Source organism: Algoriphagus sp. (assembly GCF_013373065.1).
GTDB lineage: Bacteria > Bacteroidota > Bacteroidia > Cytophagales > Cyclobacteriaceae > Algoriphagus.
In genome coordinates, this window is the sequence record NZ_JABXIN010000002.1 from 1 (window position 1) to 115,343 (window position 115,343).

A 115,343-nucleotide genomic window follows, 5' to 3' on the forward strand; every position below is an offset into this window, starting at 1 on the left:
CCTGACGAGCAAGAAGGATGTGCTCACGAGTTTGAGGCATTGGTCCGTCAGTTGCGGCTACTACTAGAATAGCACCGTCCATCTGAGCAGCACCAGTAACCATGTTCTTAACGTAATCAGCGTGACCAGGACAGTCTACGTGAGCGTAGTGTCTTGAAGCAGTCTGATACTCTACGTGAGAAGTGTTAATAGTGATACCTCTTTCTTTTTCTTCTGGAGCGTTGTCAATAGAAGAGAAATCTCTTAGTTCGGAAAGACCTTGTTTAGCCAATACAGTAGTAATGGCGGCAGTCAATGTAGTTTTTCCATGGTCTACGTGTCCAATCGTACCGATGTTTACGTGCGGCTTGGAACGGTCGAATGTTGCTTTTGCCATGCTTGAAAATCCTCAGTTTAAGTTTAAAGATATATTTAATTTAATTTTGAAGCCGTTAAGAGCCAACGACGGGATTTGAACCCGTGACCCCTTCCTTACCAAGGAAGTACTCTACCCCTGAGCTACGTCGGCTTTTACCCGATGCTTTAAAAGCATTGAGCGGGAGACGAGGCTCGAACCCGCGACCTGCAGCTTGGAAGGCTGCCGCTCTACCAACTGAGCTACTCCCGCTTTTAATCTCTCTGGGATTACTCCCTTGTATTTTGGCCCTGCAAAATTAGAAAAAAATTTTACAATTAGGCAACTATGTGGGGGAAACAGGATTCGAACCTGTGAAGACATAAGTCAACGGATTTACAGTCCGTCCCAGTTGGCCGCTTTGGTATTCCCCCAACTAGATCAACACAGCTATTTTCAAGTCATCTCTGTGTTAACGGATGGCAAAATTATGGGCTTTTCACAAAGTTTCAAAGCATCAAAAATATTTTTAAAAAGATTTTCTGAAAATATCCTTCAACATGCTTAAAATCAATGCATTAATTTTCATCATTTAATGTCTGAAGAAAATATTCGAAGTAATTTTTGATCTGTTCATTGCTTTCAAGTGCTGCTATCCGATTCATTTCCTCCAAAATCTCAGGTTCATCTGCAAAACTCAACAATCCCTGAAACGCCCCGAGACGCACAAAGACTTGTGGACTATTCTCCATTTGATTCAAAAGATACTTCGTCGCTTCTTCTTTTCCCTCCTCAGGATGATACACAAAATATTCACTGTAATACCCCAAGAAGTAATATAACCCCTCCCCGCTTAGGTAAGGCAGCTTAGACTGAAACCAATCTCCTTTTCCTGAAATATTTTGATTAAGGTAATACTCAGCAAGAGGGACCAAAATCCTGTAATTATTTTCTTGCTCAAAGCGCTCCATGAATTGAGGATCAAGGGGGCTATTGACCGCTAAATTCATTGCCATCAATGCAGAACTAGCCACCAAATAGGACGAATCATTAGCCATACGGGTAAATGTATTCAAATATTTATCTGGATTAAATGAACCTAGAACATCTATAGCACCTGCCCGCACCGAATTTTCAGGATCATTTTCAGATAACTCATACACCTTATTTTCCAAACCTACCTCTTCAATCCATTCAGGGTTCTGCTGTAATATTTGAAGACAAAGCTCACGGATGCTCCAAAAAGAATCTTCTAATCCTTTCTCTAATAAAGGCTGGAGTAGGGTATTTTCTTCCCGTGCCAGCAAGGAATCCAAAGCCTCGTAACGGGCAATTCCCAATTGGGATTCTTGGAATTGGCGAACATAGAATGAAGAGGGATAACTCGTACTGATTTTACTCAATAGATTTTTTCCTTCCTCAAAATACAATTGGGAAATAGGCCTTTCATTTTCTAGGGCAAATTGTTGGTATGCCTTTTCTAAAACAAAGCGCTTCTTTCTTCGCTCCTCTCCTTCATACCAGCTAACTTCAAATGGCAATCGATACAGGGGTGAATTTTCTAAATCCTGGATTTGCCGTACAGAAATCAACAGGTTTTCAGGTTGGGAATAATCCACTTCCACCATTAGCTCCGGATGGCCCTTATCTAAAAACCACTGATTGAAAAACCAATTCAAATCCTCTCCACTGACTTTTTCAAAGGCTAATCTTAAATTGTGGACTTCAACACTTTGAAGGGCATTTTCCTCGAGATAAAAAGTAAGTCCATTAAAAAACAACTCATCTCCCAAATACTGGCGAAGCATGTGCAAAATCAATCCCCCCTTGGAATAGGAATGCGCATCAAACATGTCCCCATCCGCATCTTGATAGTAAAAGCGGATCAAATCGACTTGTTTGGTTTGAGCCTCTTGAAAATAGGTCTCTGCCTCGACTGCTAATTTCAGTTTTGCCTCATCTTGACCATACTTGTATTCATTCCATAAATACTCACTGTAGTTAGCAAATGCCTCATTCAATGTGAGATTCGACCAAGACTCTGCAGTTACATAATCACCAAACCATTGATGAAACAACTCGTGCGCGATAATGTAATCCCATTCCGAATCGATAGCTTCCCGTTCAGTCAACCTCAATTCCTCCATAAAAATCGAGGCCGTTGTATTTTCCATGGCACCTGAAACGAAATCCCGAACAACGATCTGATCATATTTTGGCCAAGGGAATTTGATTTGAAGGATTTTTTCAAAATATTCAATCATTTCAGGAGTATTCTGAAAAACTTTCGCCGCCCCTTTCCCATAGCCTTTTTCTACATAATAATTAACTGAAAGTCCATTGTAGTCATCCTTCACTCGGTCAAAATCGCCAATGGCTACGGCCGCTAAATAAGGTGCATGGGGAATATCCATTCGCCAAGTATCTTTCCTTAGCCCATTTTCCAAAGGTGCCTGTTTGATCAAAACGCCGTTACTGACGGTAGTTAAGCTATCAGCCACGGTCAAATGGATGGTTTGCGTAAAACGCTCATTGGGCTGATCAATAGTCGGAAACCATTTACTGTTGTATTCAGTCTCCCCTTGCGTCCAAATCATGGTTGGCTTTCCCGGAAGGGTATCTAGAGGGTCTATGAAATATAAACCCTTTGTATCTGTAATGGCCAGATTATCAGAACCGGAATTTCGCTCTGGAAAAGCAGTGTATTTCATCCGGATTTTGAAGGTGTCTTTGGGGTTGAGTTCTTTGGGTAAATAAATAAACAACTGCTTGAAATCGTAGCGATAGTTCACCACGGTCTCTTCATCTCCGTGCAAAAAATAAATTCGGCCTGGCTCAAAATCTTTTGCATCTAAAATTAACTCCCGTTGTTTTTTAGCGAATGGCTTAATTTGCAAGATGGCTTCTCCCAAAGCCGTCTGATTTTGATAATCAAAGGATAAATCCAACTCAGTATCCAAAATATCAAAACGCCTTGTGGAGGCTGATCGGTAAGCCGTCAGCTCATATTCTTTTTGGGCAGCTAGCCTGGCCAAGCGAATCGAATCACTTTTTGCTTTTTCAGATGAAATTTCAGAAACAACAATAGCAGCGTCATCCGAATCAGTCTCTATTAATTCTTGGGAACTTTTACAGGAGAATAATCCGATCAAAAGACCGAACACCCCGAAAAGTGTATTCTTTCCCAAAATATTCTTTGGCATCGTGTTCAATTATTGGATATTTGACAAATCTTATCCGAAATCATCAAATTTCAGGATTGAAAGCTCAAAATAGCAGGAATGTTTTCAGTTATCATTAAGGAAAAAAGCTTTTCGGTAGAAAAAACCGACAAAGGCACCCAAGTCTCAGGGAAAACATTGAGCTGGGACCTTCAACCCATCGACTCTAAAAGGTTTCACTTGATCAATGGCAGCCAATCTATGGAAGCGGAATTGGTCAGCATAGACCGAGAATCAAAAACCCTTCAGATCAGGCTGAACAAAAAGGTGGTTTCTGTTTCATTAAAAGACCGATTCGATTTATTGCTGGAGGAAATGGGGATGGAAGATCAGGGATCAGCAAATGTTCAGGACATCAAAGCTCCTATGCCGGGGTTGATTTTGGATCTGAAAGTCAAGCCGGGAGATGAGGTGAAAAAAGGAGACGTGGTACTTATATTGGAAGCTATGAAAATGGAAAACATCATCAAATCTCCAGGTGATGGCATTGTGTCTGACGTGAAAGTCAGCCTAAAACAAAGTGTAGAAAAAAACCAGGTATTGATTACCTTCTAAGCACCCCGTCATCTAAAAGCTAAAAAATGATTAAGATTGTCAGGGATAGAATTTATATTTGTCGAAATTTTTTTCGATGGCTAGTCGATTCCAAGATTGAAAATATCTAACCAAATGAAATACAAAAGAATCCTCCTTAAACTAAGCGGAGAGGCCTTGATGGGCGAAAAAAGCTACGGTATTGATCCAAATCGCCTGCAACAGTACACCCAAGAGATCAAGAAAGTTAAAGAGATGGGTGTCGAAATAGCCATCGTGATCGGAGGAGGAAATATCTTCAGAGGAGTTCAAGCCGAAAAATCAGGAATTGATCGTGTACAAGGCGATTATATGGGGATGTTGGCAACATTGATCAATGCCATGGCCCTTCAAAGTGCCTTGGAACAGGCTGGTTTATACACTCGCCTGATGTCCGGAATCAAAGTAGAAAGCGTCTGTGAACCGTTCATCAGAAGAAGAGCGATTCGTCACCTTGAAAAAGGAAGAATCGTGATTTTTGGTGCGGGTATCGGCAATCCTTATTTCACGACGGACTCTACTGCCAGTCTTAGGGCTATCGAAATTGAGGCAGATGTTGTATTGAAAGGAACTCGAGTGGACGGAGTCTACACTGCAGATCCGGAAAAAGACAAATCCGCAACTAAATACCACACCATTTCATTCAATGAAGTGTATGAAAAAAATCTAAATGTCATGGACATGACGGCATTTACACTTTGCCAGGAAAACAATTTGCCTATCATTGTATTTGACATGAATAAAGCCGGGAACCTTAGCAAACTTGTAGAAGGTGAAGAAATCGGTACGCTAATCACATCAATCTAAGCAATCTCATGGAAGAAATAGAACTTTACTTAGACGACGCAAAAGAACAAATGCAAAAAGCAGTGGATCATACCGCTGCCGAATTGGTGAAAATCCGAGCCGGAAAGGCTATGCCCAATTTGATGGATGGCATCATGGTTCCTTATTATGGCACCCCTACTCCTATTAATCAGGTATCTTCTATTACAACGCCTGATGCTAGAACCTTAGCCATCAAACCTTATGAGCGCAACTTGATTTCAGAAATCGAAAAAGCCATTATCAATTCCGATCTTGGATTAGCTCCTCAAAACAACGGAGAGATTATAATTTTGACCATACCTGCATTAACTGAAGAAAGACGAGTTACCCTTGTCAAGCAGGCAAAACACGAGTGTGAAAATGGTAAAATTTCTGTAAGGACAGTCCGAAAGGACACCAATGACTCCCTGAAAAAACTTCAAAAAGACGGTGCTTCAGAGGATGAGGTCAAAAGAGCAGAAGAAAAAGTTCAAAAATTGACAGATCAGTACATCTCTAAAATCGACGAGCTTCTTGCTAAAAAAGAAGCAGAGATCATGAAAGTCTGATCTATAACTATCATTCCAATAAAAGGCCACTTGATGTGGCCTTTTTTATTTAATTGATAGTAACGAATGTTGCAATCCCAAACCTGACCCCACCTCGAAGGTATTTTCGATTTTCAAAGCCTGCTCCGAATTCTACCCGGAACAGTCTGAAAAGATTATCCAAAGAATACCCTACCTCCACATAATGCGGAGAATTTTCAGTCTTCAAGTAATTCAGAAAAATATTCTCCTGAACACCTGAAAATCTCAACATAGGTAATTGCGTGAATAGAAATTTTCGGAATTGATAATGAAAAATTCCGGAAACGTAGGAACTACTCGTGCTGTATTTATAATAATCCATGAATCGGTAATTGGAAGCAGGACCAAAATTGGAAAAGATGGTTCGATTTCCACCAAAGTGCTGAAAATCTGGAAAGTACACCTGATTTGAATTTAGGAAAACACCTCCTGTAATATTAAAATCTAATTTCCCGCTTATCCCGAAGGTATAATCGTGCTCAATACCGATTCGTAAATGATCGAAGTCCGCTGCAAAATCTTGTTGCGTCATCAGGCTAGGAAACGCTTTAATATAATCTACCTTGATCAATGGGGCCCGATCGGAAATCGGATATTTTCTTCCATTTCGAATACCATACTTTATACCAGGTCTCCATTCTATTCCCAATTGGAGTTTCGCAATTTGATGATCGTGAAATGAAGCATTTCCTGCTTCCACATTTTCTGGCTGATTGGAAGAGTAAACCCTTTCTGGCTTATTGTACCAACTATAGTTCGATTGATTAAAAAGTTGTCGACGATCCGCGAGAGTTACATTCACTCGATAAGTCAAGGAATAATCTACCCGATGTGCCCAGAAAAATCTAGCAAAACTTTGTTCATAAAGCTTCATGTAGTTTTGCCTGAAAAGAAGAGAATACAAGGCATTAACCTGTTCATTTATCGGCTCTTCTCCATTAAACTGGTAAATATACCGACCTCCTTCCAGTCCATAGGAATAGCCGGAAGTTGGTTTGGTGGTAGACCATCGAATAGTAGTTGTCCCATAAAAGCGCTTACTTGAAAACCCGTACCGCAACTCGGGTTCAATATTGAAACTCTTTCGGATGGTATTCACACTATCAGCAAGCTTGATTACTTTTTGTTTACGATAGAACATCCCCAATCCTACTTTCCAACCCTCTACTGTATTGAAGGAAAGCTTGGTTAAATTTTGCTCAAAACCTACAGACACCCCATTTCCGAAGTAGTAATTATCCCCAAAAAGGAAATCAAGAGGCTTATATTTTTCTCGGGCTTTTTGAGCTACTGAGTCCACATCACTCATTTTGGCAGCTTCAATGACTGCTAGACTATCATCTCTTTCATATCCTTGAATCTCTTTTGCAGTAAGCGGAACAGGCCGGATACTATCCCAATAACTCAAATCCCGTTTTTTAGCCAAGCTATCAATGCTATAGTTTCGCTCAGTCACAACTTCCGGTTCTTTTTGTTCTTTGAGCATTTCTTTCTCATACTCATTCAGAAGTTTTCGGTATTCCTTTCTTGTTTTAGGTTCTTCACTGTTCAATTTCTCTAGAGTAGACAACGCTGACTCACTTACTTGCTCAGTTTGCTGAACTGGCACATCCTCTATTTTTTCATCAATAAGTATGGGTGTATGTGCCAAGTCCGGATTCAGTGTTACTTCATAGTCCCGGGTAGAAGCCAGATATTTGAATTCCCCAGCAAATCCAAAAAATTTCCCTGAAAATCGATAGGTATGTGTGAATGGCATCCAAACGTTATCCGCAACCGGCGCATATTGCTGCATGGCTTCTATTTGAAAGCCCAATAAGGACGTTTTCAAATCGAGACTATGAATAGCCCACAAATCCTCTATTATATAAATATACCCATCAAAAACTCGTTCTCCCTTTGATCTAGGTATGACTCGGATTTTACTGACCATTACCCCGTCATCAAAAAAGCTTCCTTCATATCGAAAACGGTAATATTGAAAGGCCGCTCGGGACAAAGGAGAAATGATCTCATTGATCTTTTCTTGGTAAAAACTGGTCTGAATGTATGGAGCTGGTGAAGTATTTTGATTTTCCCCATTCGTTCGAATAGAAATTACTCGCTCCTCTATTTTATCAGGTAAGGAAAATTTAATTCTTGAAACGGATTCCGAGGTGTAGGCCTCGTTGAGATTCAAACCTTCTTTCTCAAGGGTTTTCTTCATGAAAAATGGAGCATCAGTCAATTGGCCGGTACCTTTTAGATATACGGTCATTTCATATTCCTGAAGCTGAAGCCGATGATACTTAGCTTTTGCAATGGCTTTCCGCATAATCGTCAAAGCTGGGTCTTCAGCTCCAGCTTTTACTTCAACTTGCTCCAAGGTGTAAACTTGTGGCTCGAGTTGTACATCAAAAGTTGTCCATTCATCCCCCTTTACAATAAGAGTTTCTATTCTGGATTTATAACCCAAAAACTGGAAATAGACATCATAAATCCCTTCGGCTAATTTGATTTCATAATACCCCTCAACATTAGTCGGAACTCCATCCCCAAGATTTCGAATAAATACCGAAGCAAAGGGAAGCGCTTCGCCGTCATTTGAACTGACCGTACCTCGAATCCCTTGAGAGAATCCTAAAAAAGGACTTACCATGAAGGTTAAAGTCAAAAAAAGAATTGGAAGAGTATATCTCATTATAGTATTTCAAAAACCCTTATCAAATGATTGTTAAAAAGCTTACGACTAAAGTCTATTATTGTTGGAATAAAACACTTTGTCTAAAGAAGTATTCATATTTGAAGTAACAAATAACTATTTAAAGACTTTTATGCATTTTAATTTTTTTAATAAACGGGAGTACTTTTTAAAATTTTTTAAAAATGTTTTCCAATGCTCTAGAAGCGTATTTCACCAAGATGGCAAATTTTCAAATTTTTAATAAAAATTCGATTTTTTAATTTTTAATAAAAGGAAAACGTTTTCCATTAATTTTTTTTCACAAAATGAGAGAATTAAATACTGATTAAGCAAAATAAACTTTGTTCCTTTAATTAGCATGAATTCGATATGGATCGAGTGCAATTCTTAAATATTGCAAAATCAAAAAATAAACAACACATTAGTTTCGAAATTAAGTACTCATACCTATTTCGCTTTTTACTAACAAAAAACTCTATGAGAAATTATTTACAAAAGTTCAAAACATTGGCTCTTGCCTTGACACTCCTGTTTGGAGTCTCGATCATGACCAATGCGCAAAACAGAACCATTACAGGTACAGTCCTGGATGCTTCTTTGGGAGACCCTGTTCCCGGTGCCACCGTTTTAATTAAAGGTACCACGAGGGGTGTCGCAACAGATTTGGATGGAAAGTTTACACTTGAAATTCAGCCTGGCGATCAAATTTTAGTGATTTCCTTTGTTGGCTACCTGACTCAAGAGGTAGAGATTGGAAACCAAAGTACTTTTACTGTTAACCTAGAAGAAGATATCCAAAGCTTGGAAGAAGCAGTGGTTATCGGTTATGGTTCTCAAGACAAAAAAGAAATTACATCTGCAGTTGTAGGTGTAAAACCTGAAGATTTCAACCGAGGTAACGTTTCCAACCCTGCTCAGTTGCTTCAAGGAAAAGTAGCTGGTCTATCTATCACAAGACCAGGTGGTAACCCAAACAACGGATTTAATATCCGATTGAGAGGTCTTTCTACCTTCGGCGCCAACTCTTCTCCTCTAATCGTATTGGATGGAGTAATTGGTGCTTCCTTAGAAAACGTAGACCCGAATGACATTCAGTCCATCGATGTATTGAAAGATGGTTCTGCCGCTGCGATTTACGGTGCTAGAGGTTCTTCCGGTGTAATCTTGATTACTACAACTCGTTCTGGTAAGAAAGACGGCAATGTAAACGTGACCATCAACTCTTTCGCTACTATGGATCAGGCTACTAATTTAATCCCTGTGCTTTCTGCAGAAGAATTCGTAGCTCGAGGTGGTACAGACTTCGGAAGTAACACTGATTGGAGAGAAGAATTGATTAGCGATGCATTCTCTTACACAACTAATGCTAGTATCTCTGGTGGATTCCAAAATACCAGTTATATGGCATCGGTTAACTACCGAGACAACCAAGGTATCGTTGACGGAACCAACAACCAAAGATTAAATACTCGAATCAACCTTTCTCAAGGTGCTTTGGACAACAAATTGAGATTCAATGTAAACTTGTCCTTCACCAATGTTGATTCTGAGTCTATCAATGACGCTGCATTTAGATATGCGACTATTTACAACCCTACTGCACCTGTATTCGAAAATACTGAATCTGCTCAGGAGCGATTTGGAGGTTATTTCCAAAGAGACTTGTTTGACTTCTACAATCCTGTAGCCTTGGCGAAGCAGCAGCAGTTTATCGGTGAGACAAAAACTGCCTTGACTTCCTATAGAGTAGAATATGACTTCCTTCCAAACTTGACTTGGTCAGCTCAGTATTCTCAGGATAGAAGAAACACTATTTCTGGTGGATTCTGGTCAAGACAAGATTTCCAAGTTGGTTTCGGTGCCAGTGGATCTGCTGAGCGAAATGCTTTTGACAGAGACCAAAAAATCTTCGAAACAACATTGCGTTTTGAAACAGATCTTTCCGACGGTTTGAATATGACCTTGTTAGGTGGTCTTGGATTCCAGAAAACCAAAAATGAAGGCTTTGGCGCTAGAGTTCGTCAATACCTATTTGACTTGGGATGGAATAATTTGGGTGCTGGTGCAATCCGTTTAGGAGCAAATACCAACTTGTACTCTTTTGCTAACGAAGATCAATTGAACTCTGCTTTCGGTAGAGCAAACTTCAACTACAACAACTGGTTGTTCTTATCTGCTTCCGTAAGGGCTGAAACCTATTCTGGATTCGGTGAAAATAATCAAACTGGTATCTTCCCTGCAGTGTCTATTGGTTCTGACTTCACTCAGATTTTTGACATGGGAATTTTTGACCAGTTCAAGCCAAGAGTTTCTTACGGTGTGACTGGTAACCTTCCTCCATCTCCAACCCTAGCTTTGGGTGTATTTGGAAATGGTAACAGAATTGATCTTGATGGCGATCCATTGACAACCAATGACATCTTTGTAGGTATCGTTCAAAACTCAAACCCTAATAAGGATTTGAAATGGGAAACCAAAAAAGAATTCAACATTGGTATCGACTTCGGATTACTAGACGGATTACTTTCTGGTAGCGTAGATTATTACACTAGAAACATCTCTGATCTATTGTTTAATGTGCCAGTAGCTACCGGCGCTCCAAACCCATTTGACCCTGGAAGATTTAATACTGCATCTTCTACATGGGTTAACTTGGCAGACTTGAGAAATGCTGGTTTCGAATTCGCAATTTCCGCTAACAGACTGGGCAAAGGTTCTTTGAAGTGGACTCCATCTTTCAACTTTACCATTTATCAGAAAACACAAATTGAAAGCTTGTCTGCTGGTGAGCTAGGATTTGACGAATTGCGTTTTGCAACTCCAGGATCGCCAGGTCAGAACAACAATCCAATTATCTACAACCGAGTAGGTCAAACTTTGGGTGACTTCTATGGTCCAAGATTGTTGGGTATCTCCGAAGGTGGTGAATACATCCTTTCTACTACCGATCCAAATGAATTTGAAAGATTGGGTAACGGTCTTCCAAAAGGTGAATTCGGTTTCGCTAACAACTTGGAGTGGGGTCAGTGGAACTTGAGCTTCTTCTTCCGAGGCGCTTGGGGTCATGACTTGTACAACTCTTATAGAGGTTTCTACGAAAATGCTGATGGTGCTTCCAACACTTGGAACTCCGTAATCACTGACAAGACTCCAACTAATCCTTTGATCACCTCAACCCCAACTTTCAATAGTTCTTATATTGAGGATGCATCATTCATCCGATTGGATAACATGGAATTGGGATATAATTTCAAAACCAATTCCCCTAATCTAAGTTCTTTTAGAGTGTACTTTGCTGCGCAAAACCTCTTCACCATCACTAACTACACAGGTATCGATCCTGAAGTTAGAATCAATGACTCTGAGAATGGTGATGGATTTACCACTTCACTTTCTCCAGGTATTGAGCGTAGAAATACGTATTTTCAAACTAGATCCTTCACTTTGGGTCTAACCGTAAACTTTAAGTAATCAATCAAATAACAGAGATATGTTAAAATCAATTAGAAAAACCTTTCTGTTGATCCCCGTGGTCTTTTTATTGGGATCCTGTTGGGAGTTGGAGCAGGAGGTACTCGATGGGGTGACTCCTGAGGATGTGGCGAATAGTAATAACCCACAGTTGATTGATGTTTTGAAAGCTTCAGCCTATTCCCGAATCGTGGGTAGCTGGGGTGGACACAACAGTATTTGGTCTATCAATGAAGTGTCTTCTGACGAGATGGCAATTCCACAAAAAGGTGCTGACTGGGAAGATGGTGGTCTTTGGTTAAGAGCACACAGACACACTTGGGCACCCTCTGATGAGGCATTCAACAACTCGTGGAACTATTGCTACACAGCTATCGGTGAAATCAACAACTTGATGATTTCCTTCCCTGACGTAGCAGCATTGAATGCTGAATTAAGAGTTTTGAGAGCTCTTGTTTACCTATGGCTAATCGATAACTGGGGAAATGTTCCAATCATTACTGAAACATCTTCCGGTGGTAACCCAACCAACAATTCTCGTCAGGAAGTATTCGACTTTATCGAGAGCTCAATACTAGAAAATGTAGACTTACTTCCAAAAGAAGACACCAAGTCTACCATGAACTATTACTCTGCTCATGCGATTTTGGCTAAATTGTATCTGAATGCTGAGGTGTATACAGGTACACCACGATGGGCTGATGCGGAAGCTGCTGCTGATGTAGTCATTAGCGGTCCTTATTCTTTGTCATCTAACTTCTTCAGCAACTTTGCTACTAGAAACGGAGGATCTACCGAGAATATCTTGACCCTTCCTTATGACGAAAATAATGCTGGTGGTTTCAACTTGGCTCAAATGACTCTTCATTACTTAAGCCAAAACACCTACAATTTGCAAGAGCAGCCTTGGAATGGATATGCTTCTTTGGAAGAATTCTACAACAAGTTCGATGACAATGATGTTAGAAAGTCTGCCTTCATCGTTGGTCCTCAGTTTGCTGCTGATGGTACCCGATTGAGAGATATCTCTGCAGAAGCAGATGATCCAGATGGTGAGCCATTGACTTTCACTCCAGAAATCAATATGCTTGCTCCGAATGCCTTCCGTCAAGCTGGTGCTCGAGTAGGAAAGTTTGAATTTGCTTCTGGTGCTGCATCAAGCTTGAGCAATGACTATCCATTATTCCGATTGGCTGAGATGTACCTTACAAAAGGTGAGGCTGCATTCCGTCAAGGAAAAACTGATGTGGCTCTAGCTGCAATCAATATGGTTAGAGAAAGAGCTGGAATGCCTGCATTTACAAGCTTGACTTTAGAAGACATCTATGATGAGCGTGGTCGCGAAATGTTTGCTGAAGCTTCTAGAAGAACTGACCAAATCCGTTTTGGAACTTGGAATGATCCATGGTGGGAAAAAGGACAATCTGAACCATTCAGAGCATTGTTCCCAATTCCATTGCAGCAAATCAATGCTAACCCTAATTTGACTCAAAACCCAGGTTATTAATCATATAATATCCTGATAGTAAAAGGAAGTGTACATTTGTGCACTTCCTTTTTTTTAGAACATGCGTAGGTCATTTCAAATAGCATACTTTATCCTTCTGATATTAGGCGCTTGCCAAAAACAAAAGCCTACATCAGAGGTGCTTTTTGAAAAAATCGATTCAAAAGTCTCCGGCCTAACCTTCCGGAATGATTTGAATTACACGGAAAAAATTAACCCCTATACCTTTCGGAATTTTTACAATGGAGCAGGAGTTGCCTTGGGTGATCTCAATAATGACGGCTTGTTGGATATTTTCCTCGCTGGCAATCAAACCTCCAATAGGCTCTATATAAATCAAGGCAACCTGACTTTCAAAGACATTACGAAAGAAGCGGGTTTAGACTCCGAGGGAAGTTGGACTACTGGCGTCAGTATAGCCGATGTAAATGGTGATGGTCTTTTGGATATTTACGTTTGCAAGTCAGGTCCTCTCAATACTCCTGACCGAAGCAATGAACTTTTCATCAACCAGGGAAACCTGATTTTTGTCGAAAAAGCGTCTGAATACGGTTTGGATGAAAAAGCACTTTCTCAACATGCTGTTTTCTTCGACTATGACAAAGACGGCGACCTAGATCTGTATCTACTTAGTAACTCTCCCCGATCCGTCGGGATTTTTGACTTGCGTGAGGGGCAAAGGGAAATCCGGGATCCAAATGGAGGCAATAAACTTTTTAAAAATGAGGGTGACATATTCAAGGACGTCAGCGAAGAAGCCGGTATCTATGGGAGCGCGATAGGATATGGGCTCGGTGTGACTGTTGCTGACTTAAATGAAGACAATTGGCCTGATCTATACGTTTCCAACGACTTCTTTGAGCGGGACTACCTGTATTTGAACAATCAAGACGGAAGCTTTTCCGAAGTTCTTCCTGATTTGATTCCTGAGATCAGCATGGGATCAATGGGTGCTGATATTGCCGATCTCGATAATGATAATCGTCCTGACATCTTCGTAACCGAAATGCTCCCTGAAGATATGGGACGCGTAAAAACCAAAACCCCTTTTGAAGAGTGGGATAAGTTTCAATCGAATTTCAAAGCCGGATATCATCGCCAATTTACCCGAAATACCCTTCAAAGAAATCTAGGAAAAGACCCTTCCACTGGACAGCCCCTTTTTACTGAAGTTTCCAGAATGGCAGGAGTTCAGGCAACCGATTGGAGCTGGGGAGCTTTGATTTTTGATGCTGATTTGGATGGCTGGAAAGATATTTTTGTCGCAAACGGGATAGTCAAGGACTTGACTGATTTCGACTTTGTAAATTATTACGCCTTTAACCCCGATAAAGTCAATGAGTACCGTTCGGATTCAGTCTTAATCACCAAAATGATTGATGCCTTCCCTTCCACTCCACTTAAGAATTATTGGTTTAAAAATGAAAGGAATTGGAAGTTTTCCAACCAGGCAGCTGAATCCGGATTAACTGAAAAAACCTTCAGTACCGGAGCAGCTTATGGAGACTTGGATAATGATGGGGATTTGGATTTGATAATCAACAACCTGAATGGAGAGGTTTCCTTATATAAAAACAAAGCATTTGAATTGGGGAAAGGAAATTTTATCGGAATTGATTTAGGAAATGCTTTTGGAGCCAAAGTCCAAATTCAAACCGAGGGGATAGCACAAATTCAGGAATTTCAGCCGGTAAAAGGTTATATGTCCTCTGTGGATCAACGACTGTTTTTCGGATTGGGAAAATCTGACAGTATTCAAAATTTAAAAATTGAATGGCCTGATGGAAGTGTATCCGAATATCAACAAGTTACAGCAAACCAAATCCTCAAAATCCAACGGAAAAGCTCCTATTTCCCTAATCAGGAAAAAAACACCTCTTCAACATTACTTTCAAGGGAGAGTATGCTCTATGATTTAAAGCATCAGGAAAGTGATTTTGTGGACTTTGACCGGGATAGACTTCGCTATTGGTCTATCAGCAATGAAGGTCCTAAAGTTTCATTAAGCTCCAATACAGTAAATGGCTCTCCCTTATTATTTCTTCCAAATGGAAAAGGGTTCTCTTCTAGTTTGTACCAATTGACAGAAAAACCTGAGTGGAAGGAAATCAAAACGGACATTTCCCAATCTGATCGCCAGACAGAAGATGTTGGCGGGGTATTTTTTGATGCAAATGGAGATGGTTTGGATGATCTGTTGGTGTTGAGTGGTGGAATAGAGTTTCCTGAGAATAGTCCGGATTATTCGGACAGATTATATTTCCAACAATCGGATGGAAACTTTGAGGAATCTCAACAAGTCTTTTCAAAAATGCCAACGGCTTTTGCACTTCCTTTCGATTGGGATGGGGATCAAGATATTGATTTAATCATCGGGGAAAGAGCTCACCCCTATGGGTATGGAATTCCCGTTGGTGTGACCTTTTGGGAAAATGATGGAAAGGGAAATTTCCAAGATATCTCAAATTCATTCAGCCCTGAATTGCAAAACTTAGGAATGCTGACAGCTGGGACCATATCAGATTTGGATTTAGATGGGAATATGGAATTAATCCTTACGGGAGAATGGATGGGAATTCGAATCTTCTCTTTCCAAAACAATTCTTGGGTTGATCAAACGGAGTATTTTGGAATGCAGAACACCTCAGGACTTTGGTATAGCCTTTTGGTAGAAGATGTAGATGGGGACGGCTATAAGGATATTCTAGCCGGAAATATGGGAACAAACACCCGGTTGGATTTCAAGAATGGCTCTATCCTGAGAATGTACGTAAATGACTTTGACCAAAATGGCAGCGCTGATCATATCCTTTGTGAATTTGATGGAGAAAAATCCACACCTTGGGTGATGAAAAACAGCCTCGTCCGACAAATCCCTACCCTCCAAAAATCGCTGCTTCGATATGCCGACTATGGCACTAAAAAATTCGAGGATTTATTTTCTCCAAACTCCATTGCGAATTCCGTAATTTTGGAAGCTAACAATCTGGAGACCAGCCTTTGGATCAATAAAAAAGGTACTGGATTTTCAAAAGTCTCTTTACCAATTGCATTACAGCAAGCACCTGTCTATGCAACTACGTATTTTGAGGACTCGGAGGGTAACCGCTACTTGGCCCTTGGAGGAAATCAAAGTAGAATCAAGCCCGAGTTGGGAACTCAACTTGGTTCCTACGGCTGGATTCTCAAATTTGAATCAAATCAGTCTTGGAAGCTGCTGGGACCAGAAGAAAGTGGTTTCGTAGTGAAAGGAGAAATCAGAGATTTGAAAACAATAAAACAAGCCAATAACCACTATTTAATTGCCTTTAGAAATGATGAAACACCGGTTCTATTTAAGATCCGCCCTTAGTTTGCTGATTACCGTTTCACTTTTCGCTTGCGAAAGCCAATATCAAAAAATCGAGCGAAGAGAATTGGAATCAGGAGAAATAAACAACGAGCTGTTCCTAAACCTTGAATTGGGAATGGATAAACGCGACTTTTTTGAAACCTGCTGGCAACTCAATAAAGAAGGAATCCTTACCAATGGTCCCACTGAACTTTCGGTTGAATACGCTATTGAATTACCTTCCGGAAAGTCAGCTAAAATGCGTTTTTATCCAGATTTTGTAGATAATAAAATCTACCTCATGCCTGTGGAATTTGTGTATGACGGTTGGGCTCCTTGGAATGAAGAACTGAGCGTTGAAAACCTTCGGGAAGATGTGATCGCGCAATTTGAAAAATGGTATGGACCAGGCTTTTTTGAAGTTTCAAATGAAGATAAAAGTCTGATTGCTTTTGTAAAGATTGACGGAAATCGAAGAGTACGAATTTTCAAAAAATCGCTATCCTCAGTTAGAGCAGAGATCGTCGATCTGAACATTTCAAAAAATCTTGAAAAATCCCCCTCATGAGTAAAAAATGGCCAATAGCGATCGTAATCTTATTGATCTTTTCCTGTACCACGGTTGAGAAAAATGAGCCTACCCTATTTCAAGAATTAGACCCTTCTCAATCTGGAATCGATTTTCGAAATGATCTCTCATTCGATGAGGATTTTAACATTTTTACCTACCGTAATTATTACAATGGAGGAGGCGTCGCTTTGGGAGATGTTAACCAAGACGGACTATTGGATATCTATTTCACAGCAAACCTATCCTCTAACAAACTCTACCTGAATAAAGGAAACCTCCAATTCGAAGATGTTACCGAAAAGGCCGGCGTGGGAGGAAAACGAGCTTGGTCCACAGGAGTGGCAATGGCAGACATCAATGGTGATGGACTCTTGGATATTTATGTTTGTAATTCGGGGGATATTTCCGGTGACAATAAACAAAATGAACTTTTCATCAACCAAGGTGATGGGACTTTTTCTGAAGAAGCTGAAAAATATGGATTGGCCGATCAGGGCTTTTCTACCCATGCAGTCTTTTTTGATTATGACAAAGATGGAGACTTAGATGTCTATCTTTTGAACAATAGCTATCAAGCCATTGGAAGCTTTAATAAAATGCAAAATGAACGCCCTAACCGGGACCCTGTGGGCGGAGATAAGCTTTTTAGAAATGATGGAGAAAGGTTTACAGACGTTAGTGAAGAAGCTGGCATATATGGCTCCATAATTGGTTTCGGATTGGGAATCACTATCGGGGATGTGAATCAAGATACCTGGCCGGATATTTTTATTTCTAACGATTTTTTTGAGCGAGATTATCTCTACATCAATAATCAAGATGGAACCTTCACCGAATCGTTGGAATCAGCCATGCGATCAATTTCGGCGGCCTCCATGGGAGCAGATATCGCTGATATCAATGGAGATGGGCTTTTGGATATTTTCGTGACAGACATGTTACCTGAACCTTTAGAGCGATTAAAGCAGGTGACCACTTTCGAAAATTGGGACAAGTTCCAATTCAACAAAAATCACGGTTATCACTATCAATATTCCCGAAACATGCTCCATATCAACAATGGAGATGGGACTTTCAGTGAGATGGGAAGAATGGCCAATGTAGAGGCAACCGATTGGAGTTGGGGAGCCTTAATTTTCGACATGGACAGTGATGGCCTCCGAGACTTATTTGTTGCCAATGGAATCTATCAGGATATTACCGATTTGGATTACCTCAACTTCATCGATGATGAAGAAACAAAAGTAAAAATCATTACCGGAGAAGGGGTAGACTATCGTGCTTTGATAGACCCGATTCCTGTAAATCCGGTTTCCAATTATGCCTTTCACAATGAAGGGGATTTACGGTTCATTAACAAAGCAAATGAATGGGGATTGGGCGAACCTATTCATTCCAATGGTGCGGCTTATGGAGATTTGAACAATGATGGATTTCCGGATTTGGTAGTCAACAATGTAAATCGTGAGGCTCAGCTATTCATCAATCAAACCCCTTCCCTACTTCCCAAAAATCATTTCATTCAATTGAATTTGATCGGAAAGGGTAAGAATACAGAAGCAATAGGAACGAAAGTTTTGGCAAAGTCGAACGATCAGGTCTTTTATCAAGAGCAAATGCCCAACCGGGGTTTCCAATCCTCTGTCGATCCCAAAATCACCATTGGTTTAGGAGAAATTGTGCAATTGGATGAACTTATCGTAACCTGGCCCGATAATTCCCGAACAGTTTTACAAAATGTTCCTGCTGATCAATTATTGGAACTTCGCTGGGAAGATGCAAACGATTTTGAACCAATAGAAGAAAATCCAAAAGCAAGTATCTTCTCCAAGGATAATTCCCAAAAACTAAATTTCACCCATCAGGAAAATCCGTTTGTTGATTTCGATCGAGACCGATTGACCTACCATATGTTCTCAACAGAAGGTCCTGCTTTCGTAAAAGCAGATGTCAATGGAGACGGATTGGATGATTTGTACTTTGGAGGTGCAAAAGGATTTTCAGGTCAGCTTTTCTTGGGAAAGATTAATGGGGAGTTTATACCTTCAGCCCAAGTGGCTTTCGAACAAGATGCGCCTTCGGAGGACACGGATGCCTTATTTTTCGATGCCAATGGAGATGGAGCCTTAGATCTTTTTGTCACTTCCGGAGGGAATGAATTCCCACTTTATTCACAAGATTTAGCAGATCGGCTTTACCTAAATGATGGGGATGGGAATTTCACCAAAGAGACAAACGCTGGATTTCTAGCAGTGAAGGGAAGCAGTTCGGTAGCCCAAGTCATTGATATCAACGAGGATGGAAAGCCTGATCTTTTTGTGGGTGAACGATTAGTGCCATTTGTCTACGGTGCTCCAGCAAACAGTCATATTTGGGTAAATGATGGAACGGGAAAATTTGAGGAAAAGACTTCAGAACTCGCTCCCCAACTTCAAGAATTAGGAATGATTACCGACGCCAATTGGGTGGATTGGGATAGCGATGGAAAATCTGACCTTGTTCTTGTGGGGGATTGGATGGCTCCTACTTTCTTCCGCAATACAGGAGGGCAACTTGAAAAAATAGAAATGCCTGAAATGGAAAACCTCAAAGGGTGGTACAGAAGCCTGGAGGTTGCTGATTTGAATCAGGATAATTTGCCAGACTTGATTCTTGGAAATCAAGGATTGAATACTCGATTCAAGGCCAACTCAGAACAGTCTATTCAACTTTATCTGAATGATTTTGATCAAAATGGGTCCATTGAACAGGTATTTACAGTTGTAGAAGATGGAGTAATTAGTCCTTACACATTGAAGCATGAGTTGGAGATGCAGATTCCAAGTATTAAGAAGAAATACATCAAGTATTCGAATTACAACAATCAAACCTTGAATCAGATTTTCAATTCCGACGTGCTTTCAAAATCCATCGTTCTGGAGGCAAATCATTTGGAATCGGGAGTTTTGATCAATTTGGGTCAGGGGAATTTTGAATGGAAATCATTTCCAAGAGAAGCTCAGAAATCCTGGATTTTTGCGAGCCAGGTATATGATTTCAACCAAGATGGGATCGTCGATATCCTTTTAGGGGGGAATTTAGCAGGAGTAAAACCTCAAATTGGAAAATCGGACGCTAGCTATGGAGAGTTATTGCTCGGAAAGGGTGATGGAAGTTTTGAATTTGTCCCTAATCGATCTCTTGGACTTAAACTGGAAGGAGATATCCGACATTTTGAAATTCTTCAACCGGGTCACCTCCTAGTTGTAAAAAATAATGCCTCCGCAGAAATCTGGAATTATGATTGGAAATAAGTTTTCAGAGATCATTCTTATCAGTTTGGGAGCACTCTTTTTGTTTTCTTGTAAGCAGGAAGAGAGGAGTCCGAAATTATTTGAATTGCTTTCTTCGGAACAAACCGGGATAACCTTTGAAAATCGATTGGTTTCCACCGATTCCATGAATATTCTGGAATACTTGTATTTCTACAACGGAGGAGGTGTAGCAGCGGGCGATATCAATAATGATGGCTTGGTGGACCTATTTTTTTCCGGAAATCAAGTTCCAAGTAAACTCTATCTGAACAAAGGAAATTTCCAATTTGAAGACATTAGCGAAAGTGCTGGAATCTCCGAAATGGGAGGCTGGTCCAATGGAGCAACCTTTGCCGATGTAAATGGAGATGGATTCTTGGATTTGTATGTGAGTCAAGTCTCTGGATACAAAGGAATTGAAGGAAAAAACCGACTTTGGATCAATCAAGGTGATTTAACCTTTGAGGAACAGGGAGAAGCGTATGGGGTGGATTTTAGAGGGTTTGGAACTCATGCGGCATTTTTTGACTATGACCGGGATGGAGACTTAGACCTATACCTTTTGAATCATGGTGTCAAATCTCCAGAAGTTTTCGCAAAATCAGAAAACCGTTTTATCTCCTATGAAGGAGGCGATAAACTTCTAGAAAATCTATCTGCACAAGGGGAAGAACGATTTTTAGATGCCACACAAGAATCAGGAATCTATTCCAGCATTTTGGGTTTTGGTTTAGGGGTAGCTGTAGAAGACTTCAATCAAGATGGTTGGCCAGATATCTACGTCTCCAATGACTTCACCGAAAATGATTACCTCTATTTAAATCAACAGGATGGTACATTTAAGGAGTCTTTAGAAGATTGGATTGCCAATACCTCTCGCTATTCCATGGGAAACGATGCCGCAGATTTGAATGGAGATGGATTGCCGGAAATCTTCACCACCGACATGCTGCCGGAAGATCCAGAAATTTGGATGAAGTCTGTCGGAGAGGATAAGGTAGAGGTTTACCAAATCAAAAAGCAATTCAACTACGCAGATCAATACGTCCGTAATAATCTCCAATTGAATCGAGGTGAAAAAGGATTTAGTGAAATAGCACTTTATTCTGGAGTATATGCTTCCGACTGGAGCTGGTCTCCTCTGCTTTGGGACATGGACAATGATGGCTTCGCGGACATCCATATTACAAATGGTATTGTGAAGCGGCCAAATGATTTGGATTTCATCCAATACTCTCAGGAAGCGGATCCAAAAATGACCTTAAGTGAGCTTCGTAAAAGGCAAATCGACATGCTTCCCAGTGTGAAGCTTCCTAATTACACCTTCCGCAATTTGGGAGATCTTAGGTTTATTTCAATGTCTAGCGAATGGGGTCTCGATCAACCTTCCTATTCCAATGGCAGTACCTTTGCTGATTTGGATAATGATGGCGATCTGGAACTAATTATCAATAATCTGGATCAGGAAGCCTTCATCTACCAAAACCGCAGCGATCAGACGGGGAATCATTTTCTCCGAATCAACCTTTCCAGTCCAGAGTTTAACTCTTTCGGTATTGGCGCAGAAGTCACCCTTTTTGCTCCCGAAAAAATCTTCCGCCAACGACTTAGCACTTCTCGCGGATTCCAATCTGGAACCTCCACTACCCTAGTTTTTGGTTTGGGCGAAATAGAAAAAATTGATTCTATTCAGGTTGTATGGCCAGAAGGGGGCCGGGAAATTTTTGAGGCAATCCCAGTCAACACAACATTAACCTTAAAAAAGGGAGATGGAAAAGGGATTTCGGAAATCACTAATCCAATCAAATCAGACTACCGCTCTCCTATTGATTGGAAGCATATCGAAAAAACCGAAATCAGAGAATCAGATCGAGAATACCTACTTCCTAGAAGTTATGCATCCGAAGGTCCTGCTATTGCTATTGGCGATGTAAATGGAGACGGACTGGAAGACCTATATCTCGGGGGAGCAAAGGATCAACCTGGAGAAATTCACCTCCAACAAACGGATGGAAGTTTCCAAAAAATAGAAAATCCCATCTTCGATCAATTAGCCAAGGCTGAGGATGTCGTCGCTTTATTTTCAGATTTAAATGGAGATGGAAACCTTGATCTGTATGTGGGAAGTGGTGGAAATGAAGAGCAGCAAGGCAATCTTTTCCTCTTTGATCGTGTGTTCTTTGGCGACGGAACAGGGTCATTTCGCTTCTCTCCAAATTCTCTTCCTCCCCTTGGAGAAAACACCTCCACCATTGCTCCAATTGATATCAATCTGGATGGAGCAATTGACCTCTTTATCGGCGCCTCCAATGTCCCCGGTGATTATGGGGCTGAACCAAAGAGTTACCTTCTTGTAAACAATGGCAGAGGCCAATTTCAAGAGCAAACAGAAATCTTGTTCGGAGAAAACAGGCACTTTGGAATGGTGAATGACGCCGTTTGGACTGATCTAAATAGAGACGGCACTGAAGAACTGGTACTTGCAGGTGAATGGCAGGGTGTTCGGATTTTTTCTAAAAATGGAGACCGATTCGAAGAACAATTATATCCGGGACTGGAGTATTCCTCCGGTTGGATTCAATCCATTCTGATTGAAGATATCAATGGTGATGGACTTCTGGATATTCTTACAGGAAATCTGGGTCTTAATTCCAAATTGAAGTCCAGCAAAGAAAACCCTGTCATCCTTTATCATGCGGATTTTGATCAAAATGAAAAAGCCGAACCGCTAATTTTTCACTACATGGGTGAAAAATTGGTGCCTTTTGTAACAAGAGACGACTTGATTAAGCAAATCCCCGGAATCAAAAAGTTACACCCCTCCTATCAGGAATATGCCAAAATCCAGCGACCGGAAGACCTTTTCTCAAGAGAGGCCCTGGACCTAGCTGATAAAAAAGAAGCTGTAGAATTCCGGTCTGGCGCTTATTTGCACCAGCAAGGCGGCTCTTTTGAATTTGTTCCTTTTCCTTGGGAGCAGCAATTGAGCCCTATAGTTTCCATGCTATGGGATGAGACCACAAAAACCCTTTATCTCGGAGGGAATTTCTCAGGATATCGAGTGGATCTTGGAAAAAATAACGGGCAATCTATTTCTGCATTGAAATGGTCGAAAGAAAACTGGGAAGCAGTCGGACTAGCACCGACTGTACCCCTTCAAGCCGAAATACGGCATATTCTAGCAATTGATAAAGAAATCATCGCTGTATCGAATGATGGTCCGATTTTTTATGTTAAGGTTTCTAAGGAATGATAAAAATCATTGTCCACAACAAGATTTTCAACCTACATTTGCTCACCTCGTTTAGCTTATTGGCTTGAGTCCAGCACATTAATTCCATAAATTACCGATTAATTAAAAGTAGATTTCTTATGCGCATTCAGCGATTCATTTATATCCTATTAATCCTAGGTGTAGCCGCCTGCCAAAAACAGGTAGATTATAGTCAGGCAATTACCGATGGCTATTACCTCAGTGAGGCGCAAGACCGAATCACAGAAGTGATTATCCACGATATATTTTCTCCGCCCGTTGCGGCCAGAATTTATTCCTACTCATCGCTTGCTGCATATGAAGTAGCTGCTGCAACTGACCCGTCATATGAATCCCTTTTGGGACAGCTCAAAGGTTCGGAAAAAACCAATTTCGAAGTTCCACAGGATATTTATCCTCCTTTAGCGGCCTTAGCGGCCTATTATCATACCGGAACTTCTTTAATCTTTTCAGAAGATATGGTTAACGCCCATCGGGATACAGCTTTCGAGGAGCTTCGAGAAAAGGGAATTCCGGACGATGTATTTGAAGCTTCTGTAGAATTTGGGCAGCAGGTAGGAAATGCTATTTTGGCTTATTCTAAGAAAGACAATTATCATGAAAGCCGATCATTTCCGAAATACACTGTGACAAACCTACCAGGTACTTGGGAACCTACCCCTCCAGCTTACATGGAAGGAATAGAACCGCATTGGAGAACTATCCGAACTTACGTAATTGATTCTGCCGCACAGTTCAAGGTATCTCCACCACCACCTTTCTCGACTGATCCAAATTCAGAATTTTACAAGTTGGCCTATGAGGTTTATGAAACGGTAAATAATGCAGATAAGGAAAAACTGGACATCGCGATGTTCTGGGATTGCAATCCTTACAAAATGAATGTAAAGGGGCATGTGATGTTCGCGGAGAAAAAAATAACTCCAGGAGGTCACTGGATGAGTATCGCCGCCATCGCATCCAAAACCGCCAACGCCGACTGGAAAAAGACTGCTGAAGCTTTTGCTTTGACTGGAATATCCCTTCATGATGCCTTTGTTGCCTGTTGGGATGAAAAATACCGAAGCATTTTGATCCGTCCGGAAACCTACATCAATCAATACATTGATGAGGAATGGGTCCCAGTCTTACAAACTCCGCCATTCCCAGAACACACAAGTGGGCACAGTGTGGCTTCCACTGCAGCAGCTTATACCCTGACCCAGCTTTTTGGTGAAGATTTCCATTTTGTGGATAGTTCGGAAGTAGAGTATGGACTTCCTATTCGAGAATATAATTCCTTCATGGAAGCCTCTTCAGAAGCTGCGATTTCAAGATTATATGGCGGAATTCATTACATGCCAGCAATTGAAGAAGGTGTTTGGCAAGGGAAAAAAGTGGGAGAGCTTATTTGGTCGCGAATTAGCACCAAGCCTCAAAATATCGCAGAAAACAAGTAAATTAAGCAGCCCAAAAGGGCTGTTTTTTTTGTTTCACCCAAAACCAAATCTGATTTATGGCCAATCCAATTTGGATTATGACTTCAGCTTTCGATCAGCTGAATCTCGAACAAACCATCGAAAAGGCAAGCGAAATTGGTGTTCAAGGATTAGACCTTTGTGTCTTTCGGAGAGACGGAACCCGAGATGATTTTGTCGCGACGCATTTGGATTATGAAAATTTCGGTCCTGCAGATGCCTCTAGACTAATTGACCAATTCAATACTGCATCTTTAAGACTTTCTATCGGAGCATTCGAAAATCTGATCGGCGGCGATCCTGAGCAACGGATCAAAAACCAAAACCATCTCCTACGTTTGATTCGAATGGCTTATTTGCTGGGAGGTGACGAAAATGATGTGAAAGTCGGAACCTTTGTTGGATATAATCATGAATTAGGGAACCAAAATGGAGGATTCGAAAAAAACTTATTGAAGTATCAGAAAATTTTCGCTCCCATTATCAAATATGCCGAGGATCTAGGAGTGACAATTTTATATGAGAACTGCCCTATGGAGGGCTGGAGGAGTTCGGGTTATTTCGGAACCTACAACAATCTTCCTGGAGTATTGGCTGCAAGAAAATTAATGTATGAATTGATCCCTTCTCCGAATCATGGGGAAATCTACGATCCTTCACATGATATCTGGCAGCATACCGATCCAGTTGAAGTTATTCGCCATACAGACATGAATCGATTGAAGCGCATTCACGTCAAATCTACACGAAACAACCCGGATCCTTACTGGGGCAATATGTACCCCATGCATCAAATTCCAGCAGATTGGGCAAAAAAAGCAGGAATCTCATCCAGTACTAATCCTTGGGATCGGCATCATTATGAAGCCACCTTACCAGGATTTGGATTGGGAGACAATCTGGACTGGAGAGCCTTTGTAAATATTTTGAAAGATAAAGGCTTTACAGGCCCATTTGAAATTGAAAATGAGGCTTTACTTTCCAAGCAAACCGGGAAAATGGGTGCCATTGTGCAGGGATGTAAGGCAGCTGTTCAAAATCTTGCCCCTCTCCTTTATAGTTTGAGTGACGAAGGCTGGACTTATCCAACTGAAGCGTATAAACCGCTGGTTCAGGTCGACCGGAAAGACATTCCTCTACGAACAATGGATGAACTCCTCTGACTCTTCTCAGGAGTTTTCTGCTTCGTAAACTTGATCTATCTTTAAATTCGGACCTTCGGCTGCAGCCACCGCGAGCTGATCACAACGCTCATTTTCTGGGTGACCTGCATGTCCCTTCACCCAAATGAATTTGGGTTTGTATTTTAAATGGAGGGGAATATATTGTCGCCAAAGGTCCGGATTTTTTTTATCCTTGAAGCCCTTTTTTTGCCAACCCCACAACCAGCCTTTTTCGATAGCGTCTACTACATATTTACTGTCCGAATAAATCGTCACGGGAATATCCGGAAGTTTTATTTCCTGCAAAGCCCGAATCACGGCCAGCAATTCCATCCGGTTGTTGGTAGTCAACCGATACCCTTCGGAAAGCTCTTTCCTATGATGTTTAAATTTCAGAACCACTCCATAGCCTCCCGGGCCTGGATTCCCCTTGGCAGCTCCATCCGTAAAAATTGTAATCATTCCGTAAAGAAAAGGAATTTGGGCTCTTAGACAATTTCCATGGGAAAGGCATTGGTCTTGAAAATCTTCACCGCAATGGAAAGGAGAATAATTCCAAAAATACGTCTCAAGACATCCAAGCCAGTTTTACCTAGCTTTCGCTCCAACCAAGAGGTACTTTTTAACACAGCATAGACCAAAAGCAAATTCAAAACAATTCCAATGGCAATATTCAATTGAGCGTACTCCGCCTTCAAGGTCAAAATGGTGGTTAGGGTTCCCGCTCCTGCGATTAAGGGAAAAGCGATAGGGACAATGGAAGCACCTGAGGAGGCTTCAGGATCAGGTTTAAACAATTCGATACCCAAAATCATCTCAGCACCCAAAGCAAAAATGATCAAAGCACCGGCAATGGCAAAGTCATCAACTCCAATTCCAAATAAGCCTAAAATTGATTTCCCACCAAGTAGGAACACAATCATTAATACGCCAGCCGCCAACGTTGCTTTTCCGGACTGAATATGGCCAGCCTTCTTTCGCAAATTGATGATGATCGGAATAGATCCGAGTATATCTATCACCGAAAAGAGGATCAATGAAACCGATAAAATTTGCTTGAAGTCAATCATGCCGCAAAGCTACGCCAAATAAAATTTGCTTTGCAATATTTTACCAAGAGGATTTCTCTCCTATTCCTATTAAATGAGACTTAGCCTTATTTGACTTTTATACTTGCGCTCAGTATTTGCTCAAAAAAGCGATCAAACGATCAATTTCGATATCGGTAATGGCTGGAAAATTAGCTACACGAAACGAAGTGGGCTTTAAAGGTCCATAACCACTTCCCAATTGCATTCCTTCCACTTCGGCTGCTTTCTTCACTTCAGAAATCAAAGACTCCGTTCCAGTTACTCCGAGAACTGTTGTACTTCTTGTTTCCGCATTATCTACTAGAAGTCGAAGGCTTTTGCTATGGATGATACACTGCTCAAGTTTTTTGATGCGATCCCGAAGTCGATGATCGATATGTTGGATCTCTGGAATATCCTGTAAAACCCGCTTGAGGAGATAAATTCCTAGGACATTTGGGGTATAATGTGTTTGAAAAGAGCGGGCATTTTCTAGCATAAAGTTGAGGCTATTATACCTTCCTCGCTCTCCCTTTTCTTCTGTTTGCTTGATGGCTCTGGGAGAAAGAATCAAAATTCCCAATCCGGCGGGCAATCCAAAACATTTTTGGACGGAAGCATACCAAATGTCCGCCAATTCAAAGTTGAGTTCAATCCCCGCCATACTAGATGTCGTATCCACAGCAATCAGCTTTTCGGGATATTTTTCACGAATCTGCTCCAAAATTTCCATCGGCACCTGTGTGGCGTTGGAGGTTTCATTTTGGGTAATCGCAATCAGATCAAATCCCTCTCCGATTTCTAAACCCGGAACATCAATTGCTTCATTGGCATCGATCTTAATCCCGGCGGTATTGGGTAGAATGTGTTGGGCAAAATTGATCCACTTTTTCCCGAAAGAACCTGAGTAAATATGAAAGCTCGCCCGCTCTACGATAGACTGAGAAATAATTTCCCAATTCTCAGTGGCTGAAGAAGTAAATAAAAGCTGATAATCTTCCGGCATATGGAGCTTTTCCTGGAAAAGTCGCTGAACCTCCTGGTATAAATTCATAAAGGCAGCACTCCGGTGATTGGCACTGAGAATTCCTTCCTGATAAGCATCCTGAAGGTACTGAGGCATCATATCGTAGACCTTTGAAGGTCCTGCGGAAAAGGTAAGCATAGGTTTGAAAATTTATAGGAAATACCGGATACCAAGTTCGTAGCCTTTCAAGCCCAAACCCGAAATCATCCCAACACAGGACTTGGAAATAATGCTTTTGTGACGAAATTCCTCTCGCTTGTAAATATTAGAAATGTGGATTTCGAGGACTGGCGTAGTTACCCCCGCAATAGCATCTGAGATCGCAACAGAAGTATGGGTATACCCCCCGGCATTGAGTAGAATTCCATCAAAATCAAAACCCACTTCATGAATTTTGTTGATCAGCTCTCCCTCTACATTACTCTGAAAATAATGGATTTCTATGGAGGGAAAACGGGTTTTTAGCTCTTCTAGAAATTCTTCAAAAGACCTACTTCCATATACTTCTGGCTCTCTTTTTCCCAACAGATTGAGATTGGGGCCGTTAATAATCTGAATTTTCAAAATTTTATTCGGTTGAGCGGATAACTTGAATCAAAGTTATAAACAAGACTGAAAAAATTGTTTTCATTTTGGGGATTTAGGGATTTTATTTTTCAGGAAGAGGGTTTATGAATTGCGTCAATTCAAATTCGTAGCTTTGCATTATGGGAGAAAGCCAAAAACGAGATATCAGAAAGCTAAGTCTCAGCGACTTGGAGGAGTTTTTTTTGGAACAGGGAGATAAAAAATTCCGAGCCAAACAAGTGTATGAATGGCTCTGGAACAAGTCCTTGAAAAACTTCGATGAGATGACTAATATCTCTCTGGCTACGCGTGAATTACTTAAAGCGCATTTTGAAATCAATCACATCCAAGTAGATCTAATGCAGCATTCTCAGGATGGTACCATTAAAAATGCCGTAAAGCTGTATGATGAAAAAATTGTCGAATCAGTCTTAATCCCAACCAACAAACGAATTACTGCCTGCGTTTCTTCCCAAGTTGGGTGCAGCTTGGATTGTAATTTTTGTGCGACAGCACGCTTGAAACGGATGCGTAATCTCAATCCTGATGAAATTTATGACCAAGTGGTTGCGATCAAAGAGGAAGCTGAAACCTACTTTCAGCGTCCTTTGACCAATATCGTTTTCATGGGAATGGGAGAACCCTTGCTTAACTATAACAATGTTCTCTCAGCCATCGAAAAAATCACCTCTCCGGAGGGGTTGGGCATGGCACCACGAAGAATTACGCTTTCCACTGTTGGAATTCCCAAAATGATTCGGAAACTGGCAGATGATGAAGTGAAGTTTAACTTGGCAATTTCCCTCCACTCAGCCATTAATGAAACTCGCTCCCGACTCATGCCCATCAACGATTCCAGTCCCTTGGAGGAGCTTGCTGAAGCATTGAAATATTGGTATCAAAAAACCAAGCGAAAAGTCACCTATGAATATGTGATTTGGGATGGGGTCAACGATGATGAACGGCATGCAAAAGCTCTGGCAAAATTTTGTAAAATCATCCCGTCCAAAGTCAACATCATTCAGTACAACCCTATCGATGAGGGAGAATTTCGTCAAGCCAAACAAGAGGCTGTCGATATGTATGTTTGGGTATTAGAACACCAAGGAATTGTTGCAAAAGTCAGAAAATCAAGAGGTCAGGATATTGATGCAGCATGTGGACAATTGGCAAACAAAAACGAAGTAGCAGAGCTAGTGAAAAATTAAGATTTTTTTAGTTTTAAATAATGAAATAAATTAGTTTGTTTACGAAAATTAAAAACTAAGCCAACGCTTCAATATGCACATTCGGAAGTATTTCTTTACCTTTTTGGCCTTATTTTTTGTCCAGAAAAGTATTTTTGCTCAAGATTTACCTTCAAAAATCCAGAACTACTTTGACACTTATCAAAAAGAAAGTCCACCGGAAAAAGTCCATTTACACTTTGACAAACACACGTACACTTCAGGAGAAGATCTTTGGTTTAGTGCTTATTTAGTTGCCGGAAGTTCTCAGATTTTATCACCCTTAAGTAAAACCCTCTATGTGGATCTATTCGACGGAGATGGACTCTTACTTGAGCAACGGATTGTCCGTTTAGAAAATGGTAGAGGAAAAGGGGATTTTTCCATTCCGATCTTTGGAAAAGCCGGGAAGTACCGGGTCAAGGCCTACACTGCCTGGATGCGAAATTTTGGGGAGGACTATTTCTTCACCAGCGATTTGATGATTATAGACGGGGCAGCAGGTAGTTTTTTGCCCCAGTTAACTTTCAGTTCCATTTCTTCCCAATCCGGAAAAGTCAGCTATCAAACAGAAATCACGGCCATAAATCAAGGTGGGAAACCGCTTTCAGGAGAGAAAATTGAAATGATTGTTTGGGGATCAGAAGAGGAAATCCATCGACAAGACCTACTCCTCAATGCAGATGGACAGGTTTCATTTTCATTCAGTATTCCTGAAGAGCCATTTGAAGGACTTCATGTGGAGCTTATTTATTTAGAAAATAGGAACTACCCAGTCAGCAAAAAAATCAGGCTTCCTTACAGCCTCTCCTTAGCAGACATTCAATTTTTGCCCGAAGGGGGAAGCTGGGTAATCGGTAAAAAAGCAAATCTAGCATTTCGTGGAGTAGCGCCAGACGGAGAACCCTTGGAGATTAAAGGTCAAATTCAAGGTGAAACCATTTCCTTTGAAAGCAATTTTGCAGGATTAGGAAAATTTGAAATCACGCCTACTAAGAAAGATTACCAAGCAGAAATAATTTCTCCCTCCACAGGAGAAAGCATAACGATTAAACTTCCAGAGCCACAGGAATCCGGGTTAGCCATGCAAGTGGTAAATAACCCACAGGCAAGTTACCTCACGGTTTTTATTCAAGGGAACACCACCCCATCTCCGCTCTTATTAGTGAGTCAGACTCGAGGAATTCTGAATTACATGATTCAGGGAAATTTAACCAATGGTGTATGGGGTGTTCGGATTCCAAAAGAAAACCTGATTCCCGGAATCAATCAGATATCCGTCTTAAATGAATCCGGAATTCCCATTTTGGAACGATTGATTTTCATTCAGCCGGAGGTGAATTTAGCCCTGGATATCAATCTCCTCGGCGAATTATCCCCTCGGAATATGCTCCAATTGGAATTAGAAAGTAAACTTCAGGATAAGCCAAGCTCCGGAACTTTTTCTTTGGCAGTCTTGGATGCAGAACAAGTTCAAGATGAAAGTGACGTCTATGGCACCATCGCCTCCAATTTCTTATTGAGTTCCGATCTAAAAGGGAAAATTCACAATCCGGGATTCTACTTTAAAAATCAAAACCCTGAAACCATCGCTGCTTTAGATTTGGTCATGCTTACCCATGGTTGGAGAAGAATTACCTGGAATGAAGTACTGGAAAATAAAATCCCGGAAGTCCAATATTTTATCGAGCGTGGAATTAATATTGAAGGGCAAGTAACAGATCAAGAAGATACTCGAAAAGGCCTTTCAGGCGGGACAATTACGGCTTTGGTTGGTGAGGGAATTGAAATTGTCTCGACGGAATTTGGACCTAACGGACGTTTTATCTTTCGGGATTTGGAGTACCAAGACTCTGCAAAGGTGACCATCACTGCTGAGGACAACCGTTTGAAGAATTTCGTAGACGTGGAAGTAGTTCGTCCCGAGCCTGTATTTACCCAAATCAAAGGTACCTATCCCAATAAGTTGGCATGGCCTCAAGCCCTAGCTGAGAGCTTTGAAGCCAGAAACTTGATGAAACAACTGAACGAAGACCCAAATTTAGTTGACTTGGAAGGAGTAACCGTAGAAGGTCAAACCATCGAAGAGGGAGAAGAAGATGTCCGAAAAATATTTGGCAGCGGAGACGTGACTCTTGATCCTGAAAAGATCCCCGCTTCTGTGGGATTCACCAATGTTTTTCAATTAATCCAAGGGAGAGTATCAGGTGTTCAAGTATTTGTAAATGGATTGGATGTCAGTGTGCAAATCCGAGGCGTAGGTTCACTGGCTTCTGGAACGGAGCCACTGTATTTATTGGATAATTTCCCAGTGGATGCTTCTACGCTATTACAGGTGAACCCAAGAGATGTGGCTAGTGTAGACGTTTTCAAAGATCCGGCAAGAGCAGCTATTTTTGGTGCACAGGGTGCCAATGGGGTCATTGCAGTTTATACCAAAACTGGAGGAGGAAGCTATCGAAGTGTGGGAGGAACTTTGGTAACCACCTATGGAGGCTATTCCATTGCACGTGAATTTTACCAACCGGATTATACTGAAAAATCAACCCAAAATGCAATCACTGATAAGAGGGCAACCATCTATTGGAATCCTTTGCTTGACATTGATAATTCAGGAAAAATAAACCTGGAGTATTTCAATTCGGATGAAGCAAAAAAACATTTGATTATTGTTGAAGGGATAGATCAAGAAGGACATTTTCTCCGTTTTTCCCGTATTTTCGAATAAGCCATTTGCTTTCCTCACCAAAGCCCTCTAATTTCTCGATATAAACGACAGATTATGAAAAAGGCTTTGGTGTTTTCTTTTTTGATGGCGCTCCTATCCTTCCCTTTGTTTAGCCAAACGCAAGAACAAGGAGATGCTCGCTTCCATGGGTTTGGAACCTATGGGCTTCGCTGGGAAGAGTTTGGTGTCGGAGCAGGAATAGAATACTTTTTCCTCGAGCATTTTGCCATCATGCCAAGCTTTACCAATTATTTCCCAAACGTAGGAAACAGAACTAATTTCAGTGCAGATTTACGGTACTACATCTCTGAAGGCATATCCCAACTATATTTCGTGGCTGGATACAGTCAAAACTGGGAGAACACTCAGCCTGGAAACCCGGGCGTAAGAAGGACATTTAACGGTGCCAATGTGGGTGTGGGTGCATATATCCGAATCGTCGATTGGGTAGGGTTGAGCACAGAATTTCGATTCCAAAGTCAAACTCCAAGAGAGGCAGGCTTTCGGGTCGGCTTAGCCTTCCCACTTTAATCATTTCTTACTGAATTCGAAGAGTTTTCGCTTTTCTTCTTTGCTCAATGCATCGTAACCCTTTTCTGCGATTTTATCCAAAATTCGGTCGATTTCTTCTTGGGAGGTTTCTCCCGATGGCTTTATGGTAGTTGCTTTTGTGCTTTGAGCCCGTCCGAAATTCCCAAATCCCCCACTTTTACTCTTGGCTTTACGATAACTAACCTTCACCTTTGAGCGGTTTGGTTTAAATAGATTTTCAAAAAACAATCCAACTTTTTGAACGGGAACTCCCCAATCAATTCCTCGACGCAATTGGGTAATGTATAAATACCCCATCAATGCTCCTCCCAAATGCGCAAGTTCGCCTCCGGCATTGGCTCCGGCAGAATTAGCGAAGGATAAAACAACGTAGAAGATCGCGATATACTTTATCCGAACTGGCCCTAGCAAAAGCAGAAAAAAGGTGGTATTAGGTGTCAAGGTTGCAGCCCCCACGACAATGGCGAATACTCCAGCACTAGCTCCCAACATCAATGATGATCCAACCGAATTGCTGAAATAGGGTGCCAAATTGTAAATCAAAACATAAAACAGGGCTCCCGCCAAACCACCTAAAATGTAAAGGTTTGCTAATTTCCTACTGCCCAAATATTGATGGATCAGCAATCCAAACCAGTACAAAAAGAGCATATTGAAGAGAATGTGGAAAAACCCTTCATGCAAAAACATATAGGTGAAAATACTCCAAGGCTGAATCAACAAACGATCCAAAGAGGCCGGCATCATAAACCAGGAAATCAGACTTCCATAGATATCTCCAAAGCCTCCAATGGTCATCAAAACTCGCATCACCATGAAACCTAACCAAACAATCAAATTGATAGCAATCAGCTTGTAAAGGCTGTTTTCCTGTTGCTTGAATGCGTTCCGAAGATTATCCCAAAAGCTGTTATACATCTTAATAAAAGCTATTTCTGTCTTTTTTCCACTTGTAAACCAAAGCAGCTCCAATGATTAAACCGCTCAAATGAGCAAAATGAGCCACATTATCCAAAGGATTATTCACAAATACGTTGTACACGGTATAAAGCCCATAAAATAGGACTAAATATTTTGCTTTGACCGGCATAGGAGGAAAAAGCAAAAAAAGTTGCGTATTTGGAAAAAGCATGGCAAAGGCAACCAAAATACCAAATAAAGCCCCCGAAGCACCCACCATCGGAATATTGGATTGAATATCCAAAATCGCAAAAAGGGTTTGTTTTGCTTGTTTCACTTTCCCAGCATCCTCTGGATTTCTGCTGAAATCATCCACAAAATCAAACACACTTCGCTCGAAAAATCCCCGATTATCCAACACAATTCGATTGAATAATTCTGGATCTGGGTTTGCATCAAAGGCTTCTACCCGACTTTCCAATTGATTGACTCGGTAGATGTTGTATCCTGAATAGAGAACCCCGGAACCGACCCCACATACCATCCATAGTGTCAGCAACTTTTTGGGACCCAGAAACTGTTCCAAAAGCGGCCCGAAAATCAAAAGACCAAACATGTTGCTGAACAAATGCCAAAAGTCAGCATGCATAAACATGTAGGTCAAAAACTGGAAGGGCTTAAAATAAGGGCTCCCTATGTAATACAAAGCAAACCACTGATCGAGCTGTGGCAAAACAAATCCACTCACCAAAAACAAGATGATGTTGATCAGAAGTAAGTTTTGTACGACGGGGGTAAGATTTCTAAACATAATTTCTATTTCCCAAAAAAGGAGTGAATGCTGCTTAAATCCAATTTTACAAAGGTTTTGTTCCCTGAAAGTCCATAATTTGGATTCTGACAGGCAAATAATTGACCGACGAGCGTTTCCATTTCCTGGTCATTGAGTTTTTGGCCCTTCTTCAAGGAAGACTTCCGCGCTAAAGATCGAGCTAGATTTTCTCTGGTTTCGAGGGAAAGTTCATTTTTGAAATTTTTGAACTGTTCAATCAGACCTTCAAAAAGCTCTTTCTCATTTCTCACTTGAATGTCAGCCGGTACTCCCTGAATGACCACTGCCTGATTTCCGAACACCGAAATCATAAAGCCCAGACTATGTAATTCCGGCATCAAGCCAGAAACCAATTCAAAATCTCCCGGACTTAATTCCACCACAGGAGGGAAAAGACTTTGCTGAGAAGGACCTTGTGCAAGTTTCAATTGCCGAAGGTAGCGCTCATACAAAATCCGCTCATGAGCAGCTTGCTGATCCACAATCAGTAAGCCTGTAGACATCTGCGCTACAATGTAATTGTTTTCTACTTGAAAAGTCGTTCCGGTATTTTCCAGCTGCTCCGAAGCTAATAGCTTCCCTTCCCCTTCTGAATTGGCTTTAGATGGAAAGGTCAGGATTTCGGAGGAAGTATCTTCTTCTTTTCGTTCAATTTCTATGGGACGCTGAACTCCCTCAAATAGCTTTTCCCATCCGGAAGGATTTGCCTTTTTTAATTCTGGAGTATTGAAGGTCTTATAGCTATACTCCCGATCTACTGCAGATTTGTTTGAAGGATCCTGATCCCATTTATCCCTGAAATTCACATCCACACTGAAGTCCAATGCAGGAACTACATGATGAGCACCCAAAGCTTGTTTCACTGCCGCTCGGACCACAGCATAAACGGTCCGCTCATCATCAAACTTGATTTCGGTTTTGGTTGGATGCACATTGATGTCAATATGAGATGGATCTATTTCTAGAAAAAGTACATAAAAAGGATGCTGATCCGGCTGAATCAAGCCTTCAAAGGCAGTGGAAACGGCATGGTTTAAATAGCTGCTTTTTATAAAGCGGTTATTGACAAAAAAGAACTGCTCCCCTCGTGTCTTTTTCGCAGACTCAGGCTTACCGATATATCCTTTGACATTGACATGCGGTGTAAGTTCCTCACAGGGCACTAATTGGGATTGATAATTTTTTCCAAAAAGGCCCACGATTCGTTGACTCAATTTTCCGGCATGGAGCTGAAAAATCTCCATGTCATTTTGCCTCAAGGAGAAAGAGATTTCGGAATAAGACAAGGCCACCCGTTGAAATTCTTCCACGATATGGCGCATTTCTACCGGGTTGGATTTCAGGAAATTCCGCCGGGCAGGCACATTGAAAAAAAGATTTTTCATCGCCACAGAGGTTCCCTGACTTGTCGCTATCGGTTCTTGATTTTTGACCTCAGAACCTTCAATTTGGATGAATGTACCCAATTCATCATCAGCACGTTTGGTCTTCAGTTCAACCTGGGCCACCGCTGCAATAGAGGCCAAGGCCTCTCCACGAAAACCAAATGTTCGGATTGAGAAAAGGTCTTCACTGGTTCGGATTTTACTGGTAGCGTGCCGTTCAAATGCCATCATCGCATCTGTGGAGGTCATTCCTTTTCCGTTATCGATTACTTGGATGAGTTGCTTTCCGGCCTCCTTCACAACCACCTGAACTTTTGTAGCGCCTGCATCAACCGCATTTTCCAACAATTCTTTCAAAGCAGAAGCAGGACGCTGAACCACCTCCCCCGCAGCAATTTGATTGGCGATGGAGTCCGGTAATAGCTGAATCAAATCGCTCATCGTTTTGCTTTGGATTTAAGCTTGGTGAAAAAATAAACTCCTGCGATGAGGACCATGATGTAGAGTAAATATTCAAAAATAACTGGACCAATGTAGATGTAACCAGCCAAACCTCCTACCAAAATCAAGAAAATGAGGGTTCGAAGCATAGCCGTTGAAGCAAGAATACTCCCTCCCCGAGGACGAATTCCCTGATGTTGGGAAAATGCCCCCCGTATCCCCGTTTCGTAATGTTTTAGTCGGTCATCTTCACTGATTTCCCCACCCAATTTCCCCTCAGCTTCCAATTCTTTCTTAATTCGAGAAGTACGCTGTTCCAGTTCTTCTTTTACTGGATCATAATAGCGGGGCTTGATATCAAACCGACTGGGACTAGCTGTACGAAAGATGGAAGGGAACTTCATTTTATTTAATTATTTGGCTCAAGTGCCTGAATTTCGGAGTTGAAAATTCGTTTTAACCGACAATCAAATTTATAAGATTTTAAACTCTTAAAGTTGGCGATTGTTGAGGGGTGTTTATTATCTTCAATGTCAAGATTCCCTGAAGGAGTTCCATTTGGGTCTTTTTTGAAGAAGTTTAACACTTCAACTGCTACATGCAAGGGTAGGCCATACAAATTTAATTTTAAAATCAAGGATAAAAAATCTATTCAGCATGCGGAATTGGCTTTGGAAAATAGCTAGTCTGAGTATCATCGTCCTCTTTTTCACTTCTCCATCGACGGGTCTAAACTCCCTTACTTTGGAACGGGATTTTGAACCTGAAAACATGGATATGCTCAATTGGGTGGATTCTGTTTTCAACAACCTGAATGAAGAAGAACGACTGGGACAGCTTTTCATGGTTGCCGCCTATTCCAACAAAGATCAAAATCATGTCAATGAGATTACCAACCTGATTGAAAAGGAAAATTTGGGTGGCTTGATATTCTTTCAAGGTGGCCCTATCCGGCAGGCGCGCCTGACAAATTATTACCAGTCTAAAGCTAAAACCCCTTTGTTTCTAGCCATGGATGCCGAATGGGGAATTGGGATGCGGTTTGATTCTATTCCGGATTTTCCCAAAGCCATGACTTTAGGAGCCATTCCTGATACCCAACTTATCTATGAAATGGGCAAAGAAATGGCCCGCCAATTCAAGGAATTAGGGATGCACATCAATTTTGCTCCAGTCGTAGATGTCAATTCCAATCCGGACAATCCCGTCATTGGCTATCGCTCGTTTGGTGAAAATCCTCAAGCAGTGGCAGCCCGGTCTGTTGCTTACATGAAGGGACTTCAGGATCATGGTATCATTGCAAACGCAAAACACTTTCCGGGACACGGAGACACCGAAGCGGACAGTCATTATTCCTTACCCTTAATCCGTCATCCTGAACAGCGAATCTGGGAAGTTGATCTCTACCCCTACCAAGAGCTTTTTAAGGAAAACCTGAAATCAGTCATGGTTGCCCATCTCAATATTCCGAGTTTGGAAGATTCGGGGAATAAACCAACCAGTTTGAGCAAAAAGGTTGTCACAGACCTGCTGCAAAAGCAAATGAACTTCAAGGGTCTGATATTCACAGATGCCTTGAATATGCAGGGAGTTACCAAATTTTATGGTCCCGGTGAAGTTGACTTGCAGGCCCTCCTGGCGGGCAATGATGTATTGCTCTATTCTCAAAACGTATCCAAAGCTAAAACCCTCATTCGCGAGGCGGTGGCTGATGGAAAAATTGAACAATCAGAAATTGATCGACGCGTCAAAAAAATATTAAAGGCTAAATATGAAGTAGGGCTAAACCGGTACCAGCCCTTGGAACTGGAGGGGCTTTATGAGAGGCTTGTCACGCCTGAAAATGAAGAAATCCGAGAAAGGCTTTATGCCGCTGCACTGACTGTTGCTTCCAACAAAAATGGGCTTCTTCCCTTCAAACAACTGGACACCAAACGATTTGCAAGTCTAAGCATAGGCGGAAAGGGAGAGGATTTTCAAAAAACCTTATCAAAATATGCCCAATTTGAGCACTTCACCATTTCCAAAGCTGCCAGTGAGTCAGAACACTACAATCTGATGAAAAAATTGGAAGACTTTGATGTGGTGGTTGTCGGCTTGCAAGGGATTACGAATAGTCCTAGGCGGGCATTTGGAATTGCTCCTGGAGATGTGGCTTTACTTCGAAAATTACAGGAGCGACAAGAGCTCGTCACGGTTTTATTCGGAAATGCATACGCAACCCGCTTTTTGGAAGGTTTAGACCATGTAGTAATTGCTTATGAAGACAATTACCTTACTCAGCAGCTAAGCCCTCAAATCCTTTTTGGAGGCCGTCCTGCGATGGGGATTTTACCGGTAAGCACAGGTACCCAATTCACCTACGGCGTCGGTGGTTTTTTAAGTGGCCTCAATCGTCTTTCCTATGGATCACCTGAAAGCGTAGGTTTGGACAGTAAAATTCTCGATCGGATCGATGAAGTTGCCGAAAAAGCCATTAAAATTCAGGCAACGCCTGGAGCCAATGTCCTTGTCGTAAAAGATGGAAAAGTAGTCTTTGAGCGATCCTATGGGAAATTAGAATACAGGAACAGTCCCAAAGTAAATTCTGAAACCGTCTACGATTTGGCTTCCATCACCAAAGTATTAGCGACAACCCAAGCTGTTATGTTTTTGGAAAGCCGAGGTGAATTGGATATGAATAAGACCTTGGGCGATTACCTTCCCGAACTTCAAGGTACCAACAAGGAAAATTTGGCACTCAAGGATGTCATGGCGCACGAAGCAGGTTTGAAGGCCTTTATCCCGCATTATGTCAATACGGTAGAGTCAGGACAATGGCGATCTGACTATTACCAACCTTCTTCCAGTCCGGGATTTACCCGCCCGGTCTCCAATGAGATGTATGCAAATGATGCCCTTCGAGACAGCATTTGGCAATGGACGGTAGAATCAGAACTCTTACCAAAGAGAGGTGGCAGGAACCGCTACGTTTATTCTGACCTGACCATGTATTTTATGCAGGCAGTCGTTGAACGCATCGTTAATCAACCCTTAGATGAATTTTTAGATCAAAATTTCTATCAGCCCTTAGGACTGTACACGCTGACCTTCAAGCCCTTTGAAAAAATGCCCTTAGACAATATCGCTCCTACCGAAAATGATGTGGCTTTCAGAAAGCGACAAATCCGTGGCTATGTCCATGATCCGGGAGCCGCCATGTATGGAGGGGTGGCAGGCCATGCCGGACTTTTTGGAAAGGCGAATGATTTAGCTGTCATGATGCAGATGATGCTCAATATGGGGTATTATGGAGATGTAAGCCTTTTGAAACCTGGAACTGTCAGAGAATTCACCAAACGCCAATCCACACAAAGCCGAAGAGGCTGGGGCTGGGATAAACCTGAACCTGAACCCGATAAGGGTGGTTCTGCTGGAAAGCTCGCTCCCAAATCCACCTTCGGCCACACTGGATTTACAGGGACCTGTGTTTGGGCAGATCCTGAGAATAATTTGATTTATGTATTTCTATCCAACAGAGTCTATCCAGAGGCGGAAAACCGAAAATTACTCAGTGAAGAAATCCGTACCCAAATTCATGATATTATTTATGAGGCCATGGCCACAAAAAACAAATAAATAACCCGGATGGAAAATCGGGGTTATTTATCTTCATTTTCTACTTAACCAAAATCAACTCTTCCTGCGGCTGAATTAAGTATTCAGCTCCATTTTCTCCCACAACTGCCATTTCTTCCACTGAAATTGTCTTGGTCGTGCCATCTGCCCGCTTCCAAGCATGAAATCCATCAAATGCGAAGACCATTCCTTTTTTCAACTCCTTTTGGGCAGCAGGTCGTATGCTGGGTGCCTGAGACCCTCCCAAATTAGGCCCTACATCGTGCGCTACGTAACCGACTGGATGTCCCGTACTCCACATGACATACTCTGAACCGGCCTTCTCCATTAGTTCACGCTGTGCCCGGTCCACTTCTACTCCTTTCACTCCGGGCTTCATCGCTGCCAATGCTGCCCGCGAACCCGCCTTTCCATGCTCCCAATACTGTTGGATATCGGCTGGTGCTACACTTTCTCCTTCTTTCAAAACATAGGCAAAGCGCTGTATATCGCTCACCCAAATATCATAGAGCTTCACCCCAAAATCGATCTGAATTACATCGCCTGGCATGATGATTTTATCAGTAGCATGGGAATGTCCTCGGTCAGGCCCGGAATTTACATTGGGATTTTGATCGGGATGCCAAGCATCAGTTACTCCATATTCAGCCATTTTTTCCTTTAAAAATTTGGCTACGTCTGCGTCTGTTGTTTTTCCGGGTTCAATCATGGCATAGGCCTCATATTGAAAATCGGAAGCCAACTGCGCCGCCTGTCTCATGATTTCTACTTCCGCCGGAAGTTTGATCGATAGCCATTCATAAACCAATTCGGTTGCAGAAACCAATTTTGAAGAAGTTTCTCCCAATAAGGATTCTAGCTCTTCTCGTTGTGAAAAAGACATTCCATCTGCCAAGGAATTCGAAGTTGACGAATTGATAGCTATCTGTTGAAAATTTTTGGACTTGATAAACTCTGCAGCTTGGGCTACAGCAGATGTTCCTCTGGGTACCCGAACCACTTCATCATGGATATCCAACTCATCCAAAGCAGTCGCTTCTCCATCAGGGGAAAACACCAAGGAATGAAAGCCCGAATCATCGATATAAAATAGAAAAGCTGCAGTTCCTCCAGCATTTTCACCCCCCACATGAATCGCAAGGGGGTCATTATTATTTTCCCGGCAAATTGTCAGCCAGCAATCTACCTGTGCTGCTTTCATAGCCTCAGGGAGAAGTTGAGATATTCGTTGTTTTCGGATTTCAGGCCATGGATTCGAGGACCAATCCGGTTTGGAGGTGGAAACGCTTTCTACTGGAGTATTTTGTGTACATCCAATAATGAAAAAGGCAAGGATTACAGGGATTAATTTTAAGTTTTGATACATAATCTATTCTATTTGAAAAGTTAAAATAAAGAACATCCTTCCAGCTTTAAAAACTATTTTTCAAATAGTAAATTGATCTTCAGAAGACTGGTTTTCAGCAGTATCCCAAAAAATAGAAATTTTAATTATCCTCGATTTATCGATTAATTCCCCTTATTTTGAACAAAACTTAGGCTTATGTGTGTTTACAACGCTGAAAGTCGATAGGTACTCAAGAAACTATGAGAATTGGAATCGTTTGCTATCCAACCTTTGGAGGTAGTGGGGTAGTTGCCACAGAATTGGGAATAGGTCTGGCTAAAGTTGGCCATGAAATTCACTTTATCACCTATCGGCAACCCACCCGATTAGATTTTTTCAGTGAGAATCTTTACTACCATGAAGTAGATATCAAAAGCTATCCGCTTTTTGAACATGCTCCCTACGAACTAGCCCTTGCCAGCAAGATGGTATCAGTTGTGAAGTATGAACGTCTAGATCTACTTCATGTCCACTATGCGATCCCTCATGCCTCTGCTGCCTACATGGCAAAAAAGATCCTAGCGGAAGAAAACATCCATATTCCAATCGTGACTACACTACACGGTACGGACATTACTTTGGTAGGAAAAGATCCTAGCTATGAACCTGTGGTGACCTTCAGTATCAATCATTCCGATGGAGTTACGGCGGTTTCTCAGGATTTGAAAAATGAGACTTATAAATATTTTGGAGTAAAGCGGGATATCGAAGTGATTCCAAACTTCATTGATCTGAACCGTTTCAAAAAACAAAAAAAGGAGCACTTCAAATTGGCAATTTGCCCCAACGGAGAAAAGCTTTTAGTCCATACTTCCAACTTCCGAAAAGTAAAGCGCGTAGAGGATGTAGTGAGAGTGTTTTACGAAGTACGTAAAGAAATCCCTGCCAAACTTCTACTTGTAGGAGATGGCCCAGAGCGTGACCGAATGGAACGGCTTTGCCGTGAATTAGGTACTTGTGATGATGTTCGATTCCTAGGAAAATTAGATGCTGTCGAAGAAGTACTCTCAGTATCAGACTTGTTTATTATGCCTTCTGAAAAGGAAAGTTTCGGACTAGCTGCCTTAGAAGCGATGGCATGCGAAGTTCCGATTTTGACTTCCAATGCGGGAGGTATTCCTGAATTGAATGTCAATGGAAAAACCGGTTTTGTCTGTGAGGTGGGAGATATTGATGATATGAAAAATAAGGCTTTGACTATCTTAGCTGATGAAAACCTTCCGACTTTCAAAGCTAATGCGTTGGCAAGAGCAAAGGAGTTTGATATTTCCAATATTTTGCCGCTTTATGAAAAATACTATCAGGAAACGATAGAAAAATCACTTGAAAAGGTTCAATAAATTGATTTTCACTTAAAATGTGACAAAAATCAATGGCAAGTAGAATTTCTAATCTTTAATTTCGCGTTCGATTTAAGTCAACCATATCGATATCATAAACTACCATGAAAAAAATAGGAAGACTGGACCGCCCGGATAATTTTGGATCAGCCAAAATGTTTGAAAATCCGATCTTGGAACGGATTTCCAGAACTCATATTCTGGTACCAATCACGATGTTTTTTGTGTTTGCAGGTGTGTCCCTCTATTACGGAATCACAACGACGACCATCTCTTGGTCGATGGCAATCGCCTTATTTTTAATCGGATATATTGCTTTCACATTTGTAGAATACATGATGCACAAGCATTTTTTCCATATGGAGCCAGATACTCCTATCAAAGACAAACTACAATACACCGTACATGGTGTTCATCATGATTACCCAAAAGATAAAGATCGTCTGGCCATGCCTCCTTTTGTGAGTGCGGCCTACGCTGCCATTTTCTATTTGGTCTTTAAATTGATCATGGGAGACTATGCGTTCTATTTCTTGCCGGGTTTCCTGATTGGCTATGCAAGTTATTTGGGAGTGCATTACATCGTTCATGCGTTTAATCCTCCTAAGAACTTCCTAAAAATATTGTGGGTGAATCATGCAATTCACCATTATAAAGATCCAGATGTTGCTTTCGGAGTAAGTACTCCGCTGTGGGACTTTATTTTGGGTACCCTTCCTAAAAAAGACTAAAATCAAACCTCCCCTTCGGGAGGTTTTTTATTTTTGAATCAATGAAAACAATTTCAATTATTGGACTGGGTTGGATCGGACTACCACTGGGCAAAAAGCTCATTGAAAAAGACTATACTGTCTTGGGAAGTACCACCTCCGAAGAGAAGGCTGAGCAACTTCAAAAGGAAGGAATTCCGGCAGTTTACTTTTCACTGAACCCCTATCCGTCGGGTAAAGCATTTCAGAAGCTTTTTCAATCGGAAATCTTAATCCTCAATATTCCTCCAAAAAGCAGGACAGATGGAGGTGAAAATTATTTGGAACAACTAAAGTTTCTCAAGGGTCTTATTTCGAATTCTAAAATTCAAAAAGTCCTGTATGTAAGTTCGACTGGCGTCTATCCCAATCAAAATCGAGAAGATGAATACCTAGAGGATGAACCTATCTTTTCAGAATCTGCAGGTAATGTTGCCCTCTGGAAAGCCGAACAGTATCTGAAAGAAAAGCTATCCCAAGACCTGACTATTCTACGCTTTGGGGGATTACTCGGAGATGATCGGATTCCGGGTAAGTATTTTGCAGGAAAGGAACATGTAATCGGACATACCCGGGTCAATTTCATTCATAGAATTGATGCTGTTCGGATGATGGTACACGTACTGGAAAATGAACTTTGGAACGAAACTTTCAATGGTGTAGCACCTCTTCATCCCACACGGAGAGAGATTTATGAAAAAAATGCCGCCGAATTGGGTATTAGTCTTCCAGCGAGTTTTACCAATCCCGAAAATGAAGGACAAAGAATCATCTCTTCGAAGAAAATACTCCAAACCGGATTTGAATTTTCTTATCCCAATCCATTAAGCTTCTCCTACTATACCAACGAAAGTTGAAGCCATTTTTTTGTATAATTACTAATCATGAAAAGATCTCAGTGGCTATTTATCTTTACGCTATTCCTATGGAACTGCCAATCGAAAAATCAAAAAACCGATTACACAGACTGGTCTTATTACGGAGGACCGGCAGATGGGACTCGTTATTCTTCCCTACAGCAAATCAATAGAGAGAATGTAGCAAACCTGGAGGTTGCCTGGATTTACAAAACTGGAGATGCTACTGAACGTTCCCAAATCCAATGTCAGCCCATTGTTAAAAACGGCATTTTATACGGAACTAGCCCAAGACTCCATGTTTTCGCCTTGGATGCGGCGACAGGAGAAGAAATATGGCGATTGGATCCATTCGAAATTCTGGGCGGAGAAAATTCCTGGGCTGGAACCAACCGAGGAGTCAGCTATTGGGAAAAAGGAGAGGATAAACGTATCCTATTTGGCGCAGGAAATTGGTTGATGGCTGTGAATGCGCTTACGGGTGAACCCATTAGGGATTTTGGAGATGATGGTAAAATTGACCTCCGAAAAGGCCTAGATACAGAGCGGGAAGATTTTTTAATTGTAGCAAATGCTCCGGGAATGGTCTTTGAAGACCTAATAATCATGGGGATGCGACTATCTGAAGGATTGGATGCAGCTCCTGGTCACATCCGAGCCTACCATATTCCTACAGGTAAATTAGAGTGGATTTTTCATACCATTCCCCATGAAGGAGAAGCAGGATATGAAAGCTGGGACCCGCAGTACATCCAGCAAATAGGCGGGGCCAACAATTGGGCAGGAATGGCTGTCGATTACAAGCGTGGGATCGTTTTTGTTCCTACCGGATCAGCTACCTATGATTTTTGGGGAGGCTATCGACAAGGAGATAATCTTTATGCAAATTCACTCTTGGCCTTGGATGCAAAAACAGGTAAAAAAATATGGCATTTCCAGGGAGTTCATCATGACATCTGGGATCGGGATTTTCCTTCTCCCCCTACCCTAATTCGGGTTGAAAGTGATGGAAAATGGATAGATGCGGTTGCTCAACCCTCCAAACATGGCTTTACCTTCGTTTTTGACCGAGAGACCGGAGAACCCCTTTGGCCGATAGAAGAACAAGAAGTTCCTCAAAGTATCATGCCTGGTGAAAAAACCAGCCCAACCCAACCTATCCCTTCTCTTCCAGAACCATTTATGAATATGGTTTTTGAGGAAAAGGACATTTTGAATCTCAAACCCGAATGGGAAGCCGACATTCGAGCCCAACTTAGCAGAGCAAAATATGGACATATGTGGGAGCCTCCACACCCTGATTCTTCAATCGTGTTATTCCCAGGAATGGACGGAGGCGCGGAGTGGGGTGGCGCTGCTTTTGACCCTGAAAGCCAAACGCTCTACGTAAATGCCAATCAAATCCCTTGGTTGATTGAAATGACAGCCAACTCGGAATTTGAAAATATGGGCCAGACCGTTTATACCAATTATTGCGGAAATTGCCATGGCCTAGAAAGAAAAGGAAACCCTCCTGCCATCCCCGGACTACTAGGTATAGCAGAAAAATATAGTCCTGATTCTTTGAAATTGCTTTTGAAAAAAGGGAGGGGGGCTATGCCTGCTTTTGACTACCTCAGTGACGAACAGCGGGAGGTTTTGATTGATTTTTTGCTTGGAAAAACCGAGCAAGGGGATAAAAAAGAACTCGAGTCCCAAAATGCACCCCTAGCACCTCGGTACTATATGACTGGCTATCAGAAACTCCTGACGAAAGAAGGACTTTATGGATCAAATCCACCCTGGGGACTTTTGACTGCAATTGACATGCGATCAGGATTTCAGAAATGGCAAATTACACTGGGGGAAATTGATTCCTTAAGTCAGATGGGGTTTGAACCAACCGGTACCGAAAATTACGGAGGACCCGCTGTGACTGCTGGTGGTTTGGTTTTTATTGCAGCTACCAAAGATGAGAAAATCCGAGCTTTTGACTCATCTACTGGAGAAAAACTTTGGGAAGCCAAACTTCCAGCAGCAGGACATGCCACCCCAGCTGTATATGAGCAAAATGGAAAACAGTTTTTGGTGATAGCTTGTGGTGGTGGAAAAGGCACCAAAAGTGGAGATCAATATGTAGCCTTTACTCTTCCGGGTGAACTTCCCGGTAGATAGAGCAAAGTAATTTAGAACAGCATAGAAATGAATAAAAAAAATCAAAGAAATAGCAAATATTAATTGATTTCCTGATCGATTTTCAATAAAAAAATAGAAAAAGAAGAAAAATACTTTAAAAAATTTAGATTTTATTTTTAAGGTCCAAATATTCTATGGAATTAGACGATTTGCTTGAACCAAACTAATTCTGAATCTTAGGGTTTGATAATATGAATATAAACCCAAATAATCCATGTTGAATTTTACCATGAACGAAAATCAGCGAATGATTGCTGATATGATTCGTGATTTCGGAGCGAAGGAAATTACCCCTTTCCGTAAAGACTGGGATGACCGCCAGCATTTCCCCCTCGAACTTTTTAAAAAACTGGGGCAATTAGGTTTGATGGGCGTATTAGTCCCCACGGAGTATGGCGGTGCTGGTTTTGGATATTTCGAATACGTCACTGCTATTGCAGAATTGGCGAAGCTAGATCCTGCTATTGGCTTATCTATGGCTGCCCACAATTCCCTTTGCACCAACCATATTTTAATGTTTGGATCGGAAGAACAAAAGCGTAAATACATTCCCAAATTAGCTACCTGCGAATGGCTCGGCGCTTGGGGATTGACCGAACCTAATACCGGGTCAGATGCCGGAAACATGCGTACCGTGGCCAAAAAAGAAGGAGACTATTACATCCTCAACGGAGCCAAAAACTTTATTACCCATGGTTATTCCGGAGATGTAGCGGTTGTAATCGCCCGAACAGGTGAAATCGGAGATTCACATGGAATGACAGCCTTTGTTATCGAGAAAGGCACTCCAGGGTTCAGAGGGGGTCGAAAAGAAGACAAATTGGGAATGCGCGCCTCCGAAACGGCCGAAATGATTTTTGAGGATTGTAAGGTTCATGAAAGCCAAGTGCTTGGTGAAGTTGGAGAAGGGTTTATCCAATCCATGAAAGTTTTGGATGGAGGAAGAATTTCCATAGCGGCCTTGTCTTTAGGAATCGCTCAAGGAGCCTTAGAGGCTTCCATCCAATATTCAAAGGAACGACAGCAATTCAACCAACCTATTAGTAAATTTCAGGGAATATCTTTCAAACTAGCCGATATGGCTACCCAAGTTGAAGCAGCTAGTTTGCTGACTTTTAAAGCGGCAGATCTTAAAAATCGAGGTGAAAAAGTGACTTTGGAAGGTGCCCAAGCGAAGTATTATGCCTCCGAAGTAGCGGTATCCGTTTCCAATGAAGCTGTACAGATTTTTGGCGGCTACGGGTTCACCAAAGACTATCCTGTGGAGAAATATTACCGAGATGCCAAACTCTGTACCATCGGTGAAGGAACTTCAGAAATCCAGAAATTGGTGATTTCGAGGGAAGTGTTGAGAAAGTAAAATTTCTAAAGTCGTCCTTTAACCTTTGTCAGTCCGAGCGGAGTCGAGGACTTTTCGACTCCGCTCGGACTGACAATTCATTATCCAAAATTAGTCTCTATTTCTTGGATGAAAATCCGTCAGAACCTGCCGAAGGTAATCCCTATCCAAGTGGGTATAAATCTCGGTGGTGGTAATGCTTTCATGTCCGAGCATTTCCTGAACAGCTCGTAGGTCCGCTCCACCTTCGATGAGATGGGTTGCAAAGGAATGCCTAAAAGTATGAGGACTTACATTCTTCTCAATTCCTACACGAGCTACCGCATCTTTGATGATCATGAAGACCATTACCCGACTTAATTTTTTCCCCCTTCGGTTTAAGAAAACATACTCTTCATGCCCCCTCGCAATCTCTAAGTGATTGCGAACTTCTTTTAAATAAATGTTCAAATATTTTAAAGCATCCTTTCCGACTGGAACCAAGCGTTCTTTATTCCCTTTGCCCACTATTCGCAGAAAGCCTATATCTTCAAAAATCTGGCTCTTTTTTAAATTGACCAGTTCGGATACCCGCAATCCACTGCTGTAGAGCAATTCCAACATGGCTCTATTCCGATGACCCTGGGAGTCTCCTAAAGGAATTCCCTCTAGGATTTGATTGATCTCATGAAAACTCAAGGTATCCGGGAGTTTTCTGCCTAGTCGAGGCGCCTCCAGAAGCTGAGCAGGATCTGTAGCGATCAATTCTTCATATACCAAAAACTTATAAAAGGCTTTGATACCCGAAATAATGCGCGCTTGCGTAAACTCAGATATTTCCAACTTTCCCAGCATCCCTACAAATTCCCGAAGTTGCTTCGTCTCAACCTCAGTGGGTCCAAGTGTGGGATAATCATTCTCTAAAAAATGAGCCAGTTTCTCAACATCTGAACAATAAGCCTGAATGGAATTTTCACTCAGCGAACGCTCTATTTTCAAGTAATGACGAAACTGCTTAATGTAATTTTCCCAGGATTTGGACATGATTAAAATTTATGGGATAAAATCAAAAATGGAGCCATGAATGGATGAAATACACTTCGTGAAATACAGTAGAAATAAACCTCACTACGCTCGGTGAAATACTCAGGTTTCGAAACTAATATTTCGCTCCGATTTATCGGAGCCTATTTCCATCGTATTTCAACTGTATTTCCATTTATACTCTCCACTTAAAACTTTTCTCATCAATCGCCCGCATGGTACAAAGTATTCCATCAAGATGCTCATATTCGTGTTGGACCAACTCCGAAATCGCTCCTTCCACTTTCCAACTTTGCTTTTCCCAATTTTCATCGTGGTATTCCAGTGTTAGGCTTTGATGTCTTTCTACTTTCACAAATAGGTTGGGAAAGGACATGCAATCATCCCAGAGTTCAAATTTTTCTTCGCTCAGGTCTTTAAGCACTGGATTTAGAATGATGTAAGGCCGGTCTAGATTGAGGTAGAACATCCGCTTCATAATCCCTAACTGTGGGGCAGCAATTCCCCTACCAAAGCCATAGACCCTTCGGATGTCTTCCATGGCTTCATGAAGCTGCTGTACCCAGCCACCGACTAATGGAAGTTCAGACTGAAGCACAGGTTGGCATACTTGATACAATCTTGGATCTCCTAGCTTGAGGATGTCATGGATGGTTTTCATACTTTAATATTAATCGAAACTAACTAGTAAACCATCTGAATTATTTCAAAAAGTCAATCTCAGGTTTCTAATTCTATGAGACGGAATAGATGTATTTACCGTACTTTTGCCCCATGAATTACCTTTCGGTCGAAAACCTCAGTAAAGCTTTTGGCGAGCGCAAGCTTTTTTCCAATATCTCATTCGGCATTTCACAGGGTCAAAAAATCGCCCTAGTCGGCATAAACGGTGCAGGCAAATCCACCCTGATGAAAATCATCATGGGCCTAGAAATCCCTGATACAGGAGAGGTCGCTCTTAATAATGCCGTGAAAATTGCCTATGTGCACCAAAATCCGGTTTTTGACTCCAATCTGAGTATTTATCAGACCATTTTTGACCAAAGCAATTCAGAAGTATTACGGGTTATCGAAGATTACCACAAGGCCATGCTGGACTCCGAACGAGGCATTGACAATTCGGACAAAATGGCTAAGCTTTTTGAGCAGATGGATGCTCTTCAGGCTTGGGATTTTGAATATCAAGTGAAAGAAGTTTTGGGCAAACTCGGCCTCCACGATACTGATTTGCCGGTTGGAAATCTCTCGGGTGGTCAGCGAAAGCGGGTTGCTTTAGCGAAAGCCATTCTCGAAAAACCGGATTTGTTACTACTTGACGAACCTACCAACCACCTCGACCTGGAAACCATCGAATGGCTGGAGGATTACCTGGCCAAAGCCAACCTAGCCATCTTTATGGTGACTCACGACCGTTATTTTCTAGAAAAGGTCACCAATGAAATCCTTGAACTCGATCAGGGAAAAATCCACCGCTATCAAGGCAATTACGGCTATTTCTTAGATAAAAAAGCCGAACGCATGCAAATCGAAGACATCGAGATCGAAAAAGCTAAAAGCTTATACAAGAAAGAACTGGAATGGATCCGCCGTCAACCCAAAGCACGTGGAACCAAAGCCAAATATCGGGTGGATGCGTTTGAAGAAACCAAAGAAAAGGCTTTTACCAAGCGGGAAGAGCGAGATATCGAACTGTCTGTATCTACCCAGCGGTTAGGTAATAAGATTTTGGAGATAGACAAAATCGGTAAGGCCTACGGAGACAAAACCCTGGTAAAAGACTTTTCTTACATTTTCAAAAAGAAGGACCGGATTGGAATCATCGGACCAAACGGTGTAGGAAAGACTACTTTTCTGAAAATGATTACAGGACTTCTGGATCCCGATGCCGGGAAAATCACTGTGGGTCAGACGACTGCCTTTGGCTATTACCGGCAGGAAGAAGATCGATTTGATGAGGAAAAAAGGTTGATTGACGTGGTGAAGGAAGTAGCTGAAGTCGTCACACTTAACAAAGGACAAACCATCACAGTCAGTCAATTTTTGAACCAGTTCGGCTTTCCTCCCAAACAACAATTTACTCCGATTGGCAAAATGAGCGGGGGAGAGCGCCGAAGACTTCAATTGCTGATGGTGTTGATCAAGAATCCGAACTTCCTGATTCTGGATGAGCCTACTAACGATTTGGACCTAATGACGCTTAATATTCTGGAAGAGTTTCTAGATACGTTTCCGGGATGCTTGATCATCGTTTCGCACGATCGTTATTTCATGGATCGTTTAGTGGAACACCTTTTTGTCTTCGAGGGAGAGGGAGTGATCAGGGACTTCCCTGGCAACTATACGGATTTCAGAGAGTGGGAGAAGGAGGAGAGTACAAAGACGTCAGAAGTAAGAAGCGAGAGACGAGAGACAAGAGAAGAGAATAAGGTTGATGACTCTGAGAAGTCTGATTCAAAAGTCAAGGCTAGCTATAAGCAAAAGCAGGAATTCAAAAAGACTAATGAAGCCATTGCGAAGCTGGAAGAGGAGAAAGAAAGCATAACCACCCAAATTGCTACTGGAATCGACAATCATGAAGAGTTATTAAAACTTTCCAATCGAATCGCTGATATTGACTCCGAACTGGAAGAACTGGAAATGACTTGGTTGGAATTGAGTGAATTGGAGGGGATTGAAGATTAATGATTGAAACACGATAGAAATACACCCCGAAAAATCGAGGCGAAATACATTCTATGAAATATGACTCCCTTCGGGAGTCGAAATAGGCTATCAGGTCGACATCCAGTAGATTTGATTCCACCATATTTCACCGACTAAAGGAAGGTGTATTTCTACTGTATTTCAAATTCTTCCTTTCAAAAAATCCTGTCTTAATTCTTCCGGAAATTTTTCAATAGCATAGCGCAAAGCTGTTCGAGGAATGGATTGATAATGCTTTTTTAAGAATTCCATTTCTACATCAAAATCCTGATTTCCGATTTCTCTTAGCATCCAACCTACCGCTTTATGCATTAAGTCATGAGGATGGTTCTTCAAATTTTCGGCTAGAACCAAGGCATCAGAAAACTCACCTCTTTTGATCCAATAGTAGGAACTGATCATGGCAATCCGTTGCTTCCAGAGATTTCCCGAAGCTGCCAATTCATAAAATAATTCCTTCTCTTTTTTGAAATGGAATTCTCCCAGAATTTGATGACAGGTTGTATCCACCAAATCCCAATTATTCACATAATCCAAATGAGCCAAGTAAAAATCGACCAATTCTTTTTTTTCCTCCTCGCTTTTGGTCTTTTCATAGCGATAGACCAAAGCCAGCAGACCCGTTAAACGAACTTCATGAAAGGGATTTTGAATCAATTCGGATAATTCGTTCAAGCTGATTTCTTTGAAAAACTGCTTGGCAATCTTCCGTTGATCAGGAACTTTGACTCCTAGAAATTGATCCCCTTCGCCGTAACCGCCCGGAAATGCTTTGAAAAATTTCGGAAAAAATGCAGCCTTTTCGGGAATTGATTTACCCTTAAGGATCTCAATAATTTGTTCGGTTAATTCACTCATGGTTAAAAGTAAAAAAGGCCGGTCAATCAAGCAGCCTTTTTCCTAAATGAAAGACAAAGAAAAATGCGCTCAATTTCTTAAGCGCATTTCAAAGGATTATAGGATAATAATTCAAGCTTATCAGGAAATAAAAAGCTCCAAGGCTGTTTGAATTAAGGTATCCACTGTTTTTCCTGCTTCCTGATCAAACTCTTTATTAGGCCTATTGGCAATGATCGCATTCAGGCTTAACATCTCATGTCCCAATAGCTTTCCAAGTCCATAATAGCCAGCAGTTTCCATTTCAAAATTGGTGATTCGCTTCCCCTCTTCGAGATTGATGGCTGCAATTCGTTCAACCATCTTGTCGAATCTAGGTTGGAGTCGAACCTCCCTTCCTTGAGGCGCATAAAATCCCGGACAAGTCAAGGTAATTCCTTTCAAAAATCGATTATCCAATTTATGCAATAAAAAGGAGGATGCGGAAGCCTGATAAGGTTGAAAACCCAAACCCAATTCATCTTGAATTGCAGCTCCGATAAATTGACTTTCGGGGAGCTTAGGATAAAACTGCATCAAGGTATCGAGCCCAACTCCAATCTCGGAGGCCAGCATTGTCCCAACCGGAATATCCGCTTGCATGCTTCCGGAAGTACCTAATCGGATAATTTGTAGGGATGTTTTCTCACCTTTTTCCTCCCGAGTTTGCAAATCCACATTTACCAATGCATCCAACTCGGTCATGAGTATTTCGATATTATCCGTACCCATACCTGTACTCATGGCGGTAACCCTTTTCCCATTGAGCCAGCCAGTATGGGTGATGAATTCCCGCTTGTTGATCTTGACTTCAATTCGATCAAAATAACGGGAAACCAGCTCCACACGATCTGGATCCCCAACCGTAAAAACAAGTGAAGCCAGGTCTTCTGGCTTCAAATGCAAATGGTAAATACTACCATCCTGATTGATGATCAACTCAGAGGCAGGAATCTTGTGCTTCTCCATGCAGTTTTAGAATTTGATCTTTATTCGGCTTTCGGAAAAGTCCTTTGTAAGGATTGTAGCCGTTTGTATTCTTTTGGTAGTAGCCTGTTCCGTCATAAGGCCTTTTCTCTGGATGCTCTTTACATTCAGGGGAACAGGCGCCTTCCATTTCCCACCCGCATTTTTCGCAGATTGGCACGTGTATATTGCAGGATGGATTGGCACAATTTACCATACGGTCGGAAGCAGTTCCACAAACGTGACACTTGGAGATGATGGTTGGGTTGACCTTGTTTACCTCAACAGCAATTCGATTATCGAAGACATAGCATTTTCCTTCGAAATCCTCTCCTCCGGCTTCCATTCCGTATTTGATGATACCACCGTGAAGCTGATACACATCTTGGAATCCTTGTTCCAATAAATAGGCAGAAGCTTTCTCACACTTGATACCTCCGGTACAATAGGTCAAGACCTTTTTGCCTTTAAGGTGCTCCAATTCCTTCACCTTTTCTGGGAAATCACGGAAATTATCAATATCCAAGGTGATGGCATTTTTGAAATGACCCAGCTCGTGCTCATAATTTGAGCGAACATCCAAAATCACCACATCTTCCTGATCTTTCATTTTTTTGAATTCCTCAGGCTCCAAATGCTTCCCGGTTCGAACATTCGGATCTAAATGTCGCAAAGATGAATGTACGATCTCTGGCTTGTATCGCACATGGATTTTGGTGAAGGCATGGCCCGCATGCTCATCGATTTTAAATTCTGTTTTGGCAAAACGTGGATCAGCATGAACATAAGCCATGTACTTTTCACAATCTTCCTTCAAGCCGGAAACCGTTCCGTTCAAGCCTTCATCGGAGATGATAATGCGACCCCGGATATTGTTTTCCACGCAAAATAAATGATGCTGCTCTCTGTACTCTTCGGGGTTTTCGATTTTTGCATAGCAATAGTACAGGAGGATTTGGTAGTCTTTCTTTTGTTCCATAACGTCAGCCCTGTTTCGGCAGGGTGTTAGAGGATTTTTGATTTACGATTTACGATTTACGGGAATACGAAACTTGTATGCCTAGCTGTTTCATTTTCTAAACTTTAGCCGCTGGATTTCCAAAGACCGTTTCGTTGGCTCCAACGGAAGAAACCACCACGGAACCGGCACCAACTCGGGCATTTTTCCCAATGGTCACTCCGGAAACGATCGTCACTCCAGAACCGATAAAGACACCTTCCTCAATGGTCACTTCAGAATTGATGATGGATCCAGCACCAATTTGCACAAAATCTCCAATTTTTGCTTGGTGATCCACAATTGCTCCAGAATGAAGGATACAATGTTGACCGATAGAGGCGCCACTTCCCAATACCACATTGGCATTGATGAAATTTCCATGACCCAAAACAGCATCACTGGAAATATAAGCTCTACTATGAATGGCATTCACAGGTTGAACTTTTCTTCGTTCATTGAGCAATTCCACCAGAAACTTACGGTACTTATTGTCATCAACTGCCACGAAAGCTTCGGTTTTCTTTCCGATCAGCTTAAGAAATCCATCATCTTCTGGATGGCCCAATACCGGCACCGTGTTAATCTCTGTTCCATGAAGACTTTCGTCTTCGTCGAGGAATCCGTATACCACGATCCCATTACTATTGAAAATTTCCAAAGCTGGATGAGCAATTCCCTTCGCTCCGAAAATAATGACTGGATTATCCATAGGTTATTTGAAATTCGGACTGCAAAAGTACAGCAATTCAGGAGGATCCGCAAAAATCATTTACTTTCAGACTTAAGCAGGCTTTGGGCAATCTTACATTGCAGGCATTTTTTGGGAGTACAATAACTCCTATACAAGCCAATCATTCCCTGAGAATCAAAGGCATTTTCAGCCTTCCAACCTGACTATCCAAATTTTCGAATGATGAAATTACTCTCTGGAGGTATTTCCTGCAGCAAATCAAAACACCGTTCTTTCCACTCAGAATTTTCAAAATATCTACCATAAGCAAACCAAAGCGGCATGACAAAATTGATGGTCAGTAATTGTAAAACAGTACCTGAAATTCCTCTGGAGGCCGATTTTTCAGAGGCTTTACCAAAAGAATAATGGAACTGCCAGTAATCTGAAGGCTTGACCTGAAGTAATTTTTTGAAGGAAGAAAAATCCCGTGAATCCTGCATTACCGCCTGAAAGAGGTTTGGTGCTTGCCCCAAAATTGCTGCAAGCTGGGCAATCCGAAGGGTTGGAAAATTACTCGGTCGGACGCCCTTAAAATTCCAGTGTTGACGCTTCAGTCCTGCATCCCAACCGAATTTTTTCTGATAAAAATCATGCTCTCGAATCAAATGTTGGATGTAAGGCTCATCCGATTTATCAGGTAACAAACCGGCCTGACCAAATAACATGGCCTCCAAGACGGGTAGTTGATTCCGGTGTTTTTGAAGGATTTTGTACGGAATCAAGCTGGCCAAATCCTGCATAGGCTGACTGTTGATTTTGAATCCAAAACTGTGAAACAACCACCGGTATGCGGTCTCCTCCCAATCTCCTTTTGTATCTTCCAGAATTTGAAGAAGCTGACCTGATTTTTCCTGCAATCGTTCAACCAATGCTTTTTCCAAGGCCGAAAAGCGGATGATTTCGGGAACCTTATCCAAAGCATGTGCACAAGGAAGGTCCTCATTGTAATCCAAAAGTCGCTCATAATTTCTCCAAATATCCAGAAAAATCTTTCCTTCTAATTCCAAGGTAGGAATAGGGGTTCCGTCTTTTCGAAAAACCTCACGATCCTCCTTCCAAACTACATGAAGGATCACAGAATTATAGGCTGGATCGCCTTCATGTGCATGTTGCTTCCATTCTGAAGCTAAGCGATGAATCTCCACATGACCATGTAGGGTAACTCCATCCAAGACAACTGATGCTTCCCTAAAATCCGGCCCTTCCCCCTGATTGTGTATGCCCGCATTTAAAATTTGGAGCGTTTGTCCCTTGGAAGTTTTTAATCCCTTGCGGTTAAAATATTGGTACTTCCAGACGAGCTGTAAAAAGTCTTCCCTAAAATTCATAAGCTATCACTAAAAGCTTATTGAAAGTAAAAAATTCAAACTAATAATTCAAGTATAACTTACGGAAAGCTCTCCGAGGATTATAAAATAGACCTTTCTATTTTTTTGAATTACTTAGATAGAAACTACTTGAAGGGACCTTTAGGACCATGAGGGCACCTTGCTTTTCTACTCTCCGAGGGTTCAAAAATCCCTCGGAGAGTTTCTGAGGCTATTTACCAAAAATAAATTCCTCTTCAACCCCAATTCTGGATTCATGATCTTTGAGAAAGCCAGCCATCCCACCAAACCAGTCTAAAACAGCTATCCTCTCAATTCTGGTAGATTTTTCGGAAACAATAGCTTTCCATGAACTATACCTCCAATTTCTAAAATCTTTTATGAAACCATGGTGAGTTGGATTCTGATGTATATAGGTTATACATCTTGTGAAATAAGAATCATCTTCTATTTTCCTCCTTCTGATATTTGATACAAAAAGCCCGCCTTTCCTCTGAAACATTTTATTAAATGCTTGTGTGTAGGAGTTTAATAAGTGTGAAAATGCTTTGCTTGGGTCTATGCTCTGAATCTCCTTTATTTGAACCATCAAATGAAAATGATTGGGCATTAAACAATAGGCATAAGTTTTGGCAACAGGATTAATATAACTAGTGTATTTAGATAGAAAAAACCGGTAATTTTCATTTGTCTTAAAAAGATTTTCTGAACCAATAGCATGAGTCCAAACATGATAATACTCTCCTGGTTCGAATTTAACTTCTGATCTGGGCATAAAAATCAAACTTGAACTAATTGTAATTTAAAAAAATATATCTAAACTACTCCGAGGGTTTCAAACCACTCGGAGAGTATTGGGAAACTTTTCAATTTTTATAGAATTCCTATTTAAAAATTACTCCAAAGGACTTTTAGCTCTTGGAGGGTTGTTTAGATTACAAATACTCTTCTAGCAAGAGCTTCATTTCTACCTGAAGCTTTTTTGCTTCCCGCCGTGCTGCCTTCGCAAAGTCTTTTCCATTGGATGCATAAATAATTCCGCGGCTGGAATTGACCAAAAGGCCACAGGTGGAATTCATCCCGTACTTAGCCACTTCAGATAGGCTGCCCCCTTGGGCACCGACTCCAGGAACCAAGAAAAAATGCTCAGGAGCAGCTTTCCTTACTTCTGCTATCAATTCTCCACGAGTTGCTCCCACCACATACATTGTATTCTCTGGTGTTCCCCATTTTTGACTTCTCTCCAAAACAGATTGATAAAGGGGTTTACCGTTTGAATCTTGGATCAATTGAAAATCCATAGAGCCTTTGTTAGAAGTCAAGGCCAAAAGAATCACCCATTTATTTTCAAATTCAAGAAAAGGTGTCACCGAATCTTCCCCCATGTAAGGCGCCACAGTAATGGAATCAAAATCCATGGTTTCGAAAAATGCCTTGGCATAGAGTTTTGAAGTATTACCAATATCTCCCCGCTTGGCATCTGCGATCGTAAAAATATCCTTAGGAATGAGTTCCTCCACCCTCGCTAGCGTCTCCCAACCCCTTGCACCCAAAGCTTCAAAAAAGGCAATGTTCGGCTTATAAGCCACCGCATAATCGGCCGTTTCTTCGATAATCTCCCTGCAAAATGCAAAAATGGGATCTGCCTCTGATTGCAGATGAGATGGGATTTTTTGGATATCAGGATCCAATCCCACACAGAGGAATGAGGATTTTTGCTGAATTTGGGAGAAAAGTTCGGATCGGGTCATGGAGTTTATATTTTGCTTCAAAGGTAATTAAATCAAGATTTTTTTAGCTCTTCAAATCCACCTTTACAAAAGCCCCCATCAAAGAAACCCCAGCTGTAATCAGAAAGAAAATCAAACTGAAAGCAACTGCAGCCGCTTCCTCTATCCCAGCATATTGATAGGCATAGACAAAAACCAATTCTCGGGCCCCTACTCCTCCTATCGTCAAAGGAAGTACTGCCACAATAGAAGAGAGCAAAAAGACCAATTGATAGGCCATGATTTTCTCATCAATCCCAAGTGCCATTAAAATAAACCAAGCGCAAATCAGCTGGGCAATCTGCCCGAGAAAGGACCAGGCATTGGCAGACCAGAATGAAGGCAGAAAGTCTTTGAAAAATAGTCTTTGAACTAACCAAAATGCAGGAATGGTAAGAATCAATCCTCCAATCAGCAGGGAATTCCAAATTGAGCTCTCCAAAAACTCCAGTTCAACCTCCACGATTAAAAACAATCCAAAAAGCAAAAAAACAATGGCCACTAATCCTCCCAAACGATCCAAGAGCGCAGCCTGAAGTAGTTTTTTGACAGGAGTTTTGAATTCCCTGTTGAGTAAGTAAACCTTATAGCCATCCCCTCCGATTCCACCTGGAAGGAAAAGGTTATAAAACATCCCTACTAAATACAATCGAAAATTCAGCTTTTCAGAAAGGAATAGACCGATGTTTTTGAAATATTGATTGAGCCGCACCGCAGTGGCTACCTTACTTAAAACAAAAAATAAAATGGCCGGGAGAAGCCAAATCCAATGCATGATTTTCACCAAGCCCAAAAGTTGGTTTGTATCGATCTTTCGAAAAACCAGATACAAGGCCAAACCGGTCAGGAACAGTTTGAGGAGGGTCTTCAGCTGGTTTTTGTATCGAGTCAAAAGTGGATTATTGGTTATTGGTTATTTCGGTCAACAATAGGGCTTCGATTTCGAGACTACCGTCTCTCTAGTGCTCAGCCTGACCTAAACTATACTTCAGTTATCCTACTTCTGGAGAAGCCGGATTTTCAGTATTTTCTATCTTCGATTCTTGCTTTTCTCCCACAAAAACCGACCGAACCGTGTAGGTCTTTTTATGTTGCGATTCAAAGTAGGTACGTACAATCATCTCTGCGATAATTCCGGTAGTCACCAATTGAATACCTCCCAAAATCAAGATAAAGCCCAAAATCATGATTGGTCTTCCCCAGATATCCTCTCCAAGAATTTTCAAAATCAGCAGGTATATACTGATTAGAAAACCAATCATGAATGAAAACAACCCTATTCCTCCAAATAAGTGAATGGGGCGCTGAAGATACTTTTGAAAGAACAGCATCAAAATCAAATCTGCCAAAACCTTGAAGGTTCTGCTTAATCCATATTTTGATGTTCCATGAATTCTCGGATGATGCTTTACATCGACTTCTGTCATTCGTGCACCTTGCTGCTTGGCCAGCACAGGAATAAAGCGATGTAATTCACCGTACAGGCCCATATTCTGGGCGATCTCAGCCTTGTACACGCGAAGGGTACATCCATAATCATTCAAATAGACTTTAGTCGAATTCCGGATAATCCAATTCGCGATTTTGGAAGGAATTTTTCGGAGAACGAAGCCGTCTTTCCGCTTGGCCCGAACCCCAGCAACCACATCCCATTCTTCATCCATAGCCTTTTGTAGCATTCCAGGAATATCAGAAGGATCATTTTGAAGATCGCCATCCATGGTTACGATATAACTTCCAATAGCTAAATCAATCCCTGCTGCCAAAGCGGTTGTTTGCCCATAGTTCCGATTAAAAATGATTAGCTTGGTTCGCTCATTAGCATATTTTTTCACCTCTGATACTGTCCCATCAGTAGAACCATCTTCCACTAAAATCACCTCATAGTCCAAATCCTTCAAGGCATGGTAGGTTTGTTCCAAGAGGGGCTGGATGTTTTTTTCTTCGTTGTAAACAGTGATTACTACGGATACAAGTGGCTTTCGCATAGGATAAAATTTGGCCAAAATTACTCCAAATAAATTCGAGGGACAAAAAAGCGCCCTGAAATACAAGTTCTACAACATAAAATTTGGTTCGCACTACCCAAATCAGCTTATCTTTGGGAATGATTTTATCCAATAATCCTGAGCTTAAAATCAACCCTTGGGTACTCATGGGGGTATTCTGCCTGTTGGTGGGACCTTTTGCCTTGGCATTCCACATGAATTATCCTGATGAAATGTATTACCGGGATGCTGCCATCGAAATGCTCCGAAACGGGGATTACCTGACCACCTATTTAGGAAGTGGAGAACTTCGATTCAAGAAACCTATATTAACCTATTGGGCAGTATTGGCAGGATTCAAATTATTTGGGGTAAATGCCTTTGCCTCTCGAATCTTTTTTCTTTTAGCAGGTGCAGCAACGGTTGGTTTAACCTTCAAGCTCGCCAAAATTTTATTCAAGGATGAAAAAGTTGCTAGCGTTTCAGCACTAATCATGGCTGCAAATCCGGTTTTGATTCTTTCCTCGGGACGATCCATTCCTGATATCCTTTTGGTCCTGACCATGACATTAAGTGCCTTGGGATTTGCCACTTACTTACGAAAAGAGGAATCCATTCCCAACTGGGCCCCATGGGCTTTATATGGTGGTTTGGCACTGGCCTTTGAAGTGAAAGGACTTCCTGCTGCAGCCTTGGGAGGAATTGGAATTCTCTACTTGATTTTTAACCCTTGGAAGAAAACTTCCCTTAAAAAACTTTTCCATCTTCCTTCCCTATTGGTCAGCTTGGTCATTGCCTTATTTTGGTTTGTAGCGATGTGGGTGATGCATGGACCGACCTATTTGGAAAGTTTTCTGGGAGATCAAGTAGGAGTTCGGGTTGCTTCGAAGGCATTCTTGGTAATCAAACATGGGCTGATGGCCTTAGGACTGCTAATTGCCATATTTATCCCTTGGGTCTTGTTCTCTTTACCCAATTTAAAATCAACCATTGCAAAGGCTTGGAAAGAAAACCCTCAATTCTCCGGATTTGCTTTGCTTTGGGGATTGGCCATTCTGGGGATGGGTGCCTTAACTAGCAAATTTTATGAACGCTACCTATTACCTGTTGCTCCCGTTCTTGCAGTTTACCTAGGCTGGATTCTTGTCAAAGGAGAGTTTGAAATCCGAAAGCGAGGACTCACCCTAACTGCTTTTATTTTCTATGGCCTAAATGTGGTATTAATTCTCGCAGGGCTTTATTTGGGACTTAAGGGACACTTTGTTTGGTTTCGACTCCTATTCATTCTTGCTGTATTATTCTACTTGGGAAAATTGATCAAAAAGGGCAACAAACTCCCAAAAGCAATTGCTTATTCCTATCTATTGATTTTTTTAAGCTATACCCTTTTTACTTCCTTGATTTCCTTCCCACATCAAGGACAACAGCTCAAATTAGCACTTCAAGAAATGTATGATATGGCACCCAAGGTCATTGCTTTCAGAGGAAATGAGCATATTGGGTCCAAAATCCGAATTTCCCTCTATCCGAAAACTCAATTAATCAATTTGGATCGGGCAAATTGGAAAACACAAATGAAGGATTACGATTACGTGATTTTGGAAGACTTATATTTAGATTCTATCAATTCCAAGCAATTCGAAGTTTATAGCGAAACGGTTAACTGGAGTTCGAAAACAATTCCCGATTTGATTCAAACATTGGGGACCAGCGAATTTGATAGCATTTTGGATACGACAGGAAAAAAATACTTCCTTCTATTCCCAACTAACAATCAATAAGAATCTGAATTAACGGGATGATAGTCCTGGATATTTCTCCAAAATTGGATTTTTGTGGAACGAAGGTAGACATCTCGAAAAAAAACCGGATACTCTTCCTCATACAATAGCTCTTCAAATTTTGTAACTAACTCAGGAGAATCTTGATGTGAGCTGACAAAGACCCCTATCTTTTCCTTTCCTATTTCTGATTCAATTCCTTCCCAAAGGTCGAATTGGGTTTTTCTACCTCCAATATTGATTTGATAAGTCTTCGGATGATTGGAAAGATAAAAAGCCATTTCGGATGAAGTGTGATAACTTTCTGAAAAAAAATAGGAGGCTTCGATCCCCAAACTATCTTGTAGGAAATTGATCCTTGAGGTCAATTGCTCATAACCCGCCAAACGCTTAAATACCGGAATTTCAACTTTTTCAATTCCTGTAAATTTCTTCCAGCCAGAATGATCAGGAAGTATTAATAGAAGAAGGAATGAAAGTCCAAGAGCCACCCCCCAATTTCTGAATTTCTTCCACTTCCCAGACTCTTTTTCAACTTCATGAGCCAAAGCGATGGCCAGGGTCGGGTAACTGAAAGCAGGCCAATTTACTTCCACAGAAGTAATCCAACTCATGAAAAGAAAAGTCGAAAAAGAGACAAGCGCAGGTAAAATCAAAAAAAGCTGTTTGGGATCATTCACCTTTACCTTTCGGAAATAAAGAACCCAAAGAGGCAAAAGAAAAATGGAAACCATTCCTAATTGACCTCCTAAGTAACCCAAAAAACTTAAAATGGCTTCTCCAATCCCTTGAATCGAAGGATCTCCATGTACCCCACCCAAGGTTGCTAAATGTTTGAAGGTTTGAAACTCGTTCTCAAGATTCCAAATCAAACTAGGTAAAAAGCCGATCAGAAAAATTATAATAAAAAGAATGAACCCTTTGAGATTTGGAATCAGATTTTTGGTATGGAGCAAGTACAAAGCAAAAGTTGGAATCGCCAAAATAAAAATAGGTTTAGAGGCAATCCCCAGCGCTCCTACAAATCCTGCAATTACCCACAAAAACCAAGTCTTCTTTTCCAAGGCTTTAGCAAGTAAATACCAAGTTAATAGACCAAAAAAAGTTACTTCGGAATCGGTCAGATGGAAAGTTGAAAAAATTTGGAAAAAGGGCATCGATGAAAGCATCATGCTAGCCCAGAATGCCTGTTTTTTAGATTGGAACAAATAATCTGTCAACAAAAAGGTTAGCCATGCTGTACCCATTCCCAAGATTGCAGGGATAATTCGAACAGCTAGTTCATTGACACCTAGAAGAGAGGTACTAAGGTAATTGAAGAGAGCGATGAGAGGTGGTTTTGAATAGTAATGCCAAGCAAGATGCTCAGACCACAGCCAATAATGAGCTTCCTCGGTAAATAGGTCGATTTCAGGTCGGAGAGTAAAAACTATTTTCAAGCAAAAAAGCAGGGCCTGAACAAGCCAAAAAAGGAAAATGTAATTTTTGAAAATTCGCATCATGTGATATAAAAAAAATAAGCCCTTGGAAATCCAAGGGCTTAAAAGTGTGTTTAGGTTTTATTGCTTAGCCAAAAGAACTTTTTCTTTGTACTTCTTGATTTGTCTACGAAGACCTTCCACCGCATCATCTGCAGCAGCTTCAAAAGAGTCACTTTGATTTTTTGCAAAAAACTGCTTTCCAGGTACGTTCAATTTGATTTCTACAATCTTATTTTCATTTTTTTCGTTTTTGTCCAATCTCATAAAAACTTCGCCGTCAATAATTCGGTCAAAATAAGTATCCAATTTGTCGGCTTTTTTCTGGATAAAATCAATCAACTTCTGATCTGCGTCGAAGTGGATAGAGTGCATTTGCAGTTTCATAGCTTTTAGCATTTAAATGGTTGAACAATTTATTTATTTACGCTTTAGGATGTGCCTGTTCAAACACAGCCTTCAGTTTTTCCATAGAATTGTGAGTGTAAACTTGCGTCGCAGCTAAATTGGCATGGCCTAATAAGTCCTTGACAGCATTCAGGTCAGCACCTTTATTGAGCAGATGGGTAGCAAAGGTATGTCTAAGCACGTGTGGGCTACGTTTGCTAGTCTGAGCAAAAAGATCCAAATATTTCCTAACTGTCCGATACACCATCATTGGATAGCTTTGCTTCCCTGAATTCGTTACGATAAAATACGGATTTTGACCTGAATTCGGAAAACTTTCCTCGAATACTTTTTTGTAAGAAATTATATTCTGAATCAGCCCTTTTGAAAGCGGAATAACCCGTTGTTTCTTTCGTTTTCCAAGCACCCGAACCTGTTCGGAATGAAAATCTAGATCGGCCCATTTGAGACCGGTCAGTTCCGAAAGGCGAACACCCGTTAAATACAAAAACTCCATAATCATCCGATCCCGATACCCTTCAAACCCATCTTCATAGACATCTTCTTCTAAAACGTCCTGAATGCTCTTCTCCTGTACAAACTCAGGAAGTCTTTTCGGATTTTTTAGAGATTTTAACTTATAGGTAGGATCCTTTTGGATGACTCCCTGACGAAGCAGAAATTTATAATAAGAACGGAGGGTTGCTATTTTTCGATTGACAGAGGTGGTACTCAATCCCTGCTCAACCAAATCAATAATCCAAGCCCGGATTTCCGCATGTCCTACAATTGCTAAGTCGGATTGCTCAAAAGATAATTCCAAAAACTCTCCAAACTGTCTCAAATCACGCTCATAAGCCTCCACGGTATGAGGGCTACTACGTTTTTCGAACTGGAGATAATTGATAAAGGAATCGACCATTTAACTTAAATCTTACCTTAAGATAGGCGAAAAATCAGAATTCCCTACATAACATAAGTCACAGAAAAAAATGAAGGATTTCAGTTCAAAAAAGACAATAAAAAAACAGCGAGCTGAAAACTCGCTGTTTGATTTTATTCGAAAACGACTTAATTACTTTTCTGCCTCAGACTGAAGGCGTTGCTTGTAAGCCGCTTTGATTACTTGATCTCTTCTTTTGACGGAAGGTTTGGTGAAAGCCTGACGAGCTCTTAGTTCGCGAACCGCACCGGTTTTGTCAAACTTCTTTTTAAAACGCTTTAGCGCTTTTTCGATGGATTCGTTTTCTTTTACGTTTACAATGATCATAAGTATACACCCCCTTTCGGGTGGCAAAGGTAGAGAAAACTTTTTACAATAAGAAACTTATCGTGTTCAAGATTTTGCGTTTAGTTAGTAAATAAAAAAGTCCAACTCAGTTGAGCTGGACTTTTCTTTATTTGTGATTATTGATTGAATTAGCCTACAACTTTTTCAGCCAATACCACAATTGTATTATTCTTCACCTCAACGACTCCTCCATCTACAACCATGGATTGCTTACCTTCATTAGTCGTAAAGGAAACAGTTCCCTTTGCCAAAGCAGAAACAATTGGAGCGTGATTATTCAACACTTGAAATGCACCGGAAGCACCTGGGAAAGAAGCTTCTGACACCTCTCCCTGAAACACTTTTTTGTCCGGAGTAACAATTTCTAATTGCATGTTAATTTAATTATAGAGTAAACTGTTATTAAGTTAAAAGTGGGTCCTAAAACGCCTAATAACCAATAACTAGTAAAATTTCCCTTACTTCACTTCAGCAAGCATCTTCTCACCCTTAGCGATCGCATCTTCGATGCTACCTACCAAGTTGAAGGCCGCTTCTGGAAGGTGATCCAATTCACCATCCATGATCATGTTGAATCCTTTGATGGTATCTTTGATATCTACCAACACACCCTTCAAACCGGTAAACTGCTCGGCTACGTGGAAAGGCTGAGACAAGAATCGCTGAACTCGACGAGCTCTGTGTACAACCATCTTATCTTCTTCTGAAAGTTCTTCCATACCCAAGATTGCAATGATATCCTGCAATTCTTTGTATCGCTGAAGAATCTCTTTCACACGCTGCGCACATCCGTAATGCTCTTCACCCAAAATATCTGGAGAAAGGATTCGAGATGTAGAATCCAAAGGATCCACAGCTGGATAGATACCCAATTCGGCAATCTTTCTAGACAATACCGTAGTAGCATCCAAGTGAGCAAAAGTCGTCGCTGGAGCAGGGTCAGTCAAGTCATCTGCAGGCACGTAAACCGCCTGTACGGAAGTAATGGAACCGTTCTTCGTAGAGGTAATTCGTTCCTGCATGGCACCCATTTCTGTGGCCAAGGTAGGCTGGTATCCTACCGCAGAAGGCATACGACCCAAAAGTGCCGACACTTCAGAACCGGCCTGTGTGAATCGGAAAATGTTATCGATAAAGAACAAGATATCTTTTCCTGCACCTTCACCATCACCGTCTCGATAATATTCTGCTAGTGTCAAACCAGTCAAGGCCACTCGAGCACGAGCACCTGGAGGTTCGTTCATCTGACCAAATACGAAGGTTGCTTTGGAATCTTCCAGTTTCTTCAAATCTACTTTGGAAAGATCCCAACCACCTTGCTCTTCCAAGGTATGCACGAAGTCTTCACCGTAAGTCACGATACCAGACTCGATCATTTCACGAAGCAAGTCATTTCCTTCACGGGTTCTTTCACCTACACCGGCAAATACAGACAAACCAGAGTAAGCCTTCGCGATGTTGTTGATCAATTCCTGAATCAATACAGTCTTACCTACACCGGCACCACCAAACAAACCAATCTTACCACCTTTAGCATAAGGCTCGATCAAGTCAATTACTTTAATACCTGTATAAAGTACTTCGGTAGAAGTGGATAGATCTTCAAATTTCGGTGCAGATCGGTGAATCGGAAGACGCTTGCCTGCAGGAACCTGAGGAAGACCGTCGATTGCTTCACCTACCACATTGAAAAGACGACCTTTGATCGCATCGCCGGTAGGAACAGAGATAGGTTGACCCATATCTTTTACTTCCATGCCACGAACCATCCCTTCAGATGAGTCCATCGCAATTGTTCTTACCCGGTCTTCACCAAGGTGTTGCTGAACCTCCAAAACGACTGTTTGGCCATTTTCTTTGGTCACTTCCAATGCGTCAAGGATGTTTGGCAGCTTACCGCCTTCGAAGGAAACGTCCACTACGGGTCCGATTACCTGCGTTATCTTTCCAATATTTGCCATTTGATTAGATGAAATGTAAAAAGGATGTGCTTTTTGAATTCGTGCGCAAAATTAATCAATAAAGCCTAATACCAAAGGATATTTGGAAAATTAATCCATTCAATTTCAAAGACCTGTTGAACATAAGCCCTTCTTTCTCCATTTGAAATTTCCTTTCCTTTTAAAAAAGAATTTAGACCGGGTCTCATGCTAGTTTTTTAGTAATTAAATCTTCAAAAACCTCTCATTCTAAAATCCTCCTAGCAAATAAAAAAGCCTTATTCCAATAACGATTGCTGAGGTAGTCTTCCGTCACACCCAAAGATGTCGAGGCATGGATAAAGCGAATATCACCTTTCTGAACTTCGGTGACAATGCCCGCATGAGTAACCCGCTTTTTCCGTTTACCCGTAGCAAAGAAAAGAACATCACCGGGTTTTAAATCTCTGGTAGAAACTTTCACCCCCTGCTCAGCCTGATCGGCGGACATTCTAGGCAAATTGATTCCAACTGAATAAAAGGAATGAAAAAGCAAGGCCGAACAATCCATTCCTGCCCGAGTCGTCCCTCCATATTTATAAGGTGTACCATAATAAGATTTTGCTGTATTGATCACTTGGAAAGCAGGATCATTTTCAGGTATTTTGGAGGATTTACAGGAAAAAATGAAAACACTGAAAATCAGCAATACACAACCCAAACATGGAAGCTTAAACAGTACGAAATTCCGATTAGGCATAGAATCAATTTTAATTACTAATTCGTTTTGATGCAACTAAATTGACCCAAAAAGCATTTATACATCAGCAGTCGGCTGACTATCTTTTGGTTAGGTGACATGCGTCACCGAAACGGACTTTTGTCAGTTTTTAACTTTGTGATATCAAATTTGAAAAACCATATAGAAAATGAATATCCAACAATTTTATGACGAAGGCTTGGCACATGCCAGCTATGCAATTTTAAGTGAAGGAAAAGTAGCGCTGGTAGACCCAGGAAGAAACCCTCGACAGTATTATGATTTTGCAGAAGCAAATAATGCAAAGATCGTAGCCGTACTTGAGACGCATCCCCATGCGGATTTCGTGAGTTCTCACTTGGAATTCCACCAAAATGAAGATGCTACTATCTATGTATCCAAGCTTGTAGGTGCTGAATATCCACATACAGGGTTTGATGAAGGAGATTCCTTCCAAATGGGAAAAGTTACTTTCCATGCTTTGCACACGCCAGGTCACTCTCCAGATTCTATCAGCATTTTGTTGAAAGATGAAAATGGAAAGGACTATGCGCTATTCTCTGGCGACACCTTGTTTATCGGTGATGTAGGCCGTCCTGATTTGCGTGAAAAAGCTGGAAACATGAAGGCGCAGCGCGAAGAATTGGCGAAAATGATGTACCACACTGTTCAGGATAAATTGAAGCCTTTGGCAGATGATGTAATCGTCTATCCGGCTCATGGTGCAGGTTCACTTTGCGGTAAAAACCTAAGTGATGCCCGTCAATCTACCATTGGTGAGCAACGAGCTACCAACTGGGCATTTGGAGACGTAGATGAGCAAACATTTGTAAACTCTTTGCTTGAAGGCCAACCTTACATTCCAAAATACTTTGGCTATGATGTGGACATGAACAAAAAAGGTGCTCCGGCTTACCAGCGTTCTATTTCCCGAGTGAGTATCTGGCCAGAAGGATCCAACATTCCTGAAGGTGCCTTGGTAATCGATACCCGTGAGCAGGATAAGTTCCGTGAAGGACATATCCCAGGCGCGATCAATATCATGAACGGCGGAAAGTTCGAAACTTGGTTGGGATCAATCGTTGGTCCGGAAGAACATTTCTTCCTAGTAGCTGATTCCGCTTCTGAATTGGAAATTTTGATCTACAAAGCTGCCAAAATTGGATATGAGCAATTCATCAAGGGAGCAGTTGTCAATCCAGCTGGAATGACTGAGACTGAAAGCACTTTCGATGTAGAAGCGTTCAAAGTTAATCCAGACGCCTTCACTATCGTGGATATCCGAAGTGCTGATGAGCATAAAAACACCCCAATTTTTGAAGAAAGCATCAATATTCCGCTTCATGAATTGCGTGAGCGCGCAACAGAAATTCCTGCTGGCAAACCAGTCGTGGTTCACTGTGCGGGAGGATATAGATCAGCTGCAGGTTCCAGTATCGTTGCTGGTGCCTTGAAAAATGCGGAGGTACTAGATTTCAGCGAAGCAATCAAAGATTTCCAAGAAGTTGTTCACTAAGCGAACGGCAAAAGTTGATTAATCACCTAAAGTCCCTGAAGTTTTCAGGGACTTTTTTTATTGTTAATTGGTTCAAAAAATTAGAATAGCCCCGAGCATTTTCACTAATTTCGAGACTTAGAAGGAAAACCATGAGTAGGGAAGAATTCAGAAATATGCCTTTGAATCAGAAGATCAAAACCCTCTATATGGAAGGGACCTTTGTGGTTGCTATCCGCTATTACCGGCATAAGATTAATCTTTACCTACTCGAGAATGAATACATCGAAGTTTTTTATAACCACAAGGAGGACAAAATCGATAAGATTGATTTTTTACCAAGAGATCACAGTCGGATGAAATTTTACTTGGATCAGATTAAATTAGCTTGATTCCTCGCAAAGACGCGGCGACGAAATGTTTTTTCCACAAAAAAACCGCAGAATTCACATCCTGCGGTTTTTTTAGCTTTTGATCCTTACAGCTTTCGCTTCAAGAAATCAGTCATCTGTGTGTACAAATGCCAGGTGGTATTACCTCCATAAATTCCATGATTCCGGTTTGGATAATAGAAGGTCTCGAATTGTTTATCTGCTGCAATTAATGCATTGACCAAATCTACTGAGTTTTGGAAATGCACATTGTCATCCCCAGTTCCATGAATCAGCAGAAAATTACCTTTCAGTTTATTCACATGGGTAATTGGACTATTTTCATCGTAACCAGCTGGATTCAACTGAGGAGTTTGTAAGTAACGCTCAGTATAAATGGTGTCATAGTATCGCCAAGTGGTCACCGGAGCGACAGCAATAGCAGTTTTGAATACGTCATTACCGATCATTAGTGCCAAAGAAGACATATACCCACCATAAGACCATCCCCAAATTCCGATACGGCTAGCATCCACAAAGGGCTGCTTAGCGAAATATTTGGCACCTTCGATTTGGTCAATGGTTTCGAGCTTACCAAGATTGGCATAGGTGGCATGCTTGAAATCCCTTCCTCGAGCACCTGTACCTCGATTATCTATACAAGCCACGATGTACCCTTCCGCAACCAAAGCTTGATGCCAGAAATCTCGGGTTCCTCCCCAGGAGTTCCGCACATTTTGAGAACCTGGTCCCCCATAGACATACATCAAAACGGGATATTTCTTGTTAGGATCAAAGTCTGCAGGCTTGATCACATATCCATTCAATTCAGTCCCATCAACAGTAGGAAAACTGAAAAATTCTTTTTCCCCTAAGGCAAAGCTTTTCAAACGCGCTTTCAACTCAGTATTCTCCTCGAGTACTTTCAATTCCTTACCAGAAGCCTCATTTAACGTCACGACGACCGGTGAATCTGTTGTAGAAAAGTAATCAATGAAAAAGCGATGGTCTGGACTCATATTAATACTATGGGTCCCCTTTGCTGGAGTTAATGCTTTTTTGTTTTTACCTGATAAATCAATCACATAAAAATTTCTTTCTAACGGGGAAACTTCCGTAGAAACAAAGTATACTTTTTTGGCTTTCTCATCCACTCCTACCAGTTCGGAAACTTCCCAAGGCCCTGAAGTCACTTGACGTATCAGACTTCCATCCATCGCATGATGATAGATATGCTTAAATCCATCTTGCTCTGAAGTTCGGATAAAGCTTTTGCCATCACTCAGGTATTGCAAATTATCATTGAAATCCAAGTCTACATAAGTTTCCGCTTTTTCAGACAGAATCAATTTGCTCTCTCCGGTAGAAGCATTTGCGTGGAAAAGATCCAATTGATTTTGTAGACGATTGAGACGAATAAAGGCGAGTTGGTTTGGATCCTGAGTCCAATAGATCCGAGGCAAATAAATATCTGTTTCAGATCCCGTATCCATTTTTGAGGTTTGGCCAGAGGCCAAATCATAAACATGAATGCTTACATCTGAATTTTTTTCTCCCGCTTTGGGATATTTGAATCGGTAATCCTCTGGATATAGTTTGCCCCAAAGCTGCATATTGAATTCGGGGACATCGGTCTCATCAAATCGTATAAAAGCAATTTTCTTTCCGTCGGGAGACCATTTGAATGCTTGGGCCATGGAGAATTCCTCTTCATATACCCAATCCGCAGCACCGTTGATGATTTTATTCCATTCCCCATCAGTGGTAATTTGGGTTAGTTTATTACTCGCCAATTCCACCATATAAAGGTCGTTGTCTTTCACAAAAGCAACCTTATCATTATCCGGAGAAAGGGTAGCGTAGGAGATTTTCTCTCCATTCATCAGCTGTTGCTTTTCCCCTGTTGCCAAATCAACCACGTAAAAAATACCTTTCGAGGATCGTCGATAGATGGATTCCACATCGGTTGCGATCAACGCTTTGGACTCATCGGAATTGAAAGAGTAGGAAGAAAAGTTGACTCCAAGAGCTCTGCCATCGAGTAGGATTGCTTCCTCCTCTCCCGTTGCCAAATTAATTTTGACAACCGCCGGGAAGCCAGCACGATTTACGAGGGAACTGTAGTATTGTCCGTCTTTCATCCAATTGATCCCGTAGACTGACTTTTGAGAGAAGGTGCCTTTTTTAAAGACATCCTCCAAGGTCACTTTCTTCAGTGCTTGAGCCTGAAGGCCAATCGCCGCGAAGATTAAGAAAAGAAAAAGAAAACCGCCTTTTTTCAAGCTTTCACTCATATTCAAAGTAATTTTTGGGTGTATACATCGATAGTAGTCGGCGAATATAATACGGCAGTTACCACCCTCCAAGGGCTTTGAGTCCCTTGGAGCGGTTTTTTCTTTGAATCGTCGAAGAGTGAATAATATTTGTTGCATATCTATTAATTTTCCTACTTCGTATAGAAATTTTTCCCCGCATGAAGAAAAAAATTGCCTTGGTAACAGGAGGATTCACCGGCGAATCCGTCATTTCACTGAAAAGCGCTGCAGTTGTCGAAAAAACCATCGATCGGGATCGCTACGATGTATATAAAATTCTAGTATATCCAGGCGATTGGTATTTTGAATCGGCTTCAGGGGAAAAAACACCAGTTGACCTCAATGATTTCAGCGTAAAAATTGAAGATGAAAAAATCACCTTTGATGGGGTTTTCAATATTCTTCATGGCTCTCCGGGAGAAGACGGAAAATTGGCAGGTTATTTTGATATGTTGGGAATCCCCTACACCACCTGCGACCAATTGACCTCAGCCATTACCATGAATAAAGGCTACACCAAAGCCATTGTGGCAGATATCCCGGAATTGAATATTGCCAAGTCCATCCAACTTTTTGAAAATTCTGAGCAAAATAGACATCGGATTGAATCAGAGCTTAAGCTTCCCCTTTTCATTAAACCCAATAATGGCGGAAGCTCAATCGGTATGACCAAAGTCAAAACTTGGGATGAATTGCCTGAAGCCCTGGAAAAAGCCTTTGCCGAGGACAAGCAAGTTTTGGTTGAAGAATTTGTTTCCGGCAGGGAATTTTCGATAGGTGTATTTCGAGGAAAAGGAAAGATCACTGTTCTCCCGGCAACGGAAATCGTCAGTAGCAAAGAGTTTTTTGATTTTGAAGCAAAATATACCGCAGGTGTGACGGAAGAAATTACTCCAGGCCGAATGAACGAAGAGGAGGTTGCCCGAGTGGCACGAATCGTTGAAAAGGTTTATGAAAAGCTAAACTGTAAGGGGGCCGTTCGTATTGATTATTTTCTGGAGCATGAAACAGGAAAGTTTTTCTTCATTGAAATCAATACAGTCCCTGGTCAGACTGAAACTAGTCTAATCTCCCAGCAGGTCCGGGCAATAGGTATGGACGTGAAGGATTTCTATACTCAATTGATTGAGGAGATGTTTGAGTGAGGGTGAGTGAGAAGATAGAAGAAGGGAGTAAATAGTGAGTGGTAAGTAGTAGTTTACCGTCATAACGGGGCAATTTCCTAAAGCTTTTAAAGTTTCCATTTTCACTGGAAGTGCCGAAACTATCTTATAGGTTGAAAGCAAATCTTTAATATGGGAGCCACTATTTCGCCTAGGGTTCATTTCACGAGAGAGGCGAGGTATATCTCAATCGTATTTTGCCGAAAGCCTATTTCATCGAGCGAAGCGAGATGTATTTCCACGGTATATCGCGAATCGTATTTAAGCAAAGCAGTATTTCACCAAGCACATATTTCCTACAATTTCCTTCCTCAATGAATGGGAATATTTAACTTTGTCCTCTGGTAACCAATCCCAAATCTCCATGAACGAGCGCTATATGAAGCGCGGTGTTTCCGCCTCCAAAGAAGACGTGCATCAGGCCATCTCAAACCTAGATAAAGGCCTTTTCCCCAAAGCTTTTTGTAAAATCGTTGAAGACACGCTCGGGAATGACCCTGATTTCTGCAACATTATGCATGCTGACGGAGCAGGCACAAAGTCTTCACTAGCTTACCTCTATTGGAAAGAAACAGGAGATTTAAGTGTTTGGAAAGGAATAGCTCAGGATGCCATCATCATGAATATTGATGACCTCCTTTGTGTAGGAGCTATTAACAATATTTTGGTTTCATCCACGATTGGAAGGAACAAGAATCTTATCCCGGGAGAAGTTATATCAGCCATCATCCAAGGCACTGAGGAAGTTTTGCAAATGCTCCGAGACAATGGGGTGAACGCCATTCTAACCGGAGGAGAAACGGCTGACGTTGGAGACTTGGTTCGAACGGTAATTGTAGACAGCACTGTGACTTGCCGAATGCCTCGAGAGGAAGTAATTTCAAATGATCGAATCCAGGCAGGTGATGTCATTGTAGGATTGGCTTCCTATGGCCAAGCAAATTATGAAACTGAATATAATGGAGGGATGGGAAGTAATGGATTGACTTCTGCCCGCCATGATGTTTTCAATAAGCTATTAAAAACTAAGTATCCGGAATCCTTCGATCCGGCAGTACCTGATGAATTGGTTTACACCGGGAAATACAATTTGACCGATCCTGCTCCGGGTGCTCCGGTAGACATGGGTAAATTAGTCCTCTCTCCTACTCGAACCTATGCCCCGATCATGGCAGATGTGTTGAATTATCTTCGACCCCATATTCATGGATTGGTTCACTGCTCTGGAGGAGCCCAAACCAAAGTGCTACATTTCGTAGACAACCTCCACATCATCAAGGATGATTTGTTTGAAATGCCCCCTCTTTTCCGAATCATACAAGAAGAAAGTGGCACGGATTGGAAAGAAATGTATAAGGTCTTCAACATGGGTCATCGGATGGAAATTTATTTGGATGAGCGCTACGCAGAGGAAATTATCGATATCGCTGAATCCTATGGAATAGAGGCAAAAATTATCGGACGGGTGGAGCCCTTTGAAGGTAAAAAAGTAACGATCCAAAGTCCATTTGGAACCTTTGAATATTAATCCATGGCTGAAAAAACTGCATTGAAAAAATTTGGAAAGGTCCTGCTTGGGATCTTTCTTTTTTTGGTGTTTTTGGCAGTTGCAACAATCACCCGGGTCGACCGAAGCCCGATAGACGATCAGGATTTTTATCGGGAGACTTTTCAAAATCTGGAAACCCTCCCGATGCAGAACAGTCAGGGTCAAACTTGGCTGGCAGGATGGGGAAAAACCAACATGACTCCTCCTGAACCCGTGGATTTGGTAGGCTATGCTCCTCGGGGTCCTTATGAATTTGTAGAAGACAGCAGCTTTGTCAAAACAATCCTTCTCAGTAATGGAAAAAGTCAAGTTGCTTGGCTGAGCTACGAATTACTGATCGTTCATCCCTATTTGGCAAAATTTGTCGAATCGGAAATCAAAAGCCAATTCCCGGAGATTGATCAGGTGATTTTTACTGCAACGCATACCCATTCAGGAATGGGCGGCTATATGCCGGGACCTGTTGGAGAATTCGCTTTTGGTGGGTTTCAAGAAGAAATCATCCAATTGATCAGTCAGCGAAGTTTAGAAGCCCTTGAACAGGCTCAAAGTAATCTGGATACCGTTTCTATCAACTTCCGGAAGGCTGATGCCGGGGAATTAGTTGCTAACCGATTTATCAAAGATGGACCTACAGACCCCTTTGTCCGTCAATTGATTTTAACCAAAAAGTCAGGTGAGAAAGCCACTTTTCTAACCTATTCGGCTCATGCTACCTGTTTGAGTTCAAAATTCATGGGGCTATCAGGAGATTATCCTTATTATTTGATGCAGCGGATGGAGGAAAAAGGGTTTGATTTTGCACTTTTTGCTTCCGGGACGGTTGGATCTCATAAACCCTTGCCTTCCGGAAATCAGCCTGAAGCCATTCAAGGCTATGCCCAAGATTTGGATTCGATCAATCAGCTGAAAATGACGCGGTATGCCACCGTCAAAAACCCAAAATTGGAATTTGGCAGACTAGATCTCAACCTTCGAGAACCGCATCTTCGCATTGCTGACAATTGGCGCATCCGTCCTTGGCTATTTGACTTTTTGGTTGGCGATACAAACCCTCATTTGGACATCCTTCAAATTGGAAATACCCTTTTCATTGCTTCCAGCGGGGAGATATCAGGCGTTTTTTATGAAAAATGGGAAAACCAAGCCAATACCGCAGGACTTAATCTGATTATCACCACTTTCAATGGAGGCTATATTGGATATATCACGCCCGATGAACTCTATGATGAGCATTTTCATGAAGTGCGGGAAATGAATTGGTATGGACCGGGAAATGGGAAATATTTTGATGATTTGATTACCCAAATTATCAAGAATGCTACGCCTTAGAGAGTTTCCAAACCTGACTTCGAATCCACCCCTCTTTCCATTTTTTTTCATCAATCAACTTAAACCCATTCTCCTCTAACCATTTTCCATAATCAGGGAAATCATGCCGGGGGTGTTGAGTAATCACTCGAAAAACACGTATCATCAAGTAGCTCACTAATTTTTGGAAGGTATTTTTTGGCGGAAAAAAATCCGATAAAATCAATTGGGCGCCGGGATTAAGTTGCTTCTTGAGTTCAGTAAATAAAACCTGAAAATCCTGGTCAGACATGGTGTCCAATACAAAAGGCAAAATCACCCAATCGAAGGGTATTTTTGAATAAAAAGCTCCCAAATGAAAGGTGAATTGACTGTCTTTCATGTTTTTCCTCGCGGCTTCAAGCATCCATTTGGAAAGTTCCCAGTATTCTCCTTTCCACCTTGAAGCAAGGTCCTGATAATCCAATCCATCTCCACCCCCGATGATTAGAATATTCCCTTCAATCTCTGAAGTAAGAAAATACCGATTAGCCAGAGCAAGCTGTTTCCCGAAAACCAGTTCAGAAAATCGGCGATATATTGGAGCAACCCACCGATACTTATCTTCCATTTTGCTAGCTCAAAAAAGTTAAAAGCGCAGGAAGAACAAAGGTCCATTCCATGCTTATTCGTTTCTTTTCAGCATCCATTTGATCCTTTTTGAAGATAAACCAATGGCTTAATGTCATCAAAAAAAGAAATGCTGCAAATAATCTGTAGAAAGAGGGAGCAAAAAGCAAAACCAAAATCAACATCGAAAAAAGCCCATACATCAAATAGATAACCCAACGCCTTAAAATCACAGGATCTACCTCTTGAGACACTGAAAAAAACCCAGCCAAACGATCTTCCTCTTGATCTAAAAGAGAGAGGATTAACAAATTCAGAATGGCCAATAAAACGTACAAAATGAAAAATATTCCTTGCCAAGTAGATCCATCCAAAGGATTTGATTTTAAAAAAGGAAGCCAGAATATCCCAGTCACATAAAATAAAGCAATTGAAAATTCCTTCATCCAGCCCTTTCCAAATTTCAAAACCAAAAAACGGATTCCGCCAATCATGGCTCCCAACAAAAAAGTCAGTTGCAGTTCTAAACCCCAACCAAACCACCAAAAGCCCCCGATTAATCCAACTACCGCTAAGACTCCAACTCCAATCAAAACAGGCATTCGAGCTTGATGGTGAAAACGTCTTCTTCCAGAAAGTTTGTTACCAACTTGATTTGCGTCGATGAAATGGTCCAGATTATAAATGCACCACACCGCCATTCCCAATAGCGCATAAGGTTGCCAGGGCAAATCGACATGAAACAACCTGGAGAAAAAAAGCATCCCTGCTAGAGCTCCCAAGACTACATCAATGGAAAGCCAGGATATCCAGCGAATGATTTTTTCGAAAAATTGCATTTGGTAAAATTAGGTAGCTCCAAGAGAGAAACAAGGATTTTTTCCTGAACAAAAATTCCTATTTTCGGAAAACAGCAAAACCCAGATAACCCATGAAAATGATTTCACTCAGCCTAGTAGCCCTATTTCTCTCCTTTTTTGCAATTGCGCAAGAACCCATCAAAATCGCCTGTGTAGGTAATAGTATTACCCAGGGTCCGGGAAGAGAAAATCCAGACAGTTATCCATTACAATTGCAAGCGATTCTTGGGGATACCTATTTGGTGAAAAATTTTGGAGTAGGAGGACGAACGCTTCTTCGAAAAGGGGACTACCCTTATTGGAATGAACCGCAATTCCAGGAAGTGAAAGACTTTGCTCCAGATATTTTGGTAATCATGCTGGGAACCAATGATTCCAAACCCCAAAACTGGGCTCACAAGGCTGATTTTCGGCAAGATTATCTGGATATGATAGCCGAATTCAAAGCTCATATGCCAACCGATGGGAAGGTCTATGTAGTCATGCCTGTCCCCGTGACACAGGACAATTTTGGAATTACTGCTGATATCATGAATAATGAACAACGCATGATGATCATCGATATCGTCCAGTCCAGTGGCTCAGAAATGATTGATCTCTATACCCCCTTAATGGACCGGGCCGATTTGCTTCCAGACGGAGTGCATCCCAATAAAGAAGGCCTTGGGATTATGGCTGCAGCAGTAGCGAGAGCTATCAGATTATAATCGGCAAATCAACCTAAACAACTCTGGACTCAGAATACAAATCATAAGCTGCTACCAGCATTTGGTTTTCGGGAGACTGACCAAATCGGGGATAGCTATGAATTTGATTTCGCTGTTCGACATAAACGGGCCTGTATTTTCTTTCAATTTCATCCCAAATCACCAACATATAGGCGTAAGGAATTCGGCTTTCACGACCGGTTTCCAACCATTCTTCAAAGAGGTCTTCTGATAGGGATTTGGGGTATTCGGGACTGTCGAACATGTTTTTTAATTCACTTAGATACGAAAAATAAGTGCTCAATTTGGGATTAAAAAGATCGATGATAGAAAGTTTCCTGAAATTAGGAAATAGAAAACACTCTTAAATTGATATTAAAATTCGGGACAAAAACTTATGAAACAAAAAAGCCGATCATTTCTGACCGGCTTCGTAGTAGCGGGAACAGCCCCGATAGCCATCGCGGGTCGAACCTGTAACCCCAATCTTAAATGAAATAAAAAAGCCGATCATTTCTGACCGGCTTCGTAGTAGCGGGAACAGGACTCGAACCTGTGACCTTCGGGTTATGAGCCCGACGAGCTACCAACTGCTCCATCCCGCGATATGTTGTTTGTGAGAAGGGATTCCGACGAGCTACCTCCTCCCGATAATTATCAGGACTCGGGATGCTCCATCCCGCGATATATTTTTAAAACTTTAGCGTATTATTTTTAGTTCCAATCACCCTTGTGGTGAATTGTGGTACAAAGGTAAGGACAAACTCTCAAAAATCAAGTACCTTTGTCAAAAATTTAAGAAAAATGACTCCAAAATCTCATCAGGCAGGATTTGTAAACATCATCGGAAAACCCAACGTGGGCAAGTCCACCCTGATGAATATTTTGGTAGGGGAGCCCATCTCCATCATTTCTCCTAAATCCCAAACCACAAGGCACCGGATATTGGGTTTAACCAATGCAGACAATTACCAAATTGTCTTCTCCGATACTCCTGGTATGCTCAAGCCACAATATGAGCTTCACAAGAGTATGATGTCTTTTGTCAATCTTTCCTTGGAAGATGCTGACATCATCCTTTTTGTTACAGACCTATTTGAAACGGATGCTGAAATCGAGCAAATCATTGATCGCATCAATCAATCAGGCGTACCCATATTGCTAGTCATCAATAAAATTGATTTAGCCAAAGAAGGACAGCTTGAGGAGGTAACCAATTATTGGACTTCGCGACTGAAAGCAGATACGGTCATTCCTATTTCCGCTTTAGAGAATTTCAATACCGAGCGGATTATGCAAGAAATTCTGGATCGACTCCCGGAACACCCTCCTTTTTATGATAAAGAGGAACTAACAGATAGACCGGAGCGGTTCTTTGCTTCCGAGATTATTCGGGAGAAAATTTTCAAAAACTATAAAAAGGAAATCCCATACAGTACCGAAGTAGTGATTGAAGATTTCCACGAAAGTCCTGATATTATTCGCATGCGAGCCAATATTTTCGTAGAGCGTAATAGTCAAAAAGGCATCATCATTGGCGAAAAAGGAAAAATGCTCAAAAAAGTCGGAATCGAAGCCCGACAAGATTTAGAAACCTTTTTCGGTAAAAAAGTCCATTTGGAAACCTTTGTGAAGGTGGAACCAGACTGGCGTAAAAACAAAAACAAACTTAGAAAATTCGGATACGACCCCTCTTGATATGGCAAATATTGTAGCAATTGTAGGAAGACCTAATGTAGGAAAATCCACACTCTTTAACCGACTGGTTGAAGAACGGAAAGCCATCGAGGACAACTTGAGTGGCGTCACCCGTGACCGTCACTATGGACATGCCCAGTGGAACGGGAAATTTTTCTCTGTGATCGACACAGGTGGATATGTGACCGGTTCGGATGATGTATTCGAAGCGGAAATCCGCAAACAGGTGAAACTGGCGGTGGAAGAAGCCGATGTTATATTATTTATCACCGATTGTCATGATGGACTGACAGACTTAGACAAGGAATTTGCAAATGAACTTCGAGGGACTCAAAAACCCATTTATGTCGTAGCAAACAAGGCAGATAGTGCAGACAAGGCGCTAATGGCCAGTGAATTCTATGCCTTGGGAATCAGTGATTTTGAAATTTACCCGATCGCTGCCACCAGTGGAAGTGGAACAGGAGAATTACTAGATCAGGTAGTTACTCATTTTGAAGATTCAGGAGAAGAGGATCCAGATGCAGGTATTCCAAAAATCTCCATTTTGGGAAGACCAAACGTAGGTAAGTCATCGTTCTTGAATGCACTTTTAGGAAAAGATCGATCCATCGTAACGGATGAAGCCGGTACAACACGGGATGCAATTCACACCCGCTACAAGCTTTTTGGACAGGATTTTATCATCACGGATACGGCCGGAATTCGTAAGAAAGCCAAAGTCAAGGAAGACATTGAGTTTTACTCAGTGATGCGCTCGCTCCGAACTTTGGAGGAGTCGGATGTGGTCATTGTTATGGTAGATGCCTCAAGAGGATTGGAATCTCAAGACATCAACCTGATAAGCTTAGCCATCAAAAACAACAAAGGCGTCATGATCATGGTGAATAAGTGGGATTTGATCGAAAAGGACCACAAGACCATGAATAAATTCAAAGATCAGATGCTGGAACGGTTGGGCGAACATAAATGGATTCCGATCATCTTTACTTCTGTGACCGAAAAACAACGAATCTTCCAAGCGATTGAATTGGCAGTGAAGGTTTATGAAAACAAAAACCGCCGAATTCCAACTTCCAAGTTGAATGATGTAATGCTTCCGGAAATCGAAAATTACCCCCCTCCTGCCTGGAAAGGAAAATACATTAAGATCAAATATGTAACCCAATTACCGACCAAAAACCCAGTATTTGCCTTCTTCTGCAACCTTCCACAATACATCAAAAGTCCTTATACCCGATTCCTTGAAAACAGGCTTCGGGAGAACTTTGATTTCGAGGGAGTACCGGTGAAAATCGTCTATAAAAGCAAATAAAATTTATTTGAACGGACTATTGCATTATTGCGAAAACTTCTAATACATTTGCGCTGAATTAAGAAAAACACAAAAAATGAAAAAGGTATTTGCAATTTTCGCAATCGCTGGCTTGATGGCAACTGCATCTTGCGGCAACAAAGAAGTTAAAGAAGAAACTGTAGAAACAGAAGTAGTTGAAACTATTGAGGAAACTACTGAAGAGGCTGTTGAAGCTACCGAAGAAGCCGTAGAAGATACTATGGAGCAGGTAGAAGAGACAGTTGAAGAAACTGTTGAAACTGCTACTGAGGAAGCAAAATAATTTCTTCTAAACAAGATCGAAGAGCTCCGGAAATTCTGGAGCTCTTTTTTTATTTTAGAGAAATGGATTCAACCCAAAGACTTCATCAGATTCTCCAGCAATATCTTCCTCCGAATAGTATTGATTATTGCTTGGAGCTTTGGAAAAGGAATCCCTTCAATTTTTCAGTAACTCGATCCCGAAAAAGTAAATTCGGTGATTTTCGATGGAGAAAAGATCGCCCGCTCCAAACCATCACCATTAACGGCGACCTGAATGCTTTTCAGTTTTTAATCACCTTCATTCATGAGGTAGCACATTTGCATGCTTTTATTCGGCATGGTTTGAATATCCCTCCTCACGGAAATGAATGGAAACGAACTTTTCAGGAACTGATGAGTCCCCTTTTGAGAAAAGAGGTTTTCCCAAAGGATATCTTGATTCCCTTATCTAGACACATGCGAAACCCGAAGGCAAGCTCTGTTGGGGATTTATTTTTGACCAAAGAATTGAATAAGTACAATTCAGCTACAGAAACGAAAACAGGGATTTTTTTGGCAGATATTCAGCCTGAAAAAGTTTTTGAATTAAATGGACGAAAATTCCGGAAAAAAGAAACCCGACGAACACGGGTTTTGTGTGAAGAAATCAGCACGGGGAAACGTTACCTAATTTCCCAAATGGCACAAGTAAGACTGGAAATTGGTATGGCTGGAGAGTAAGGCTATCAACAAATTAATGTACTGATCCTACCTACTGTTTACTGCCTACTGAAACCTACTCCCGCTCTTCTCCGATCTGATTATCCGGTTGGGAAAAATCCTTTGGCTGAGGTAAATCCTGAATGGAATTGATCCCAAAGTATTCCATGAATTTTGGGGAAGTCCCGTAGATCAAAGGCCTTCCGATTCCTTCGGATTTCCCTTTGATCTCAATAAGTTCTTTTTCCAAAAGTTTCTGAACAGAATAATCAGAATTCACACCTCGGATCTGTTCAATCTCCCCCTTGGTAACGGGTTGACGATAGGCAATGATGGAAAGTGTCTCTAATTGGGCTGTAGACAATCGCTTTTGACTTTGCTGTTTGAGCAAAATCGCAATACTTGTTTGATAAGCTGGCTTGGTAAGAAATTGATAACCTCCTGCAATTTTTTCCAAACTGAAGGAAAAGTCATCATGTTGGTACTTTTTAATCAAAAGTTCGATGGCTTCATGGATATGTTCCATCGGAACTTCCGATTCAAACATCTCGGATAAACATTTTTGAATTTCTGCCTGCCCCAAAGGACTGGGGCTGCAGAAAATCAATGCCTCGATATGTTTGGGTAAAAAATCCAAACTTATTTTTTAGCAAGTTTTGCCTCGATTGAATGCATGGTATGAGGTACCGCGCGAAGACGCTCCTTGGAAATTAATTTTCCGGTATCTACACAAACACCATAGGTGCCATTCTTGATCCGGATCAATGCATTTTCCAAATTGATGATAAACTTTTGTTGACGAGCCGCTAACTGACTGAGACTTTCACGCTCTAAGGTATCCGCTCCATCTTCCAGTAGCTTAGAGGTAGACGCCGTATTGTCTGTACCGCTGTCATTCTTTTTGCTTAAAGATTCTTTAAGCATATTGAGTTCCTCACGTGCAACTGCAAGTTTATTCAAAATGATCTCTTCAAATTCCTTCAATTCCTCTGGGGAATAGGTTGTTTTCTCTTCCTGGCTCATAGTATTCTGATTAGATGTCAATACATTGACGTACTGGGTATTTTAAAGTTCCCTAAAATACGCGGGTGATCTGAATTACAAAAATTTAATGATGGATTCATTTCAAAAAAATCTCCTTAATTATGGCAGAAAAGCCATTTTTTACCCTATTTCGACCCAAGAAAATCCAAATATTGTCATGAAAACCAAACTCATTCTTAGCATATTCTTTGGCGTTCTTCTTTGGTCATGCAGCCAGAATACTGAAAATCAAGAAGTTAAAACAACTCCAACGAAACAGGCAGACTTTGCTTTAGCAATCCATGGAGGTGCGGGGACAATTCTCAAAGAAAATATGACTCCAGAGCAGGATGCTGCTTATCGCGCCAAATTGAAAGAAGCGCTGGATGCTGGCTACGCCGTATTGGAATCCGGATGTACAGCTTTGGATGCTGTCGTATCAGCAGTGATGGTTATGGAAGACAGCCCACTTTTTAATGCAGGAAAAGGTGCCGTTTTTACCAATGAAGGAAAAAATGAAATGGATGCAGCCATCATGAATGGAATAGATCGAAATGCCGGTGCTGTGGCGGGATTAACCAAGGTAAAAAACCCAATCACAGCGGCACGGGCGGTCATGGAGAATTCTCCCCATGTCTTTATGACCGGTGCAGGTGCCGAACAGTTTGCTGAGGAGCAAAATCTAGAATTTGTTTCTCCTGATTATTTCTACACAGATTTCCGATTCGAACAACTGGAAAAAATTCGGGAAACAGAAAAAACTGAATTAGACCACAGTTCACTTTTGGAGATGGAACTGGGAGATCCATTTTTCAAGGATAGAAAATTTGGGACCGTCGGGGCAGTAGCGCTGGATAAAAATGGAAACATTGCTGCTGCAACTTCTACTGGGGGAATGACGAATAAACGCTATGGACGTGTAGGAGATGTACCTATTATCGGTGCAGGAACTTATGCAGATAATGAAACTTGTGCCGTTTCCGCCACGGGTCACGGCGAATATTTTATCCGAAATGTCGTGGGTCATGAAATCGCCTCTTTGATCCGCTATGGAAGAAAAAGTCTTTCCGAAGCAGCAGATGAAGTGGTGATGAAGCAATTGGTTGAAATGGGCGGTTCGGGTGGAATTATTTCCATTGACCGCAATGGAAATATCGCCATGCCGTTCAATTCTGAAGGAATGTACAGAGGGTATCGAAAAGCAGGAGAAGAGGCCAAAACCTTTATTTACAAGGACGAAAATTGATCTAAAAGAATTAAAAAGCCGGTTAAACATAAATTTAACCGGCTTTTTAGCTTGTGGAATACTCTACAAAATCAAGCAACTGCTTTCTCTTGATTTAATAATTTTTCAAGGCGCTTTTTCAAAATCAATTCATCGGCATCAATTCGATACTTCATTTTTAGATATTGAACAACGTCAGCAAGTGACTTTGATTCTTCCACGCAAAATTGTTTTAGGGCATTATTGATTATTCCGGGTTCCATAATATGAGTGATTAATTACTCTAATCTACTGATTTTTAGTGACTCATGTTTTATGATTTAGAAAAAAAATTAAAGTCTTTCAGCAATTATAATTGTTTTTTTGATGGTTTGGAGCCTTCCGTCCAAATCAAAAAGTTCCACCAACAAGATATAATACCCCGGTCGCACTTTTCTACCTTGTGAATCCGTTCCCGTCCAAGTGTAAATCCCCTGGGTCGCTAAAATTTCATTTTGGCCTAAGACCTGAATGATCCTTCCTGCAAGATCATACACCCGAAATGTACCAATCCAACCTGGTTGATCAACCTCATAGCGAATAGTTGTGAAGGTATTTCCGTTACTGCCCTCAGGGTCAAAAATTTCAGGGTCAATTTGAATCAAATTTCCAGCAAATTCTCCGGGGACATGCTGAGAATTCTTTCTGCCCGGGGTTGCATATTCTTCATTTCCAGAAGCTGAGTGCCAGTTTCCAGAATAAGAAACAGGGCTTTGGGTCGACACCCGTTCCAAAGAAACACCTTTTGGATTGCGAAGTAAAGGATGATGCAAGTCCTCACTGTAAGCCAACTCCTCCACTACCTGACCTTGTGGATCCAATAAGACTACTGTTCCTCCTGCAATCGGATAGCTAGGGAGAGAATTCATTTGGTGAAAAAGACCATTCGAAGATTTAGGGTAATCTAGTTTCAACCTGCTCGAGTCAGTAGTCACAGCTATAAACGAACGAGGAGGAATTACTAAACTGCCATCAGATAGGGATCTGATTTGATCCAATTCACCCTGATCGTCCCGATTCGCCAAGTTCCATTTTCCAATCTCTAAGTACAGATCTGTTGAATTAGCCAACTCAACAAATTTGGGACTGCCGCTCAATGGGTTGAAGAGAACTTCATTCAAAAAGAGCTCTCCATTTTCTGCAATTTTAGGGCGGATGATTTCCAAAACCTGTAGAGCTAAGACATTCCCACTGCAATCTGAAAAAGAGGCTAATCGAAGTTCTATGGTTTGATTCTCAGGAAATTCATCTTCCAGTTGAATAAATAAAGCATTACGCTGAATCCAGACAGAATCCAATAATTGAGAAGGATTGAACTCCAAGAAATCCATCTCAAATCTTGGCCGGATATACTCAGAAAATTGAACGACTAATTGCTTTTCATTCCTGAAAAAATAATCCATGATTTGGGGAGCTGTATCATCAGGACTCAAATCCAAAACAGAGTTTTCAATTCCTGGAGTCCCCCTTTTTGAGTCAATGGAAGGTTTGAGAAAGGCTTCTTGATCACAAAGCAAATTTGGATTCACTACTTCCAAACTATACCCTCCCCCGCTGTATTCACTACCTCCCCAACTAGCCGTAGCATATGAAATTCGATCGATTAGCTCTCCATCAATACCAACAAGGCTGATTTCATCCCCAAAATTAAAAAGTATCGGCCAATTTTTAACAGGTATTACGTTTCCAAACTCCTTCAAGGCATCAGCACCATTTTCCGGCGCTACTATCAAATACTCTCCGGGACTCATCCAATAATCGGATAATACGGTCTGATTTCTAGAATTTGCCAACACCAAACCTCCCAACCGAAAGTCCTTCTCGCCTCGATGATAAAGTTCCACATATTCCACATTGGGCAGATCATTTCCCTCCCGTGGTGCAGGCATCAGTTCATTGATGACCAAATCTTTGAAATCAATGGCTGTAGGATCTTGAAAAAGAAAATTAATTGTGGTATCCACTAAAAAATTCCCGGCTAAATCCGGGATTTGTCGGACGTTTAATTGATAGTTTTTCCCTTCTTCAAACTCTTGGGCGAAACCAAGAATAACCACCGAATCCTGCTGAAGAATTGCTTCAGAAGGCTCCATCCCTTCGAGATCATAATTGAGTTGGATTTGGGAAAAAATGGGATCCAAAGGTTCTGAAAAGCTCAATTCCAATTGGTCTCTTCTATATCCTCTAACCGAAATTATTTCTGGAGATTTTCGATCTTCTTCCCAATCCCCAAATTCAAAATCATCCATGAACCAACGCGCACAGGAGCCGGAACCCGGACCATATCGAATCCAAATTCTCAGAAAAACCTCCTCTTCATCCCACAATTCAGTAGGAAAATCTAGTTGGAATAATCGATAGGCCTGATCTTCATTTGGAAATTCATCCTCAGAGCCTAATTGAATTTCCTCCAAGAAACCCGCATCCAAAGTATTTGAAAAACTGTAGGTCAAAATTGCCGACCTTGTCCCTGACCCATTTCGAGCTGATTTCGCCCAAAACCGAATCTTCGGCTCTATAAAATCTTTGGGATTCAATCGAATAGTAAGCTCTCCATCAAAAGTCGAAATTGGCTGGACCGCTAAAGCCTTGGCACCTTGAATCCCTTCTGAATCCACCTGAAAAATCCGAGAAGAAGTCGACCGAACTTCATTTCCATACCAGCCGGATAAAAATGGTTCTGGAAAGGATTTTATTTCAAAAGGAGATTCAAAGTCCTGCTTGAAGGTTTGGGACCATGAAAACTCGACAAACAAAATACAAGCAAGAAAAACGATAAAACAGAAAAACTTCATAATTCCTAAAAAAGTTATTGACTAAAAATATAAAAGATTTTTTAAATGAAAAAGAAGGATTTTTCAAAGTATTCCCCTGAAAATGAGCGAAGACTCTTACTTTTGCAATCCAAATAAAACCTATCGAACCAACGACATGAAACTTGCAGTGGTAGGAGCTACCGGACTCGTAGGCTCCGAAATTCTTGAGGTGCTTGATGAGCACAATTTTCCATATGATGAATTACTATTGGTTGCTTCCGAGCGATCAGTAGGAAAACAAATAACCTACAAAGACAAAACCTACACGGTAATTGGCTTGGAAGAAGCAGTAGCGGCCAAACCACAAATTGCCATCTTCTCAGCGGGTGGAAGCACTTCTCTGGAGTGGGCTCCAAAATTTGCAGAAGTCGGCACCACCGTAGTGGACAATTCTTCGGCTTGGCGAATGGATCCAAGTAAAAAATTGGTTGTGCCAGAAATCAATGCAAAGGAACTTACCACTGAGGATAAAATTATCGCAAACCCCAACTGCTCCACCATCCAAATGGTCTTAGCGTTGGAGCCTTTGCGTCAGCGATATGGAATCAAACGAATTGTTGTTTCTACCTATCAGTCTGTAACCGGAACCGGCAAAGCTGCTGTAGATCAAATGATGGCTGAGCGCTCAGGAGAAGAACCTGAAATGGTATATCCTTATAAAATTGATATGAATGTGCTTCCTCATATCGATGTATTCCAACCTAATGGCTATACCAAGGAGGAAATGAAAATGATCAACGAAACCAAAAAGATTTTCGGGGATAATGCCATCGCTGTAACAGCGACTACTGTCCGAATCCCGACGATCGGAGGGCACTCTGAATCTGTCAATGTTGAGTTCAAAGAAGATTTTGACATGGAGGAAGTTCGAAAGCTTCTTTCTGAAACTCCTGGGGTGATTGTTCAAGATGATCCGGCAAATCTCTTGTATCCAATGCCTATCACTGCCCACAAACGTGATGAGGTTTTCGTAGGCCGTCTCCGAAGAGATGAGTCACAAGAGAATACCTTAAATATGTGGATTGTGGCGGATAATCTTAGAAAAGGTGCCGCTACAAACGCGGTTCAGATTGCAGAATACTTAGTTGCAGAAGGCTTGGTTTAATGGATTTCAGCGAATTTCATAGCGCTGAATTCCAACAATTTGTGCAGGATCATCTTCAGGATGATCCTGTTCAAATTCGATTAAAATACCATGGCAAAGTAAAGTTTGATCTTCAGGCTGCTGTCCAACAAATCGCCGCGCGAAAAAGTCTGAAAAAGAAATTACCTGATTGGATAGCCAATCCATCTATTTTTTTCCCAGGAAATATTCCTCTCGAACAAAGCAGTTCAGAAATTACCGCCCGATTCAAAGCTGAGAAGTTATCCGGGGATAGCATGCTGGACCTCACGGGAGGCTTGGGTGTAGATTCCTATTATTTGAGCAAGGGTTTTAAAACAGCTATTTATTGCGAGCAGCAACCCGAACTTTTTGAGATATCCCGTCATAATTTGGAACAGATAACTACTGGAAAGTTCGATTTTTTTCTGGGTGATGGTATCGAGTTTTTAAAAAAGACCAACCAATCCTTTGACTTAGTATATGCCGATCCTGCGAGGCGGGGAAAAGGAAATCAGAAATTGTACAAGCTGGAGGATTGTGAACCGAATCTAGTGGAAGCATGGGACCTTCTCAAATCAAAAGCCTCTCAGGTTCTTCTCAAATACTCTCCCATGCTGGATATTTCTCAGGCTTGGAAAACCTTGCCAGATATTCAGAAAATCACTGTACTGTCAGTAAAAAATGAGGTCAAAGAACTACTTCTCCATTGGTCCAAATTGATGGAAGGTCAACCAAAACGAATTGAAGTTTTTGACCTAGAATCCGATTACCCTCCTTTTTCCTTCTTTCAGGAGGAAGAAGAGCAGGCAAGTTCGGAATTTGGAGATCCGGGAAAATACCTCATTGAGCCTTTAAGTGGAATTTTAAAAACCGGGGCTTTTAAGCTATTTGGAAAACGCTTCGGGTTGAAAAAAATAGATCCAAACAGCCATCTCTATACTTCGACCAATATCCCTCAAAATATCCCGGGAAGGGTCTTTGAAATCATGGAAGAAGTGTCCCCAAGAAAAAAAGATATCCAGAAAATAATTCCTAGTGGAAAGGCAAATGTGATCACACGAAATTATTCCATGGGTGCTGAGGAACTCCGCAAAAAACTAGGTCTCAAAGATGGCGGTGAAGAGTATTTGATTGGGACCAAAACCCTAAAGGGTTTTCAGGTTTTTCGTTGTAGAAGAGTACTCAAATAAAAAAAGTGAAGGATTACTCCTTCACTTCTTCAAAGTCGACATATTCGCCGCCATCTATATCTTTTTGGCGTTTTCGATCGTGATCCTTAGGGATAAAATCCACATGTACTTCATCACTCCTTCTGGATTGTGCTTGCTGAGTTCTTCGTTGCTCCCGCTCCGCTTCTGCTACCTGTTGGGCAAACTTGGCCAACTTGGTTCGAAGAAAGTAGCGAATCAATTGCCCAAGCAACCAACCAACACCTAAGATTATTATTAGAAACTTTACCAAAACGTAGATTTTTTCTTTTGAAATTATCTACTCAAGTACAGGTTACGCTCTGAGTAGATTTTAAGGAAATAATCGTCCATGAGGTCATCGATAAAGTAAATCGCCTCTCCTGTGGACTTCATTTCAGGCCCTAGCTCCTTATTTACATTTGGGAATTTATGGAAGGAGAAAACAGGTTCCTTGATAGCATAACCCTTCTTCACCGGATTGAATTCAAAATCCGTCACTTTTTTCTCTCCCAACATCACCTTGGTCGCATAATTCACGTAAGGCTCCTGATAAGCTTTGCAGATAAATGGTACGGTTCGGGAAGCTCTCGGGTTGGCTTCGATCACATATACTTTGTCATTTTTGATCGCAAACTGAATATTAATCAAGCCTTTGGTCTTCAAGGCCAAAGCAATACGCTCCGTGTAGGTTTCAATCTGTCGAATCACCAAATCTCCCAAGTTGTATGGAGGAAGCACCGCATAGGAATCTCCGGAGTGGATACCGGCTGGCTCGATGTGCTGCATGATTCCGATGATATACACATTTTCTCCATCGCATATCGCATCCGCTTCCGCCTCAATCGCTCCTTCTAAGAAATGATCCAAAAGAATCTCATTGTTTGGAATGTCTTTCAAGACATTGACCACATGCTCCTCAAGTTCTTTCTCATTGATCACAATTTTCATCCCTTGACCACCCAATACATAACTTGGACGTACCAAAAGCGGGAATCCAATTTTCTTGCAAAGCTCTAATGCTTCGTCGGTATTGTGAATGGTACCAAACTCAGGGTAAGGGACATTATTATCTTTCAACAAGGTTGAAAACAGACCTCTATCCTCAGCCAAATCCAATGCCTCAAAGCTGGTTCCTATGATTTTGATTCCATACTTATCGAGCTTTTCGGCCAACTTCAAAGCAGTCTGACCACCCAATTGTACAATTACGCCTTCTGGTTTCTCGTGAAGGATGATTTCATAAATATGCTCCCAGAATACCGGTTCGAAGTAAAGCTTATCCGCGACATCAAAGTCAGTAGATACCGTTTCCGGATTACAGTTGATCATGATAGTCTCATAGCCACATTCTTTCGCCGCCAAAACCCCATGTACGCAAGAGTAGTCAAATTCAATTCCCTGCCCCACACGGTTTGGTCCAGATCCCAAAACAACCACTTTCTTTGTGTCTGTTTGGATGGACTCATTTTCCTCCCCGAAAGAAGAATAATAGTAAGGTGTTTGAGCCTCAAATTCGGCTGCACAGGTATCTACGAGTTTATATACTCGCTTGATCCCCATTTCCATGTAGCGCTTGTTGAAGACCTCACTTTCCAAGCAGCCTAACAAATGCGCAATCTGACGGTCAGCATAGCCTTTTTTCTTGGCTAAATCCATAACCTCAAACGGAATAGTTTCAATTGTGAATTTCTCGATTTCCGCTTCCAAGTGAATCAGTTCTTCAATTTGCTTGAGGAACCACTTATCGATTTTGGTTAAGTCGTGGATAGTACGAAAGGAAATTCCCAATTTGAATGCATCATACACATGGAAAAGACGATTCCAGCTCGGATTCGCCAAGGAGTAAAGAATCTTATCTTGGTCCCGAAGTTCTTTTCCGTCGGCTCCTAGTCCATTTCTTTTGATTTCCAAAGACTGGCAGGCCTTCTGCAAAGCCTCTTGGAAATTCCGACCAATTCCCATTACCTCTCCAACGGCCTTCATAGAAAGTCCCAATCGACGGTCAGAGCCCTTGAATTTATCAAAGTTCCATCTTGGGATTTTAACGATTACATAGTCGATAGATGGCTCAAAATACGCGGAAGTGGTTCCCGTAATAGAATTGGATAATTCATCCAAATTATAGCCAATTGCGAGTTTCGCGGCCACTTTTGCAATCGGGTACCCGGTTGCCTTGGAAGCCAAAGCAGATGAACGAGAAACCCGAGGGTTAATCTCAATACCAATAATTTCTTGGTTATCTGGACTGACAGCAAACTGTACATTACAGCCTCCGGCGAAATTACCGATGGAGTTCATCATGGTTATTGCATAATTCCGCATCCGCTGATAAACGGTGTCAGGAAGTGTCATCGCAGGAGCCACCGTTATGGAGTCTCCTGTATGTACTCCCATCGGGTCAAAGTTCTCAATGGAACAGATAACAATCATGTTCCCGATATTATCCCGCATTACCTCCAACTCATACTCTTTCCAACCCAGGATACTTTGCTCAATTAAAACCTCGTGAACTGGTGAAGCTTGCAATCCAGCCGATAGCGCTTTTTCAAATTCTTCCTTTGTCTCCACAAACGCGCCTCCAGCCCCTCCCAAAGTGTAGGAAGCACGAATAATCAGTGGGAAGCCAATTTCCTGCGCAATTTCTTTTCCCTGAAGAAAGGAAGTAGCTGTTGCACCCTTGCAGACACCCACCCCAATTTTCTCCATCAACTCCTTAAATTTCTCCCTATTTTCAGCTGTATCGATCGCATCGATATCCACACCAATCATCCGCACATTGTGGTGCTTCCAAATCCCTGCCTTCTCACAATCGATGGCTAGGTTTAATGCAGTTTGACCACCCATAGTCGGCAGAACAGCATCGATATCCGGGTGGTCAGTTAAAATTTTTCTGATTGATTTCTTTTCCAGAGGCAGCAGATAAACATTATCAGCAGTGACTGGGTCAGTCATGATCGTTGCCGGGTTGGAATTGATCAGGGTGACGATGATTCCTTCTTCCCGGAGCGATCGTGCTGCTTGCGAACCAGAATAGTCAAATTCACAAGCTTGACCGATGACGATGGGACCTGAACCGATAATGAGAACGTGCTTGATGCTACTGTCTTTTGGCATTTGAAAGGTGAGTTGAGAGGATATTTTTACTTAAGTCCAAATTGGGGCAAAATTAGAAAATTATTCGGAAGGCTCATGGTAAAGAATGATGAAAGTACCTGATCTATCAAAATAAATCTCTTTAAGGGAGCTATTTAAACTTCAGGTAGCTAATTGTAAGGATTACCAATGCTAGGGTAATGCCCACAATTAAAAACAAAACCTTCTTTTTAGTTTCCTTTTGTCCGGGTTGATCCTTCCTAATTCGACCTTCCTTTTTATACTTTTCTTCCAAAGCAATTCCAATTGGTAGTCCAATTGCCATCCCCGTACCTACAAAGGCAAAATTTCCGATGGCTAAAGAGAAAGCGATTCCAATTGGCAAGCCCAGAAGTGTTCCCATTAGAATGAAATAGCCTTGGGGGAAGGTCTTTTTTTCTTTATTCATGATTAAGATTTTTAACTTTATAAGACTAAGGATTGGCTATAATAAAGACGGCATCAAATCAGCTTGCAGTCTCTAAACAGGATGACTCCTTATGTAACCTGGGTTACAACTTTCGCCAATTCTTATTTCTTACCTTTACACCACAAAATAGCACTACTATGCCTACCGTAAAACTTACAACCCAGAAATTCAAAGAAGAAGTATTTGATTATACGACAGAAAGAGAGTGGAAATTCAAAGGCTCCAAGCCTGCAATTATAGATTTCTATGCAGATTGGTGTGGACCATGCAAAATGGTTGCCCCTATCTTGGAAGAACTGGCTAATGAAAATCCGGACATTGTTATCTATAAGGTAGATACTGAGGTAGAACAGGAACTTTCTGCAGTATTTCAGATTCGAAGCATTCCAAGCATTCTGTTTATCCCAATGGACAAGCAGCCTATGATGCAAGCAGGAGCATTGCCTAAGCATATCTTGGAAGAAGTGATCCAAAAAGAATTGTTGAGCTCTGCATCTTAAGAATCAACACCCATATAAAGCGAAAACCGGAGTCAACTGGCTCCGGTTTTTTCATTTCTAATGATTTTGAACCCTTTATTGAAAAAGGACTTGAAACAAATCACTTTTCAGAATCCAATCGATACAACATTTCCAAAAGAGGAACTCCAAAATTCCGGGATTTAATCTGACTGACTTTTTTAAATCCAAATCGTTCGTATAAACTAACCGCTGGATCCAAGCCGGATGTAGTATACAGGAAAGCCCCTTTGTATCCTTTTTCCCTGTAAAAATCCATCCATTCCTCCATCAGTTTTTTACCCAGTCCCATCCCTCGATAAGGCTTTTCCAAAATAAAATAACGTAACTGCGCCTGAGCATCCTGCCTGTGCATTAAAAGTAAGAACCCGATCATTTTCCCTTCCTTTTCTACCACCCAAACCCGATCACGATTGGAATCAAATTGCCGATAAAATTCTAAAAGGCTATCCATCACATAGGCTTCAAAACCCATCCCAAACCCATGTTCTTCAAAATAAATTCGTCCATGTAAAGCGGCTATTTGCCCCAAGTCTCCGGGTTGCAAATTATTTCTGACACTAATGCTTGAATCGGAAATCATTTCGTGCTGGTTTTGAAAAAGTTACCAATAAATTACTAACAAAAACAGGAAAGAAAAAATCTGGAAAGTCTACAGCGAGAAACTCACTTTTGAAGGCGCTCCTGAAGTAAGATGGGAAAGTCACTTACAATAACAGAAGCATGCCGTTTTTCTTGAAAAACCAGATAACTCCTTCCTTTATCCAGCTGAGCATTTGCCTCGACAGTCCCCATAACATCCGTCACAATTTGGATAGATTGATTTCGGACTAATTGGAATAAGTCTAAAGGTGCATCTTTGGAAACATAGGCTAAGAATTTCCGCTCGGAAAAAAGACCTTGATAGAAGTTCAAGTCATCTGAATTGTTTACCAAAACAGAAATTAAAAATTCATCGGAAATCTTTAGTGCTTCAGTTGCACGTTCTCGGTCAAAGGTCAGCAGCAAACACCTGTCAGAAAGCCCAAAGGATCGAACCGCTTCCATTACTTCAGGAAGAATGGGCTCCTTGACATCCAACATTAAATAAATCTCTTGATTTAAAGCGAATTGAAGCAGTTGAGAAAACTTAGGCAAGGGTTCACCAGATTCTTTCAAAAGGATTTGGCTAAGCTCCTCTTCCGACTTCTCTTCTAGTAGCCCGATACCTTGGGTTGTTCGGTCCAAGCTTTTATCATGCAAAAGGTATAACTCACCATCTCCCCCTTTTCGGACATCAACCTCAAAAAAATCAATACCAAAAACTAGTGCTTGCCGTATTCCATTCAAAGAGTTTTCCAATGAATTGCCATCAAAAACTCCTCGATGGGACACTACCGAAACTCTTTCATCGGAAAGCTTTTGAATAAGGCTTTGGCTGAAGGAAAAATTCGAGGAAATAAAGCAAAGAAGAAGTAACGAGAAAACGAAAGGAGATCGCTTTTTCAGTTTATTCCTCTGCATAATTGAATCCGTCGACCTGCTCACGAACCCAATCCATGTACTTCCCTTTTCGATATTCCTGCCACTGATCTTTATACTTGGATTCATCAATCAAAAACTTATACGCGGTAAGCGATTTAGGTTTTGTCAAGGCATTTACCAAGTCCTCCGCCAAATTTCGCTCTCGAACATTGCGATCAATGAAGTCCTGCATGATCTGATGCTCTTGGGAGAGTTCCATTTTGGTGAATTCGGCAAAATTATCTGGATTGGCATCAATTTCATCAAGGATATCCTCCTCTTCTGGGGTCAGATCATAATTGAAATAATCCTCGTCATCAGGCATTTGGTGGATTTTTCTCTTGTCTACTTGGAAGAAACACACCATTCCTTTTAGGAGCTGGGTAGAAATTCGGTCTACCTCTTGGTCAGTAAGCGAAAGCATTGATTTTTAGAAAATTTCAGGAAAAATAATCAAAGTCAAACTTTGTACAAATCGTTTTTTTCATTGCAAAAGAAAAGCCAAAAATTTAAGCCTTTACACATTCTCAATAATTTTTGTCAAAAGCTCTGAATTTAATTCATGTCCACCTTCAAAAGTCAATTGATTTACTGGGTTTCCCAATCGTTGAATCAATTCCTTTTGCCTCTTCAAACTATCTTGGGAAATCACTTCATCCTGGTTTCCCAAAACCATAGAAATTCGAGTGTTTTCAAATTTCTCACGAGCTACATCCAATACCATATCTTCTGCAAATCCCCCAGCCCACAGTACAAAACTTGCTACTTGGAACTCCCCTTGACTAGCCCAGCGGGTTGCAGTGGCTGCCCCTTGGGAAAAGCCCAAGACATGAATACGAGGTTTTGCATGGAATTCCTTCAGATATTTTTCAATCAATGAATTTAGAAACCGATGATTGTTGGCAATGGCAAGTTCCCGTTCGTGACGGGTCATCCAATTTGCTCCAACTCTACCCTTGAAATCCTGAAGGTAAAAATAATTAGTACCTTCTGGAGCCAAAAAAAGACGCTTTGCACTCGCAAAAGGAAGGAATTTACGGAGAAAAAACTCTGCCAACTGCCCATATCCATGAAAAACTACCCAAAGGTCATCAGGTGAAGCACTTGGTTCATGAGAAAGGAAATAGCGCGCTTCATATGGGAAAACATGAGTATTTTGGATCATCGGGAATTCAAATCGTCAAATTTCAAGGGAAGTAAATTGGAAATTCCGGTAATCACAAAATATCGCTCATCAGGTCGTAGAACAATCAATTTGATTTGCTGCTGGAAGCGATTCTCCACTTCATTGATCACCTGTCTGCAAATACCACAAGGGGTAACAAAAGCCCATTGGTTTTCTTCTCGTTTTTTAGCGACGATTGCAAGGGAGACTGGGGCGACTTGAGGAAAATTCGCGCCCGCATAACTCAGTACCAAATGTTCCGCACAAACTCCTGCAGGAAAGCTCACATTTTCCTGATTACTGCTTTGCAAAAGTGTTCCATCAGCCAATTGTACCGCTGCTCCCACTTGAAAATTGGAATAGGGAGCATAGGCTTGCTCGCTGATTTTCTTTGCAGCCAATACTAAATTTTGCTCTTCGGTACTTAATTCCTGGAAGTCAAGGACTTTGATTTCAGATTGAATAGGGATTTTTTCCATGGTTGTTGAATATGGAAAGAATTAGACGAAAAACCTGTGCAAATGTTTATGAATTTCCCTCCAAAGACTTTTTTCCTCCGGTTTTTATTCCTCAATTTTAAGAATCAAAACCCTACACGATGAAGCGAATTTTAATTCTTGGCGGTGGAAAATCCGCTACTTTTTTAATTGACTACCTGGCAGACCAAGCACCTTCGAAAGGCCGGCAATTAACACTTGCAGATTTAGATGTTGAGCTGGCAAAACGGAAGCTGAAAGGAAAGGCGAATACCGAAGCAAGAGCTTTGGATATTTCAGATGAAGAGGCTCGAAAAGCGCTCATTGAGGAATCAGACGTGGTTATTTCCATGCTTCCTGCCCGAATGCATCCCCAGGTTGCCGCGGATTGCTTAGCCTTAGGAAAACACTTTTTCTCGGCTTCCTATGAAAGCAAAGAAATGCGTCAACTCGAGCCTCAAATAAAAGAAAAGGGACTCTTCTTTCTAAATGAATGTGGCTTGGATCCGGGTATTGACCATATGTCGGCAAAAAAAGTCATCGATGAGGTAGGAGCTGAGGGGGCAGAAATTATTTCATTTAAGTCTTTTGCAGGCGGCTTGCTTTCTCCCGAGTGTGAGGACAATCCATGGAGGTATAAATTCACCTGGAATCCTCGCAATGTGGTTTTGGCAGGGCAAGGTATGTCACGTTACATCGAACAATCCAAGCTGAAATACATCCCCTATCACCAAGTTTTCAAGAGAGTTCAAAAAGTGGAATTCGAAAATTTAGGTGAATTTGAAGGCTATCCAAATCGGGATTCTTTAGGCTACCGCAAAATCTATGGCCTAGAAAATATCCCTACCGTGCTAAGAGGAACGCTACGCAGAACCGGCTTCGCAAAAGCATGGGATGTATTGGTACAACTTGGGCTTACCGATGATAGCATTGAATTACATCCTCCCCAAAACAGCACCAAACGGGATTTCCTAAACAGCTTCCTTCCATTCGATCCAAACCGATCTGTGGAAGAAAAATTAAGCAGTTACATCCCGGATCTGGATTTTCCAACATTTGAAAAAATCCAATGGCTGAGATTGTTCTCCCATGATTCGCTCCCAATTTATCAAGGTTCGCCAGCCAAAATTCTTCAAGCAATCTTGGAGAAAGAATGGACCTTAAAGCCAGATGATCGGGACATGATCGTCATGCAACATCAGTTTGAAATCAAGGAGAATAATACCATTCGAAAATTGATCTCAAGCCTGGTTGTAAAAGGGGAAAATTCAGACCATACCGCCATGGCAAAAACCGTTGGACTCCCCTTAGCTATCGCTGTAGATTTATTTTTGGAAGGGAAGATTCAGCTTACGGGTCTTCATCTTCCGATTATTCCAGAAATCTACCTGCCGATTTTGGACCGGCTAGAAGATTTTGGCATTCATTTCGAAGAAAAGGTCCTAGAATCCTAAAATTGGAAAATTAAGGATTCCAATCTGCCGGAGGATCCAATTGGGCTCCTTCCACGACGCGACAATCATCTGGAATAATACTTCTAGGCTGAGCGAAGGTAAGTTGTGACTTGTCAACATAAATCCGTCTAACCGTCTCCGCACCTGCAATAAAATACCCCAAAACAACCTCCTCCGGGTCTTCCAGATTGATCATATTTCCTCGAATATTTGCGGGAGGCGGATCAAAAACAGAACCGCTGATTTCGGTCTGCTGCTTAACCAATCGAAGGAATCGATAAGCTTCTTGAGAAATGCTGATTTGTCGCAGATCGATTCGATAGGTATTCACAAATCGAAGCCCGTCATCCTCCACAAATCCAGCCACCAATCGGGTATTTAACCCATTGAAATTATCATCATTTGAAATGTAAATACCACTGTTATCCACTTGCTCTGTTCTAAAGCAAGCAATGCAACAGTCTTTGGGTTGAGGATCCCGACTTGGATTGGTGTCAGATGGACGAGGAGTAAATATATCCGGTCTAGTCTCCAGTATATAAACAGAAGGACCATGCTTCCATAAATAGAAATTGTTTTCCTCAGCAGGATCCTGAATATCCACGATCAACTGAATTCCAGACCGGACATTTTCTTCCCCTTCAACAGGGATAGTAATCGTTTCTATCGAAAGCGAATTAATATCAGGAACTGGATTAACTGTTTCAGGAAAAGACGAATACACTTTTCCTTCAGGTGTCTGAATCTGAAGCGTGTAGGACCTTCCGGGGCGCGTTGCAAAACCGGGTGGAGTTAGATAACTTCCTCGGTCTTCAGAATTTTCTTCCAAAAAAACCACTTCACCCAAATCATCCCGTACGACCACTGTTGCACCACGAACAGGTCTAATCAAGCCTTCAAAAACCGACCCGTAGGTATCACTTCGAGTCAATCTTACTTCTTGCCTTCCAGGGACAGAGGTCAAAACAGCCTCTACCGTTAACAATTGCTCTCCCGTATCCAACCCTACTTCATAAGGATCGATACAGGCCATAGGCAACAAAAGCAGAATATATATGAGTCTTTTGAACATAGTTGGCATCAGAACTTGATTGAATAACTCAAACTTGGAAGCGGAACCCCTAACACAGCCAATCGAAGGGCTTGAGGAGGTGCTCCTGCTTCATCCACAAAAAACAGAGAAAAAGGATTCTTTCGGGCATAAACATTCAGGATCGAAAATGTCCAATCTCCATCCTCAAAGAATCGCCCTTGGCCTTTAAGTTTAAAATTCACAGCAAGATCCAGGCGGTGAAAATCTGGTAATCGCTGTTCGTTTCGTCGATTGAAATACGCCAAGCTATTTCCGGCATAATCAAATTTGGCTTCCGGGAAGGTTACTGGTCTACCTGTACTATAGCCGAATGTAGCGGAAACGGAAGTATTGGTGCTCAACTTGTAATTCCCAATCAAGGTAACATCATGTGGCTTGTCGAAATTGGAAGCAAACCATTCCCCATCATTGATAATTTCCTCTTCAAAAGCAGTAATCACCTGTCGGAGACTTCGTGAATAGGTATAGGAAACCCAACCCGTCAAACGACCTAGGTTCTTTTTCACATACAGTTCCACCCCGTAGGCTCTTCCCTGTGCAGGCACCAATTCAGTTTCCACATGGTTTTGCAAAATCAGATTTGCGCCATCTTTATACTCGACCACATTTTGAATGTCTTTGTAGTAAACCTCAATGGAGGTCTCGAAGATGTTGCCCTTGAAATTGTTGTAAAATCCTAAGGAATACTGATCTACAATTTGAGGTTTCAAAAATTCATCACTAAGCTTCCAAATATCTGTTGGAGCAATAGTAGCTGTATTGGAAATCAGGTGGATGAATTGATACATCTTATTGTACCCTGCCTTGATTGAACTGTATTTGGAAAGAGAGTAGCGAATAGAAGCCCGAGGGCCCAACCCGTCATAGGATATTATTTTTTCTCCATCCCCATACGTGGTCTCACCAATTGCGCTTCCATCTGATATAGGCTGATTTTCTGCATACTGTCGAACCGTTCGTGGTCCGAAATATTGAAAGAGATCATAGCGGAGGCCATAAGACATCCCGAATTTTTCTCCGATTTCAAATTCATGCTGAAAATGTGCACCCATTTCTCTTCCATATTCTTCCTGCACCTTTTGAGGTAGAATTCCAGATTCTTGTTGATTTGTCGGCACCAACTCACCTGGCTGTATGGTTAAATCTTTAAAGTCTCCTCCAATGGTAATGGTGTTCGCAGGAGAAAGGGAATAAGTGGCAAAAATTTTCGCCCCATAATCAACGATTCCAGAGTTGAGATCGAAATCATTGATTCCCGAACGGTTGAAGATACTGTAATCATATTCTGTCAAATACCCCAAAGCCTGAATACCCACTTTTTCTCCAAAATGGCCTTTCCATCCCAAGGAATGAGAATTGTTTTTCCAGGAAATCGTTGTATCCGAAGCAAAGGCAAAATCATCATAGGAGGTATAATAGCTGTAGGTAAACTCTTGATTCTCTGAAATTGGAGCAGAAATCACCAAGTTTCCATCATAAAAATTCGCCTGCGAATTTTTCAAATCCGGGTTGCTCAATGAATTCAAGAACCAATTGATATAAGAACCCCGAAAACCTCCACGAATAGACACTTTATCCTTTACCAAGGGCCCATTAATCCCGATTTTACCTGAATAATTACTCAACATCAAATCTCCTCCCCATCGATCTATACTCCCAGCCTTGGGAAGAATATCCAAGATTGAAGACCCCCTACCTCCAAATCGAGGTGGAATTACTGATTTATAAAGTGTTACATCATTGACGATATCGGCATTAAAGGAAGTAAACAAGCCGAAAAGATGGGTAGGATTATAAATTGGAGCACCTGCAAATTGAATCAAGTTTTGATCAGCTCCACCTCCCCTTACATTCAATCCTGCTGCAGCTTCGCCTACTTGAGAAACTCCTGGCAATGTCGCCATCGAGCGGATAATATCCACCTCACCCAAAAATGGAGGAAGTTCCCGGATAGTATTCATGCTCATGGTGATGGCACCCATATCGGTGGATCGAATATTTTTTTCCGGATCACGTCCAAATATGACCACATCCTCCAATTGAAAATCCTCTTGAATCATTCGCATGGATATTCTCCCATCTCCTACCGCCACAATGGGATAAGTTATGCTCTCATAGCCCACGTAACGAAACTCCAAGGTATATTCTGCCCGATCCAAAATAAATTCAAACTCTCCGTTGTTATCGGTGATTTTGGTTTGATTTATTTCCGGAATACTCACAGTCGCTCCAACCAAGGCTTCTCCGGTAATCTCGTCGATGATACGACCTGCTATTCGTATATCCTTCAACTGACCGATATCGCGACCAATAACCGTACGCTTGATTTGATCTTGCGCAGCAACACCTTGCAAGATCAGAAAGGCCAAACAGGTGAAAAGTAATTTTTTCATAAAATCTATTTTAAATCCCATTTGGGTCAAAGCGATAGAAATCCATAGGAAACTGTCCTGCTAGGGTAATATCAGGAACACGCATGATATAAATTGAAGACCCGCTTACAAAGTGGGCTACCAGTATGCTCTGAGGTAATCCAGGCATGGGATTTTTTCGAGTCCAAGAAAAGTTCGTCAAATCAAGCTCCCATAAATCATTCGTTCGTTCGAACAAACCGATATATGCCTTTTCACCTATAACACGGGCCATACCTCTTCCATTTCCCAAAGAACCTGGATAGGTTGAAACCATTTGCCACTCTGATTGCACGGGATCAAAAGTCCAAACAGAAGCATCTGTAGAACTCACAATGTATGCCTTACCTTGATATGTAAATGAGACATCATCACGAGAAAAAGCTTCTGGACCATTAGCTAAAATTTCCCAGTTTTTAGTCGCTACTTTGAATCTCCAAAAAAATGGTACTAATCCCGCATTTTTTCCAATCACGAATAAATCTCCTCCAAGTTCGAAGGCCAAAGCATCTCGTGTCGAAAAAGGTAAGTCAGGCATTTGAATAAACTTCTCTCCATTCAGTTGCCAAAAAGTAGGATCAAAAACCAAAGGGTTGGAACCTAATTGTGAAAGCCCCCCGCCCACATAATTGTCAGTAAAGAAGGCATACGACCGGTTTAACCCGGGGAAGGAAACAAATTCCCAAGAAGCAGAAGTCAGATCATACCGTTGAAACCCTGAAATAAAAGAAAGTCTTCTTTCTGATCCTAAGCCAACATAAAATCTATCTGCTCCATTTTGGAAAAACACATTATCGTAAATCCGGATATCCTGAGGATAAGAGCTTACTTTTTCGAATGTCCCAATTTGATACTCAAAAAGTGTCGAAGAGCTGACTTCATTATCTTGAATCAAAACCCTAATGGGAACTTTTGACTCTCCTTTAGGGCTAGGAATCCTCACAAGCAATCTACTTTGCAAGATATTTTCGAGTATTTGGGCTTCCTGATCACCGAAAAACACCCGAGTCCCCTCTCCAAAATTTCTACCTTCGATAAATACCTCTTCACCAACTCCCCCAAAAATGGGTGAAAAGGTTTTAATAGCTGGCTCCAGAGTAGATAATTCGATTACATTTCCAAATTCAACTTCCCCTCCTAGGTTAATGAAAGATTTTGCGAAATAAGTAGTCCCAAGTTTCAATCCGGAAATCTCTCCTATAAATCTTCCGGGTCCATTTTTTGCTCCCAAGGAAACAGTCTGCGGATTTAAAAAGGCTTCATCTTCCGACATATAAAATCCATGATCCTGAATTTGAATATCTTGATCACTGATTACCCTTCCCAAAAGACGTACTTGATCTCCACTGGCGAAAAGCACTTCCTCAGTGGTCACAAAGGTCACGCCTTGCTCCTCTTCTGTGCAGGATATTCCCAGCAAAAGAAAAATGGCTAAGATTCCCAAAAACCGTACTTTCAACATGTGTGGTAGTTTGTTTAAAAGGTCAAAAATATAGAAATCGATTCCTTTTACAACGATTATCCCAAATCTTCTATTCTTATTTTGGTTAAATGAAAAAGAATTTCTCAGTAACCCAACAAGAACCCTGAAATAAGCTTTTGATAAGTGTCAGAAAAACCCCCTTTCTCATCCTTGAGATGAATTAATTCTTCCTTTGCTGATTGGTTTACTCGTTGAAAAGCGCATATTCTCCGATGAGGTTTTTTCAGAGGGCTGTCTTGGATAAGAATAGATCTAGCCGTGTAAAGCCCTGCATCGTCTAATATCGCGGCCAACCCTTCCATTTCTGAGGGAGGTAAAATCACCCAAAACTCCCCATGTTCTGCGAGAAGGTTGGACACTGATCCTGCCAAATCTGGAAAAGAAAGTTCATCCGTGTGAAGAGCTCGTAAGCGTTGTTTGTCTTTCGGTTGCAAATGATCTGTAAAATAGGGCGGATTGCTCACGATTAAATCAAACCGACGATCCACCTGAAAGTCTTGAATCTTTACAACTCTCAAATTCATTCTGGAGGAGAAAGGACTTGCATTGAAATTCTCCTCAGCCTGTTCGGCCGCTTCCGAATCTAATTCCACACCGGTCACAAAAGCATCTCCAAAACGCTGTGCCAGCATCAAAGCAATCACTCCTGTTCCCGTTCCAATATCCAGAATTGTCATCGGGTTCTTATGACTGGCAAGCGCTCCTAGTAGTACCGCATCTGTGGAAATTTTCATGCCACAGCGGTCTTGCTCCACTCGGAATTGCTGAAACTGAAACCAGGAATTCCCCATTAAATTCGGGCTTTTCTACCCAACCAAGCTCTAAAACGGGGCTTATCTTCCATCACGTTCAGGTCATCTTCAGAAATTCGCTTGACGCTTTCAATAGTATAGAAGGCTTTTTCATCAAGGGATTTCACCTTATCAATAAAAGTCTGCAAGCTATCCCGCTTCATTACCGTAAAAAGTAAATTTACCTTTCCATATCTTCCCTCTGCTCCCACACTTGTGAACCGATAGTCTTTTTCCTTCATGTATTCCACTAATTCTGGCAGCGGCTTAGGAGTAATCACACGAACCAAGACACGGCCCAGAGCAAGTTTTTCGTCAAAACGCATACCCACGTATGTTCCCATTCCAAAGCCAGCTGCATAGGCTATGTAGGAAATGGGGTTATTGATATTCTGAAAAATCTGCCCAATCGCTAGCAACCAAATCAGCGCTTCAAAAAAACCCAAAATGGGGGCAATATTCTTTTTCCCATTCATCATGAACATAATCCGGAGGGTGTTGATGGACACATCACCAACTCGGGCTATAAAGATGAGTGCAGGCATAATGAAATAGGTGAATACCTGTTCGGAAAAACCCATTTCAGTGAAAAACTCTTGCATAGCTTTGGAATTTTGCCTCAAAATTAGCCGAATAAATCCAGCTTAGAGTCAAAAAATGAATCAGATTTTTCGATCCTTTCCGGCTCCCCAGCCGAAAACCAAAAACTGAATCGTCATTATCAGTAAAAACCAATTCAAAAAGTCCCAATTCCCTACCAAATCCAAGGAAACCCCAAAAAGTAAAGGACCAAGAGCTGCAAGGATATATCCTGCAGACTGAACCATTCCGGATAATTTAGAGGTGGTTTGATCCTCTAAAGTCCGGAGAGAGATAAGGGTATAGGCGATACTTAAACTTGCACCACTCCCAATTCCTATAATGGTCAAGGCTAAATAAATCAGCCATTGTTGTTCCCCGAAAAGCAAACTATAACCAAACAAATATCCAATCGAAACGCCTAAAATCACCCCTTGCTGCTGCCGAAGTTTCATTAAAATTCCCGGTGCGAAGAAGGTACCGATTAAGGAAATTAATTGCATGTAAGATAGGGCTATACCAGATGCCACAGGGCTCATTCCTTTGAAAATCAACATATCAGGAAGCCAGGTAACCATCGTGAAATACATCACCGATTGAGCCCCCATAAAAAGGGTAACCTGCCAAGCAAGTTTTGACTTCCATACATTTTTACCTGCTAATTCAATCTCCGATTTTGGTGAAGGTTTGGCGGCTGCCTGAGGGAACCACACTGCTAGGGCTAAAATCATCAATACTACCCAGGAAGCCAAAGAGCCCCTCCAACCCAAACCCAAATCCACTGCTAAGGGAACACTGACTCCTGAAGCGATTGCAGCAAATAGTGACATTCCCGTAGAAAGAATTGCTGTCAAAAGCCCCAGTTTCTCAGGAAGATGCGCCTTGAAAAAAGGAATCATCAGGACATTGGCAATGACTATCCCAATGCCGGTAAGCGCTGTACCAAAAAATAATAACTCTACTCCTCCAAATACCCGGATAATGACTCCAATTGAAAGAATCGTTATTCCCAGAAAAATTGCCCGCCCGTTTCCAATCCGTTTTCCAATACCTGGTGAAAACAATGAAAAAACCGCGAATGTGAAAAGCGTCAGCGTGGTAAGTGAACCCGCTAGGCCATTGGAAATTCCCAAATCCTCCCGGATAAATGGAATCAATGGCCCAACGGAGGCAATGGATGTCCGGAGATTTATGGATATCAGGATAATGCCTAGTAGCAGTAAGCCCTGGCTTCTTTCTTTGGACAAAGCGAATGGATTTTAGGAGCTCTGAATTTCGGGAAAATCATGAAATTCCAATCAGATTTTCCAAAATTGGTCACAAATCAGGCTCGGCTTTCAACCAAATCCTTGATGCATTCAACCCAAGTATCAGAGGAATTTAGACTTGGAACCAAATCCCATTGCTCCCCTCCTAGTTCTTCAAACTCCTCTTTGTACTCTTCCCCTACTTCCACTGTGGTTTCTAAACAGTCGGCAACAAATGCCGGAGAAAAGACCAATACTTTTTTAATTCCTTTCTCGGCCAATTCTTTGATCACATCCTCAGTGTAAGGTTTGACCCAAGGATCATTTCCTAATCGGGATTGAAAACAGGTCGTGACTTTTTCTTCGGGAAGTCCTAATCGTCCAGCCACTAATCGAGTGGTATGAAAACACTGGGCACGATAACAGAATTGATTTTTAGGACCATATTTATTACAACATGCGCCCAATTTGCAATAATTATCTACAGATCCTTTTCGGATTTGACGCTCTGGAAGACCATGATAGGAAAAAACAAAATGCTCATAATCTCCATTTTCCATCATTTCTCTTCCCAACTCTTCCCAAGCCTGCAAGAAAAGTGGATGCTCTACGAAATTGCTAATGAATGAAATCTCAGGGATAATTTGCCATCCTCTGACAATCTCCATCACCTTATCAATTACAGAACCATTGGTAGCAGAAGCATATTGTGGAAAAAGTGGGACCACAATAATTTTCTTCACTTTTTCTGCCATCAATTCCGCAAGTCCTTTCTCAATACTAGGATTTTGATAGCGCATCGCGATCTTCACCAAAAACTTATCCGGATCTAGTTTTGGGATAAGTTTATCACGCAAATCTTCTGTATGAAACAACAAAGGCGACCCTCTATCAGTCCAAAGCTTTCGATACTCTTTGGCTGATTTTGGAGCTCGGAAAGGGGCAATGATCAAATTGACCAACATCCATCGCGGAATGAATGGAAAGTCAATTACACGTCCATCCATTAAAAATTCGCGAAGATATTTTCGGACATCCGAAGTTTGTGTACTATCAGGTGTTCCCAAATTGACAAGTAAAACGCCAATTTTCTGAGCCTTTGCCATATTGTTTGCTAAGTGGGTGAATATTTACAACCCAAAATTACATCTGAAAGTTAACTCTACCCAATTGAACAAATTGATGAAGGATTGAGAAAAGCTTTTAATCCTTAAAATTTCCGGCCCACCTCATCAAAGGTCCGGAAGCAATACTAGAGATCAATGCCAAAATTACTAAGCCAATAAATAGGGAATCCGAAACTAGCCCATAGTCCAAAGCAATCAATCCCAGAATGATATCCATACTGCCTCGAGTACTCAAACCAAATCCGGCAATGATGGATTGCTTTCTGCCGACACCTGCAAATCTTCCTCCCAAATAGGCTCCATAATACTTTGTCAGCAAACCGACAATGACCACCACACCTGTCACCCCTAAATCGAAGCTCTCGATAAAGTTTACCTTCAATCCAATAGAGACGAAGAAGATTGGAGCAAAGATATTGTTGATAAACTGGTGGAGAATTTCTTTGGCTTTTTCTGTCAAATACTCTGAATCTCCCAAGGCTACTCCAATGATGAAAGCTCCGAAAATTGCATGAATTCCGATAAATTCCGTGAAAGAAGCCGCTAAAAAACAGAGTGCCAAGGAGAGGGAAAGTAAGCCTCCCGGCCAGGCCAATTTCTTGTTAATCCAAGGCAATGTTTTGTTGATCAGACCCTTACCTACCGTCAGCATTACTAGGGTGAAAAGTAAAGTCAATCCGATTGTTGGCCATACACCCAAGCCTCCACTACTAGTCTCAGAAAGTGATAAAATCACAGAGAATACGATCCAGCCTAAGACATCCACAATCATGGCGGCAGCGATAATCAACAGGCCTGTAGGCGTTTTAAACAGATTTAAATCCATCAATACACGGGCGACAACTGCCAATGCGGTAATACTGATTGCTAATCCAAAAAAGGTCGAAGCAACCATGCGGTCATTGATATTCACTCCCAAAAACTCAGGAAAGGCAAAGGCCACAACAAATCCTGCGATGATGGGAAGTACCATGGAGGCAACCGCAATCTTTAAAGCATTTTTTCCTTGGCTCCATACGATTTGCAGTTCCACTTCCAGTCCAGCAATAAACAAGAGCAGAACCACTGAAATCTGCACAAAACCATCCAATGCGATATTGGTATTGTCGTGACTACCAAAAAGGTAGCTGTGAAATTCAGGCATCAAACTTCCCAAAATGGTAGGACCTAATACAATCCCTGCTAAAATCTCACCTACTACCGCAGGCTGTTTGATTTTTCGGGCGATCTCTGCAAAAATCCTCGCCATGATCAACATGGCAGCAAGCTGTAGGAGGAGATTGATAACCTCCTTATGGTTTAACGTTTCCATGGAGGTTTATTTTTTTACGATTAAAAGATTACAAGGCAAGGTACTCAAAAGCTCTTCCAGGTCATGTGGAAAGAGTCTGTCAAAGAAGTTTAGTTTCCGGTTGTCCCCTACTACTAAGAGATTGGCTTCCGTTTTTTCGCAGAACCGAGCCAATTCCACAGCCCATTTTCCACCGGTCACCTTGATGTTGATTTTAAGATTTCCAGAATCCAGGTTTTCTAGGATTTTTTGGACATAGTCAATCTCATTTTGTACCAATTGCCGACGGGTTTGAGCGATTTCCTCTTCCGAATCCTCACTCGCTGTCCCCATTTGTAAGCCGTACAATTTGATTTCATTCAAGATAGAAACCATGTCAGCCTTTACAATTTTGGAAAACTCCAAACCTTTCTCAATCACATAAGGAGTAATCTCTAATTGGGTCCCGTTGATTACCACCCGGGAAAACTCTGAAGTTTCCACTTTAGGCTCAATCAGCGTCAAAACAGAGCACGGTGCCTTACGGATGATTTTCCGCCCTACGGTGCCCATGTAATATTTGAAAAGTCCCTCCTGTTTCAAAGCTCCGGCAACTAATAAATCCACATTTTCCTCTTCGCAGGCCTTGACAATCATCTTGACGGGCTTCCCTTCTTTCCAAACCACCTTGGTTCGTAGCTTGTCACAGCCATGCCGAGCCAGTAATTCGTCCAACTTGGCCTCTAGCTCAGGAGTTTTTGTGCCAACATGAATCAGCAATAACTCTGTATCAAATAGAATCACAAGCCGTTTGACTTCTGCAATCAAGGCCTCTATTCGGGGAGAAAAGGCAATGGCCAGCGCAATTTTTTTAAACATGGAAAACAGGGATTTTTTTCAAATAATGAAAATTTCTTGTTCGCTCCAACATAAATCTTTGGATTCAGCTATTCCAAATTAAGGTGAATACAAACTTTTTTGAAGATCAAACTCCTTTGCTTTTATTATTTCTAGATGTGAACCTTGAAAGAATTAATACTGATAGCCAGTGCATTATTTTAAAAATGGAGAGACTCTGCGATGTAGTTGGAAATTCTCCAGTTTGATATCATCCATTCCAATATCATCAAAAGGATACTCCATTTGATCTTGAATATTATAGAGGGCAATGAGAATAAATTCAGTTACCACTACAATGAAATAGACTACAAGATCACTATGGGCTGCTCCAATATTGTAAATAACTGTTGGAGAATAGATGAAAGGAAAAATATAAATAAAGACCAAGCAATACGCCTTCAAAGCCCTTGGCGTTCGGTGAATATTTATTGCAAAAACATTCTCAAACCCCTCTTGCATATCATTCATATATCGGAAAATCCTGTCCCGAATCCTACTAGGAATAAACTCTTCTAATTCTGAAATATGGGTGTGAAAATCATGAATAGCTTGGTCCACCGATTCCACATTTTCTTCATTGTTCTTTAAGTGACTAATCACAAGACTACTTATTCGACTAATAATATTCTCCGTTTTCTGCTTTTCTTCTTCAGACAGATCGGTACTAGTCTGCAAATAAAAATTGATGGTAACCATCGCAGATCGATACTTGCTGAGATGTTCAAGAGCTTTTTCCCTTCTTCGAAATGCTCCTCGAATATTAAAAACCAAAGGAAAAATAATTGCTATGCTGAGCAACGTCAGATCCAGGTTATACACCAAGTTGAAGTGAATGGAAAGAAAGGTAACAATTACCGAAATCCCCAGTGTGATGTACGTCCTGCTATTTATTATGGAAGTATAAAGTATAATAATCTTAAATTTTGTTCCACAAAGCATTCCCTTTCCATAAGGTAGCAAAAAAGCGGAGGTAATTTTTCATTGGCTAATCCTTTTTTGTTTCTAGGTAAGCTGATTTTTATCAGGGATCTTTTTGGACCATTTATTCCATTCATCCAATTCAGCTCCCATTCACGCTTTTTTTGGCTAAGAAAAAAAAGACTAGACGAGGAAATGGAGATATTTTGATAAAATTAAAAAACGATATGGACTGATTACCTAGCGAAAAAACTAATCCAAACCCTTATGAAAAAACTCTTTTTCAGCTGCATGTTGGTTGGAAGTGTCTTGATTTCTGGAGCCACCTTGGCCCAGAGTGATTACCCGACCCTTTCCCAACTTGAGCAGCGACTCCAAAAAATCGGGGCTAGTCCAAATGCCAGCCTCGAAAAACTAGCTCAAACTCCAGGAGGAAAATCGATTTGGGCTCTAAAAATTGGCACTGATAACTTAGACGAAAAACCCGCAATTGCCGTGGTGGGAGGTGTAGAAGGGTACCATGTTCTCAGCGTAGAATTGGCTACTCAATTTGCTGAGCGACTCGTCGATGAGAATTCAGAGGCATTGGAAAAAACCACTTTTTACATTTTCCCTAATATGTCTCCAGATGCCTATGAGCAATACCACTCAAACCTGAAATACGAGCGGCGCGGGAATGCCGCCTTAGTGGATCACGATCGGGACGGAACACCAGGAGATAATGGCTATACCGACCTCAACGGTGATGGATACATCACTTGGATGCGTGTAGAAGATCCGATGGGAGAGTATGTGGTATCAAAAGAAGACGAGCGAATCCTCGTTAAAGCAGACCGATCCAAAGGAGAAGCGGGAAAATATGCCGTATATAAGGAATCTAAGGATGAAGATCAAGATGGCCAATTTGCGGAAGATTTAAAGGAGGGAATTGCGTTTAATAAATCCCTTACCTATAAATTCCCTGTCTTTGAGCCTTTAGCTGGTGATATTGCAGTTTCCCAGCCGGAAAGCCGCGCATTGTTGGATTACCTATTTGAGCAATGGAACATTTTTGCTTTTATCACCTTCTCTCCGGCAAACAATCTCTCAAGCCCATTGAAGTACAACGCACAAAATGCCCGCAAGCGAGTAGTGACTTCTATCCTTCAAAAGGATGAAGCGATCAATGCGATGGTTTCGGACCTTTATAAAAGTACGGTATCCCAAAAAGCTTTCCAGCAAACCAACCAAGGTACAGATGGAGACTTTTTCCAGTGGGCTTACTTCCATTTTGCCCGCCTAAGCTTCAGTACACCGGGTTACTGGGTTCCAGAATTTAAAGGCAAGTCAAATAAAGAAGCCAATTATTTGGCTTGGGCAGACTCATTGGGATGGAATGATGTTTTTGTTCCTTGGACTGAGATTTCCCATCCGGATTTCCCAGGTAAAAAAGTAGAAGTTGGAGGTATAAAACCATTTGTGATGGCAAATCCTCCTTACGATAAAGTTGAAGAAATTGCTGAGGAGCACGCTGATTTCATTCTGAAACTAGCTGAAATGCAACCCAATTTGGAGGTTCAGAACCTGAAAATAGAATCCATCGGAAATGGGTTAACCCGAATTTCCTTGGACCTTTTCAACAATGCGCCGCTACCCACTCATTCAGAAATGGGGGAACGCTCCCGTTGGTTGCGAAAAATTCGAGTAGACTTAGACGCTGGAGAAGATCGACTGATTTCTGGTGAAAAAATGCAATTGATCGACTCCATCGGAGCTTATGAGAAAGTGAGTTTGAGCTGGATGATCCGCGGAAAAGGGGATGTAAGCTTTAAAGCTGGTGCAGCTCATGCAGGATTTGTTAACGCAACCTTCAAACTCTAAAGCCATGAAGACTATGAAACTTAAAAAATACATCCTTGCCCTGGCTTTGAGCGCAACCGGATTGGCAAGTATTGATGCAATGGCGCAAGAAAAATTCTTTAAAGCAGTCGGCTCTCCACACATGCCGAAGGTAGAAGTAGCGTGGAACCGTTACTATACCTATGAAGGCTTGGTTGATGTAATGCAGAAGATCGCCAAAGCCCATCCTGACTTGGCCAAAATTCAGGCAATCGGCAAATCCTATGAAGGTCGTGATATCATGACCTTGACGATTACGGACTTTTCAGCAGGAAAGGATACCGATAAACCAGCCATGTGGATCGATGGAAATATTCACTCCAACGAGATTCAAGGAGCTGAATTTGCCCTCTACACGGCTTGGTATCTGACCGAAATGCACGCCGATACCGAGTTTATCCAAGAACTCCTCAGAGACAAAACATTCTATATCACACCGACTATCAATCCAGATGCCCGGAATGACTTCTTTCTGAAACCGAATACCCAAAATACCCCGAGATCAGGTGTTATGGTATTGGATAATGACGGAGATGGCGAAGCAGGTGAAGATGAAATGGATGATCTGAATGGAGATGGACACATTACTCAGATGATTCGCAAATCTCCTACCGGACGCTATATCAAAGATCCTTTGGATCCGAGAAGACTCATTATGGTAGGACCTGATCAAGTGGGTGACTATGAAATGTTAGGTCAGGAAGGAACCGACCTGGATGGAGACGGGCGCATCAATGATGATGACGTCGGCTATTACGATCCCAATCGCGACTGGGGCTGGAACTGGCAACCAGATTACATCCAACGGGGAGCTCTTCGCTATCCTTTCTCACTGCCTGAGAATCGATCAATAATGGAATTTGTAATGAAGCATCCAAACATTGCCGGAGCGCAGAGTTATCACAACTATGGAGGTTTGATTCTTCGTGGCCCTGGAGCTGAGGAGGATGTAAATACATATGACCGTGATGACATACGTATCTATGATGCGATAGCTAAAAAAGGAGAAGAGATGATGCCAGGTTATCGATACATTACAGTTTACAAGGATTTGTATTCCGTATTTGGAGGAGAACTGGATTGGTTCTATGGTAATAGAGGGATTTTCACTTATTCCAATGAGCTGATGATTTCTTACCTCTATTTCCATCAAAATGCTGGAAGAGGCAATCAAGAGGAGCAGCTGAAGGTAGACCAATTACTGACCTTTGGAGATGCTTTTGTGGATTGGGAAAGCTACAAGCATCCACAATATGGAGAGATTGAGATTGGTGGTTTTAAAAAGACATTTGGTCGGGCACATCCAGGATTCTTGATGGAGCAGGATGCGCACCGCAATTCAGCTTTCACCATCTTTCATGCCTATCATACGCCAAAGCTATCGGTGATGGATGTCAAGGAGGAAGATTTGGGAGGAGGACTCAAGGCTATCACCGCTATGATTTTCAATGAGCGTATGATGCCTACCCATTCTTCTCAAGACTTGAAGTACAATATCGAGCGCCCTGATTATGTGTCTATCTCCGGGGCTAAAGTAGTGGCAGGCTTTGTCGTAGAAAATGAAGACTTCAAGCGATACAAAGAGCAAAAACTTCGGCCAGAACGTATAGCAGTAGATAATATTCCAGGAATGAGCGCAGTGAAGGTTCGATGGATTGTCTCTTCTGCTTCAAACTACAGCATCACCGTAGACTCTGCTAAAGGAGGCAAAGCAAGTTGGAGCAAATAAGTCTTTTGATTGATTAAAATGGAATCCCCGAGTCGATTGATTCGGGGATTTTTTTTAGCTTTTACTTTCCTTTCAATGAAGACAGCATGCGAAACTTGATCCTTTTTCTCCCCTTACTCTTTCTCTCCCAAATGCTATTCGCTCAGGAAAAGCCCCTAATAGTAATTGCCTATTACTCCCAGTCGGGTCATACCGAACAACTGGCAGATGCTATTGCAAAAGGAGCAAGATCGAATGCCGATGTTGAAGTGAAATTAGGGCCTATTTCGGAGGTGACAACAGAGGACCTTTTGACAGCTTCTGCCATCATTCTGGGTTCTCCCGTTTACAATGCCAATATCGCTCCGCCTGTGCAGGAGTTTATCAACTCATGGCCCTTTGAAGGGAGACCTTTGAAAGACAAAATTGGAGCGGTATTCAGTACTGGAGGAGGAATGTCTATCGGAGAAGAGTTGGTCATGCTCAATCTGATGCACAGCATGCTGATACATGGGATGATTTTGGTTGGAGGAGATACCGTAGAATCGGCTTTTGGCGCCTCGGCAATTACCGGGGAGGGTGATTACAAATCAGAAAAAGTAGATGAGATCTTTTTGAAAAAAGGAGAAGGACTGGGAAAACGAGTAGCTGAAACGGTGCTTCGCTTTCGTTAATTTTAGACAAAAAAATAACCCCGCCTCAGACCCAGAGCGGGGTTTTTAATAGCTAGTTGGTTCACTTTCAATTAAAGGGCAGAAAGATATTTATCAAATCCTCCCTCGGTTGTCACTCGAAAACTAATTGCAGCATTCGGTTTTTCGATGTTGTAGATTTTATGAAGACCTTGAACATCACTTACTTTCTCGCTGTGGATCAATTTGTCACCATCGTAAATGGAAACTGTAAAATCCTGTGCAGCAAGGTTGCTTACTAAAAGTCGAAATTTGTTATCCTCCATCAAAGAAACCCGTGAATAAACGGATGGCTTTTCTGAAACATAATTTTGGAAGGTAGT

Annotated in this window: 97 protein-coding genes and 4 tRNA genes (1 of these 101 running past the window's edge); 40 read left to right on the forward strand and 61 right to left on the reverse strand. The window is 41.5% G+C overall.

The window, feature by feature from the left end:
* The 5 genes from HWE15_RS01300 to HWE15_RS01320 all read right to left on the reverse strand — a co-directional run.
* Positions 1-376: GTP-binding protein (locus HWE15_RS01300; RefSeq protein WP_290505691.1), on the reverse strand; the 376-nt coding region annotated here is incomplete at its 3' end.
* A gap of 60 nt (positions 377-436) precedes the next feature.
* Positions 437-508 (reverse strand) — tRNA-Thr (locus HWE15_RS01305).
* Positions 509-534: 26 nt separating this feature from the next.
* Positions 535-607: transfer RNA gene (locus HWE15_RS01310), tRNA-Gly, on the reverse strand.
* Positions 608-685: 78 nt separating this feature from the next.
* Positions 686-768: transfer RNA gene (locus HWE15_RS01315), tRNA-Tyr, on the reverse strand.
* Positions 769-912: 144 nt separating this feature from the next.
* On the reverse strand, positions 913-3,537 hold the full coding sequence (locus HWE15_RS01320) for a M1 family metallopeptidase (RefSeq protein ID WP_290505692.1): 2,625 nt from the start codon (positions 3,535-3,537) through the stop codon (positions 913-915).
* 78 nt (positions 3,538-3,615) lie between these two features.
* Between HWE15_RS01320 and HWE15_RS01325 the strand changes: the two genes are divergently transcribed.
* The 3 genes from HWE15_RS01325 to frr all read left to right on the forward strand — a co-directional run bounded on the left by HWE15_RS01325 (position 3,616) and on the right by frr (position 5,504).
* Positions 3,616-4,110: a biotin/lipoyl-containing protein gene (locus tag HWE15_RS01325; protein WP_290505693.1), complete on the forward strand. Its 495-nt coding sequence runs from the start codon at positions 3,616-3,618 to the stop codon at positions 4,108-4,110.
* 114 nt (positions 4,111-4,224) lie between these two features.
* Entirely contained in the window at positions 4,225-4,935 is a 711-nt protein-coding gene (gene pyrH, locus HWE15_RS01330) for a UMP kinase (protein ID WP_290505694.1), read from the forward strand.
* Between the two features lie 8 nt (positions 4,936-4,943).
* Entirely contained in the window at positions 4,944-5,504 is a 561-nt protein-coding gene (gene frr / locus HWE15_RS01335; protein WP_290505695.1) for a ribosome recycling factor, read from the forward strand.
* A 49-nt stretch (positions 5,505-5,553) separates the two neighbouring features.
* On the opposite strand, the gene HWE15_RS01340 is transcribed toward frr, so the two are convergent.
* On the reverse strand, positions 5,554-8,205 hold the full coding sequence (locus tag HWE15_RS01340) for a DUF5686 and carboxypeptidase regulatory-like domain-containing protein (RefSeq protein ID WP_290505696.1): 2,652 nt from the start codon (positions 8,203-8,205) through the stop codon (positions 5,554-5,556).
* Positions 8,206-8,685: 480 nt separating this feature from the next.
* On the opposite strand from HWE15_RS01340, the gene HWE15_RS01345 reads away from it, so the two are divergent.
* The 8 genes from HWE15_RS01345 to HWE15_RS01380 all read left to right on the forward strand — a co-directional run bounded on the left by HWE15_RS01345 (position 8,686) and on the right by HWE15_RS01380 (position 26,275).
* Positions 8,686-11,679, forward strand: coding sequence for a SusC/RagA family TonB-linked outer membrane protein (locus HWE15_RS01345; RefSeq protein WP_290505697.1), 2,994 nt, complete (start codon positions 8,686-8,688; stop codon positions 11,677-11,679).
* 19 nt (positions 11,680-11,698) lie between these two features.
* The gene (locus HWE15_RS01350; RefSeq protein WP_290505698.1) at positions 11,699-13,186 is read left to right on the forward strand and encodes a RagB/SusD family nutrient uptake outer membrane protein; all 1,488 of its coding nucleotides are present in this window, start codon (positions 11,699-11,701) and stop codon (positions 13,184-13,186) included.
* A 61-nt stretch (positions 13,187-13,247) separates the two neighbouring features.
* Positions 13,248-16,538, forward strand: a complete 3,291-nt coding sequence (locus HWE15_RS01355) for a VCBS repeat-containing protein (protein WP_290505699.1) — start codon at positions 13,248-13,250, stop codon at positions 16,536-16,538.
* Entirely contained in the window at positions 16,501-17,085 is a 585-nt protein-coding gene (locus tag HWE15_RS01360; RefSeq protein WP_290505700.1) for a hypothetical protein, read from the forward strand. Before HWE15_RS01355 ends, HWE15_RS01360 begins: the two co-directional genes overlap by 38 nt.
* Positions 17,082-20,381 carry a VCBS repeat-containing protein gene (locus tag HWE15_RS01365; RefSeq protein WP_290505701.1) on the forward strand — a complete coding sequence of 1,100 codons (3,300 nt, stop codon included), beginning with the start codon at positions 17,082-17,084 and terminating at the stop codon, positions 20,379-20,381. The genes HWE15_RS01360 and HWE15_RS01365 overlap by 4 nt, the downstream gene beginning before the upstream one ends.
* The gene (locus HWE15_RS01370) at positions 20,344-23,634 is read left to right on the forward strand and encodes a VCBS repeat-containing protein (RefSeq protein WP_290505702.1); all 3,291 of its coding nucleotides are present in this window, start codon (positions 20,344-20,346) and stop codon (positions 23,632-23,634) included. The genes HWE15_RS01365 and HWE15_RS01370 overlap by 38 nt, the downstream gene beginning before the upstream one ends.
* Positions 23,635-23,753: 119 nt before the next feature.
* Entirely contained in the window at positions 23,754-25,094 is a 1,341-nt protein-coding gene (locus tag HWE15_RS01375) for a vanadium-dependent haloperoxidase (protein WP_290505703.1), read from the forward strand.
* A gap of 56 nt (positions 25,095-25,150) precedes the next feature.
* On the forward strand, positions 25,151-26,275 hold the full coding sequence (locus HWE15_RS01380; protein WP_290505704.1) for a sugar phosphate isomerase/epimerase: 1,125 nt from the start codon (positions 25,151-25,153) through the stop codon (positions 26,273-26,275).
* 6 nt (positions 26,276-26,281) lie between these two features.
* Here HWE15_RS01380 and rnhA read toward each other — a convergent pair whose 3' ends face one another.
* From rnhA to aroQ, 4 genes are all read right to left on the reverse strand, one after another.
* A complete protein-coding gene (gene rnhA, locus HWE15_RS01385) occupies positions 26,282-26,737 on the reverse strand; it encodes a ribonuclease HI (RefSeq protein WP_290505705.1) in 456 nt (151 codons plus the stop codon).
* A 26-nt stretch (positions 26,738-26,763) separates the two neighbouring features.
* Positions 26,764-27,345 carry a MarC family protein gene (locus HWE15_RS01390; protein ID WP_290505706.1) on the reverse strand — a complete coding sequence of 194 codons (582 nt, stop codon included), beginning with the start codon at positions 27,343-27,345 and terminating at the stop codon, positions 26,764-26,766.
* A 109-nt stretch (positions 27,346-27,454) separates the two neighbouring features.
* On the reverse strand, positions 27,455-28,510 hold the full coding sequence (locus tag HWE15_RS01395) for an aminotransferase class V-fold PLP-dependent enzyme (protein ID WP_290505707.1): 1,056 nt from the start codon (positions 28,508-28,510) through the stop codon (positions 27,455-27,457).
* Positions 28,511-28,522: 12 nt separating this feature from the next.
* A complete protein-coding gene (gene aroQ / locus HWE15_RS01400) occupies positions 28,523-28,936 on the reverse strand; it encodes a type II 3-dehydroquinate dehydratase (protein WP_290505708.1) in 414 nt (137 codons plus the stop codon).
* Positions 28,937-29,079: 143 nt separating this feature from the next.
* On the opposite strand from aroQ, the gene rlmN reads away from it, so the two are divergent.
* The 3 genes from rlmN (at position 29,080) to HWE15_RS01415 (ending at position 33,424) form a co-directional block, all read left to right on the forward strand.
* Positions 29,080-30,147, forward strand: a complete 1,068-nt coding sequence (gene rlmN, locus HWE15_RS01405) for a 23S rRNA (adenine(2503)-C(2))-methyltransferase RlmN (RefSeq protein WP_290505709.1) — start codon at positions 29,080-29,082, stop codon at positions 30,145-30,147.
* A gap of 73 nt (positions 30,148-30,220) precedes the next feature.
* Entirely contained in the window at positions 30,221-32,893 is a 2,673-nt protein-coding gene (locus tag HWE15_RS01410) for a TonB-dependent receptor plug domain-containing protein (RefSeq protein WP_290505710.1), read from the forward strand.
* Between the two features lie 54 nt (positions 32,894-32,947).
* Positions 32,948-33,424: a hypothetical protein gene (locus HWE15_RS01415; protein WP_290505711.1), complete on the forward strand. Its 477-nt coding sequence runs from the start codon at positions 32,948-32,950 to the stop codon at positions 33,422-33,424.
* Here HWE15_RS01415 and HWE15_RS01420 read toward each other — a convergent pair whose 3' ends face one another.
* The 4 genes from HWE15_RS01420 to HWE15_RS01435 are packed head-to-tail and all read right to left on the reverse strand — an operon-like array spanning position 33,425 to position 37,407.
* Positions 33,425-34,363, reverse strand: coding sequence for a rhomboid family intramembrane serine protease (locus HWE15_RS01420; protein WP_290505712.1), 939 nt, complete (start codon positions 34,361-34,363; stop codon positions 33,425-33,427).
* 1 nt (position 34,364) lies between these two features.
* Positions 34,365-35,156, reverse strand: coding sequence for a rhomboid family intramembrane serine protease (locus HWE15_RS01425; RefSeq protein ID WP_290505713.1), 792 nt, complete (start codon positions 35,154-35,156; stop codon positions 34,365-34,367).
* A gap of 5 nt (positions 35,157-35,161) precedes the next feature.
* The gene (gene mutL, locus HWE15_RS01430) at positions 35,162-37,003 is read right to left on the reverse strand and encodes a DNA mismatch repair endonuclease MutL (RefSeq protein WP_290505714.1); all 1,842 of its coding nucleotides are present in this window, start codon (positions 37,001-37,003) and stop codon (positions 35,162-35,164) included.
* Entirely contained in the window at positions 37,000-37,407 is a 408-nt protein-coding gene (locus HWE15_RS01435; RefSeq protein ID WP_290505715.1) for a hypothetical protein, read from the reverse strand. Before HWE15_RS01435 ends, mutL begins: the two co-directional genes overlap by 4 nt.
* Before the next feature lie 253 nt (positions 37,408-37,660).
* On the opposite strand from HWE15_RS01435, the gene HWE15_RS01440 reads away from it, so the two are divergent.
* Positions 37,661-40,621, forward strand: a complete 2,961-nt coding sequence (locus HWE15_RS01440; RefSeq protein WP_290505716.1) for a glycoside hydrolase family 3 N-terminal domain-containing protein — start codon at positions 37,661-37,663, stop codon at positions 40,619-40,621.
* 40 nt (positions 40,622-40,661) lie between these two features.
* On the opposite strand, the gene HWE15_RS01445 is transcribed toward HWE15_RS01440, so the two are convergent.
* Complete coding sequence (locus HWE15_RS01445; RefSeq protein WP_290505717.1) at positions 40,662-41,987, reverse strand: Xaa-Pro peptidase family protein; 1,326 nt, start codon at positions 41,985-41,987, stop codon at positions 40,662-40,664.
* 221 nt (positions 41,988-42,208) lie between these two features.
* On the opposite strand from HWE15_RS01445, the gene bshA reads away from it, so the two are divergent.
* The 5 genes from bshA to HWE15_RS01470 all read left to right on the forward strand — a co-directional run bounded on the left by bshA (position 42,209) and on the right by HWE15_RS01470 (position 48,489).
* Positions 42,209-43,348, forward strand: a complete 1,140-nt coding sequence (gene bshA, locus HWE15_RS01450; protein ID WP_290505718.1) for an N-acetyl-alpha-D-glucosaminyl L-malate synthase BshA — start codon at positions 42,209-42,211, stop codon at positions 43,346-43,348.
* A 104-nt stretch (positions 43,349-43,452) separates the two neighbouring features.
* Complete coding sequence (locus tag HWE15_RS01455; RefSeq protein ID WP_290505719.1) at positions 43,453-44,079, forward strand: sterol desaturase family protein; 627 nt, start codon at positions 43,453-43,455, stop codon at positions 44,077-44,079.
* Between the two features lie 41 nt (positions 44,080-44,120).
* Positions 44,121-44,954 (forward strand): NAD(P)-binding domain-containing protein, encoded by an 834-nt coding sequence (locus HWE15_RS01460; RefSeq protein ID WP_290505720.1) that lies wholly within the window; start codon positions 44,121-44,123, stop codon positions 44,952-44,954.
* A gap of 27 nt (positions 44,955-44,981) precedes the next feature.
* Positions 44,982-47,108 carry a PQQ-binding-like beta-propeller repeat protein gene (locus HWE15_RS01465; protein WP_290505721.1) on the forward strand — a complete coding sequence of 709 codons (2,127 nt, stop codon included), beginning with the start codon at positions 44,982-44,984 and terminating at the stop codon, positions 47,106-47,108.
* 235 nt (positions 47,109-47,343) lie between these two features.
* Positions 47,344-48,489, forward strand: coding sequence for an acyl-CoA dehydrogenase family protein (locus HWE15_RS01470; RefSeq protein ID WP_290505722.1), 1,146 nt, complete (start codon positions 47,344-47,346; stop codon positions 48,487-48,489).
* A 90-nt stretch (positions 48,490-48,579) separates the two neighbouring features.
* Here HWE15_RS01470 and xerD read toward each other — a convergent pair whose 3' ends face one another.
* On the reverse strand, positions 48,580-49,491 hold the full coding sequence (gene xerD, locus HWE15_RS01475) for a site-specific tyrosine recombinase XerD (protein ID WP_290505723.1): 912 nt from the start codon (positions 49,489-49,491) through the stop codon (positions 48,580-48,582).
* Positions 49,492-49,666: 175 nt separating this feature from the next.
* Positions 49,667-50,152 (reverse strand): peptide deformylase, encoded by a 486-nt coding sequence (locus tag HWE15_RS01480; RefSeq protein ID WP_290505724.1) that lies wholly within the window; start codon positions 50,150-50,152, stop codon positions 49,667-49,669.
* Positions 50,153-50,265: 113 nt separating this feature from the next.
* Here HWE15_RS01480 and HWE15_RS01485 point away from each other — a divergent pair, with 113 nt between their 5' ends.
* Positions 50,266-52,173 carry an ABC-F family ATP-binding cassette domain-containing protein gene (locus tag HWE15_RS01485; protein ID WP_290505725.1) on the forward strand — a complete coding sequence of 636 codons (1,908 nt, stop codon included), beginning with the start codon at positions 50,266-50,268 and terminating at the stop codon, positions 52,171-52,173.
* Between the two features lie 162 nt (positions 52,174-52,335).
* Here HWE15_RS01485 and HWE15_RS01490 read toward each other — a convergent pair whose 3' ends face one another.
* From HWE15_RS01490 to HWE15_RS01530, 9 genes are all read right to left on the reverse strand, one after another.
* The gene (locus tag HWE15_RS01490; protein WP_290505726.1) at positions 52,336-53,052 is read right to left on the reverse strand and encodes a DNA alkylation repair protein; all 717 of its coding nucleotides are present in this window, start codon (positions 53,050-53,052) and stop codon (positions 52,336-52,338) included.
* 120 nt (positions 53,053-53,172) lie between these two features.
* On the reverse strand, positions 53,173-54,039 hold the full coding sequence (locus tag HWE15_RS01495) for a nucleoside phosphorylase (protein WP_290505727.1): 867 nt from the start codon (positions 54,037-54,039) through the stop codon (positions 53,173-53,175).
* On the reverse strand, positions 54,011-55,015 hold the full coding sequence (locus HWE15_RS01500) for a rhodanese-related sulfurtransferase (RefSeq protein ID WP_290505728.1): 1,005 nt from the start codon (positions 55,013-55,015) through the stop codon (positions 54,011-54,013). Before HWE15_RS01500 ends, HWE15_RS01495 begins: the two co-directional genes overlap by 29 nt.
* A gap of 97 nt (positions 55,016-55,112) precedes the next feature.
* Positions 55,113-55,745 (reverse strand): acetyltransferase, encoded by a 633-nt coding sequence (locus tag HWE15_RS01505; RefSeq protein ID WP_290505729.1) that lies wholly within the window; start codon positions 55,743-55,745, stop codon positions 55,113-55,115.
* Positions 55,746-55,930: 185 nt separating this feature from the next.
* On the reverse strand, positions 55,931-57,097 hold the full coding sequence (locus HWE15_RS01510; RefSeq protein ID WP_290505730.1) for a DUF2851 family protein: 1,167 nt from the start codon (positions 57,095-57,097) through the stop codon (positions 55,931-55,933).
* Positions 57,098-57,308: 211 nt separating this feature from the next.
* Complete coding sequence (locus HWE15_RS01515; RefSeq protein ID WP_290505731.1) at positions 57,309-57,872, reverse strand: hypothetical protein; 564 nt, start codon at positions 57,870-57,872, stop codon at positions 57,309-57,311.
* Positions 57,873-58,032: 160 nt separating this feature from the next.
* On the reverse strand, positions 58,033-58,848 hold the full coding sequence (pyrF, locus tag HWE15_RS01520; RefSeq protein ID WP_290505732.1) for an orotidine-5'-phosphate decarboxylase: 816 nt from the start codon (positions 58,846-58,848) through the stop codon (positions 58,033-58,035).
* 43 nt (positions 58,849-58,891) lie between these two features.
* Complete coding sequence (locus HWE15_RS01525; RefSeq protein WP_290505733.1) at positions 58,892-59,758, reverse strand: lysylphosphatidylglycerol synthase transmembrane domain-containing protein; 867 nt, start codon at positions 59,756-59,758, stop codon at positions 58,892-58,894.
* A 100-nt stretch (positions 59,759-59,858) separates the two neighbouring features.
* Positions 59,859-60,854, reverse strand: coding sequence for a glycosyltransferase family 2 protein (locus tag HWE15_RS01530; protein WP_290505734.1), 996 nt, complete (start codon positions 60,852-60,854; stop codon positions 59,859-59,861).
* 83 nt (positions 60,855-60,937) lie between these two features.
* Between HWE15_RS01530 and HWE15_RS01535 the strand changes: the two genes are divergently transcribed.
* Complete coding sequence (locus HWE15_RS01535) at positions 60,938-62,635, forward strand: glycosyltransferase family 39 protein (protein WP_290505735.1); 1,698 nt, start codon at positions 60,938-60,940, stop codon at positions 62,633-62,635.
* Here HWE15_RS01535 and HWE15_RS01540 read toward each other — a convergent pair.
* The 7 genes from HWE15_RS01540 to HWE15_RS01570 form a co-directional block, all read right to left on the reverse strand.
* Positions 62,629-64,074: a glycosyltransferase family 39 protein gene (locus HWE15_RS01540; protein ID WP_290505736.1), complete on the reverse strand. Its 1,446-nt coding sequence runs from the start codon at positions 64,072-64,074 to the stop codon at positions 62,629-62,631. The genes HWE15_RS01535 and HWE15_RS01540 overlap by 7 nt on opposite strands.
* A gap of 120 nt (positions 64,075-64,194) precedes the next feature.
* Positions 64,195-64,500 carry a ribosome-associated translation inhibitor RaiA gene (gene raiA, locus HWE15_RS01545; RefSeq protein WP_290505904.1) on the reverse strand — a complete coding sequence of 102 codons (306 nt, stop codon included), beginning with the start codon at positions 64,498-64,500 and terminating at the stop codon, positions 64,195-64,197.
* A gap of 37 nt (positions 64,501-64,537) precedes the next feature.
* The gene (locus HWE15_RS01550; protein ID WP_290505737.1) at positions 64,538-65,422 is read right to left on the reverse strand and encodes a tyrosine-type recombinase/integrase; all 885 of its coding nucleotides are present in this window, start codon (positions 65,420-65,422) and stop codon (positions 64,538-64,540) included.
* A gap of 153 nt (positions 65,423-65,575) precedes the next feature.
* Entirely contained in the window at positions 65,576-65,770 is a 195-nt protein-coding gene (gene rpsU, locus HWE15_RS01555) for a 30S ribosomal protein S21 (RefSeq protein WP_135075686.1), read from the reverse strand.
* Between the two features lie 149 nt (positions 65,771-65,919).
* Positions 65,920-66,165: an ATP synthase F1 subunit epsilon gene (gene atpC / locus HWE15_RS01560; RefSeq protein WP_290505738.1), complete on the reverse strand. Its 246-nt coding sequence runs from the start codon at positions 66,163-66,165 to the stop codon at positions 65,920-65,922.
* Between the two features lie 84 nt (positions 66,166-66,249).
* Positions 66,250-67,752 carry a F0F1 ATP synthase subunit beta gene (gene atpD / locus HWE15_RS01565; RefSeq protein WP_290505739.1) on the reverse strand — a complete coding sequence of 501 codons (1,503 nt, stop codon included), beginning with the start codon at positions 67,750-67,752 and terminating at the stop codon, positions 66,250-66,252.
* A 223-nt stretch (positions 67,753-67,975) separates the two neighbouring features.
* Positions 67,976-68,470: a C40 family peptidase gene (locus HWE15_RS01570; protein ID WP_290505740.1), complete on the reverse strand. Its 495-nt coding sequence runs from the start codon at positions 68,468-68,470 to the stop codon at positions 67,976-67,978.
* A 169-nt stretch (positions 68,471-68,639) separates the two neighbouring features.
* Between HWE15_RS01570 and HWE15_RS01575 the strand changes: the two genes are divergently transcribed.
* Both HWE15_RS01575 and HWE15_RS01580 read left to right on the forward strand, forming a co-directional pair.
* Entirely contained in the window at positions 68,640-69,986 is a 1,347-nt protein-coding gene (locus HWE15_RS01575) for an MBL fold metallo-hydrolase (RefSeq protein ID WP_290505741.1), read from the forward strand.
* Between the two features lie 131 nt (positions 69,987-70,117).
* Complete coding sequence (locus HWE15_RS01580; protein ID WP_290505742.1) at positions 70,118-70,357, forward strand: hypothetical protein; 240 nt, start codon at positions 70,118-70,120, stop codon at positions 70,355-70,357.
* An 86-nt stretch (positions 70,358-70,443) separates the two neighbouring features.
* Here HWE15_RS01580 and HWE15_RS01585 read toward each other — a convergent pair whose 3' ends face one another.
* Entirely contained in the window at positions 70,444-72,630 is a 2,187-nt protein-coding gene (locus HWE15_RS01585; protein WP_290505743.1) for a S9 family peptidase, read from the reverse strand.
* A 179-nt stretch (positions 72,631-72,809) separates the two neighbouring features.
* Between HWE15_RS01585 and HWE15_RS01590 the strand changes: the two genes are divergently transcribed.
* The 3 genes from HWE15_RS01590 to HWE15_RS01600 all read left to right on the forward strand — a co-directional run bounded on the left by HWE15_RS01590 (position 72,810) and on the right by HWE15_RS01600 (position 76,695).
* A complete protein-coding gene (locus HWE15_RS01590; RefSeq protein WP_290505744.1) occupies positions 72,810-73,796 on the forward strand; it encodes a D-alanine--D-alanine ligase in 987 nt (328 codons plus the stop codon).
* Between the two features lie 382 nt (positions 73,797-74,178).
* Positions 74,179-75,342, forward strand: a complete 1,164-nt coding sequence (locus HWE15_RS01595; protein ID WP_290505745.1) for an AIR synthase related protein — start codon at positions 74,179-74,181, stop codon at positions 75,340-75,342.
* A 3-nt stretch (positions 75,343-75,345) separates the two neighbouring features.
* Positions 75,346-76,695, forward strand: coding sequence for a neutral/alkaline non-lysosomal ceramidase N-terminal domain-containing protein (locus HWE15_RS01600; RefSeq protein ID WP_290505746.1), 1,350 nt, complete (start codon positions 75,346-75,348; stop codon positions 76,693-76,695).
* Here HWE15_RS01600 and HWE15_RS01605 read toward each other — a convergent pair.
* Positions 76,685-77,284 carry a class I SAM-dependent methyltransferase gene (locus tag HWE15_RS01605; RefSeq protein ID WP_290505747.1) on the reverse strand — a complete coding sequence of 200 codons (600 nt, stop codon included), beginning with the start codon at positions 77,282-77,284 and terminating at the stop codon, positions 76,685-76,687. The two genes, HWE15_RS01600 and HWE15_RS01605, sit on opposite strands and share 11 nt — an antisense overlap.
* Before the next feature lie 4 nt (positions 77,285-77,288).
* On the reverse strand, positions 77,289-78,122 hold the full coding sequence (locus HWE15_RS01610) for a hypothetical protein (protein ID WP_290505748.1): 834 nt from the start codon (positions 78,120-78,122) through the stop codon (positions 77,289-77,291).
* A 92-nt stretch (positions 78,123-78,214) separates the two neighbouring features.
* Between HWE15_RS01610 and HWE15_RS01615 the strand changes: the two genes are divergently transcribed.
* Positions 78,215-78,850, forward strand: a complete 636-nt coding sequence (locus HWE15_RS01615) for a GDSL-type esterase/lipase family protein (protein ID WP_290505749.1) — start codon at positions 78,215-78,217, stop codon at positions 78,848-78,850.
* A gap of 13 nt (positions 78,851-78,863) precedes the next feature.
* On the opposite strand, the gene HWE15_RS01620 is transcribed toward HWE15_RS01615, so the two are convergent.
* Entirely contained in the window at positions 78,864-79,115 is a 252-nt protein-coding gene (locus tag HWE15_RS01620; protein WP_290505750.1) for a hypothetical protein, read from the reverse strand.
* A 267-nt stretch (positions 79,116-79,382) separates the two neighbouring features.
* Positions 79,383-79,455: transfer RNA gene (locus HWE15_RS01625), tRNA-Met, on the reverse strand.
* A 199-nt stretch (positions 79,456-79,654) separates the two neighbouring features.
* On the opposite strand from HWE15_RS01625, the gene era reads away from it, so the two are divergent.
* The 4 genes from era (at position 79,655) to HWE15_RS01645 (ending at position 82,868) form a co-directional block, all read left to right on the forward strand.
* Positions 79,655-80,548, forward strand: coding sequence for a GTPase Era (era, locus tag HWE15_RS01630; RefSeq protein WP_290505751.1), 894 nt, complete (start codon positions 79,655-79,657; stop codon positions 80,546-80,548).
* A gap of 1 nt (position 80,549) precedes the next feature.
* Positions 80,550-81,863 carry a ribosome biogenesis GTPase Der gene (der, locus tag HWE15_RS01635; protein WP_290505752.1) on the forward strand — a complete coding sequence of 438 codons (1,314 nt, stop codon included), beginning with the start codon at positions 80,550-80,552 and terminating at the stop codon, positions 81,861-81,863.
* 76 nt (positions 81,864-81,939) lie between these two features.
* Complete coding sequence (locus HWE15_RS01640; RefSeq protein WP_290505753.1) at positions 81,940-82,167, forward strand: hypothetical protein; 228 nt, start codon at positions 81,940-81,942, stop codon at positions 82,165-82,167.
* 62 nt (positions 82,168-82,229) lie between these two features.
* Positions 82,230-82,868, forward strand: a complete 639-nt coding sequence (locus HWE15_RS01645) for a SprT-like domain-containing protein (protein ID WP_290505754.1) — start codon at positions 82,230-82,232, stop codon at positions 82,866-82,868.
* A 55-nt stretch (positions 82,869-82,923) separates the two neighbouring features.
* On the opposite strand, the gene scpB is transcribed toward HWE15_RS01645, so the two are convergent.
* Together scpB and HWE15_RS01655 are read right to left on the reverse strand one after the other, a co-directional pair.
* Positions 82,924-83,484: an SMC-Scp complex subunit ScpB gene (scpB, locus tag HWE15_RS01650; protein ID WP_290505755.1), complete on the reverse strand. Its 561-nt coding sequence runs from the start codon at positions 83,482-83,484 to the stop codon at positions 82,924-82,926.
* Positions 83,485-83,486: 2 nt separating this feature from the next.
* Entirely contained in the window at positions 83,487-83,870 is a 384-nt protein-coding gene (locus tag HWE15_RS01655; protein ID WP_290505756.1) for a TraR/DksA C4-type zinc finger protein, read from the reverse strand.
* A gap of 178 nt (positions 83,871-84,048) precedes the next feature.
* On the opposite strand from HWE15_RS01655, the gene HWE15_RS01660 reads away from it, so the two are divergent.
* The gene (locus HWE15_RS01660; protein ID WP_290505757.1) at positions 84,049-85,116 is read left to right on the forward strand and encodes an isoaspartyl peptidase/L-asparaginase family protein; all 1,068 of its coding nucleotides are present in this window, start codon (positions 84,049-84,051) and stop codon (positions 85,114-85,116) included.
* 71 nt (positions 85,117-85,187) lie between these two features.
* Here the strand turns inward: HWE15_RS01660 and HWE15_RS01665 are convergent, their stop codons facing one another.
* Positions 85,188-85,358 carry a hypothetical protein gene (locus tag HWE15_RS01665; protein WP_290505758.1) on the reverse strand — a complete coding sequence of 57 codons (171 nt, stop codon included), beginning with the start codon at positions 85,356-85,358 and terminating at the stop codon, positions 85,188-85,190.
* Between the two features lie 69 nt (positions 85,359-85,427).
* Complete coding sequence (locus tag HWE15_RS01670; RefSeq protein WP_290505759.1) at positions 85,428-87,929, reverse strand: lamin tail domain-containing protein; 2,502 nt, start codon at positions 87,927-87,929, stop codon at positions 85,428-85,430.
* A gap of 136 nt (positions 87,930-88,065) precedes the next feature.
* Between HWE15_RS01670 and HWE15_RS01675 the strand changes: the two genes are divergently transcribed.
* Together HWE15_RS01675 and HWE15_RS01680 are read left to right on the forward strand one after the other, a co-directional pair.
* Positions 88,066-89,055, forward strand: coding sequence for an aspartate-semialdehyde dehydrogenase (locus HWE15_RS01675; protein ID WP_290505905.1), 990 nt, complete (start codon positions 88,066-88,068; stop codon positions 89,053-89,055).
* Entirely contained in the window at positions 89,055-90,245 is a 1,191-nt protein-coding gene (locus HWE15_RS01680; RefSeq protein ID WP_290505760.1) for a class I SAM-dependent methyltransferase, read from the forward strand. The genes HWE15_RS01675 and HWE15_RS01680 overlap by 1 nt, the downstream gene beginning before the upstream one ends.
* Before the next feature lie 13 nt (positions 90,246-90,258).
* Here HWE15_RS01680 and HWE15_RS01685 read toward each other — a convergent pair whose 3' ends face one another.
* The 3 genes from HWE15_RS01685 to HWE15_RS01695 all read right to left on the reverse strand — a co-directional run bounded on the left by HWE15_RS01685 (position 90,259) and on the right by HWE15_RS01695 (position 93,786).
* Entirely contained in the window at positions 90,259-90,516 is a 258-nt protein-coding gene (locus HWE15_RS01685; RefSeq protein ID WP_290505761.1) for a DUF4834 family protein, read from the reverse strand.
* Positions 90,517-90,539: 23 nt separating this feature from the next.
* Positions 90,540-93,359, reverse strand: coding sequence for a carbamoyl-phosphate synthase large subunit (gene carB, locus HWE15_RS01690; RefSeq protein ID WP_290505762.1), 2,820 nt, complete (start codon positions 93,357-93,359; stop codon positions 90,540-90,542).
* 130 nt (positions 93,360-93,489) lie between these two features.
* Positions 93,490-93,786 (reverse strand): hypothetical protein, encoded by a 297-nt coding sequence (locus HWE15_RS01695; RefSeq protein WP_290505763.1) that lies wholly within the window; start codon positions 93,784-93,786, stop codon positions 93,490-93,492.
* 158 nt (positions 93,787-93,944) lie between these two features.
* Between HWE15_RS01695 and trxA the strand changes: the two genes are divergently transcribed.
* A complete protein-coding gene (gene trxA, locus HWE15_RS01700) occupies positions 93,945-94,307 on the forward strand; it encodes a thioredoxin (RefSeq protein ID WP_290505764.1) in 363 nt (120 codons plus the stop codon).
* A 100-nt stretch (positions 94,308-94,407) separates the two neighbouring features.
* Here the strand turns inward: trxA and HWE15_RS01705 are convergent, their stop codons facing one another.
* The 5 genes from HWE15_RS01705 to HWE15_RS01725 all read right to left on the reverse strand — a co-directional run bounded on the left by HWE15_RS01705 (position 94,408) and on the right by HWE15_RS01725 (position 97,472).
* Positions 94,408-94,908, reverse strand: a complete 501-nt coding sequence (locus HWE15_RS01705) for a GNAT family N-acetyltransferase (RefSeq protein ID WP_290505765.1) — start codon at positions 94,906-94,908, stop codon at positions 94,408-94,410.
* Positions 94,909-94,991: 83 nt separating this feature from the next.
* Entirely contained in the window at positions 94,992-95,828 is an 837-nt protein-coding gene (locus HWE15_RS01710; RefSeq protein ID WP_290505766.1) for a glycerophosphodiester phosphodiesterase family protein, read from the reverse strand.
* On the reverse strand, positions 95,815-96,252 hold the full coding sequence (locus tag HWE15_RS01715; RefSeq protein WP_290505767.1) for a UPF0158 family protein: 438 nt from the start codon (positions 96,250-96,252) through the stop codon (positions 95,815-95,817). Before HWE15_RS01715 ends, HWE15_RS01710 begins: the two co-directional genes overlap by 14 nt.
* Positions 96,253-96,345: 93 nt before the next feature.
* Positions 96,346-96,993 carry an alpha/beta hydrolase gene (locus HWE15_RS01720; RefSeq protein ID WP_290505768.1) on the reverse strand — a complete coding sequence of 216 codons (648 nt, stop codon included), beginning with the start codon at positions 96,991-96,993 and terminating at the stop codon, positions 96,346-96,348.
* Positions 96,990-97,472 carry a cytidine deaminase gene (locus HWE15_RS01725; protein ID WP_290505769.1) on the reverse strand — a complete coding sequence of 161 codons (483 nt, stop codon included), beginning with the start codon at positions 97,470-97,472 and terminating at the stop codon, positions 96,990-96,992. The genes HWE15_RS01720 and HWE15_RS01725 overlap by 4 nt, the downstream gene beginning before the upstream one ends.
* 119 nt (positions 97,473-97,591) lie before the next feature.
* Between HWE15_RS01725 and HWE15_RS01730 the strand changes: the two genes are divergently transcribed.
* The gene (locus HWE15_RS01730) at positions 97,592-98,923 is read left to right on the forward strand and encodes a saccharopine dehydrogenase C-terminal domain-containing protein (RefSeq protein WP_290505770.1); all 1,332 of its coding nucleotides are present in this window, start codon (positions 97,592-97,594) and stop codon (positions 98,921-98,923) included.
* 10 nt (positions 98,924-98,933) lie between these two features.
* On the opposite strand, the gene HWE15_RS01735 is transcribed toward HWE15_RS01730, so the two are convergent.
* From HWE15_RS01735 to HWE15_RS01780, 10 genes are all read right to left on the reverse strand, one after another.
* Positions 98,934-99,995 carry a DUF4249 domain-containing protein gene (locus HWE15_RS01735; RefSeq protein ID WP_290505771.1) on the reverse strand — a complete coding sequence of 354 codons (1,062 nt, stop codon included), beginning with the start codon at positions 99,993-99,995 and terminating at the stop codon, positions 98,934-98,936.
* Between the two features lie 8 nt (positions 99,996-100,003).
* The gene (locus tag HWE15_RS01740; protein ID WP_290505772.1) at positions 100,004-102,409 is read right to left on the reverse strand and encodes a TonB-dependent receptor; all 2,406 of its coding nucleotides are present in this window, start codon (positions 102,407-102,409) and stop codon (positions 100,004-100,006) included.
* A gap of 10 nt (positions 102,410-102,419) precedes the next feature.
* The gene (locus HWE15_RS01745; RefSeq protein WP_290505773.1) at positions 102,420-103,889 is read right to left on the reverse strand and encodes an IPT/TIG domain-containing protein; all 1,470 of its coding nucleotides are present in this window, start codon (positions 103,887-103,889) and stop codon (positions 102,420-102,422) included.
* 104 nt (positions 103,890-103,993) lie between these two features.
* Positions 103,994-104,644, reverse strand: a complete 651-nt coding sequence (locus tag HWE15_RS01750; protein WP_290505774.1) for a methyltransferase — start codon at positions 104,642-104,644, stop codon at positions 103,994-103,996.
* Positions 104,645-104,700: 56 nt separating this feature from the next.
* On the reverse strand, positions 104,701-105,303 hold the full coding sequence (locus tag HWE15_RS01755; RefSeq protein WP_290505775.1) for a DUF2179 domain-containing protein: 603 nt from the start codon (positions 105,301-105,303) through the stop codon (positions 104,701-104,703).
* Between the two features lie 60 nt (positions 105,304-105,363).
* Complete coding sequence (locus HWE15_RS01760) at positions 105,364-106,527, reverse strand: MFS transporter (RefSeq protein WP_290505776.1); 1,164 nt, start codon at positions 106,525-106,527, stop codon at positions 105,364-105,366.
* Between the two features lie 77 nt (positions 106,528-106,604).
* Entirely contained in the window at positions 106,605-107,633 is a 1,029-nt protein-coding gene (gene hemH / locus HWE15_RS01765) for a ferrochelatase (protein ID WP_290505777.1), read from the reverse strand.
* A gap of 97 nt (positions 107,634-107,730) precedes the next feature.
* Complete coding sequence (locus tag HWE15_RS01770) at positions 107,731-108,966, reverse strand: cation:proton antiporter (RefSeq protein ID WP_290505778.1); 1,236 nt, start codon at positions 108,964-108,966, stop codon at positions 107,731-107,733.
* A gap of 6 nt (positions 108,967-108,972) precedes the next feature.
* The gene (locus tag HWE15_RS01775; RefSeq protein WP_290505779.1) at positions 108,973-109,803 is read right to left on the reverse strand and encodes a universal stress protein; all 831 of its coding nucleotides are present in this window, start codon (positions 109,801-109,803) and stop codon (positions 108,973-108,975) included.
* 174 nt (positions 109,804-109,977) lie between these two features.
* The gene (locus HWE15_RS01780) at positions 109,978-110,643 is read right to left on the reverse strand and encodes a hypothetical protein (RefSeq protein ID WP_290505780.1); all 666 of its coding nucleotides are present in this window, start codon (positions 110,641-110,643) and stop codon (positions 109,978-109,980) included.
* Positions 110,644-111,009: 366 nt separating this feature from the next.
* On the opposite strand from HWE15_RS01780, the gene HWE15_RS01785 reads away from it, so the two are divergent.
* The 3 genes from HWE15_RS01785 to HWE15_RS01795 all read left to right on the forward strand — a co-directional run bounded on the left by HWE15_RS01785 (position 111,010) and on the right by HWE15_RS01795 (position 115,002).
* A complete protein-coding gene (locus tag HWE15_RS01785) occupies positions 111,010-112,602 on the forward strand; it encodes a M14 family metallopeptidase (protein WP_290505781.1) in 1,593 nt (530 codons plus the stop codon).
* Positions 112,603-112,615: 13 nt separating this feature from the next.
* Entirely contained in the window at positions 112,616-114,349 is a 1,734-nt protein-coding gene (locus tag HWE15_RS01790) for a M14 family metallopeptidase (protein ID WP_290505906.1), read from the forward strand.
* 86 nt (positions 114,350-114,435) lie between these two features.
* Positions 114,436-115,002, forward strand: coding sequence for a flavodoxin family protein (locus HWE15_RS01795; protein WP_290505782.1), 567 nt, complete (start codon positions 114,436-114,438; stop codon positions 115,000-115,002).
* Between the two features lie 71 nt (positions 115,003-115,073).
* Here the strand turns inward: HWE15_RS01795 and HWE15_RS01800 are convergent, their stop codons facing one another.
* On the reverse strand, positions 115,074-115,343 hold the 3' portion of the coding sequence (locus tag HWE15_RS01800) for a hypothetical protein (RefSeq protein ID WP_290505783.1). Its footprint extends 294 nt past the window's final position; only the last 270 of its 564 coding nucleotides appear in the window; its start codon lies off the right edge, out of view — the gene reads right to left on this strand; it ends in the stop codon at positions 115,074-115,076.

Coding starts and splice junctions, on each gene's coding strand:
- HWE15_RS01395 (WP_290505707.1), bottom strand. CDS start 28,510: ATGCTTACCTTTTCCGCAGGACCTTCAAAGGTCTACGATATGATGCCT.
- HWE15_RS01495 (WP_290505727.1), bottom strand. CDS start 54,039: ATGGAGAAGCACAAGATTCCTGCCTCTGAGTTGATCATCAATCAGGAT.
- HWE15_RS01355 (WP_290505699.1), top strand. CDS start 13,248: ATGCGTAGGTCATTTCAAATAGCATACTTTATCCTTCTGATATTAGGC.
- hemH (WP_290505777.1), bottom strand. CDS start 107,633: ATGGCAAAGGCTCAGAAAATTGGCGTTTTACTTGTCAATTTGGGAACA.
- HWE15_RS01680 (WP_290505760.1), top strand. CDS start 89,055: ATGGATTTCAGCGAATTTCATAGCGCTGAATTCCAACAATTTGTGCAG.
- pyrF (WP_290505732.1), bottom strand. CDS start 58,848: ATGACCCGATCCGAACTTTTCTCCCAAATTCAGCAAAAATCCTCATTC.
- HWE15_RS01490 (WP_290505726.1), bottom strand. CDS start 53,052: ATGAGTGAATTAACCGAACAAATTATTGAGATCCTTAAGGGTAAATCA.
- HWE15_RS01485 (WP_290505725.1), top strand. CDS start 50,266: ATGAATTACCTTTCGGTCGAAAACCTCAGTAAAGCTTTTGGCGAGCGC.
- HWE15_RS01415 (WP_290505711.1), top strand. CDS start 32,948: ATGAAAAAGGCTTTGGTGTTTTCTTTTTTGATGGCGCTCCTATCCTTC.
- HWE15_RS01530 (WP_290505734.1), bottom strand. CDS start 60,854: ATGCGAAAGCCACTTGTATCCGTAGTAATCACTGTTTACAACGAAGAA.
- HWE15_RS01725 (WP_290505769.1), bottom strand. CDS start 97,472: ATGGAAAAAATCCCTATTCAATCTGAAATCAAAGTCCTTGACTTCCAG.
- HWE15_RS01435 (WP_290505715.1), bottom strand. CDS start 37,407: ATGAAGTTCCCTTCCATCTTTCGTACAGCTAGTCCCAGTCGGTTTGAT.
- bshA (WP_290505718.1), top strand. CDS start 42,209: ATGAGAATTGGAATCGTTTGCTATCCAACCTTTGGAGGTAGTGGGGTA.
- HWE15_RS01470 (WP_290505722.1), top strand. CDS start 47,344: ATGTTGAATTTTACCATGAACGAAAATCAGCGAATGATTGCTGATATG.
- rlmN (WP_290505709.1), top strand. CDS start 29,080: ATGGGAGAAAGCCAAAAACGAGATATCAGAAAGCTAAGTCTCAGCGAC.
- HWE15_RS01740 (WP_290505772.1), bottom strand. CDS start 102,409: ATGAAAAAATTACTTTTCACCTGTTTGGCCTTTCTGATCTTGCAAGGT.
- HWE15_RS01795 (WP_290505782.1), top strand. CDS start 114,436: ATGCGAAACTTGATCCTTTTTCTCCCCTTACTCTTTCTCTCCCAAATG.
- HWE15_RS01445 (WP_290505717.1), bottom strand. CDS start 41,987: ATGTATCAAAACTTAAAATTAATCCCTGTAATCCTTGCCTTTTTCATT.
- HWE15_RS01580 (WP_290505742.1), top strand. CDS start 70,118: ATGAGTAGGGAAGAATTCAGAAATATGCCTTTGAATCAGAAGATCAAA.
- HWE15_RS01380 (WP_290505704.1), top strand. CDS start 25,151: ATGGCCAATCCAATTTGGATTATGACTTCAGCTTTCGATCAGCTGAAT.
- HWE15_RS01600 (WP_290505746.1), top strand. CDS start 75,346: ATGGCTGAAAAAACTGCATTGAAAAAATTTGGAAAGGTCCTGCTTGGG.
- rpsU (WP_135075686.1), bottom strand. CDS start 65,770: ATGATCATTGTAAACGTAAAAGAAAACGAATCCATCGAAAAAGCGCTA.
- HWE15_RS01605 (WP_290505747.1), bottom strand. CDS start 77,284: ATGGAAGATAAGTATCGGTGGGTTGCTCCAATATATCGCCGATTTTCT.
- HWE15_RS01730 (WP_290505770.1), top strand. CDS start 97,592: ATGAAGCGAATTTTAATTCTTGGCGGTGGAAAATCCGCTACTTTTTTA.
- atpC (WP_290505738.1), bottom strand. CDS start 66,165: ATGCAATTAGAAATTGTTACTCCGGACAAAAAAGTGTTTCAGGGAGAG.
- HWE15_RS01480 (WP_290505724.1), bottom strand. CDS start 50,152: ATGAAAACCATCCATGACATCCTCAAGCTAGGAGATCCAAGATTGTAT.
- HWE15_RS01370 (WP_290505702.1), top strand. CDS start 20,344: ATGCCTCCGCAGAAATCTGGAATTATGATTGGAAATAAGTTTTCAGAG.
- HWE15_RS01460 (WP_290505720.1), top strand. CDS start 44,121: ATGAAAACAATTTCAATTATTGGACTGGGTTGGATCGGACTACCACTG.
- HWE15_RS01755 (WP_290505775.1), bottom strand. CDS start 105,303: ATGCAAGAGTTTTTCACTGAAATGGGTTTTTCCGAACAGGTATTCACC.
- HWE15_RS01510 (WP_290505730.1), bottom strand. CDS start 57,097: ATGAATTTTAGGGAAGACTTTTTACAGCTCGTCTGGAAGTACCAATAT.
- HWE15_RS01320 (WP_290505692.1), bottom strand. CDS start 3,537: ATGCCAAAGAATATTTTGGGAAAGAATACACTTTTCGGGGTGTTCGGT.
- HWE15_RS01505 (WP_290505729.1), bottom strand. CDS start 55,745: ATGGATAATCCAGTCATTATTTTCGGAGCGAAGGGAATTGCTCATCCA.
- der (WP_290505752.1), top strand. CDS start 80,550: ATGGCAAATATTGTAGCAATTGTAGGAAGACCTAATGTAGGAAAATCC.
- HWE15_RS01425 (WP_290505713.1), bottom strand. CDS start 35,156: ATGTTTAGAAATCTTACCCCCGTCGTACAAAACTTACTTCTGATCAAC.
- HWE15_RS01715 (WP_290505767.1), bottom strand. CDS start 96,252: ATGCTTTCGCTTACTGACCAAGAGGTAGACCGAATTTCTACCCAGCTC.
- HWE15_RS01770 (WP_290505778.1), bottom strand. CDS start 108,966: ATGGAAACGTTAAACCATAAGGAGGTTATCAATCTCCTCCTACAGCTT.
- HWE15_RS01615 (WP_290505749.1), top strand. CDS start 78,215: ATGAAAATGATTTCACTCAGCCTAGTAGCCCTATTTCTCTCCTTTTTT.
- HWE15_RS01365 (WP_290505701.1), top strand. CDS start 17,082: ATGAGTAAAAAATGGCCAATAGCGATCGTAATCTTATTGATCTTTTCC.
- carB (WP_290505762.1), bottom strand. CDS start 93,359: ATGCCAAAAGACAGTAGCATCAAGCACGTTCTCATTATCGGTTCAGGT.
- HWE15_RS01660 (WP_290505757.1), top strand. CDS start 84,049: ATGAAAACCAAACTCATTCTTAGCATATTCTTTGGCGTTCTTCTTTGG.
- HWE15_RS01620 (WP_290505750.1), bottom strand. CDS start 79,115: ATGTTCGACAGTCCCGAATACCCCAAATCCCTATCAGAAGACCTCTTT.
- HWE15_RS01655 (WP_290505756.1), bottom strand. CDS start 83,870: ATGAGCCAGGAAGAGAAAACAACCTATTCCCCAGAGGAATTGAAGGAA.
- HWE15_RS01695 (WP_290505763.1), bottom strand. CDS start 93,786: ATGAATAAAGAAAAAAAGACCTTCCCCCAAGGCTATTTCATTCTAATG.
- HWE15_RS01750 (WP_290505774.1), bottom strand. CDS start 104,644: ATGAAAATTTCCACAGATGCGGTACTACTAGGAGCGCTTGCCAGTCAT.
- HWE15_RS01585 (WP_290505743.1), bottom strand. CDS start 72,630: ATGAGTGAAAGCTTGAAAAAAGGCGGTTTTCTTTTTCTTTTCTTAATC.
- HWE15_RS01465 (WP_290505721.1), top strand. CDS start 44,982: ATGAAAAGATCTCAGTGGCTATTTATCTTTACGCTATTCCTATGGAAC.
- trxA (WP_290505764.1), top strand. CDS start 93,945: ATGCCTACCGTAAAACTTACAACCCAGAAATTCAAAGAAGAAGTATTT.
- HWE15_RS01440 (WP_290505716.1), top strand. CDS start 37,661: ATGCGGAATTGGCTTTGGAAAATAGCTAGTCTGAGTATCATCGTCCTC.
- HWE15_RS01420 (WP_290505712.1), bottom strand. CDS start 34,363: ATGTATAACAGCTTTTGGGATAATCTTCGGAACGCATTCAAGCAACAG.
- HWE15_RS01570 (WP_290505740.1), bottom strand. CDS start 68,470: ATGCCTAATCGGAATTTCGTACTGTTTAAGCTTCCATGTTTGGGTTGT.
- HWE15_RS01675 (WP_290505905.1), top strand. CDS start 88,066: ATGAAACTTGCAGTGGTAGGAGCTACCGGACTCGTAGGCTCCGAAATT.
- mutL (WP_290505714.1), bottom strand. CDS start 37,003: ATGAGCGATTTGATTCAGCTATTACCGGACTCCATCGCCAATCAAATT.
- pyrH (WP_290505694.1), top strand. CDS start 4,225: ATGAAATACAAAAGAATCCTCCTTAAACTAAGCGGAGAGGCCTTGATG.
- HWE15_RS01550 (WP_290505737.1), bottom strand. CDS start 65,422: ATGGTCGATTCCTTTATCAATTATCTCCAGTTCGAAAAACGTAGTAGC.
- HWE15_RS01790 (WP_290505906.1), top strand. CDS start 112,616: ATGAAACTTAAAAAATACATCCTTGCCCTGGCTTTGAGCGCAACCGGA.
- HWE15_RS01410 (WP_290505710.1), top strand. CDS start 30,221: ATGCACATTCGGAAGTATTTCTTTACCTTTTTGGCCTTATTTTTTGTC.
- HWE15_RS01575 (WP_290505741.1), top strand. CDS start 68,640: ATGAATATCCAACAATTTTATGACGAAGGCTTGGCACATGCCAGCTAT.
- era (WP_290505751.1), top strand. CDS start 79,655: ATGACTCCAAAATCTCATCAGGCAGGATTTGTAAACATCATCGGAAAA.
- frr (WP_290505695.1), top strand. CDS start 4,944: ATGGAAGAAATAGAACTTTACTTAGACGACGCAAAAGAACAAATGCAA.
- HWE15_RS01610 (WP_290505748.1), bottom strand. CDS start 78,122: ATGCAATTTTTCGAAAAAATCATTCGCTGGATATCCTGGCTTTCCATT.
- xerD (WP_290505723.1), bottom strand. CDS start 49,491: ATGTCCAAATCCTGGGAAAATTACATTAAGCAGTTTCGTCATTACTTG.
- HWE15_RS01640 (WP_290505753.1), top strand. CDS start 81,940: ATGAAAAAGGTATTTGCAATTTTCGCAATCGCTGGCTTGATGGCAACT.
- HWE15_RS01775 (WP_290505779.1), bottom strand. CDS start 109,803: ATGTTTAAAAAAATTGCGCTGGCCATTGCCTTTTCTCCCCGAATAGAG.
- HWE15_RS01645 (WP_290505754.1), top strand. CDS start 82,230: ATGGATTCAACCCAAAGACTTCATCAGATTCTCCAGCAATATCTTCCT.
- HWE15_RS01670 (WP_290505759.1), bottom strand. CDS start 87,929: ATGAAGTTTTTCTGTTTTATCGTTTTTCTTGCTTGTATTTTGTTTGTC.
- HWE15_RS01745 (WP_290505773.1), bottom strand. CDS start 103,889: ATGTTGAAAGTACGGTTTTTGGGAATCTTAGCCATTTTTCTTTTGCTG.
- HWE15_RS01500 (WP_290505728.1), bottom strand. CDS start 55,015: ATGGAACAAAAGAAAGACTACCAAATCCTCCTGTACTATTGCTATGCA.
- HWE15_RS01590 (WP_290505744.1), top strand. CDS start 72,810: ATGAAGAAAAAAATTGCCTTGGTAACAGGAGGATTCACCGGCGAATCC.
- HWE15_RS01375 (WP_290505703.1), top strand. CDS start 23,754: ATGCGCATTCAGCGATTCATTTATATCCTATTAATCCTAGGTGTAGCC.
- HWE15_RS01345 (WP_290505697.1), top strand. CDS start 8,686: ATGAGAAATTATTTACAAAAGTTCAAAACATTGGCTCTTGCCTTGACA.
- HWE15_RS01720 (WP_290505768.1), bottom strand. CDS start 96,993: ATGATCCAAAATACTCATGTTTTCCCATATGAAGCGCGCTATTTCCTT.
- raiA (WP_290505904.1), bottom strand. CDS start 64,500: ATGAAACTGCAAATGCACTCTATCCACTTCGACGCAGATCAGAAGTTG.
- atpD (WP_290505739.1), bottom strand. CDS start 67,752: ATGGCAAATATTGGAAAGATAACGCAGGTAATCGGACCCGTAGTGGAC.
- HWE15_RS01665 (WP_290505758.1), bottom strand. CDS start 85,358: ATGGAACCCGGAATAATCAATAATGCCCTAAAACAATTTTGCGTGGAA.
- HWE15_RS01710 (WP_290505766.1), bottom strand. CDS start 95,828: ATGCAGAGGAATAAACTGAAAAAGCGATCTCCTTTCGTTTTCTCGTTA.
- rnhA (WP_290505705.1), bottom strand. CDS start 26,737: ATGATTACAATTTTTACGGATGGAGCTGCCAAGGGGAATCCAGGCCCG.
- HWE15_RS01340 (WP_290505696.1), bottom strand. CDS start 8,205: ATGAGATATACTCTTCCAATTCTTTTTTTGACTTTAACCTTCATGGTA.
- HWE15_RS01515 (WP_290505731.1), bottom strand. CDS start 57,872: ATGCCCAGATCAGAAGTTAAATTCGAACCAGGAGAGTATTATCATGTT.
- HWE15_RS01785 (WP_290505781.1), top strand. CDS start 111,010: ATGAAAAAACTCTTTTTCAGCTGCATGTTGGTTGGAAGTGTCTTGATT.
- HWE15_RS01350 (WP_290505698.1), top strand. CDS start 11,699: ATGTTAAAATCAATTAGAAAAACCTTTCTGTTGATCCCCGTGGTCTTT.
- HWE15_RS01390 (WP_290505706.1), bottom strand. CDS start 27,345: ATGATTGACTTCAAGCAAATTTTATCGGTTTCATTGATCCTCTTTTCG.
- HWE15_RS01735 (WP_290505771.1), bottom strand. CDS start 99,995: ATGTTCAAAAGACTCATATATATTCTGCTTTTGTTGCCTATGGCCTGT.
- HWE15_RS01455 (WP_290505719.1), top strand. CDS start 43,453: ATGAAAAAAATAGGAAGACTGGACCGCCCGGATAATTTTGGATCAGCC.
- HWE15_RS01705 (WP_290505765.1), bottom strand. CDS start 94,908: ATGATTTCCGATTCAAGCATTAGTGTCAGAAATAATTTGCAACCCGGA.
- HWE15_RS01360 (WP_290505700.1), top strand. CDS start 16,501: ATGATGAAACACCGGTTCTATTTAAGATCCGCCCTTAGTTTGCTGATT.
- HWE15_RS01325 (WP_290505693.1), top strand. CDS start 3,616: ATGTTTTCAGTTATCATTAAGGAAAAAAGCTTTTCGGTAGAAAAAACC.
- HWE15_RS01595 (WP_290505745.1), top strand. CDS start 74,179: ATGAACGAGCGCTATATGAAGCGCGGTGTTTCCGCCTCCAAAGAAGAC.